Below are 115,343 nucleotides of genomic sequence, written 5' to 3'. Positions count from 1 at the left end.
CGGTACATGAATCGGCGGCACCAGATAATTCTTCGCTTCCGGCAGCGGGGGCTGAGCACCGCTTTGTTGGGCCGTATCCAGATCAGCCTTTTCACAGCCACTCAATACCAGCGCGGCGGCCATGCCGCTAACGAGTAGCAGGGTAGATTTATACATGACGATCTTCTCCCTTCGGTCCGCACGCATTTCCGGCCAGACGGCCAAGTACCAGCAACACCACCGTCAGAATGGAGAGCCATAGACCTGTCGGCATGGCAGCAAACGCATCGCGACCATGAACAAAGGCATTGAAGATCGCCGCAATGATGGCCAGTGCCGTGAACATGAAATCAAGGCGGGTCGCCGCAGAAGCGCGGTAGCGGGGCATCCAGGTCAAAAACAGGTTGATAAGACGCGGAATAATCGCGGCCAACAGGCCGAAGACCAATAGCCAGGCGGCGCCTTTGACGTACATGATGGTGGCGGTGTTGTAGTAGATCGCATCGAAGATCAGTGCGGCGACAAAGGCGCCATAGGGGATCGGATCAAGTAGTGCAAACAGCAGCCACGCCCACCGTGGAGCGGGTCTGGATGGAGTAGGCGTCATAGAGTGTTCTCCCTGAATGGTCATTATTGCGCTTCCGAGCTTGTTCACGTTTTGCATTACCTACGCATCTACCAACGTTAGTAAACATTCAGCAAATGTGCACAAAAATTCAACGTATTTATAATGTTGCGCGATACCTGACGGGCATAAAAACGGCGAAATTTCGCTGTTCCAGCAGAGATTTCGCCACGAGCTGGATTTTGTGGCTTCTTTTTCATTTTAAAATTTATACCGTTATCTATATGCGTTTCAAACTTCAAAAAACAATCCAAACCCGTTATCAGCAAGCACGAGATAAGCCCTGAAAAAATGACGGAAATTACTAACCGGCTCAGTTATGAGACGTTGATATCCTCAATGAACGAGAGCTGAGAAGCTCGCCTAAAACCCACGCCCACGCGCAAATATTCCACGGAGTTAGAGGAGGGGAAGGGGCGTTTGACAGGGGATATTGCAGAACATATAAAAACACGGTGTTTCATGACTTGGACGAGAAAAGAGAATTGAGAAGATATATCGCCGCTATTCTTGCCTCATGTCTACTGCTGCCTGGCTGCGCCTCATCTCAGGGGGATAGCTCCGAAAGCCAAGGATATGCGAGCACGCCTGAGAGCAGTAGTTCTTGCAGTGATGGAGCCACGTTGGCCCGTAGGGTGTACTTGTCGCTTATGGTCTTTACCGCCGTCACCGATAGCCACAACGGAATGTTTTATAATTCCAACCAGCAGTCCAGTGGATGCAAATGGTGAGAGATCACTTCATCGGTTATACGGCAGGCAAAATGGGTAACCCACTATATCTATTATCAAGTAGACCTCGCCTCAAGACATAAGGCTCCACTTTAGTAGACCACTACAATTCTCATACCTTGAGTCTGCTAATATCTCAGGCGGATTCACTGAAAATTCAAGGGAAATCATGAAACGCCAAATCCTTTATCCGTTCGCCCTGTTTTTGACTGCGGCAATGCTGGTCGCTTGCTCTGGAGGGAAACCTGAAGAAACGGTTGATGCGTTTTACCATACTACTGCTGATGGCAATGTAGATGATGCCGTCAAGTTGATCTCATTCTCAGGAGTGGGAGCCAATGAAATGGTGCAGGCCAAGGGTAAGGTTCAGATGGTTGTGGGCGAACTTCATAATCGCATAGAAGCCAATGACGGCCTGGATACGGTGGAAACCGTAAAATCCGAGACCAGCGAGGACGGGCAGAAAGCGATGGTGAGCAGCAAAATCATCTTCGGTAATGGCAAATCCATGAATGAGAACGCCAGGCTCATCAAAGACGATGGCAATTGGAAAATCGTGCTCCAATAAGCATGCTTCCCCGACTGCTGCCGGTAGCCTGGTTATTGGGCCAGTGGCTATTTTTCTCCAGTCCTTCGTGGGCGGCTCCGTTGTCCACGGCAATGTCTGGTGATCTTATCTTCCGCGAAGGCACGGAACCTGTCAGCGAAGCCGTGCTATCTGTTGATAAGGGGCGTTTCAGTCACGTTGGGATGTTGTTCAAGGATGGCGATGCCTGGAAAGTCATTCATTCCACACCTGCCGAAGTACAAGGCAGGGCCGATGGCGTGGTCATTGATTCGCTTACCTTCTTCATCAGTCCCGATCGAGCCCGCCAGTGGGAGGTCTTCCACGTACAAAATGTCACACAGGAAGAGCGCAGAACTGCCGTGGAATGGGCCGCTGATCACAAGGGAACGCCTTTCACTATTCTTGGAAATCGTGGGCTGTACTGTATAACACTGGTATATGAGGCGTGGCAAGCTGCTGGCGTAGACCTGGGCGTGAAACTCACACACCTGCAAGTACCGCTAGCGAGCGGTGACTTCCTGCTTCCAAGTGGACTGCTTCAATCATCTCGCCTAAAGCATGTGGAGATGAAGTTTCCTGAGGGTAATTGAGTAACAAGGCCATCTACAATAACTTTGTCACGCGAAGAACCCTCAAAGCTCAAAGGCTCCAAGAGGCAAAGCTCCACTTCGCATAATATATATTATGTTAAATTGCAGCATCGAAAACACTAAAGGTGCCCCATCAAGAAAATCCCGTAACCTTTGATGCGCGTTCCCTCCAAAAGCTTTCTCCCATCGCTAACAGCTATAAGCTCTTCCTCGAGCACATCTGTAGTCGGCGCACGATTAAACAAGAAAATCGTCACCTGCGCGGTGACGTTGGGATGATTCAAAAACATGTCACTGAAAAACGCCTGCCCGTCCTCGTCGGCCAGTACCGCGGTCGGCGTTGTAGCAATGGTGCAGGTATCCATGCAGTAAGTCTGATTAAAGCCATACACCTTGCATATTTACCTAAAAAGGAATGTCTCCATTTTTTAGATTGTTAATATAAACATTATTTTCTTCAAACTGAGAAAAAAGCTCATCTAAATTATGATAAAATCCACCATCATCTACTTTGAGAATATGGTTAAAAATAACTCGAGAAATGACAGATTGAGGCTGATCATAATCTCGTTTGAAACGGGTTACGTCCCATTGGTTCGCCACAGCCCTCTCAGTGTATTTTGAGATGCCGCTAATGACCTGATTGCTAGCATGAGGCAGTCCATAGGATTGCCCTTGCCGATATCTGTCTGAAACATGCCTCAGCTGATTTGAAATAATCCAGCAGACCTGTGAAAGGGAGAAGTGTGACAACGCCTCTTTTAATGCGGCAATGGTTTTCTCACCCTCACGTTCTGGGAACCCTCGACGGCCTAATTCAAGATTGAGATAGGCTAACGCTTCCTCTAAGACAACCCTTCTGCCTAGGTGTAGGATGCCACCCCACGAAGATTCACGAAACTCTCTCATGGAGACATAATTGTTCAGCCATGAGTACGCTGCTGCCAGGTCGACACTGTCCGTTAAAGACATAGAGACCCCCACTTCCCAGGCGACCCCCAAGGGATAATAGCGTTTCTCCCCTTCAGGTGTGACTATCAAAGACTCGGATGGGCTGCGAGGGGATATTGTTATTATATCAACTTCTTGAAGTTCATTTAATAATTCCACTGTGAATTGGTCAGATGGAGTTAGTGCGTCAATTGAATTTTTATTTATTGGGTCGATATATTCGAGCGCTTCGCTTCCAGAATGCTTTATCAAGGCCAGTAAGACAATAGAATAATAGCCGGGCAAAACATCAACAGAGGTGGTGTGCTCACGGAGATCATTAACCCTAACTTCCAGCTCTGCTCGGTAGCACTCAATACGTTCATTGGCCAGAGCTTGTTCAACGGCCTTTTTCTTTTCTTGTTCGGCTCGGTCAGCTTCTAAGCATTTGGTGCAAGTAAAGTCCCTTGGTTTATTGCTAGTGACTCCTAGGCTTGATATAGGCATGTCAGAACGAACCCTTGCCATGTATGGGGAGGAACAACGTTGGCAGAGTCGAGTGCTATCAAGCACGTAAGAAGATTCTTTAACTAATTGGGATAACTTATAAACTGGCAAGCCATAAAAATGAGCAATTTCGGAAACCGTACTTTTCCAACTACCCCGTGAAGATAGCATCCAGTATTTTGAGCAAATTTCGATAATATCGTCATCATTACTAGTAAAGTGTACAGTTAACTGCTCCATTGTGATCCTACCATCAAGAAATATGGTGCTAGCTTACTCCGGTTAACAGAGTAGGTAAAACCGCTGTGGGCTGGAATTTTATCTCAGCTGGTACCTGATTAGCTGCAATTTGAGCGTCACCCATTTGAGCCTGCCTTCCTGCACTCTCACTGGCGGCAACCTGCCCTCGTTGCCGCTGCTGGTTCCGAAATCACAAATGATGCTGCTACCCAAACGTTTCTAAAAGATCGTTAATATCGTCTTCGGACAATTCGTTGACCGGGTGATCTTTCAGCACAAATGCCAGGCGGGCGCTCTCTTCCAGCTCTTCTGCGGCGTTGACCGCGCTTTCAAGGGTTGCGCCGGCAATCACCGGGCCGTGGTTGGCTAACAGCAAGGCGCGGTGAGTTGACGCCACGGAGCGAATACTTTCTTCCATACCAGGATCGCCGGGGCGGAAATATGGCACGACCGGTAGCGCGCGGCCCACTCGCATAATGAAATACGGGGTTAGCGCCGGCATGGGCGCTTGTCGCTGGTCCTGAGTGGTCAGACAGCTCATTGCGGTGGCGTAGGTAGAGTGAAGGTGGACAACGGCGCCCTCTTGTGGCCGGGTCTCCAGCATCGCGCGGTGCAGAAATACTTCCTTGGTGGGCTTATCTCCGCCGATATGGTTCCAGTTGCGATCGAGCTTGCTGATACTGTCGGCGTCAAGCCTGCCCAGTGATGAGTTGGTGGGCGTCATCAGGAAGCCATCGTCGAGCCGCACGCTGATATTGCCTGCGGTACCGACCGAATAGCCGCGTTCAAACAGACTTTTGCCGAGCATGACCAGCATCTCGCGCAGTTCGTTTTCGCTCATGTTCAAGACTTTGCTCCAAATTCATTAAGGTGCAGGCAGAATTTCTGCTGAGAACTCCCGTTTGAGTGGCGGGATAAGTCGAAATTTACTAGTGCTGGTCATTCCGATATTCATCGGGCCACTTCAAGTGCGTTGGTTTCAATACTGTTAGTGAGATGTAGCTGAACGCCCTGCTGGATGATGAGGTCGCGGGCGCTTTGCGGCAGTTCGCTATCGCTGACTACATCGGTCAAGCGGCTGAGCGGGAGCGCGCAGAAGGCTGAGAACATGCCGTATTTGCTGCTGTCGGTGACCAGTACGCGCCGATGCGAGCTGTCGGCGATGGCTTGCTTGACCGCTACCTTGGATTCGCTGGGGGTGGATACGCCGCGCTGATCGAAGGATGAGGTGGAGATAAAGGCGAGATCGAAATTAAAGCGGCGAATCATCTCGGCGGCGGCGCTGCCAATACACGACTGGTTTTCGCGTTCGACCATGCCGCCTGTATGCCACAGCTCGCAGTGAGTCTCTTTGGCAATAAAGGCAGCGGTAACGAAATCATTGGTCACGATGGTCAGGTCGCTGCGATTGACCAAGTGATGGGCAATCTCCAGGACCGTGGTGCCCGCATCCAGATATACCGTCATATTGGGGCTGAGCAGGCGGGCGGCCAGCTCGCCGATAGCGCCTTTCTCTGGCGTATGAAGCTCGCTTTTATCAAGATGCGAAGGCTCCTTGAAAAGCCGTCCGGCCAACTGAGCGCCGCCGCTGACGGCCACCACTCTGCCCTGCTCTTCCAGCACCCGAATGTCGCGCCGGATGGTCATCGACGATACATCGAGCAACGATGCCAGCTCCACTGTGGTCACAATGCCGCGATGCAACAGCAGATTGATGATTTCAGTCTGGCGTTTGGCTGGAATCATGGCGCAGCGCTCCGATGCTTCGATAGCCATTCAAGCCCCTCTTCGGTACGCCCGCGCGGGTGATATTCACAGCCAATCCTGCCGCGATACCCCTGCTGATCCAGTTGCTGAAACAGCCATTCAGCATTCAGCTCACCTTCATCGGGTTCGTGACGATCGGGTACCGACGCTATCTGCACATGGCTGAACCGGCCCTGCATTCGCTCCATCAACCGTGTCAGATCTCCTTCCATGATCTGCGCATGATAAAGATCGAGCTGAACCGCGACATTGGCACGATCTACCTGCTCCAGAAGGCGCACCGCTTCCTGCTGATGAGAGATAAAGTAACCGGGCATATCGCGCTGATTAATCGGCTCGACCAGAAGCGTGATGCCATGTGGAGCAAGTCGGTCAGCGGCATAGCGGAAATTATCAATGAAGGTGCGCTGGCACTGTGCACTATCCAGGCCGCGTGTTATTCCCGCCATGGCGTGAAGCTGCTGGCAGCCCAGCGTCTGCGCATAATGGAGCGCTTTTTCAACGCTCTCTCTGAACTCCTGCTCTCTTCCAGGAATGGCCGCCAGTCCGCGCTCACCGGCTTCCCAATTGCCCGGCGGAAGATTGAACAGCACCTGCGTCAACTGATGCTGAGTTAATTCATGGGCGATCTCTTCGGCATCGTGCGCATAGGGAAACAGGTATTCAACAGCGCTAAACCCAGCTGCCGCGGCCCGCCCGAAACGCTCCATAAAAGGCACTTCGGTAAACATCATGGTGAGATTGGCAGCAAAACGTGGCATATCCATCAATCCGTATTCTGGTCGGCGATGCGTTGTGCATCGAAAAAGAAGATATCGGCGCCGAAGTTTCCCGATTTCAACGCAAGAGATTTGCTGTGATCGAGGGCTTTTACCCACGGCACCCCTGGCGCTATCTGAGGGCCGATAATGAAGCCGTTGATGCCCAGCGCCTGTGTGACCGCACCCGAAGTTTCGCCGCCGGCAATAATAAAGCGGCTAACGCCGGTATCGGCGAGCGCGGCTGCCAACGCGCCGAAGAGCGTTTCGATTCGTTCGCTGGCGTGATGAGCACCGTAACGCTCCTGCACCTGTTTTAACTCCGCGGGCGGCATGGTGGCGTAGATCAGCGGTGCGTGAGGAGTATTGGGCTGGCGTGCAAACCAATCGACCAGTTCATTGACGTAAGCCGTTAAATCTTCTGCCATGGCGCGATCGGGTGCTATCGCCAGCGATGCCACACTATCCCGATAGGCGGTTACCTGGCGGTTGGTCATCTCTGAGCAGGAGCCTGCGAGAATCACGGTGCTTCCCGCATTCGGAGCACCGGCCTGTTCAGCGTTTGGCCGGCCTTCCCAGTGGCGCGTCATACCATCTGCAAGACCGGAGCCACCCGTGACCAGCGTAAGCCCATCAACGGCTTCACCTATTGTCTGCAAATGCCGGTCATTCAAGGCATCCAGCACCGCGTAACGCTTGCCCTGCTGCTTCAGCGTGCTCAACTGCGCACGTACTGCCTCAACGCCCTTTTCAACCTGATCGACGGTGACATTACCCGCCTGACCGCCCGCTTGCCCTTCCATCACCCGCATCAGATTGGCATCTGTCATGGGTGTCACTGGATGGTGACGCATTCCCGACTCGTTCAGCGGCACGCCATTAACGAAGAGATAGCCCTGATAGGTGGTGCGTCCATTGACGGGAAGTGCCGGGCAGATCACCGTGAAGGACTCACCCAGCGCCTCCAGCAGTGCATCGGTAACAGGCCCGATATTGCCTTCTGCCGTACTGTCGAAGGTGGAGCAATACTTGAAGAAAAAGCGCTGACAGCCATGAGTTTGTAGCCACTTCAGCGCCGCGAGACTTTGCTCAATGGCGCGCTGTGCAGAACATGAACGGCTCTTCAGGCTAATAACGACAGCATCGGCTTCAATATCGACGGGCGCTTCAGGGACACCATTGAGCTGCAAGGTGCGCAATCCGTTATTGACCAGAAAGCCGGCTACATCAGTGGCACCGGTAAAATCATCGGCAATGATTCCTAGCGTCATGATGATTTGCCTCCCTTTTCAGGCAGCGTAATACCGGCAAAAGTCTTGATAACGGCAGCGTCGTCTTCCTTTCCAAAACCGGCATTGGAGGCGTTGGCGAACATCGTGTAAGCAGTGCTGGCAAGTGGCAGCGGAAAGCGCAGGTTCAAGCCGGTTTCATTCACCAGCCCCAGATCCTTGACGAAAATATCCACCGCTGAATGCGGCGTATAATCGCCATCAAGCACATGCCGCATACGGTTTTCAAACATCCAGCTATTGCCCGCTGAGCTGGTTACCACCTGATACAGCGCTTCCATAGAAATATCCGCGCGACTGGCGAGCGCCATCGCTTCAGCCGCGGCGGCAATATGTACGCCTGCCAGCAGTTGATGAATGATTTTCACGGTTGCGCCCTGCCCGATGGTGGTTCCGACGCGATGTACGTGCGCCGCGATCGCCGTCAGGACTGGCGAAAGCTGCTCGAATACCTGAGGCTGGCCCGCGGCCATGACCGAAAGATCACCACTCGCCGCCTTGGCTGCCCCACCAGATACCGGCGCATCCAGCACATGCAGTCCCTTCTGTTCCAGCTCGGCGGCAATGCTGATGGCATCGTCAGCGGCCATGGTCGATGAGAGCATCACCGCGCTACCGGCGGAGAGCCGCTCTGCCAGTCCGCCTTCTCCAAACAGCACCGCACGGCACTGATGTGCGTTAACCAACAGCATCACTACTGCATCGAGCTGCGCGGCCACGTCATCATTGATGGCGGCTCCTGCGTAGGTGGCGCCTGTAGCCATCAGCTCCTCGCAGCGCTGCTGGTCAAGATCAAGCCCGTAGGTATCAAGGCTGGCCGCCACGCAGGATTTGGCTACCCCTGCTCCCATGGAGCCTAAGCCCACGACCAATACCCGGTATTCTGACTGAGACATTGCACGCTACTCCCACACCGACATCAGTGCGATTTCATGAATAATCAAAAAGTAACAAATATTATGATAAATAATGTTACTTCATGATCGTTATCGGCAACTGAACTTTGGTTTCTAACACTAAAGGAGTGTTATGAAGGTGGCGCGATGGCTTGACGCTGTTATAAACCACGTTGGATGTTCATCTGAGTGCGATCCCGTTATATGCTGCGGCTATAAAACGACAACGTGACATCTCTGGGAGCAGTAAGTGCAATCTTCGCAACAATTGACTCAGGCAACATCGTTCACTCGCATATTTCCGGTATTGATCTTCAATCTGGCGCTTTATCTCAATATTGGCCTGCCCATGGCGGCCATTCCCCTGTTTGTCAGCCACGAACTGGGATTTAGTGCCGTGATTGCAGGGCTTGCCGTGTCGCTGCAATACATCAGTACCTTCGCCTCGCGCCCTTCCGCCGGTCGCCGTATTGACCGTCGCGGCCCGCGCACATCGGTATTAAGAGGCTTGCTTGTCGCAGGAATTTCGGGAGCACTGCTGTTTGTATCGGATATCACCAGTGCTACCCCTTGGCTGGCGTTTGCCATATTGGCAGTATCCCGACTGGCACTGGGGTGGGCAGAAAGCTGGGGAACGACGGGGGTTATCGCCTGGAATATTCACCGGCTAGGGCCAATCAATACGCCCTTTGCGATCTCGTGGAATGGCGTGTGTTCTTATGGCGGCATCGCTATTGGCGCTGCGGTTGGTCTGATGCTTTATAACCTGCCAGGCGGATTTGGCGGCTTGACCACCATTGGCCTGCTTTCGCTGGTGATGCCGATGGCCTGCTGGTGTTTGTGCAGAACCTATGAACCTGTGCGCCCCGAGCATCATGAAAATGCTCCGCCGTCGGGGTTTCGCGAGGTCTTCAAGAAGGTACTGCCCTTCGGTAATGTTCTGATTACCGGCTCGGTGGGATTTTCTGCGGTGTGGTCGTTCATGGCGCTGGCGTTTGCCGCCAATGGCTGGTCGGGCACCCCTATTGCGCTGCTGCTATTCGGGCTCTTTTTTATTGGTGTCAGAATCTTCTTCTCCGACCAGATCAGCCGCCGCGGTGGTTTTGTCGTGACGCTGGCCTCTCTGGTGGTAGAGGCGTTAGGCACTGCGCTGATCGTACTGTTCTACTCTCCTATCGCCGCCATGATAGGAGCGGCACTGTGTGGAGCAGGCTTCTCGCTGATCTTCCCTGCACTGGGCACTCTGGCCGTCGAGCGCGCCGGACCAGCCAACCGAGCGCTGGCAATCGGCAGCTTCTCGCTGTTTCAGGATTTGGGGATTGCGCTCTCCAGCCCGCTGCTTGGGTTGGTTATCGAAGGCGCTGGCTATCGCTCGATCTATCTTGTGGCCGCTATCGTCGCACTTCTGGGTGCCCTGCTTTGTCATCGCCTCTCCCGTCAGCAGCGCAGTGAGGTGTCACACTGACGCAGGCAATGGATATCCCAGCAGTGCCGCGATCTCTCCGATATGCTGATGAACCCAGCTGGGGTTAATTGCGCCCCAGCTCTCTATTGCGTAGCTCCCCTGATTCTGGCGTTCACCTTCGGTCTGGTGAAAACGGCATCGGATATCGAGCTCGTGCAGGGCGTGGATGGTGTCCTGAGCCGTGCGACGCGGCATACCGCTGAGTGACGTAATGGCTGGCACGCTGGCGATGTTTTGCTCGATCAGCCAGGCGACGTACAGCCTGCGATAAAAGCTGGTGCGGGTCTTGCTGGGCGTCGAAGAGGTCGAAGAGAGAGCTGTCATTGCGACACATCATCCTGTGCTGAAGTTTGTTCGTGCCTGTTGATGCTTATGGTTTCGTAGAAAAACACGACAGGCATGCCATAAATAATTGGACGTTATTGCGCAGATTAGGCCGCTCGCCTATCGAAGAACAGCCCCATATGGTAGTTTCACCACTTTATGATTGAAGAGAATTGCTAAGCTCATGGAATCGCTTCCTCACCACGAACACTTTGACCGCGTTCGTCAGGATCATCAGCGCGAGCTGGTCGAAGACTATGTAGAGGAAATTGCTCATCTGCATCATCAGCTTGGGGAAGCGCGCGCCAGCGATCTTGCCGAGCGCTTTGGCGTTAGCCCAGCCGCTGTCTCGAAGGTGGTTGGCAAGCTCAAGCGCGATGGGCTGGTCAACGCACGCCCCTATCGCGGTATCTTTCTGACCGAAGAGGGTGAAACCCTGGCCGAGAAGGTTGCCGCCCGCCATGAAGTTGTGCTGGAAGTGCTGCGCCAATTCGGGGTGCCCGAGGATATCGCGCGCGCTGACTCCGAAGGAATCGAGCATCATTGCAGCGACGAAACCGTTACCGCCATGAAGCGTTTTCTCAAAGGGTAAGGGTTTCGCTTACTGCGACGTACTGGACGTGAGGCGGTGGAGGCATGCCCTCGCCTTTCTGTATGTCCTGTCTGTATTTTCTGTAAAGTTCTTCACTGTTCGGCGACCTATTGCAGCGTCGCCTAATGGCTTTGAAGGTACAGGCTATTCACTTCCCAAAAACTGATCTACCGCAGCCTTGAATGACTTGAAGTCCTGCGCGTGTACCCAGTGACCGGTATCAAGAGTGACAACCTCAAGCCTTGGGAACAGCTCGCGCAGTGCATCGACGCCCTGATGCGTGGCGTAGTCGGAATCGCGGCCACGAATCAGCAGTGTCGGCACCTCGGCATTGCCTCCCGCCAGAGGCGCAGCAGCAATCTCGGCATAGCCCTCGATAAGCTCATTCAGCCCAACCCGCCAGCTTAGCTTTCCACTGGTGCTGTCGCGCTTGAGGTTGGTCGCCAGAAACTGGCGTGTCGGCAGGTCATCAATATAGCGCTGCATGATCTCATCGGCCTGCTGGCGACTTTCAATGTCAGTGCTCGCCACGGCCTGCATGGCATCAAACTCGCGGCGATGACCGTGCTGGTAGGCAACCGGCGCAATATCCACCACGATCAAGCGCGCCACACAGTGCGGATAGCGCTGCGCCAGCATCATGGCGCTCTTGCCTCCCATGGAGTGACCAATCAGATCGAAGCGCTGAATATTCAAGGCATCCAGGGTAGCAACCACATCTTCTGCCAGCGCTGTATAGCGGGTATCGCGTGCATGGGGCGATGCGCCATGATTACGCAGATCAAGCGCGATCACATGGCGATCGCGGCCAAACGCCTTCAGAGCGCTGCGCCAATTGTCAGCGCTGCCGAGCAGTCCATGCAGAATAACCAGCGGCAGCCGATCGCTGCGCGGCGTGCCCTGCTCAATGTAGTGAAGATTCAACGCCATCTCTGTTCTCTCTTCTTGCTGTGCTCATCGGCGGTGTGTAATAGCGGAAAGCGGGAGTGAATATCCCGCCCCCTTCCTTTACGTCACAGATCAGATCGCAATAGGGAAGACATTACCCAACGCCCCTTCCCTCTATCCATGACCATCCAAACGTCCCAGCATACGCAGCAGCAGGTTGAGCAGTGCGCCGTATAACGGCACGAACAGCAACAGCCCTATTATCAGCTTGATTACATAATCGACGATGCCGATTTCAAGCCAGTGCTGCGCCATAAAGGGATCAGGGCCGCGATAAAACGCTACCGCGAAAAACGCCAGCGTATCTATCAACATGCCAAAAATGGTCGAGGCGGTGGGTGCAATCCACCACTGCGGCAGCCGCCGCAAGCGGTCGAATACCTGAATATCCAGCAACTGCCCGAACACATAGGCGGAGAAGCTTGCCAGCGCGATGCGAGCGACGAAAGTGTTCCATTCCAGCAGCGCACCAAAACCCCGAAATGCGCCCTGCTGCCAGAGCACTGAAATTACATAGGAGAGAATCAGGGCCGGTAGCATGACCTGTGCAATCAGCTTGCGCGCTGAACGCTTGCCCATCAGACGCACGGTCAGATCGGTGGTCACGAAAATAAGCGGAAAGCTGAAAGCGCCCCAGGTGGTATGGAAGCCGGCAATTTCGATCGGCAGCTGAACCAGATAGTTGCTCGCGCAAATAATCAGCGTGTGCAGAATAACCAGCACCGCCAGGGCTCGACGGCGCTGCTGGGAAGGTTCCATCTCAAGGTTCATAAGATTGTACGGCTCGCCGCATTAACCACTGTTATTACCAAACGCGCAACCGCGTGCATTAATGCTTCTCCCAGCTCAAACGTGCCAGACGCTCGAAGGCGCGATCAACGCCGCGCTCAATGGCAGCGCTTGACTGCTTGCCGAGACGCTGTGAAAGGCTGCGCGGTTTTTTAAACGCAATCTCCAGCACTTTGGCCTGCTGTGAAGCACGCTGGAGATACTCCTCACTGGTGCCTACCTCGTCGATCAGGCCGTTACCCACCGCTTCGCTGCCATACCAGGTATCACCGGTGGCAATATCGTCGATGGCGAGCTGCGGACGCCGTTCGCCGACAAACCGTTTAAACAGCGCATGGGTATCCGCCAGATCCTCAAGAAACTTCTCGCGACCTTCCTCGGTATTTTCCCCCAGCATGGTCAGCGTGCGCTTATGTTTGCCAGCCGTCAGCACATCGACATCAACGTCGTTTTTCTTCAGCAGACGATGAATATTTGGAATCTGCGCCACTACACCAATGGAGCCGACCACGGCAAAGGGAGCCGCCACCAGATGATCGGCGCAGCACGCCATCATGTAACCGCCGCTCGCCGCTACCTTATCGACGCATACGGTTAGCGTAAGGTCAGCGTGGCGCAACCGATCAAGCTGGGATGACGCTAGCCCGTAGGCATGAACCATCCCTCCGCCGGATTCGAGACGCACCACCACCTCATCACCCTTCTGGGCGGCCAGCAAAATGGCGCTGATCTGCTCGCTTAGCTCGGGCGTTGCGCTGGCGCGAATATCACCATTGAAATCAACGACCCACACCGCCTTTTTGCCCTCGGCGGGCTGCTTCTTCTGCTGTTTGGCCTTTTGCTTCTCTTCCTTGTCCCACGCCTTCTGTGCCTTCTCTGCTTGAGCGGAAGAGAGGCGAGCCAGTGCCAAACGCTGCTGGCGCTTGCGAAAGTGCTCGCCGCGATCGCGTATCACCAGTGCCGCTTCACGCTCGCCGCGCTGCGATTTCTGGCGTGCAATCAGGCCGATAACAATGCCGATCGCCACTACAATAATGGCCACTTCGGCCACAAAAAGCCCAAAATGATAGAGCCATTCGAGCATGTCGTTCTCCTTGAAAACTCGAACCTTGGTAAACCGTGTCTAACGTTAGTCCTGTATCGCAACGCCGTTGACGAAGGTGTCAATCAACTGCCGGGAAATAGCCCCCGCTTCCGGCAGGCCGGGAAGCTGCTCCGGCTCAAACCAGTCAGCCGCCTCGATCTCGACACCATCTATATGAATATCGCGACTGACCGCCTCGGCGAAGTAGGCAAGCATGAACGAGTGCGGAAATGGCCATGACTGGCTTTTGAAGTAGCGCACCCGGCCAATCTCGACTCCGACCTCCTCCATCACTTCACGGTGGACTGCCTGTTCAGCAGATTCGCCCGGCTCGATAAAGCCTGCCAGCGTGCTGAATCGCCCCTGCTTGAAGCGCGGACTACGCGCCAGCAGCAGTTGCCTGCCGTAGCTGACCAGCGTAATGATGCAGGGCGATTGGCGAGGATAGGCGCGTAACCGGCAGTTGCTGCACACCATGGCCAGTTCGTTGCGATGTTGCTGGGTCGGCTTGCCGCAGCGGCCGCAGAAGCGATGATTACGCCGCCAGTGGTTCACTTGAAGCGCGGTTGAAATCAGCTCGAAGGCGTCTCCCGGAAGCTGATTGAGCCACTCGCGACCACTGGGCCACTCGGGGTGTGTCGCTTCCACCATGGAGAGCAACACTGGCTCTCCTCGCCACTGCCCTAGCGCAATGGCATTGGGCAACGGATAGCGGAGTTCGCCCAGAATGCCTTCACGCTCTCCTGGCGCGATGCCTCCTTCGATATCCACCTGAATATGGCGCGCTCTCTCCAGGTGACGCGCATGGGGCAGAATGCGTTCGAGCTTTACTTGATCAACCATTCAGCTTGTCCCACAGACATTCGCCCCCCGCCTTGCCGCGAAGCTGCTCCAGCTTGGCCTGATGGGCCTCCAGCTCGTCAGCACTGGGGGCAACCACCCGCAGCAGGCCGGGGTCAACCGCCACCTCACGACGCCCCGCCGGGCCGCCTCTCTGCTGGCCGCTGGCGGTGCTTTCTCCCCCTAGCGACAGCGCCGTTTGGCCGCCGGTCATCGCCAGATAAACCTCGGCAAGAATCTCGGCATCCAACAGTGCGCCGTGCAGGGTACGATGGCCGTTATCAATGCCGTATCGCTTGCACAGCGCATCAAGGTTGTTGCGCTGCCCCGGGTGCATCTCACGCGCCAGAGCCAGTGTATCCAGTACACTACAGCCTGCGGCTACCGGGCCAAGTGCCGGCTCGCTGCGCACCTTGTTAAGCAGATTGAATTCATGATCAATAAAGCCGACGTCGAATGACGCGTTGTGAATGACCAGCTCGGCGCCTTTGATAAATTCCCAGAATTCATCGGCGACCTGCGCAAATACCGGCTCCTGCGCGACCCGTTCATCGGTGATCCCGTGGATTTCCATCGCTTCGGGATCAATGGCGCGTTCAGGATTGATGTATTGGTGATAATGACGACCTGTCAGGCGGCGATTGACCACCTCAACGCCACCGATCTCGATCAGACGGTGGCCTTCACTGGTTTCCAGACCCGTGGTCTCGGTATCCAGTACAATCTGACGTTCGTTGTGTGCAGTGTTCATAATGGGTGCATATACTCCTGACCGCCCGTTATGGAAACGTTATAGAAACTTCGTCGAGCGCGCTGTAAAGCGTTATCGCTCATCTGCTGGGCTAGTATCAGCGGTGTCGTTCGCTGTCAGCGCTGTTTGCCCATGAGATCGTCCATGGCGAGATTGGCAAGAGCGTCAGCGCGCTCATTGCCCGGATGTCCCGCATGGCCCTTGACCCAGTGCCACGCCACCTGGTGGCGCTCGGTCTCCGCCAATAGCTCCTGCCACAGCTCTGCATTCTTGACCGGAGCCTTTGACGCCGTTTTCCAACCGCGCCGCCGCCAGTTGTGAATCCACTTCGTAATGCCATTTCTGACATATTCGGAATCGGTATAAAGGGCAACATCACAGCGCCGTGTCAGCGCGCGCAGCCCCATAATGGCAGCGGTTAGCTCCATGCGATTATTGGTGGTTTGCTGCTCGCCGCCTTTCAGCTCCTTTTCGTGGGGGCCGCTTTGCAGCAGCGCTCCCCAGCCACCGGGGCCAGGATTGCCTCGGCAGCCGCCATCGGTATAAAGCGTTACAGTCGGGAGTGTTGTGGAAGCTTCAGAAGACATGGCGACTCAATCAGGATGATCCATCAAAACGGGTCATTATATAGAAGTGTATGGCTACGCAGATAGCGTCTTGCCCACTATCGGGAGTGATCGGAAACGATTTTCGATGAGGAGCGGCGAGAGCCGGGTGCCAGCCGGTTTCTGCACGCGCCAAGCCCTGCGGAACGGGCTGGCAAGGCCAGCGGTTGCCAGCGACGACGCCCAATCGGAATAACACGCTCCAGCCGCCGTTTGGCGGTTATCACGTAGGTGTGCGCAAACGGCAGGTTGTATCGGCGCCAGCAGGATTCCCAGCGCGGCCGATAGCGCGATATCGAATAGGCGCAGTAGTCTACCCGCTCGATCTCGAAATCAACAAACGCCAGCCAGTCGCGCAATTGCGAGGTGGAGCGCCATGCAAGCTGATGAGGAAAACGCTTGTGGCGGCTTGGTCCAATGCGGCTCAAGCGCCCCGGCCCCATGGGGTGCCAGCCAATAATGATCAGCTTGCCGTTGTCATCGGTCACTCGCGCAGCTTCACTCAACAGATAATGCGGCTCGTGCAGGATATCCAGCAGATGATGAATGATCACCAGCGACATTGATTCGTCAGGCAGCGCTAGCTGGGCAGGATCACATAGCAGCGAGGAGCTGGAATGCGCGTAACTGGCACTGGGCACCCACTGCACCTGATGGCGAAGATTGCTGAGTGGCAGCAGCGGCATGGCCGCCGTGAACTCAAGCCCATGCTGACCTGGCAACGCCTCGACAAGCGGCCCCACGCAGGCGCGCTGACACTGCCACATCGCCTTGCCGCGTTCGCTCTGCCAAAAGTCCCGCGCCTGCTGGAGCAATCGGGCCGATGAAGCCACTCCATTGGCGGCCGCTGCACACATGGGTAACCTCCCCATACGGTGTTTGTGTTAGACTGCGCAGTTCAATTGAGCCAACGCTCTATGCAACGCCTTAACAAGCGACTGCCAGCGTTGAGCGGTATCGACACCTTCCTGCCGATCAATACCATTGGCATAACAGTGCTGGCCGGTGTGCATTTACTTTTGCGGATGTCGCTCACGTTTACGCGCTGTCAGGCGTCTATACCGTTCGGCCAAGCCGCGCGTAATGCATCAACTATACAGTAAATCACTGTTGGGCGGGCGGCTTGCCCGGGTATTGCTACCCCCGTTTTGTCAGGAGTTCCCGTATGTCTTATTCACACCAGGCAACCACCGCGTTGCAGGTTACGGCGCTTAATGCATTCTCGGACAACTATATCTGGCTGGTGCGGCGCGCAGGGCAGCATGAAGTGGTGGCCGTAGACCCGGGTGAAGCGGCTCCGGTCATCGAGTGGCTTGAAAGCGAGGAAGGCAGCGACTACCGGTTGACCGATATTCTCATCACCCATCATCATCATGACCACACTGGCGGCGTCGCCGAACTGGTCGAGCGCTACGCTGCTCGCGTCAGCGGCCCTGCCCAATGCAAAAGTGTCAGCATCGACCGTCCGTTAAGCGAAGGCGACACCATTGAGCTGTTGGGTGCCACAGCCCGCATCTGGGAGACCCCAGGGCACACACTCGATCATATTGTCTATCTGGTGGATACCGCCACGCCGCTGCTGTTCTGCGGTGATACCCTGTTCCACGCGGGCTGTGGCCGTCTGTTCGAAGGCAGCGCAGCGCAAATGCAAGCGAACTTCGCGCGCCTGAAGGAACTCCCCGGCAAGACCCTGGTCTATGGAGCCCATGAGTATACGCTGGCGAATCTCGAATTCGCCCGTCAGGTCGAACCTGACAATCAGGACATTGCCGCTGATATCGACCGCGTCAAACAGATGCGTCAGCAGCAGCGTCCTTCGTTGCCCAGCAGCATTGAGCTGGAGCAGCGTGTTAATCCGTTCATGCGGTATCAGAATTCCGCAGTCGTCCAGGCATTGGAAGCCCATTCTGGACAAACTCCTGCCGATGAAACCGAGGCATTCGCGCTCTTGCGCAGTTGGAAAGACAACGCTTGAAGGTCGTCATGAGCATTGCTCGACAGAGAACTGGCCGTCACTCGCGTTTACTTCTCGGTCGCCGAGGTCCAGGAAGGATCATCCGGCGATACGGCAATTTCGCAAGGTAGTGTGCTGTGTCTTTAACAGACTTGATTGAAAATCGCATCAAGCGCCGCACGGGGATGCTGGCGGGTGGATTGATGACGTTAACACTGGGTATTGGTAGCTGGCTGGCGCTCTCCGAACGTGGTGATATCAGCTTTTACCAGGTAAGCATTGAAGACGTTGTCTCCTACGACTCTGCATGGCAGCGTGTTTCCGCCAACTTCGCTCTGGATCATCACAGCGACAATCCTCGCGTCCAGCGGTGGATCTCGTGGTATCAGGATCATCCAGAAATGTTCGCTGATTATGCGAAACAGGCTGCTCCCTGGATGCACTACGTGAGTCGTGAAGTCGAAAAGCGCGGCTTGCCGGGAGAGCTGGCGCTGCTGCCCTTCGTTGAAAGTGGCTACAACCCTCTCGCACGCAGTCCCAAGGGGCCGACGGGCATATGGCAGTTGGCCTCGGCAACGGCTGACGATCTGGGCCTGCGCAACACTCTGGGCTATGCGGCGCGGCAGGATGTAAAAGCCTCCACGACGGCTGCCCTCGATTATCTGGAGCTGCTGCAGCGTCAGTGGTATCACGGCGACTGGGAATCGACACTGGCGGCCTACAACGCCGGCCCGGGCCGAGTGAATCTGGCTCGCGTTGAAAGCGGTACCAACAGCTTCTGGGAAACCCGACTGCCCCAGGAGACGCGCAACTATGTGCCCAAGCTCTTGGCGCTGGCAACCATTGTGTCGGACCCTGAACGCTATGGCATTGAGCTGCCCCATGTCGATGATGCTCCCTCCGTGGTAGAGATCAATCTGGATCACTCGCTCGATGTCGCCTCTGCCGCGAAGCTGGCCGGTGTTGCCCCAGCGGAGATCAGGCGTCTTAACCCTGCGTATGTGGGCAATTGGGTCGATAACTCGCTCTTGATTCCAAGTGAGGCGGAGCAACGCTTCAAGGAGCAGCTAGCGATATTGCGCAGCGGCGATCGACAGCTTGAATATGTGGTAGCGCAAGGCGATACGCTTAGCGTTATCAGCCACCATTCGGGCATTCCTGTCGAGCAGATTCAGCACGACAACAAGCTCAAGGGCAAGCCGTTAAAAACGGGCCAAACCCTGCTGTTGGCCGGCGCTTGATTTCTTCTTCGAGGATCGGGATGCTGTGCGTTTTCCACCACTCGATCGCATCCTTTATGCCGCAGCGTTTTTTCCCCTCTCTATTTGCCGCGCTTATGGCGTCGCTGATGCTGCTATCGCCAGGTGTTGCTCCCCAGGCGGTTGCGGCTCCTCGCTATAGCAGTGGCGATGTCTGCGTATTGCAAACGCTGTTGGTCATGGAGCGCCTGGATCGCTACACATCCCGCAAAAAGGCCGGCTTCAACGGTTTCTACCGCGATGTCATGAATCAGCTGCTGAGCACCGACCTGCTGGCTGGTCAGCCCAATCAGCGCAAGATATTTCTGCTTAACTCGCTGCACTACTCCGCAGACACGGCTTATCGCCAGCGCAATAAGCTCAGTGACAAAGAAGTAAAACTGAATCTTCAAAAAGAGCTGGCAGCTACCTGTAGTCGCCAGATAGGTTCGCATTAGGCTGATAAGTGAGTCGCGTGTCTCACTATTATTCGGCTTTCAAAAGAGCTTCAAAAGAAGAGAGCCAGTGCTGCTGAACACAGCGCTGGCTCTCTTTTATCTTTTACGCAGACATCAGCTCAAAGATGCAGAAAGATCGACACGACCGATAACACAGCACTGACCGCCGTGATCACCAGTGATATTTTGCTGGCTTTGGCAAATCCCCGTTTGCGGGTATTGCTAAAGATGAAGAAGTTGACGATGCTCGAGATCAACGCCAGTGCTGCTATTCCCCAGAAGATAAAAAACACAATTCATTCTCGCTTATGGCAATGGCTCGCCGCTGAAGAGATGCTGGCGAGACACTACGTTAACACTTAAAGCGTTATTGGCCACGACCACCACCCTGCTTTTGGTGCCCCAAGCGGACACCAGTGGGCATATTGTACGCGACGCATGTCAAGGCGTCGCTTATCGGGCGCACCGGTTGGCGCGCCCGGATCGGAGCCGGGCGCACTCGGAGGTAGTAACGTTACTCTAGGGATGCAGGGTAAAGTCGTCGGCATCCTTCCATGCAGGAAATTTTTCGCGGAAGCGTTGCAGGCTTTCAAGCCCAATGACGCCTGTGCGCACGAAAGGAATATCCGCTGGCTCGTCAATCAGCGTTTCACCCCGATAGTCGATCAATGCAGAGTCACCGCTATGATGAAGCCCATTGCCATCCTTGCCGCAGCGATTGACGCCCACCACATAGCACTGATTTTCCAGCGCGCGCGCCTGTAGCAGCGTGCGCCAGACCTGACGACGGCTGGAAGGCCAGTTGGCAACGCACACCAAAAGATCATACTCATTGCCGCGATTGCGATGCCACACCGGAAAACGCAGGTCATAGCAGACGCTTAGCAGTATGCGCACGCCCTTCAGCTCAACGATAACGCGCTGATCGCCGGCGCTGTAATGGTTGGCTTCCTCGCCCATGCGGAAAAGATGGCGCTTATCGTAATGGCTGACCTCGCCTGTTGGGGTCACCCAATACATTCGGTTGACGTAGCGCCCACCGCTATTGATCGAGAGACTGCCGGTGATAACCGCATCAAGCTCGCTGGCCTTGTGCTTCATCCACGCAAGGGTTTCGCTGCTTTCGGCGGGTTCAGCAGCTTCATTCACCTGCATGGTAAAACCGGTAGAAAACATCTCCGGCAATACAATCAAATCGCTGCCGGATACTCCTTCAAGCAGACGATCAAACATCTGCCGATTGGCCTGCGGATCTTCCCAGCGAAGGTCGGTCTGAACCAGCGTAATAACAAGCTCTGACATGGCTGCTACACCTTTTCTTTATCTATTGGTACGGCGCTGAAAGCGAACGCTAACGGATGAATACCTGTAAAAGTGGCAGGATCAGCGCGGTCGCAAGCCCTACACACCCCATTGCCAGCCCTGAAAAAGCGCCAGCCAGCACGCTGATGCTGGCAAAGCTTTGCGCCGTACCGAAGCCGTGACTTGAGGCCCCCATGGTGAACCCCTTTACGATATGATCATGCGCGCCTGTCAGCTTGAATACCAGAGGCCCGGTAAAGCAACCGATAATGCCGGTAATCAGACTCAAGGCTGCTGTCAGCGCAGGGATGCCGCCAATGGACTGGGAAACACCCATCGCAATCGGCGTAGTAACAGATTTCGGCGCGAAGGATGCCACCATCTCGGCAGGCAAGCGAAACAGCGTCGCCAAGCCGATGGTCAGAAACGCAGAGGCCAATACTGCGCCGCCAATCCCCAACAGCATCGGAGCCATCATCATTCGAATACGCGCCAGATTGTCGTAAATCGGCACCGCCAGCATGACCGTAGCTGGCCCCAGCAGAAAATGGATGAACTGCGCCCCTTCAAAGTAATCGTGGTACGAGGTGCCGGTCAGGGCAAGCACGGTAATCAGCGCGGCAATGGCGAGCACCGCTGGTTGCAAATTGAGTTTACTCAGCAACTTAAACTGCTTGATGAGATAATAACTGCCGAGATAAGCCACAGTGGTAAGGAACAGCGACAGCAGCGGTGATGCCGACAGATAGACCCACAGCGAGCCGATTGTGGTGACCTTCATCGCTGCTGCTCCTTGAATACGGGATCTTCATCGTGATTCTTGAGCGCACTGCCCAGTGTGCGGCGCATAAATAACACCATAAAGAGCTGTAGCCCCGCAGTGGAGAGCAGCAGGATAACGGCAATACTGACGAGATGGGCTTCAATGGCCGACCAGTTGGCCATGACCCCAACCCCTGCCGGAACGAACAAAAAGGCCAAATGTTTGGTCAGGCCGTTGGTCGTGATACGAAGTCCTTCAGGCACCCGTCCCAGTACCATTAGGCCGAGCAGCAGAATGATCATGCCGATTACCGGCCCCGGTATGGGGAGATGAAAAAAACGGGCGGTGCTTTCACCGATCAGTTGGCACCCGAGTAAAATAGCCATCCCGACGAGCAGCGGCATGTGAAGCATTCTCCTGGTTGGTAGCACATAAATGGCAGCAAGGTTGATATCTTAAAAATATCAGAAACCCTCTACCGATACAAAATCCTATCCAATGATCGTGCATGGAAAGCCCGGTAGCTCATTTTCCTTGAATAATCGCCCCTTCTCCCCTATTTATACTCTGTGCACAGGCACCCGCCAGGTATAGGAAGGGTGTGTCACCACGCTTAACGATAGCCATAGGTTGCAAAAGGAGTTTGTTCCATGGATCTGATTCGTGTCATCTTCGCGATTATTCTTCCGCCCGTTGGCGTATTTCTCCAGGTAGGTCTCGGCCTGCAATTCTGGATCAATATTCTGCTGACGCTGTGCGGCTACCTCCCCGGTGTCATCCATGCCATCTGGGTGATTGCCAAACGCTAGCAGAAAGCACTTTTCTTTTTCAGAACAAGCGTGTAGTATGCGCAGCGTTCTCAAGGCACTTGCCTGAACAGATCGGAGCGTGGCGCAGCTTGGTAGCGCGTTGCAATGGGGTTGCAAAGGTCGCAGGTTCGAATCCTGTCGCTCCGACCAAAAAGCTTTATAAAATAGCCAGTTAGGTTAACCACCTTACTGGCTATTTTGCGTTGAGTGAAAATCAGGTGAAAACTCTGCCCCGTTGCATCGGGTTTGGCATCGCCCTCTCATGCTGTTTGCACTCGATTTGGCACTAGCAAGTCTGCCGAAGACAAGGTTAAAGGCACGCGGCGAGCAGTCGATTTTCTTGACTGAAAGTATCGCAAACATCCATGTAAGGAATGCAACGGAGAAAGCAGCGTTTGCGACAGGTGTGCGCACGTTTTGGTCACGTCATTCCTACCTGCTTTCCTATCGTAGCTGGAAGATCAATGAGTACTTCACGAACGACAGAAAACTCTTCTGGACCATTATTACCTTCCCAATATTCATTTGCGAGATGATTAACCATCAAGTTGCTACTTGTCGCAAATAGTAAACTCATGTTTGCTATGAAAGTTTTTCCTGATGGAAAAACTTCATATATAGGTTTATCTTTCCAACCGAGGCTCTGTGCTTGTTGCTTTGCGTACTCGACTGTCTCCCATCCGAAGATACATTGAAATCGAGAGGGATGCTCTGAAAATCTTGCTCGCCGCACTTGTTCCCACAGTAAATCAATTGGATAGCCAAGTGAGGGCTCCAAGCCGTCTACCAATCTATGGGCTATTTCCTTTGGAGAAATGAATTGGGCTTTAGAACATAGATAATAAATCTCACCATGCTTGGATAGCCCGTTTGGAAATTCGGTATCAACGAGATTTTGAAGGGCGGCTGGAGTAATATCTTTGAACTGCTTCAATTTTATTTCAGATCCTCCTACAAGAGATTCATTCCTATCAACTGTGTAGTAGCATTTTTTCATAGACCCTTCCTATATATGGGCCAAATTTAACATAAATACTCTTCTCCGTAGTCGAACACTCACAGCTCAATTACAAATGTCAAATTCTAGGCGGTTTTCAGCCATCAGCGGCTTATCAAAAAGCGTCCAGGATGATTTTTATAGAAATCCTGGATGTTTTTTAATTTCAACCAGGAGTAAAAAAAATTCTTGCACACGACATCCCAGGCGTGTTAATTTAAAAACAAATGAAAGATAAGCATTCATTCCAGGTATATTGTATCAAACTAACATGGAGGTTTTATTACTTATGTACCCAGCTAATGATGGCGGCATGCCACAGCCACTCATGTCCAATGATTCCAGCGGCATCGATGATCTCGATAGTTTGCTATCGACTGGTGATACAACAGAAAAACCTTACACGGTTTTTATCGGACACAACCTTGGTCATCGGGTGTTTGTCATGAACATCCCTTTTCACGAGTTCTACTCTATTTCAGAAGTTGCAAACGATGTTGAGGCTGGCGCCGTTGCACAACGACCACTCGATAAAACTCATGCTAATAACCTTGCGAAATATATGCTCAAAGGGCTGGTTTCAGCTGCAAGAATAGCCCTTCAATCTCAAGGAAAGCCTATCCCAGATGCCTTCGAAAGAATTATGCGAAAACTTGGGGATCAATCCTATTTCTCGTTACAACCCATTGTCTGCAACATCAGAGAAATCCCCCTCGGTGGCGGAAGTCCTAGCAATGGTGGTATTCGAGGAAGTCGATTAACTTCTGCCGAGGATGGGAGCACTGCATCATTTAAAGTTTATCTTTCCGAGCGAAATCTATTGTGGGTCATTGATGGACAGCATCGGCGGTATGGTGCAGATATAGTGATGAACTTTCTTGAGTCTGTTCGGCAGGGAGGCACATACCCAGCACGTTCGCCAATTCTGTACCCAGATAAAGGTGAATCCATATCAGCAGATGAGGTATATGTATGGAATGAAGCGTTTAAAGCAGCAAGAACATTCTCTACAGTGACGGTCGAAGTGCATCTTGGATTAAAACTGGATCAAGAAAAACAGCTATTTCACGACCTTAATAAACTTGGCAAGAAAGTTAACCCAAGCCTGGCTCTCGATTTCGATGGGTCTAACCCAGTTACTCAATTCATCAAGAAAAATGTTCTCGAAAATGGAATAGTTCGAGCATCGGAAAAAGAGACGCGTGATTGGTCTCAGGATGGAGGTGAAGTGGCAATGAAGGACCTGGTCTCCATCACTTCAATTGCCTTCTTAAACAAATCAAATGCTTCTGGAGCAACTCCTGCAATAGTTGATCCAAAAGCATATATTGTTGAAAGCCTTTGGCATCATATAGCGAGCATTCAAGGATTTGGGGAAGAACGCGCCAAAGAAAAAACGATTGCCGCTCAACCCGTCGTATTGAAAGCACTAGCTAAGCTCACCTACAATCTGAACTTCAGCAACCGTCGACCTGGCCACGCTGATGAGCAATTTGAACTACTAATGAGCAAAATTGAAGAGATCGATTTTTCTCACAGTAACCCTGTTTGGCGATATTACGATCTCACAAAGGAAGAAGTAGACAAATATAATCTTTCATACTTGTACAAGTGGCTTCCAGATGACACTACAACCGCAAACAGGGATGTGGGGTCATATCAGGCAGGGTTCATGCGATTTGGATCCAAGCATAATGATATTTTCCCAATCATTGGCGACATGATTCGCTACCAGGTCGGTCTTCCTAGTCGCCATAACCATGCCTAAATAAAGATTATCCAAACGTCTCGCAAATTATTTTTGAGACGTTTGGCTAGTTGAAATAATTTTTCGTTGTTTCTCTTTGGAACAGTATAATTTTAACCATATGCCCTGTTACGCGAAGCCGATGGTCAGAGTGAACATTGGCCGCCACAGCTATTTACAACTAGTTGCAACAAAAATGCCCGTCTGGGCATCCAGACGAGCATTTTGTTAAAAATCGTGCCGATCAACGCAGTGCTGCCCGATTGGCAGGCATTGATGGATCGCCGTCAGGAAGCGAGTTCAAACAACTCGCCGTGTACGCCACTCGAAGCTTTTTCAGCAAGCCCCGTTATTTCGTTGGTGCTCAGCGGCAAATTGCTGTTGCCGCTGACGTCAGTAATCAGTTTCAGCGCAGCGGTATAACCGTCAGCGCCCTCTTCTACAGCCTCAATGGCACACTCTCTGGCTGCGTGGTAAAGAACATCGGAGGTAAACAGTGCGTCAAGCATGGCATTACTCCTCGGGTGAATCACTGTAAGTACGTTGCCCGCCTCAGCAGGATTTACGGTTTTCAGTGTGCAGCCTCGATATGAAGCTTTTCCTACCGCTGATAAGAAAGTTTTCCAGTCTTGCCATTTTATTTCCCCACACCCAAGATCCTACACCTTGATTGCTCGGCGAGAAACAGCTATCAAGTGGATGCACCCACCCACAACAGCGACATCACTGCCGGTGTATACGCTTCAGGTTGCGCCTGTTTCCTTGTGCTAGCATGCGTGCCTGCTGCTTTACATGGGGCTTGCGGCGCTGATCGCCCCCTACCAATGGATAATACGATGAGAAAGGTCACCGTTGCCGCCTCTCAGATGGCCTGTAGTAAAGAGATCGACATCAATATTCGCACCGCCGAGCGGCTGGTGCGCAGCGCTCATGCGCAGGGTGCCCAAATCATCCTTGTTCAGGAGCTGTTTGCAGGCCCTTATTTTTGCATTGATCAGCACCCTGCTCACTTTGCACTGGCTGAAAGCGCTGACGACAACCGTTTGATCACCCATTTCGTCCAACTGGCTCGCGAACTTGAGGTAGTGCTGCCGATCAGTTTCTTCGAGAAGGCACACAACGCTTTTTTCAACTCACTGGTCGTGATTGATGCCGATGGCAGTATTCTCGGCAAATACCGCAAATCCCATATTCCCAATGGTCCGGCCTACCAGGAGAAACAGTTTTTTAGTCCAGGGGATACCGGATTCAAGGTGTGGGAGACCCGCTATGCCCGTATTGGCGTAGGTATCTGTTGGGATCAGTGGTTCCCGGAAGCAGCGCGCTGCATGGCATTACAGGGGGCCGAGTTACTGTTCTATCCTTCGGCGATCGGCAGCGAACCAGCCTTCCCCGAGATCAATAGCCAGCCACACTGGACGCGCACCCAACAGGGACACGCGGCAGCCAATCTAACCCCTGTGATTACTTCCAATCGCATCGGCACCGAAACCAGCGAGCATATCGACGGTCTGGAAATGACCTTCTATGGCAGCTGCTTTATTGCCGACCACACGGGAGAACTTGTACAGCAGGCCAATCGCACGGATGAATGCGTGATTGTGCACACCTTTGATCTTGATCATATCGCGCAGGAACGCAGTGCCTGGGGGCTGTTTCGTGACCGTCGTCCCGATCTGTATGGCGCCATTGCGAGCTTTGATGGCAGTGCTGGAACCCGCCACCAATGACCCATGAACATCAATCCGTGCGCTTTTTCATGCCCGCTGAATGGGCGTCTCAGCAGGCTGTATGGATGGTGTGGCCCTATCGCGGGGATAACTGGCGTGAGCAGGCAACTCCTGCCCGGCAGATCTTTGCCAGGGTAGCTGAGGCCATCGCGATGACCACGCCGGTATTTATGGCCGTGGGCAAGCAACATTGGGAAGCCGCCAAGGCGCTGCTAGACGATCGCATTACGCTGGTGGAAATTGAAAGCGACGATGCCTGGGCGCGGGACACCGGCCCTACCATTGTGTTCGATCAGCAGGGCCAGCGCTGTGCGCTTGACTGGCGCTTCAACGCCTGGGGTGGTGAGCTTGGTGGTCTCTACCCCCACTGGCAGCGTGATCAGGCTGTTGCCTCCCAGATTGCCGCTTACCATGAGCTACCCTGCCACGCCATTGATCTGGTCATGGAGGGCGGCGCTATTCACACTGATGGTGAAGGTACGCTTTTGGTAACGCGGGAATGCCTGCTTTCGCCCAACCGCAATCCCACGCTTACCCAGGCGGAGATCGAAGCACAACTACACGCACTGCTGGGCGTCGAAAAGATCATATGGCTACCTCTTGGCGTGTATAAAGACGAAACCGACGGCCACATTGATAATATGTGCTGTTTTGTTCGCCCAGGTGAAGTCGTGCTGAGCTGGACCTACGATCAGGATGACCCGCAATATGCCAGGTCTCAGGCGGCGTTCGATACGCTGAAGCGCTGTACCGATGCACGCGGGCGTACACTGAAAATATGGAAGCTGCCGATGCCGGGGCCGCTCTATGCCACCGAGCAGGAGTGCGCAGGCATTAGTAGCGGTGAAGCGGTGGAACGCTCGGCTGGTGAGCGCCTGGCGGCCTCCTATGTTAACTACCTGATTACCAACCACCAGATCGTGTTTCCTCTATTGGATGAGCGTACCGATAGCCAGGCTCTCGCTATCTTCCGGGAAATGTATCCGGACCATGTCATTACCCCAATCGAAGGTCGCGAAATCCTGCTTGGTGGCGGTAATATCCACTGCATCACTCAGCAGATCCCCGCCTCTGATGCACTGAATGCCTCCTGCTGATCATTCAGCGATTCCCTTTACCGTACCGATCCTGTTTACCAAGGATGGCCATGAATAACGACAACACCTCCTACTCCATCAATAATGCGCGGCGCGTCTACAACATCGACCATTGGGGTGGCGGCTATTACGATTTGGATGCCAGCGGCGATGTGGTGGTAACCCCGACACTGGGGGATCGGGCCACCACGCCGCAAATCAAGCTGACCGAATTGCTGCGGCAAGCCAAACAGAGCGGGCTGCGACTGCCGCTATTGATGCGCTTCAGCAATATTCTGCATTCGCGGGTGGCCTTGCTGTGCAATGCCTTCGATAACGCGATCAAGGAGTGTGACTATCAGGGCCGCTATACGGCGGTATACCCGATCAAGGTCAATCAGCAGCGCCGTGTGGTAGAAGAGTTACTGGCGACGCCACAGCGCAGCGCTGGGCGAGTGGGTCTTGAGGCGGGAAGCAAACCGGAACTGCTGGCAGTGCTGGCGCTCTCTTCTGAAGGCCCCTCAACCATTGTATGCAACGGCTACAAGGATCGCGAATACGTCAGGCTGGCGCTGATGGGCGAGAAGCTCGGCCATCGTGTCTATCTGGTGGTCGAGAAGGAGTCAGAGCTATCGCTGATTATCAGCGAGTCACGGGCGCTGGGAGTGAAGCCCCGTATTGGGCTGCGCGCACGCCTGATGTCAGTGGGCAAGGGAAAATGGGAAAGTTCCGGCGGGGCCAAGTCCAAGTTCGGTCTCACCGCACACCAGATTCTGCAGGTGATCGAGCGGCTGCGCAGCGAGCAGATGCTTGATTGCCTCGACCTTATCCACTTCCATCTCGGCTCCCAGATCGCCAATATTCATGATATCAAGCGCGGTTTGACCGAGTGCGCACGCTTTTTCCAAAGCCTGCACGCTCAGGGAGCAGCGATCAAGGTGGTCGATGTGGGCGGCGGCCTCGGCATTGATTATGAAGGCACACGCTCGCGCAGCCATTGTTCGATCAACTATTCGTTAGGCGAATATGCCAACAATGTAGTGGGCACCTTCCATCAGCTATGTCAGCAGGAAGGATTGCCCCATCCTGACATCATCTCCGAATCAGGCCGCGCCTTGACCGCCCATCATGCGGTGTTGATCACCAATGTGATTGATGAGGAGAAACAGCTCCCTGCCACCATGCCCGAGCGAAGCCACGGCGAGCCATTACTGGAAACGCTGTGGGAGATTCATACTGCCCTTAACCAGCGTCAGCCCCCCTTGATGCTGGCCGAGTATTACCACGATCTGACGCAATCCTTCAGTGAGTTGCAGCACCGCTTTGTGCTGGGCGACATTACCCTGAAGCAGCGCGCTGAAGGCGAGGCGGTCTATATCGGAGCTTGCCATTTATTGCGTCATCATCTTGATTCACGCCATCGTGCACATCGCGAAATTCTCGATGAACTGGCTGAAAAACTGGCTGACAAGCTGTTCGCCAACTTTTCGCTGTTCCAGTCACTTCCCGATGCCTGGGGCATCGACCAGGTATTTCCGGTTATGCCGCTGAGTGGCTTGCAACGTCCAGCCACTCGGCGCGGCATTATTCAGGATATTACCTGCGACTCTGATGGCCGTTTTGATCGTTATATTGATGGCGACAGCGTTGATACCTCCCTGCCGCTTCCCGAGTGGGCAGAGGATGAAGAGCATCTGCTGGGAATGTTTCTGGTGGGTGCTTACCAGGAGATTCTCGGTGATATGCATAACCTGTTCGGCGATACCGATTCGGTTGATGTCAGCGTTGATGCCATGGGCAAATGGCAGCTCAGCTCGCCGATTCGCGGTTCCAGCGTCGCTGGCGTGCTGGAATACGTGAATTTTGATATCGCCGAATTTCACCGCCGTTACCAGCAGCAGTTGGATCAGCACAGCGATCTTACTGATGAAGAACGGCAGTGTTTTATGGAGACCCTTACCGCCGGTTTGCAAGGCTACACCTATCTGGGCAGCTAACGTGCTCTCCCGATCAGGATCGTTGCTGCTTCTGGCTTCGTGCCGACGTGCTTGCGGGTCGGTACGGAGTTTATAACGAAGAAGTCGCCTTCCTTGTAAAAGCCGCTCGACAGGTCACGGCAAGGAGCGCTAAGGTCTCTTCCCACACGCGCTGCTGCCAGGCGGCGCACTGATATTCCAATCCAATCTCTACGAGGAACCCGTCATGATTTTGCTAGTGTGCGCCCTGCTGGCCTTTGCTTTGTTTATAGGTGCCGCTGTCGAAAGTGTGGGTATCGTGCGTGAAGTCAACAAAAACGCCCTCCAGCGCAGCGATGTGGAGTTGGTTCATCGAGGCTGGAAGGCGGCAGGATTGGTGCTATGCGGGGTGATCGTCATTGTAGGCGGTATGCTGGTGGGCTAATGGAACGCCCCTCTTGACGTTCTGGGCCACTACCTCTCGCCTGACCACGCCCGCTTTGTGCCTGGGTTAGAGCTGGCGAGGGTCTTTTTCAAGATCACGCTGATCGTCGAAATCGAGGGAAGTTACCTCACTTTCAAGGGTTTCTTCGTCGATGTCGGTAGTAGCACTTCCAGCTTCTGCGTCCAGCTCTTCCCGAGCCAGCTCATCGGTAAGTTCATCTTCTACTCCCGTTTCGGCGAGATCAGCGTACAGCTCGTTCTCGTCTGCGATATCGGAAGCCGCCTCACTTGAGTAGTTACCTGGCTGGATATCGCCATCAAACTCATTTAAACCGCCATCAACGTTGGCAGTTACCCGAGTTTCCTCATCGAGTGGAAGGCGATGGTCAGAATTGCGGTTGCTCATGTTCCATGCTCCTTTAGTACGTTGATTTTAGTACGTTGATTGCGGGATACCCTACGGCTATACCGTGCGCTTGGGCGACATCTCCAGCATAGCCTGCTTAAAAATAGTGGAAGATACTCTTCTTTCAAAGAGCAAATGCCCATTCACGCTCATACGCCTTGGACAACAGACCAGGCAGCAAATTCAGCCTGCCAATGGCGTTACTCCTTTCCCGTGTTTCCTAAGGCGCAATCAGGCAAATTTCGGCAACACCACCGCTTGAGCAAAATAGACATTTTTGTTGCTGGACAAGTTGATGACCGGCGAACCCGCTAGTCGATAGCCCTCCATTAGCGCCTTGCTTACCTTGCGGCTAAGCTCATCCTTGTTGATAGAGGTGAGAAGCTGATAGGCAAGGCGCACATCATCGCTGTTATCGTCAGTGGGCATAAGGACATCCTTCTGTGAAGAATAAAGACAAGGGCTGGAGAGTAGCATACTACAGCCCTGGCAATGCGCGAGCAGTTCGGCCATCAAGGCGTGAATGACAGCGTCTCAGCGCGATACAACGGCGCGACGCATGGCAATATGCGGAATATTATCTTCGAGATAGATCTCGCCCAGCGCTTCAAAGCCAAGCGATGAATAAAACGCGCTAAGGTGCGCCTGCGCCGAAATCCGGATGGGGTATTCGGGCCAGTGCTCTTCGCACAGAGCAATGGCTTGCGTCATCAGTTGGCGGCCTGCTCCACAGCCGCGCACCTGGGAGCTGCATACCACGCGGCCAATGGATACCGCCATTTCACCACAGTTGTGTGCAGTGGTATCTGGCCCCATGGCACGGGCATAGCAGGCCAGCGTAACGGTCGGCAGACTGCCCAGTAGATGCAGAACATCCTTCCGGCTGTCCACGCCGTCGGGGTCAGCATAGGCGCACTGCTGTTCAACGACGAAAACATCACTGCGCAGTTGCAGCAAGGCATACAGCTCATTGACGCCCAGCTCGTCGAAGTTCCGGACTTTCCACTCTATGGAAGATGACATCACGTTTACCATATAAGAATACGATCAAAAAAACGCCCTGCTTCAGCAGGGCACTTTGTCTACCTTTAGCGAAGAGAGCTTACCAGCTAACGGCATTTTTCAGCTGATCCGTAGAGAGCGCACGGGCAGAGAACTGCTGGCCATCTTCAGAGCGGAGATCGTAAGGGTTGGCGCCGCGGCTGTAGGCTACCAGCACCTTGCCATCCTTGGTCGCGAGCACGTCAGGCTGGTGATGGCCACTGCCGTTGTTTTTTTCAAGCTGGCTTATCTGATCCTGGTCGTAAACTGCCAGGGCAACCAGCGGTTCGGGTTTGGCGCCAGGCTTTGCGGGGGTGTAGTTGAATACCACTACGTTTTCAGCCGGCAGATCATTGCCACCCCAGTCGAGGGTATCTTCGGGAGAGACCAGGCTGTGCCATACGTCAGGATAGTTAAGCGTATAGCCTTCAGTGGTATTTTTGTACGCAGTAATGGTTTGAGTTTGAGCGATTCCCTGACCATTGGGATCACTGACCACCTCTGGACCACCACAACCAGCGAGAAGTGCGACAGAACCGGCCAGGGTGGCCGCGATCATGACATTACTGATTTTCATTTTTAACCTCCTGCATGATTCGTGCTCAAGCACGTGAATCGGTCGTTTCTACGCTGACCAGACAAGCCAACGTTTCAAGACACCGCTCTTACTATAGCGAATCTTTGTCGGAATAACCCGCCGTAGGGGTAATCCATTGATCTGTCATTAAAACATCGGCTCTTTCACGATGTGAATCCCACCCTGCCGTTTCCAGCAAGGGGCGTTCATCGAACCGCTCTACATGGCCGAGACACAATATCGCAATAGGCTCGGCCCCGTTGGGTGCCTTTAGCAGCGCGCGCAGTTCGTCGGGATCGAACAGCGATACCCATCCAAGGCCAATACCCTCGGCACGCGCAGCCAGCCACATGTTTTGAATGGCGCAGCTCGCCGATGCCAGATCCATATGTGGCATGGAGCGACGGCCAAAGATATAGCGCTCTCGGTGATCGCACAGCAAAACGACAATGACCTCGGCACATTCACGAATTCCATCCGTCTTTAGACGCAGGAATTCCTCTTTGCGCTCGCCCAGCGCGGCCGCCGTCTGCTGACGCTCATGTTCGGCAAGCTGGAAAATCTCTTCCCGCAGCGAGGCTTGCTGAATGCGTACGAAGCGCCATGGCTGCATATAACCGACGCTGGGTGCCGCCAATCCTGCGTCGATGATCCTGTTCAGCACCTCTTCAGCAATAGCCCCCGCCTTGAAATGCCGCACATCACGCCTTTCGTAAATAGCGCGGTAGACGCCCTCTTTCTGGTCGGCAGGAAATGCCCATTCCATCGGCATGAATCACCTACAAGGATTAAGAATAGAAGGATTAAAGACATGAAGTGAACGGTGAAGCCATCCGTCAGTTCAATGCGCTGATGATCGTCACCACACCAAGAATTGCTGCCACCCAAAGGAGACCGGCCCGATTCACCAGCGTGATGGCTCGGCTAATATCAGCGCTTGCAGCGGGTGGGCCTTCTCCCAACTGACCGCGCCATTGGCGTACTCCATGGTAGCTGCTCCAGCCGCCTAACTGCCGGCCCAGAGCCCCCGCCCCTGCCGCCATGACCGGGCCTGCATTGGGGCTTTTCCAGCGTGAGCCGTACACACGAGCGCAACGCAGGCTGCTACGCGCCGAGTTACGGCTACCGCTGACACAGGCGTAGGCGAGCACCGTCAAGCGCGCTGGCAGCCAGTTGAGAAGATCATCCATACGGGCAGCTACTCTGCCGAACCTCACATAACGACCGTTGCGGTAGCCCCACATCGCATCCAGGGTATTGCTCAAGCGATATAACACCACGCCCGGTAGCCCTAATAGCGCAAACCAAAACAGCGCGGCAAATACCGCATCCGCCCCATTTTCAAGCATCGACTCACAGGCCGCGTTGGCAATACCCGCTTCATCCAGCCCCTCGACATCGCGGCTGACAATCATGCTCAACGCATGGCGGCTCGCCTCGATATCGCCCGCCAGTAAGGGCACGGCCACGCGCTGCCCATGCTGGGCCAGACTTTTCCAGCCAATCGAGAGATAAAGCCCCAGCGCCGATAGTAGCCACCACCCTATGCTTTCGCCGAGCCATCGCTCTATCCCTATCGCTGCCGCAACAAAAGGCAGTACCGCCAACGCCCAGGCCAGACCACCGCGCAAGATAGCGTAATGTTCACCGTGCAGCATGCGTTCCAGCCACTGCGCCCAGCGCGCCCATCCTACTAATGGATGAAAACGGCGCGGCTCCCCCCACCAGGCATCCAACGCACATCCCAACAGCAGCGGCACCGCTACCGAGATCATGGCGCTCCTCCCGATGGGCCGAGATATACCAGTCGGCTCCAGCTCTGACCGCTGTCGTCGCGAGTGACTTCGAACCTGACCAGATGCGCGTAATCGACACCCAGCGCTGCTAAAAAGGAGGTGGAAAGCGTCTCCAGACCCAGGGCAGCAGCTATCCAGCATTTGATAACGCCTGCGTGAGTCACTACCAGGGTGTGCTGGCTTGAGTGGCCGAGTAACGCCTGCCACGCCTCACGGCAGCGTGCGGTGAAGGTCGCTACCGGCTCTGCGCCAGGAGGAGGAAAACGGTATGGGTCCTGCCAAAAACGCGCTAGCTGTTCGGGATGCTGCTGATGAAGGGTCTCCAGTGCCACGCCATCCCAATCCCCAAAATCCATTTCAGCGAGACGTTCATCTACCTCAAGCGCTAGCTGCCAATGAGAAGCGAACTGCACGGCACTGTCCCGACAGCGCCGCAAGGGTGACGTGACCAGACGCTGAGGCCGCTCAAGATGGCGCAGCGCGTGCGCTATTTGTGCCTCGCCCGCGCTACTGAGCGGCATGTCGGAGCGTCCGCGCAGAGAGGATGGCCCTGCGCACGCCCCATGGCGCAAGCAATCGACAATCAGGGAATCAAGGGGCATCAGGGGAGCCTTTCAAGCACTGCGGCAGGCCCGCTACCACCCACCACACGCGATCCGCACGAGCAGCCAGTTGCTGGTGTAACCAACCGCTGTAATCAACAAAGCGCCGCGATAACGCTTCTGTAGGTACGACCCCTTGGCCGGTTTCATTGGAGACCGCGACTACCCGCCCTGGCGCTTCGGCCATCGCATGAACAAGAGCATCATTGCTGGCGGATAGCTGATCGGGCGCAGCCAATAGCTGATTGGTAAGCCAGAGCGTCAAACAGTCAATCAGCAGCAACCGATCCTGGTGCGCATGTGTCTGGATGGCGTCTGCCAGAGCCAGCGGCACTTCATGAGTAATCCATTCCTGCGGGCGCTGGTGACGATGCGCTGCAATACGCGCCGCCATCTCGTCATCCCAGGCTTCAGCGGTGGCAATATAATGCACGGCCAGGCCGCTACTGCTGGCAAGCTGTTCAGCGTAGCGGCTTTTTCCTGAACGCGCTCCGCCCAGCACCAATTCCAACACGTTGAATTCCTTTTTCTAGCTAACGTGAGCGATAACGATGAGATAGATCAAAAGTTCGGCAACTACCTGCACCATTCCCAGACAATCACCGCTATAGCCCCCCAGACGCCGCCGAAACCAGCTACGTAATAGCCACAGCATGAGCGCAATTGTCAGTGCGCTGACAAGAGTTAGCCAACTTCCCAGCGCAATAACGGCAATGATCAGTGCCACAACGATATTGAGCAGTAGTTCGGTCAGTTGGGGAGTATCACTGAGCGCCACCACCTTGCTGTTGTGAAGTCGGGCATAAGGCAGCAGCGCCATCATGATCACCGCCGCTGCTCGACTGATGGCGGCCGCTGTAATCAATGTGCCCGCCAGCACGCCAGGATGATCGCTTAATGTCAGCAGGGCTGCTGTCTTGATGAGGAGTGCCATTATCAACGCAAGTGCGCCAAAGCTGCCGATTCGGGAGTCTTTCATGATCGCCAGGCGCTGTTCGGGCGTATGCCCTCCACCGATGCCGTCAACGGTATCGGCAAGGCCATCTTCATGAAAACCACCGGTAATAATTAAAGTTATTGCGATGGTAAGAGGTGCGGCGATAAGGGGTGACAACCACCACAAGATAACGGTATAAAAAAGTAGGGAAATTACCCCTATCCCAGCGCCAATCAAGCTGAAATAGCGTCGTGAATGCTGTAAATCGAGAGCTGAGGGAGCTCCAACCGATACGGGAATGCGGGTCAGGAATGCCAGCGCCAGACGCATCAGATATAGCTGGCGCGCAAGCACGTTGCTCATAACGACAGACCCGCGTCGGTGACGCTCGCCATCTCGTTATAGCAAGCCAGCGCCGTGCGGAGGGTAGGCACCAGCAGCACGCCGCCTACCCCTTCACCAATACGCAGTTGCAGCTCCATCAACGCCTTCACGTCGAGATATTCAAGGAGTGCCGAATGCCCCTGCTCGCTGCCGCAATGGGCAAATATCAGGTAATCCTTGGCCGATGGCACCAGTGCACAGGCCAGACAGGCGGCGACTCCCGCCACGAAGCCATCAATTACGCTGATAACGCCCTGCTCGGCGGCGCCCAGTAAGGCCCCCGCCATGGTGATGATTTCAAAACCGCCCAGACGCGCCGCCAGCGCTAACGGATCACCTTCGGCCAGCGGAAGATGCAGCGCCAGTGCCTGGTCGATCAGAGCACGTTTATGCGCCAGGGTATCGGTATTGATGCCAGTTCCCACTCCCGTACAAGCGGCCGATGAGTAACCGGTCAACCCCGCCATCAGCGCGGCGGCAGCCGTGGTATTGCCAATGCCCATTTCCCCTACGCAAAGCAGGTCCATGCCAGCTTCACAGCGCTTGCGGGCAAGCTCAATCCCATTGGCAATACCCGCTGCGGCGGTTTCAAGCGTCATGGCCGGCGCCTGATGAATGGCCACCGTGCCCGCCCCCAACCGACAAGCTGTAACACGAGGATCAGCAGGAAGTGGCTGCACGACACCGCAATCAACCACTTCCAGCGCCACATTTGCCTGGCGAGCAGCGACACCTACCGCTGCATCTCCTGCCAGAAAATGCGTCACCATCACCGGAGTGAACTCACTTCCTACCAGTGACACGCCCTCCGCAGCGACACCGTGATCGGCAGCGAAGATCATCAGCCGTGGCGATGTCACTCGCAAAGGCCCGGATTCGCCGCGCAGGCAAGCACAACAAGCCCACTGGCGCATAATGTTTTCAAGCGCCCCCAGCGCTCCCGGTGGCTTCAAGCGAGAATCAATGCGCTGCTGGATAGCGTTGCGCTGCTCTCCGGGCACTGCGTGTTCCAGCCAGGGAATGTCAATTGACAGGGTATTCGGCAAAGTTGCTGTGGGCATGATGCAAGGGTCCAGCGAGAAGAGAGCGGCGCTAAAAGATAGCAACCACCGTGATGGCGCTCAAGCGCGGCTGCATATTCAGCAGGAAACCGATTGAACCCGCTGGCGCGCTATTGATTGACGCCAGTCACAGGCGACACATAGGATAGCAGCACTGCTGCAAGGTGCCCTGCTTCACTTTTGATGTAGGGATAATCGGGAAAGCGATGCAAATTCGCTGCTGTCCCCGCAACGGTAATCGAGTGCGGCTACACGGCCACTGTCCAATGGGCGGGAAGGCGTAGCGGCGGGCCTTATGGCTACCTCGACAGCCCGGAGACCGGCCTTGCCAACCTACTTGATTAGCCTGCGTACGGGGAGATACGCAGCGCTCAGCTTCGCTACAGTACCTGGCCGCCGGGTATCGCAGCGGTGAGCGCGTTCCCCTGTACGCCGGCGCTTCGACTGCACAAGCGATGCGCGAATGAGTGATACCACGCCCTCCTCTCTCCAGCCACAGCCTCCGTTTCCCTTCGTTGCGGTGATTGGACAATCCGAATTGAAGCGCGCCCTGCAGCTGGCTCTGGTGGAGCCAAGGCTAGGTGGCGTGCTGGTAGAGGGGCCGCGTGGCGTTGCGAAGTCAACGCTTGCCCGTGGGCTAAGCGACTTCCTTCCTGCCAACGGGCACTTTGTCGAACTCCCCCTTGGCGCTACCAGCGATCGCCTCACCGGTTCCCTCGATATTGAACGTGCGCTCAAGCAGCACGATGTCGGCTTTCAGGCGGGCCTCTTTGCCAGGGCGGATCAAGGCGTTCTCTATATTGATGAAGTCAATTTGCTGGATGACGCCCTCGTCGATCTACTTCTTGATGTGGCCGCCTCAGGGGTCAATCGCGTCGAGCGCGACGGGCTGAGTCATGCGCATTCCGCCCGTTTTTTGCTGATCGGCACCATGAATCCCGAGGAAGGTGATTTACGTCCACAGCTCGCCGACCGTTTCGGCCTCAGCGTTCGGCTCTCCGAACAGCTTGAACCTCGCGAACGGGTGGCCGCAGTACGCGCCCGCAGCGCTTTCGATAGCGACCCTGCCCGCTTTATAGCGCGCTATCAGCATCAAACCGCCGCACTCCAGCAGCAGCTAAATGCTGCACGCCACCGGCTACCCAGCGTGACGATCGCGGAAGCGCTTGAAATCGACATCGCCGAGCGCTGTCTGACCGCCGGTGTTGAAGGTATTCGCGCCGATCTCGCCTGGCACCGTGCAGCGTTGGCGCACGCGGCACTGGAGGGGCGTGAGCATGTGATTCAGCAGGATATCGAGGCGGTTGCACCGTTAGTGTTGGGGCATCGCGTGTCCGCAGCCGTGCCTCCAACGACCCCGCCATCAGCGCAGGGAGGCAACCAGAATAGCGGCAATGCCGGTTCTTCCTCCGGTAGCAGCCAACCTCATTCCCCTTCGTCATCGCGCAGTTCACTGCTCAGTGATGCCGAAGCCGCCGCGCCTCGGCCTCCGCTACAACCACAATCACAGTCGGAAGGCTGCCATCATACGGCGGAGGTTGGACAGCATCTGCGCCCTTATGCGCCATGGCCTGAACAACGCAACCCTCAGCGTCAGCCCTATTGCCGCCAGCGTAACGGTCACACCCTTCATGCCCACTCAAGCGATCGTCACGGCGCGATTGATTGGGCCAGTACTCTGTGCCATCGCGACAATCGTGGGCAACCTGCTTTGCGTCATCTGGTGCGCCGCCCCCATCAACAGCGTACCGACCACCAGCGGTTGATCATCCTCGATCTCTCCGCCTCTACCCTGCGCGGCCAGAGTGCCGATGCCGCTGCCGGTGAAGTTGTTAGACTCGCGACCCAGGCCCGCCACCAGCGCCATCGCTTTGCACTACTGGGCTTTGGTCAGCACGGTATTGGCTGGATTCATAACGGCCGCCGCGCGCCGGTGCGGCTTGAGACACGGCTGGCGATGCAGCAGGTGGGGGGCGCCACCCCCTTGCTGGATGCGTTGCACAAAGGTCGCCAGCTACTGAGCAAACGGCGGCATCAAGCGCCTGAAACCCGACTGACCAGCTGGCTGTTCACCGATGGTCGTGTGACCGAGTTACCGGAAGCACAACCCTGGCCCGGCGAGCTACGTGTCATCGACAGCGAAGCAGGTCGTGTTCGCCTGGGCCGCGCCAGCACCATTGCCGAGCGGCTTGGCGGCCACTACTCCCTTCTTGCCTACCACACGGAATCTCCCTCTCATGAGCAGTTCTGATCGCCATACTCAACAGCGCCATCAACAGCGAATGGCAGCCAAGAAGCGCGTGGTCGATGAGCGCATTGCCAACGCGCAAACCGAGCGCGGCGTGCTGATTCTCTTGAAAGGCAACGGAAAGGGTAAAAGCAGCTCGGCCTTTGGCACCATGGCTCGTGCCCTTGGGCATGGTCAACGCGCCGGGGTAGTGCAATTCATCAAGGGGCGTCGTGAAACCGGCGAATACCTGTTTTTTGCCGATCATCCGCGGGTTGACTTCCACGTTATGGGGCACGGCTTCAGTTGGGAATCCCAGGACCTTGAACGTGATCGCGCAGCCGCCCAGACGGCCTGGCAGCAGGCTTCCCAGCTACTGGAAGATGAGCGTTACCATATCGTGATTCTCGATGAACTCTCCTACATGCTGAAATATGGTCATCTCGACCCCCAGCAGGTGGCCCGTACCCTGGCGGCACGTCCTCGCCATCAGAACGTGATGATTACCGGTCGCACGATGGATACTGCCCTCACCGCCATTGCCGACACCATTAGCCGTGTTGACGATGAACAGCACGCCTTCCGGCTCGGTGTCAAAGCGCAAGCGGGAATCGAATACTGATGTCTGAATCCCCCGCCTGCCCAGCGCTCTTTATCTCCGCCCCCGCTTCCGGACAAGGTAAAACCACGATTACTGCGGCGTTGGCGCGCCTGCACCAGCGCCACGGCAGAAAGGTGCGCATCTTCAAGACCGGCCCCGATTATCTCGACCCCTTGGTGCTGCAACACGCCTCGGGCGCTACCGCCGAGCCGCTGGATTTGTGGATGACCGGTGAAACGGGCTGTCGGGAAGCGTTAGCGCTGGCGGCACAGCAAGCGGACGTGATTCTGATTGAGGGAGCCATGGGCCTTTACGATGGCACCCCCAGCAGCGCTGATCTGGCTATCAGGTTTGGCATCGACGTGGTGGCCGTCTTCAACGCACGCGGTATGGCACAGAGTATTGCCGCCCTCGCCTATGGGTTGGCCAGCTACAATCCCCACCTGCACCTGAGCGGAATTGTCGCCAATCAGATCGGCAGCGCACGTCATCACAGTCTGATTGAAGCCGCGCTGCCCGACCATCTGCCCTTGCTGGCTTCCATTGTACGAGACCCGGCCAAGGCACTCCCTAGCCGGCATTTGGGGCTGATTCCCCCCGATCAGCATCATGATCTGGATATCATCATCGAACGTGTCGCCGATGAGCTGGAAGAGACTCCCCTGGCGCAGCTTCCGCGTCGGGTCAGCTTTCCGATGCCGGAAAGCCACACCGCTCTGCCGCAGCATCTGGCGGGCGTTACCCTCGGCATTGCGCGTGACGAAGCCTTCAGCTTTATCTATCCCGCCAATCTGCGCGTACTCGAAGGCATGGGCGCTCAATTGCGCTTCTTCTCACCGCTGCACGACGAGCAGCTTCCATCGATTGATGCCCTGTGGCTGCCTGGGGGCTATCCCGAGCTTTACGCGGCAAAACTCGCCAGGAACGCAGCGATGCTGGCGGCACTAAACCACTGCCATCAGGCGGGGATGCCGATTCTGGCTGAATGTGGCGGGCTTTTGTATGTGCTTGAGGAGTTGACGGATATCGAGGGGCAGCGTCACATCATGGCAGGCTTGATGCGTGGAACGGCAGCCATGCGCGAGCGCTCGGGCTGTCAGGGCATGCAGAGTGCGCCTCTTCCTGAAGGTCTGTTACGCGGCCATGCCCACCATCGCTCGGTAGCCAGCAACACGCCTGAGCCCATCGCCCACGGCATTCGGCCCAGTCATCCTGCGCCGGGCGAGGCGATCTTTCGCCAGGGGCGACTAACCGCCAGCTATATTCACCTTTTCTTTCCGTCCAACCCTGAAGCCACGGCGGCACTATTTGCACCACGCGAGGTGCCAGCGCCATGAGCCAACCGCAGCTAGCGCTCGGCATCGGCTTCCGGCAGCGGTGTGAAGCGAGCGAATTGATGGCATTGATCGAGAATACTCTGGCGCGTACTCAGCTTTCTCATGCCCCTATCGTTAGAGTCGCGAGCCATCACACCAAACAGGGCCACCCCCTGTTGGCAGCAGCGGCTGCCCATTTAAACTGTGAATGCGTCACCTTCGCGAGCGAACATTTGGCAGCTCAGCGCGGCATTAACAGCCCTTCCCGTACTGTCATCCGGCAGCTTGCCACCCCCAGTGTTGCGGAGGCCGCAGCGCTCGCCGCGCTCCGGGCATTAGGCTTCGCCAATCCCTATCTGGTCGTAAGCAAGCAGCGCTCCGCCAATGCCACGATTGCGCTGGCACAGGTCTAGAACGATGCCGCTACGCTCCCCTGCGCTCACGCTACCGACGTTGCCGCTCCCCTTGGCAACGGTTCTCGCCTTCCATGGGAGCCGCCGAGTCACGCTAGCTCGTATAGGTATGCAGCGGCGTCAATCGGTGCAGGCGGAACCATGCAATTGCCAATGCAGCGACCAACAGCAGCACGATAAAGCCCACCACGCCCGGCCAGCCGGCCATGTGCCAGAACATTCCACCGCTGGTACCGGCCACCGACGAGCCAAGATAGTAGAAGAACAGATAGAGCGATGCCGCCTGCCCGCGCGCCACGCTGGCACGTCGTCCTACCCAGCTGGAAGCCGTGGAGTGAGCGGCAAAGAAACCAAAGGTCAGCAAGGCAATGCCAGCGACTATCAGCACAATGGCATTGAACAGCGTCAGCAGCGCACCGGCGACCAGCAGCAGCACGAAGCCCCAGAAAACGTTGCGATGACCATGTTTATCCGCCATCGCTCCGCCCCACGCCGAACTGTATATGCCGCACAGGTAAACCACCGAAATCAGCCCTACCAGCGCCTGGCTATAGAAGTACGGCGCATCGAGCAGACGATAGCCAATGTAGTTGAACATGGTGACAAAGGCGCCCATCAGCAGGAAGCCTTCCAAAAACAGCCACGGCAGGCCGGGGTCCTTGAAATGCAGCCTGGTGCCGCTCAGCAGCCCTCTCAGGCTGAAGGGGCGCGCTTCAAAATTGCGCGACGCCGGCAGCCAGCGCAGGAAGGCAAGAGCCGCCAGCAGCGCCATCCCACCCAAAATCAGCATGACCACGCGCCACGGCAGAAAATCGACCAGCACACCGCTGATGACGCGGCCACTCATGCCGCCGATCGCATTGCCAGAAATATAGATACCCATCGACACCCCCAATGCACGGGGCGACAGCTCTTCACTGAGATAGGTCATGGCAACAGCGGCCAGCCCCGACAGCGACAGACCGACCAGCGCCCGCGACAGCAAGATCAACGGCCAGCTGGGCATCAGGGCGGTCAGCAAAGTGAAGATGGCGGCACTGACCAACGCCAGCGACATGATGTTCTTGCGCCCCAGCGCATCGGAGAGCGAGCCGGTTATCAGCAGACCCAGCGCCAGAGTAGCCGTCGCAACCGACAGCACCAGACTCGACTGCGCGGCATTGATGGCAAAGGCCGACGACAGGATCGGCATCAGCGGCTGCACGCAATAGAGCAGCGCGAAGGTAGCGAACCCCGCCGAGAACAGCGCCAGCATGGTAAAGCGGTACTCGCGAGAGCCTTTCTCGATGTAGCGCGGGCCTCGTCCTGTCAGCGCCGCAACTTCATCTTCGATCACGCGCTCAGTGCGTGCTTCAGCGCTCGCATCACTGTTTTGCTGCGGTATCGACCTGTCCTGAGAGGAAGATCTGGAGTCTGGCGGACGTTGGTTCACTGCATATCTCACAATGGGTGGAGAGAAGGATTACCAGCACGGCTGGACGGTATAGGGAGAGTTCAGGTTACGCCTGCACATTCATGCAAGGCAATTGCCGACCATCTCCCTACTGTTGATTCAGCTTATTCATCTCACAGCGGAGGTGTCTATCACACCTCCTGCCAATACGTTTGGAGTTAACATGACCGCATCAACCTCACTTTCCCGCATCCCCGCCACGGTTGTTACCGGCTTTCTGGGCAGCGGCAAGACCACCCTGCTCTCGAACCTTCTTCGTCAACCCCCCGATAAACGCATCGCCGTGATCGTCAATGAATTCGGTGAGCTGGATGTGGATGCCGAGCTACTACGCTGCTGCCAAAACGATCAGTGCGATGCCACCGACACCGAGCACGGCAGTATCTACGAGCTGGCGAACGGCTGCATCTGCTGTACCGTTGAAGAGGAGTTCCTGCCCGTTATGCTGGAATTGGTGCAGCGGCGTGACAGCATCGACCACATTCTGATCGAAACCTCTGGACTGGCGCTGCCGAAGCCACTGGTGCAGGCATTCAACTGGCCGGAAATCAAACGCTTTTGTACCGTCGATTCGGTGATTACGGTGGTGGACGGTGCCGCTTTTGCGGCGGGCAAGGTGGCTGACAGCGAAGATAGGATTGCCGCACAGCGCGCCGCTGACACTTCACTCGATCACGATCCCTCGCTTGAGGAGCTGCTCGACGATCAATTGGGGGCCGCCGATCTGGTGGTGATTACCAAAAGCGACCTGCTCGATGAGCACCAGCGCCAACAGGTCGAAGCCCAGCTCAAAGAGCGGCTGGCAGAGAGCGTCAAGGTCATGTTCATCTCGCAGGGCGAGTGCGACCCTGCCGCACTGACAGGGCTAGGGCTGGAGAGCGAAGCGCGTATTGAAGCCATCCACTCTCATCACGACGACCACCATGCGGAAGGACGCGATCACCACCATGCCCACGATGACTTCGACAATCTGGTCGTTCATCTGGCGAAGGTCGATGCCGAGGCACTCACTCAACAATTAGCGCAGCTTATTCGCGATCAACAGATTTACCGCATCAAGGGCTTTGTTGATAGCGGCAAACCGATGCGCCAGGTGATTCACGCCGTCGGCGCACGCATTGATCACTACTTTGACCGGCGCTGGCAAGAGCAGGAAACACCCGCCACTCGGCTGGTCATCATCGGTCGTGCCCTCGACCGCGAACTGATCGAAGGCGCATTGAAACGCGCTGAACGTTAACGGCAAGGATTAGCGCGCTATGCACCTTTTCGCGGCTCAACCCGGCGGCTTCAGCGACAATGAAGGCATTATTGATCTGGATCAGCGCCCTGCCCGCATCGTCGTGCTCTCCGCCGCCGATAGCGTGCTGAGTCTATTGGCCCACTGTGCCGATGGCCTGCCCGATAATTACCCTGCGTTGCGGCTGGTCAATTGGCTCAACCTGACCAAGCCAGCCGCCTTCGATCTCTATGCCCACAAGGTACTCGACAGCACCAGTGACGAAGCCCCGAATGGCGCCGAAATAGTGGTGCTCTCACTGCTGGGCGGGGCAAGCTACTGGCGCTATGGCCTTGAGCAACTCAGGCAGTGGGCACGCGGTAGCGGCCATCAATTGGTGGTGGTTCCCGGTGAAGATTATGCCGATCCTGAGCTGCTCACCGCAGGCACCGTCAGCGAACAGCAGGCGACGTTACTCTGGCGGTTATTGCGGGAAGGCGGCGAGCACAACGCCAACGCGCTGTTTGACTGGTTGCAGCGCGCGGCCGATGGCGAGCCAGCGGCGCTCCCGTGCCAGCCTTATGTGTTGCCACGCAGCCTGCTCTATCATCCCCGCTACGGAGAGCTGACGCTGAAGGCTTACCAACGCGAGTGGCAACAGCACGGCCGCGCCCACTTCCCTTGTGTCATCCTGACGCTCTACCGTAGCCATTTGCAGGCGGCAGATACCGCGATGTTCGAGCAACTGATCGAGCGCATCGAAGAACAGTCGCTCAACGTATTACCCCTCGCGGTCGCCTCGCTCAAGGAAGCGGGCTGCCTCAAGCGTCTCAATCAGGTGCTGGAAGAGAGCGACGCGGCTCTCGTGCTTAACACTACGGGGTTCGCGATCAGCTCGGGAGTGAATGACAACGATGCCGGACTGCCCGAGCAGCCACACCCACCTTTGTCGCGCCCAGTACCGGTGCTACAGCTGATACTTGCCAGTACCACCCGCGAACAGTGGCTGGCGCAACCGCGTGGATTGATGGCACGCGATATCGCCATGCAGGTCAGCCTGCCTGAAATTGATGGCCGCATTATTACCCGTGCGGTGGCTTTCAAGCAGCAGGCGCAGCACCACACGCGCAGCCAGATGGATAGCGTGCGTTTCAGTCTTGATCGCGAACGCGCCGATTTCGTAGCGCGACTGGCCAACGCCTGGGTGCGGCTGGCGCATACCCGCAATGCCGATAAACGCATCGCGCTGGTACTCGCCAACTACCCCGCCAGCGATTCACGCATTGGCAATGGGGTTGGGCTGGATACCCCCCGTTCTACGCTGAATATTCTTGAGTGGCTGAAAGAAGATGGCTACTTCCTCAGTGATGCAGCGCAGTGTCGAGTGCCTGCTTCCAGCGACCAGCTCATGGCGGCACTGCGCGGCACGCTCAATCCCGCGTATGCCCATCTCAATGAATGGTTAGACATTGCTGAGTATCAAGCGGTCTTCGCCACCCTGCCAGCCGCCAATCAGCAGGCAGTTATCGAGCGCTGGGGACATCCGCAGCAAGATCCTCACTTTGACCGCCAGCGCAACAGCTTTCGCATCAGTGCGCTGCGCTTTGGCAATATTGTGGTGGGGGTTCAGCCCGCACGCGGCTTTGAGATCGACCAGCAAGCGCTCTATCACGACCCTGATCTGGTGCCCCCCCACGGCTATCTGGCGTTTTATCTATGGCTGCGTCACCACATCGGCATAGATGCGGTGGTTGATATCGGTAAACATGGCAATCTTGAATGGCTGCCCGGCAAGGGCAGCGCGCTGTCGTGCGAATGCTGGCCCGATGCGCTGCTTGGTCCGCTTCCGCATCTCTACCCATTTATCGTCAACGACCCCGGTGAAGGTGCACAGGCCAAGCGCCGCTCACAGGCGGTCATCATTGACCACCTGATGCCGCCCATGGCGCGTGCCGAGTTATATGGCGACCTGGCCGCGCTGGAGGAGCTGGCCGATGAGTACTATCAGGCGCTGGGGGTCGATCCTCGCCGCGAAACGCGCTTGCGTAGCCTGATCGCCGCCAGACTGCGCGAAACCGATCTTATTCATGAACTGGACGCCGCTGACAACGCTGATGAGCAGACCCTGCTGGATTGTCTCGATGCGTGGCTATGCGACATCAAGGAGGCCTCGATCAGGGACGGCCTGCACGTCCTGGGGGAATGCCCTTCCTGCTCAGAGCTGAATGAAACGCTGGTCTCGCTGTTGCGCCTGCCGCGTGGCCCCAAGGCGCAGCAGGCCGGTATTCTGCACGCTCTGGCCCGTGATCTTGGGCTACCTGATGACTATGACCCTCTCGCCCTTAACAAAGGCGAGTGGCAGGGACCGAAACCCTCTGCCCTCGCTGCCATGAGCGATGCCCCCTGGGCCACCCATGGCGATACCCGAGAGCGCCTTGAGCTGCTGGCACTGCGCCTGATGGAAGGATTGGCGGAAGGGGTACTGGCCACCCAACCAGAGATCACTCCTGAATACCCCGCTACCGCCGCTGTATTGGAAAGCGCCCGCCAGTGGCTGCTGCCTGCCCTTCGCCAGAGTGCCCGACAAGAGCGCAGCGCGCTGTTGGCAGCGCTATGCGGTCGCTACGTGGCCGCCGGCTCCAGTGGTGCACCGACACGCGGCCGCTGGGATGTCCTGCCCACCGGACGCAATTTCTACGCCGTGGATAGCCGTGCGATTCCATCGAAAACCGCTTGGGCACTGGGGCAGCAGGCCGCTGAAGAGCTGCTCGAACGCTACCTGCAAGAGCACGGTGATTACCCTCGCACCCTCGGGCTGTCGGTGTGGGGAACCGCCACTATGCGTACCGGCGGCGATGATATTGCCCAGGCCATGGCTCTGATGGGCATTACGCCGGTATGGGCGGAAGGCAGTTCGCGCCTGGTGGATTACCGTATTATCCCCGCCTTCCAACTGGGCCGTCCGCGGGTGGATGTTACCCTGCGCGTCTCGGGGCTGTTTCGCGACGCCTTCCCCAATGTTATCGCCCTGCTCGACGCCGCTGTACGCCAGCTTGCCGACTATCAGGAGCCGGGCGACGGCAACCCGATTCGGGAGACAGTTCAGGCCGAAGCCGCCGAGTGGCAACAGCACGGTCTTACCGAGCAGCAAGCGCTGCGCCGCGCCAGCTACCGAATCTTTGGCGCTCGTCCAGGCGCCTATGGCTCCGGCGTTCAGGGCGTGCTGGACAACGGTGCCTGGCAATCCAAGCGCGACCTGGGGGCCGCTTACGTGCAATGGGGCGGCTACGCGTACGGACAGGATCTCGACGGCAGCCAGCAGGGGCAGGCAGAATTCGCCGCCTTCGAAGCACGTCTGGGGTCGCTGGCGGTAGTGCTGCACAATCAGGATACCCGCGAGCACGATATTCTCGACTCCGCTGATTACAGCCACTTCCAGGGCGGCATGGCGAGCGCCAGCGAAGCGCTCTCAGGGCACGCCCCAACCCTCTATTTCGGCGATCACTCAAACCCTGCCACTCCACGCATCAATACCCTCAAGGAAGAGTTCAACCGCGTGCTGCGCTCACGGCTGCTCAATCCCAAATGGCAGCAGGCCATGCGGCAACATGGCTACAAGGGCGCATTCGAAATGGCCGCCAGCATCGACAACCTGTTTGCCTTCGATGCCACGACCGGCATTGTCGATGACCATCAGTACCGTGATGTAAAGCGTTCGCTGCTTGATGATCCTGCCAATGCCGACTTCTTCGCCGCGCATAACCCGGGCGCTCAGCGCGATATTGCCGAGCGTTTGCTGGAAGCCAGTCAGCGCGGGCTATGGCAGGCCGACGACGCGCAGCGCCAGGAGCTGGCCGAACTGCTGTTGAGGCTGGATGCCAGCGCAGAGGGCGCTCACTAAAAAGCGCCGCTGTAGCCTCCCAACTCGCGCTGTGTCAGCGGCGCACTTGCTTTACACTACGGCCACACGTCACCGAAGGAAAAATGAGATGCCTTCTCGCCATATTCTGCTCGCCGTCGATCTTAATGCCCACTTCGCGGTTACGCTCGTTCGCTACGCACAAGCATTTGCTGCCGCCATGGGCGACTCTCTCGCGGTGCTCTATGTCAGTGATACCTCCAGCGACACCGCGGCGCCACATGACGCGGCCCGCCAGTGGTATTTGCAGCTTAATAATCAGCTGGAACAGCCGCTCGCTGAAGGCGATCTGAGCGTGCGCAGTGGCAGCATCGACACCACCATCGTGGATGAAATCGCCACCCGCAACATTGATCTACTGATGATCGGCGCTGAATCACGCACGTCACTGACCCGTCTTTTCAGGGGGACAGGGACCAGCAAGATTACCCGCTCAGCCCCCTGCGATGTACTGGTTGTAAGCAGGCAGCGACTGGGCATGGCATGATGCGTATGCTCCTTCATTTCAGCATCACCATGCGTGCAGCATGAATACACCCTCGTTCACCGCCAATACCACGCTAATGGTGCAAGGCACAACCTCCGATGCTGGCAAAAGCGCTCTGGTAACGGCACTGTGCCGTTTGCTGGCGCGCCGCAATTATCGTGTTGCCCCTTTTAAACCCCAAAACATGGCGCTGAACAGCGCTGTTGCCGAGGATGGCGGCGAAATTGGCCGTGCCCAGGCGGTGCAGGCGCAGGCAGCACGGGTGCCGGTGCTCACCGCCTTCAATCCTATACTGTTAAAACCCAACTCGGATCTCGGCGCTCAGGTGATCGTGCGGGGGCGCGCCATCGGGCACTTTGCTGCCAGCGACTATCACGCACTCAAACCCTCGCTGCTGAAGGAGGTGGTTGCGCAGCACCGTGTCCTTGCGCAGCAATTTGACTACGTAGTGGTCGAAGGGGCCGGTAGTCCTGCCGAGATCAACCTGCGGGCCAATGATATTGCCAACATGGGCTTTGCCGAAGCGGTCGATTGCCCGGTGATACTGATCGCCGATATTGATCGCGGTGGCGTATTTGCGCATCTGGTGGGTACGTTGGCACTGCTCTCCGCCAGCGAGCAGCAGCGCTTGCAGGGCTTTGTCATCAACCGTTTTCGCGGCGATCCTGCTCTATTGGAGCCAGGCATCGAATGGCTTGAGCAGCACACCGGCAAACCAGTGCTGGCCGTTGTGCCCTATCTGGATGATTTTCATCTCGAAGCCGAAGATGGCCTCTCGCGCGGCAAGGATACTGACGCCGGCCCCTTCAAGATCGTCGTCGCCTGTCCACCGCGTATCAGCAATCATACCGATGTTGATCCGCTTCGCCTTCACCCCGAGGTATCACTGCACTTTGCCCGTGAAGGCAGCGAGGCTGCCAATGCCGATCTGATCATCTTGCCCGGCAGTAAAAATACCCGTGCCGACCTTGAATGGCTAAAAGCGCGAGGCTGGGAGCAGGCACTGCACCGCCATCTGCGCTACGGCGGCAAGGTCATGGGGATTTGCGGTGGATTCCAAATGCTCGGCAACCTGGTTGACGATAGCGACGGCATCGAAAGCGACGCAGGGAGTAGCAACGGTTTCGCGCTTCTTCCCATAACGACTCAACTGGCCCCCGAAAAACAGCTTCGCAGAGTAAGCGGGAAATGTGTTCTGGGAGACAGCGAGGCTGCGCTGGAAGGCTATGAAATTCATCTCGGCTGTGGATCAGCCCCCTGCGCCAACGGCAACGCCCCCTTCGTGCTAAGCGATGGGCGCAGAGAGGGGCTTGTCAGCGACGATAATCAAGTACTGGGCACCTATTTGCACGGCGTATTCGACCATCCTCAAGCGCTGGCGGCACTCTTGAGCTGGGCTGGCCTTGAAGCACCCGCGCCCTTTGACTATCAGGCAGTGCGTGAACAGCAGATCGAACGCTTGGCGGATGCGGTGGGAGCTTCGCTACGCGAGAGCTGCATGGATGTGCCCGTGCTGGCAGATATCAAAGGCTCAGCATCTGCCGAGCAGTTTTTGCAGCAATAGTTTTGAAGCTTTACAGAGTGGGAAGCATCACAGCATCAGTCACGATTCAGCCCTTTCATCAGGCTATTTTTGACCCGGCTTCTGTAGCACTTCTGTAGCGGTAGAGTGACCATCATCCAACGCCTACCACACAGGCTTCCTGCCAAAAAAATAGGGAGCCGAAAGGCTCCCCACTGTTGCTATCCCGCCAGTGCTTACTCTACCTGCTGGGCAGAAGCGTTCTGTTGCGATGCGGCAGAACTCATGTCACGGCTATTCTGCACGTTCTGGTTCTGTGACTGACCCGAGAGACAGTTCTGGAGGTTGTCGGTCAGCTTGTTGAGCGCGGTATAGACCGCCTTCGGCACTGCGCTATCCCATGCACCAATGGGCGAGTAGTCGTGAACATCGTGGCTACGGGACGACGCAACACCCAACTGATCATAATAGTAGTAGTTGCTGGAACCGATGGTTTGCAGCTCAAGGCGATAGGCAAGGGTTTTTCCACTCTCGCCGGTATCGGCCAGATCGACCCAGCCACTGACATGCTCAGTCATGGGTTCGGTAGAGCGAGGCGATGCGTCGTTGTCAGCAGCAGCCTGCTTTTCGGGGCCGGAAGCGGCACTCTGGGTAGTGGAGCTGCGCTCGATATTGGACGAAAGGCAGCTCTGCACCTGACCCGGCTCGTTAGAGGTAAGTGCACGGCGGGCAGCAATAGAACCGATAAAGACACCGTTGTCGGTACTTACAACGTTAACGCCGGGAGCAGTTTCTACTTCACGGGAAATAACATTGTGAGATGCGCATCCGGAAAGTGATGCCAGACACACTAGTCCACCTGCAAGAACTCTTGTTTTCATCAGATACATCCAATTCAGATTGTCTCATCTATTAAACCATGCCATTACCATAAGACAAAACAGCACAAAGGGTTAGCATTGCTCGTACTAGTGCGCATCAAAAATATGGTGAGCTGAGCGCGCTTGGGCTTTCCCCTGCTTTCAAGCCACTCTTTATCGCCTGTCAGGCCCCAAAACGGCAACGATCTCACCAGTGAACGCTGTATGGTACTTTGCACATTGCGACGGTAGTGCGACAATCCGGCTTTCCTTTAACGCTTTGAATGCCCGAGGTACTGCATGACCGACGCGACACTGCTTGCCAATTTTCGCCATTGGCAACGATTCTCCCAGCAGGAAAGGCTCAACAGAGAGCACCGCGCCGCCATCGGCAGACTCGAACAGTCAGGAGCAATGGCAAACCGTCTCGCTGAAGCCTATCGCAACATGGCCGCTAAAGGTGCTGAAGAAGGCGCCTGTTACCGTACTCTATTCTCTCGCACCCAGGATGACGGAACGACACTCACCTGCGAAGGCTGGCTTTTTGTGCGTCGCGTAATTGCTGAAAAAGGCAGCACTCGTGTGCGCGGCTCAATGCTGGAGGTCTTTGACTTGCAGAGTGGCCGTATCGAACCACAGGAAGCTACTGCCAGCGCCGTTACCCTGGAGCTATTCGACCAGATCTCCACTGGGCGCGGTGTGCTTATGAGCTGTCGGGTGGACCGCCATGACAAGCGTGGCGACACTCACTTCATTACCTTCCTTGATGCGGTCGAAAACTACAAAGGGATGATGAAGGAATAACCATTGTCTCGCTCCGCCTTGCTGCCAGAGCAAGGCGGTTGTTAGGTGGTAACGGGGGTTTTATTTCGTGAAGTTTACAGGAATGGGTATGGCAGTAAGTTGAGTTAGGGCGCCTGATAAGATAACGGTATAAAAACGTGCATAGTATTGATATTCATAAGAATCAGCCTCCTCAAACGACGCGCGCCACTTTTCAATGCTAAGCTGTATGCCTCTTGTTCAGCGCTTCTCAGGCGCTGCAATACCAATACCCTTGTTTGCGTGATCCAATCAGGAGCATTCCATGGCAGATCCCTTCGTTGAGCGAGGCGAGCAGATCAAACAGGCGCTTCTCTCTATGGAGCGCTCTGCTCAAGAGCAGGATCTATTCTCACTGGGCTATATGATCCCTCAAATTGAGCTGGTGCTGGAAATGGCGGACTACGATATCGAACATGTAACCGCCGAAGATTTTGACGACACCTACTGGGAGTGGTTGCAGCACGTATTCCTTCAGGATGGCATGTCCGAGCAGGATTGCGAATTAACTACTCGCTTATGGCAAGAGGCGCGTCAGGCTGCCTGATAGGTTCGTCGTGACGCTGAAATAACGAATGCTGCGATGATTTACCGTACCGCTATGTACAAGGAAAGGAAGAGTGAATGACTAGCACGTTTGCCACTACCCGCCCCGCCCCCACCGCAACGCTTTCTGCCGTGGTTTCACCGGAAGGCTCCCTTGAAGTACTGGCGCAGAATGAAGTGCAGTTCCTGCGCGACACCTCAAGTCACGGTATCCATAAGGTATTACGTCAGTGTGCACTGGCAATTCTGAACGCAGGTGTCGCCACCGACGATGCGCGCAGCATGCTGGAGCGCTACCCCGATTTTGATATCGAAATTCTCCAGGAGGATCGTGGTGTTCGCCTCAAGCTAACTGCCGCGCCGGCGCATGCCTTTGTGGATGGTGGAATGATCCGCGGTATTCGCGAGCAGCTTTCCTCTGTGCTGCGAGACCTGGTATTTGCCAAGGCGCAAAACATTGATAGCGTTTCTCATCTGACCGGTCAAAAGCTGAGTGAAAGTGAAGCGGCCACCAATATCGTATTTGGACTGCTGCGCAATGCGCGCCTTTTCACCCCATCGAAAATACCTAACCTGGTGGTGTGCTGGGGCGGCCATTCGATTTCGCGGGAAGAGTACGACTACAGCAAGGCGGTGGGCTACCAGCTTGGGCTCAGAAGGATGGACATCTGCACCGGCTGCGGCCCAGGTGCAATGAAAGGCCCGATGAAAGGTGCCAATATAGCCCATGCCAAACAGCGTTACGCACCAGCCCGTTATCTCGGCATTTCCGAGCCAGGTATCATCGCTGCCGAGTCTCCCAACCCGATCGTCAATCAGCTCACGATCATGCCCGACATCGAGAAACGTCTTGAGGCGTTTGTGCGCGTGGGTCACGGCATTATCGTGTTCCCCGGAGGGGTCGGCACCGCAGAGGAAATACTCTACCTGCTGGGTATTCTGCTGCACGCCAACAACCGCGACATCCCCTATCCGGTCATTTTCACCGGCCCCGCCTCAAGCGCTGACTATTTTCATCAGATTGATGAATTTATTGGTGCCACTCTCGGCAGCGAGGCACAGGCGCGTTATCGCATTATCATTGATGATCCTCAGGAAGTCGCCACATCGATGATTGCGGGTATCAAGGAAGTCACCGAATTCCGGCGAGTGCATCAGGATGCGTTCTACTTTAACTGGCGCCTGGCAATTCCCCACGACTTCCAGCAGCCCTTCACGCCAACGCACGCTGCGATGGCGGATCTTGATCTGCACAGCGACGCTGACAAGGCCGAGCTAGCCGCCAATTTACGGCGTGCCTTCTCGGGGATTGTTGCCGGCAACGTGAAGGATCAGGGGATTGCTGAAATCGAACGCCATGGGCCTTTCAAGCTCAATGCGGAGCCGGAGCTGATGCGCCGACTCGATACACTGCTTAAGTCGTTTGTCGAGCAGCAGCGCATGAAGCTGCCCGGCAGTGATTACGTGCCCTGCTACACCCTCGGCTAATCACAGCCTAGACGGTATCGCCCGCGCACGCTGGTACTAAACGTTGCGCGGGCGTTTACGTTAATGGCAGCGGGATTCATTGCTTGGCGTTACAGCAGCTTGATCCACTCGTCTGCCCAATCGAGCGCTTCCTGATAAGGTTGCAGCACTTCGGTCGCATCTATTTCCAGACGTTCGCCAATGCGCTGGGCACCGTATTCCGTCAACAGCTCATCGAGGCGACGCCCCGCACCACAATAGGTGGGGTAGCTTGAATCTCCGAGCGCAATCAGCCCATATTTCAACCCAGCGATGGGGGCGCCGGTAGCATCCAGCGCATGGGCAAAATCGGCAAAGTTGGGCGGGAAGTCACCGCTGCCGGTGGTGCTGATACAGAACACGGCAATATCAGGCAACTTCTCATCAGTAAGATCCGATAGTTTAGGCTCATCGAATATATTCACATCATACCCTTCCTCTTCAAGGCAGGGCATCAACTCTTCGGCAACTTCCAGCGAGCCACCAAATACCGTGGCGACAAAAATCCTGGCGGATGGCATCTTTAATCTCTATTGGGAACGCGAATTTGGCGAAATCCTAACACAGAAAACGCTGCCCGCTCAGGCAACTAAGACGTATTTCCATGCCGATTAATAGAGGCACCATTGCTCCTGCCGCAACGATGCAGGTCGCTGATCGACCATTAATCGCGCACCGATATCATACTTAACGAGGGATTAACGGCCAGAAAATGGTAGAATAGCCGCAATAGGCAAGTATCTTGAATCAACTATAGAGTGGAGAGCCAATATGCTTTCAGGTCTTTCAGCCGGTCATATCCTGATAACGCTGGCCGTTATTTTACTGGTATTCGGCACCGGAAAACTCCGCAATGCCGGTAGCGATATTGGCGCGGCCCTCAAGCAATTCAAACGCTCGGTAAACGAGGATGAGAGCACCAGCACTACCGCTCAACGTACCGATCAGGAAAACGATCAACCGCGCTGAGTCGTGATGGTATGAGAGAAAAGTCCAAACAAAAGGAACGCGCAGTGCAGCCATGCACCGCGCGTTCCTGGTATTGAGCGAGGTTACTATCAGTAAAGGCTGAAAAAACGCGCTTACTGATTAAACTCCTCGACCTGGCTTTTGAGCTTTTGCCCTGGCCTGAACGTTACTACACGCCGGGCAGAGATCGGGATATCTTCGCCTGTTTTAGGGTTACGGCCGGGGCGCTCGTTCTTGTCGCGCAGGTCAAAATTACCGAAGCCAGAAAGCTTCACCTGCTCATTTTCCCGCAAGCAGCCACGAATTTCATCGAAAAAGGTCTCTACCAACTGCTTGGCATCCCGCTTCGATAAATCCAAGGCAGTGTTCAAATGCTCAGCCAATTCCGCTTTGGTTAGCGCGCTCATTGCCCCTATCCTCGTCGACTGCTTGTCAGTATAAAAATACCCTTGGCAACAGAGGGCGGTGTGAATCTACACGCGCCCTCTCTTCCGTGCCCTGTGCTATCCTCGCAGTGTAGCGCCGAAACGCTGTGCTGCGCCATCAACGGCATCAGCCACCCACTGCTCAATCTCGCTATCGTTGAGGGTGCGCGAAGGGTGCTGCCAGGTCAAGCCCAGCGCCACGCTTTTGTGCCCTTCCGCTACGCCTTTGCCCTGATAGACATCGAAAAGATGCACATCGGTGAGCCATTCGCCTGCGCTATTGCGCACCTGCTCAAGCAGCTCCGCGACCGGCTGCTGCTCGTCGACCACCAGTGCCAGATCACGACGCACCTCTGGGTAGCGCGACAGGTGCTTGAAATGCGGAAGCTGGCCCTGGCACAGCGGTGCTACATCAAGCTCGAAGACAAACGTATCAACCTTGATCCCAAGCTGACTGCGCAGCGCAGGATGCAAGGCGCCCAGCCAACCAGCCAACTGCTCTTCACCGCCACTCACGCGCACGATACGGGCACTTTGACCGGGATGCAGCGCAGGGTGCTCAGCGGGTTCGAAACGCCATTCGGCGTCGGCATGCCCTAACGCCAGCAGCGCTTCAACATCACCCTTCAGATCAAAGAAATCAACACCGTCACGGTTGGCGTTCCAGCCTTCCGGAAGCCGGCTGCCGCACACAAGCCCACCGATACGCTCAATCTGTTCAACGTGCTCAGCGCGATCCCCTTCAAAGGTCAGGCCCAACTCAAAGAGGCGCACGCGCGTCTGCTGACGATTGAGGTTATGCAGCTGGGCCTTGATTAAGCCTGGCCACAAACCGGCACGCATCACCGACATCTCGACCGACAGCGGGTTGGAGAGCTGCGGCGCTTGCTTATGAGGCAGTACCTGCTGCTGTAATTCAGGCGCGACAAAACTATAGGTGATCGCCTCCTGATAACCGCGGCTCACCAACTCCTGCTGCAAGGCAGCAGCACCCAGCTGTGCCTCCTGAGTGGCGCAAGGTGCAACGCTAATACGTGGCTCACGCGATGGCAGTTCGGTATAACCATAGACCCGCGCGATCTCTTCAACCAGATCGGCAGGCTGGCTAACGTCAAAACGCCAGCTTGGTATCTGCACCTTCCAGCGCTCTGCGCCCTCTTCACTCAGCGAAAAGCCTAGCCGGGTCAATACATCGGGGATGTAATTTGTCGGGAGCTGTACCCCCAGCAAACGCTCGACTTCCGACGCCTTGAAATCAATCGAGGCAGCAGCAGGAAGCGTGTCATCGTTGACAACCTCCGACAGCGGCCCAGCGCTGCCGCCACCCAGCTCAATCAATAGCTGCGTGGCACGTTCGATGGCAGCGTGCTGAAGCTGATAATCGACACCGCGCTCAAAACGTTGCGAAGCGTCGGTATGCAAACCGTAACGGCGCGCAGTACCGGCAAGGGCCAGCGGCGTAAAGAAGGCGGCCTCAAGCAGCACATGGCGCGTATCGGCAGACACACCCGAATGCTCCCCGCCCATCACACCGGCAATGCCGAGCGGCCCCTTGGCATCCGCAATCAGCAGCGTGCCTTCTTTGAGCTGTTGCTCATTGCCATCGAGAGTGTGCAGTGTCTCGCCCTGCTGCGCTGCTCGCACTTCCAGAAAATCTTCCAGACGCTCAAGGTCATAACCGTGCAGCGGCTGGCCAAGTTCGAGCATGACATAGTTGGTAATATCCACCACTAAATCAATCGAGCGAACACCACTACAGCGTAACTGCTCTTGCATCCACCAGGGCGTTGGCCGGCTGACATCAACATTATCGACCACTCGCGTTAACAGCCGAGGGCACTGCTCGGGCAGCGCTACCTTGGTAGGGAAAACCCGCGTGGAAGTGACATCACAAGGCGTACACTGGGGAGCCGTTACCTCACGCTGAAGCACAGCCGCCAGATCCCGCGCGATACCGCGCATACTGAAGCAGTCGCCGCGATTCGGGGTGATGTCAATATCAATGATACTGCCATCCAGCTTCAGCCATTCACGCAGATCCACACCCAGGGGCGCGTCGGCAGGAAGTTCCATGATTCCTGGAGACGGCTCATCCTCTAGCCCCAGCTCGGAGGCTCCACACAGCATGCCTTTCGACTCAACACCGCGCAGCTTGGCTTTCTTGATCTTGAAATCGCCAGGCAGAACCGCACCAATGCGTGCTACCGCCACTTTCAAACCGGCGGCCGCGTTGGGCGCACCGCATACGATCTGCCATATATCAGTGCCATCGTTGACCTGACACACTCTGAGCTTGTCAGCGTCGGGATGCTGTTCGGCGGACTCAATGACGCCCACCACCACATTGTTGAATGCAGGAGCGATCGGCTCGACAGCATCGACCTCAAGGCCCGCCATGGTGAGTCGGTGGGCAATACCGGCGGCATCAAGCTCGGGGGCAACCCACTGACGCAGCCACTGTTCGGAAAACTTCATGTTGCCTCGCTTAAATGCGGCAAATTCATCTATCGGTGTATCGCGGCACCGGTGCCAGCCGGCAATCTTCATCCACCGCGATATTGACGTTTACGAGAGAACAAGGCCGGAAATACTCCAGCCGCACCATTTTAGAATTGGCGCAAGAATCTCAAATCGTTGTCGTAAAACATGCGCAAATCGTTGACGCCATAACGCAGCATGGCCAGGCGCTCAATGCCCATGCCAAACGCAAAGCCTGAATACTGCTCGCTATCCACATCAACAAAGCCAAACACTTTTGGATTGACCATGCCGCAGCCCAGCACCTCAAGCCAGTTACCGTACTGCTCTTCGCCCTGACGCTTGATGCGAATATCGACTTCCGCCGAAGGTTCGGTAAACGGGAAGTAGGAAGGACGGAAACGTACTTCGATATCATCGCCTTCGAAAAACGCTTGAAGGAAGGCGTACAGCGTCCCTTTCAGATCAGCGAAGGTAACATCGCGATCAACGAACAGACCTTCCATCTGGTGGAACATCGGGCTGTGCGTCATATCGGAGTCATTACGATAAACGCGCCCGGGGCAGACGATACGCAGCGGAGGCTGTTGGCTCTCCATGGTACGAATCTGCACTCCTGAGGTTTGCGTGCGCAGAACGTAGTTGGCATCGAAATAGAAGGTATCCTGCATCGCCCGCGCTGGGTGATGGGCGGGAATATTGAGCGCCTCGAAGTTATGATAATCGTCTTCGATTTCAGGCCCTTGCTCGACCACAAACCCAATATCGGTAAACAGTTTTTCGATGCGCTGACGGGTACGCGTTACCGGATGCAAGCCGCCCTGCGGCTGCCCACGGCCCGGCAAGGTAACATCAATACGCTCACTGGCGAGGCGTGCGTTCAGGGCACTCTCTTCTAGACCGCGCCGGCGCTCTTCAAGCAGCGCATTGACCTGATTCTTGGCCTGATTGATTGCTTCACCGGCAGCAGGACGCTGCTCTGGATCAAGCTTTCCCAGACCTTTCAGTTCCTGGGTCAACGCCCCTTTCTTGCCCAGAAAACGCACCCGCACTTCGTCGAGTGTCTGCGTTGATTCGGCAGCCGAGACCGCAGTGCGAGCCTCTTCGACCAGCGCGGATAAATGATCCATCGGTATCTCCGAAGTTGTTGCTACTAAATAACCAGTATAAATCGTTGGCCCGTTCGACCGACAGCCCGTGAAGAAAACGGTACAACCATAACGGCTGGGGTCGAGAGAAGCCGATATTAAACATAAAAACAGGGGGAAGAGCAGCCGCTCTTCCCCCTGAGTCGTGTTCACCAGCACGTCGCCAGCGTAAAAATCTCAGACTGGCGACCTAGGGATCACTGCGCGGCCTTGGCCTGCTCAACGATAGCGCCAAAGGCTTCTTTCTCGTGAACCGCCAGATCAGCCAGTACCTTACGGTCGATTTCGATACCCGCTTTTTTCAAGCCAGCAACGAAACGGCTGTAAGAGAGACCGTGCAGACGTGCCGCAGCATTGATACGCGCGATCCACAGAGCGCGGAACTGGCGTTTACGCTGGCGACGGTCGCGATACGCATACTGACCAGCCTTGATGACAGCCTGCTTGGCTACGCGGAAGACGCGCGAACGTGCTCCATAATAGCCTTTAGCCTGCTTAAGAACCTTCTTGTGACGACGGTGTGCAGTGACACCACGTTTTACACGTGCCATGGAATTCTCCTGACGTTACAGATAAATCGAAAAAACGAAACGAGTTCGTTGGGTAAACGTATGCTTAGAGGTTAGGCAGCATGCGACCGATCAACTTCTGATCGGCAGCGTGAAGCTGCTTCATGCCACGCAGATGACGCTTACGCTTGGTCGATTTGTGGGTCAGGATGTGGCTACGAAAAGACTGCTTGTGCTTGAAGCCATTAGCGGTCTTTTTAAAACGCTTGGCCGCACCACGGTTCGTTTTAATCTTGGGCATTGGATACTCCAATTGCAGCACCTGGCTGCTCGTTATTGAGAAAACCCGAGGCCGACTCCCGCACCGTGCTCTAAAGTGCGCACAATACGAGAGCCCGTTAAACTGCCGGTCGGATCACTTCTTCTTCGGGGCCAGCATCATGGTCATCTGACGGCCTTCCATACGCGGGCGAGATTCAACGGTGACCAGATCGCCGAGATCGCTTTCGATGCGCTGCATCAATTCGCGACCCAACTCCTGGTGCGCCATCTCACGCCCACGGAAGCGCAGAGTAACCTTGCCTTTATCCCCGCTTTCCAAAAAGCGGATCAGGTTACGGAGCTTGACCTGATAGTCGCCTTCATCAGTTCCGGGACGGAACTTGACTTCCTTGATTTGGACCTGTTTCTGTTTCTTCTTCTGAGCAGCCTTTTGCTTCTTCTGCTCGAAGACGAATTTCCCATAGTCCATGATCTTGCAAACGATCGGATCGCCACTGGAAATCTGAACCAGATCCAGCTCAGCCTCTTCTGCTGCAGAGAGTGCCTTGTTAAGGGCAACGACGCCTAGCTGCTCGCCATCCGGACTAATAAGACGCACTTCGTCGGCGAGAATTCGATCATTAATGGGTGGCAGTTTTTCCTGAGCGCGACCACGCTGATTATTACGCTTGATCTTTACATCTCCGTCATAGAATTTAAGAGGGTCAGGCTTATCAAACAGGCCTACGAACGCACGTTAGCCAACAAGACGTTTGGTAAGCTCTTCAAGAGAAAGCGTGCCAAGATCTTCGCCACTGCGCGTTCTTACCGCGACGCTGCGATTTTCCACCTCTTTATCGCCTACAACAAGCAGATAAGGGACTTTTTGCAGCGTGTGCTCGCGAATCTTAAAGCCGATTTTCTCATTTCTCAAGTCTGTATGGGCCCGAACCCCTGAATTTTCAAGGTGCTTAAGCACTTCTCGCGCATATTCGGCCTGCGCATCGGTGATATTCATCACCACCGCCTGGACCGGAGAGAGCCATTCAGGCAGCGCGCCAGCGTAGTGCTCAATCAAAATACCAATGAAACGTTCGAAGGTACCAATGATAGCACGATGCAGCATGATAGGTGTTTTACGACTGCCATCTTCTGCTACGTATTGCGCTCCCAGCCTTACCGGCATGACCGGATCGACCTGCATGGTGCCCATCTGCCACTCGCGGCCCAGCGCATCACGCATGTGATATTCGATCTTGGGACCATAGAAAGCCCCTTCTCCCGGCAGCTCCTCCCAGGCGATACCACAAGCCTTGAGTGCGCCTCGCAAGGCGTTCTCGGCATGATCCCAGGCTTCTTCGCTACCGATGCGTTTCTCGGGGCGCAGCGCAATCTTGACCGAAATATCGGAGAAGCCGAAATCGGCGTAAACCTTGAGCACCTGGGAGTGGAAATGCGTGACTTCCCCTTCAAGCTGCTCTTCCGTGCAGAAGATATGGCCATCATCCTGAGTGAAACCGCGTACACGCATAATGCCGTGCAGAGAACCGGATGGCTCATTGCGGTGGCAAGCGCCGAACTCACCGTAACGGATGGGCAGTTCGCGATAGCTTCGCAGCCCCGAATTGAACACCTGCACGTGGCATGGGCAGTTCATCGGCTTGACGGCATACTCGCGACTTTCAGATTCGGTGAAGAACATGTTGTCGGCATAATTGTCCCAATGCCCCGACCGCTTCCAAAGCGACGAATCAACAATCTGTGGCGTGCGAATTTCCTGGTAACCGCCTTCCTGGTAAACCTTGCGCATATAGCGCTCTACGGCCTGCCAGAGCTGCCAGCCTTTCGGGTGCCAGAACACCATGCCGGGCGCTTCTTCCTGCAAGTGGAAAAGGTCCAGTTTGCGCGCCAGCTTGCGGTGGTCGCGTTTCTCGGCCTCTTCAAGACGCTGAAGATAGGCTTTAAGCGCTTTCTTGTCGGGCCATGCCGTCCCATAGATACGGGTTAGCATCGGATTGTTGGAATCGCCACGCCAATAGGCGCCCGCCAGTTTCATCAACTTGAAGGCTTTGATCAGACGTGTATTGGGCACATGCGGCCCGCGACACATGTCAGTGTATTCCTGATGATGATAAAGACGGATAGTCTCGCCCTGCGGGATGCCTTCAACCAGCTCAACCTTGTAGGGCTCTTCGCGCTGCTGGAAGGTAGTTAGCGCCTGCTCACGGTCAACATAGACGCGCTCGACATCATAATCCTGATTGATAAGCTGCTGCATGCGATCTTCAATCGCCTGAAGCTCTTCCGAGGAGAGCGTATGGCCGAAATCAATATCGTAATAGAAGCCATCGGCAATAACCGGGCCAATCGCCATTTTTGCATCAGGGTAGAGCTGCTTGACCGCATGCCCCAGCAAGTGCGCGCAGGAGTGGCGAACGATATCAATGCCCTCCTGGTCCTTGGTGGTCACAATGCTAACGTCGGCATCGTGGTCAACAATATCGGCAGTATCCACCAGCTCACCGTCGATGCGCCCTGCTACCGCAGCCTTGGCCAGACCGGCGCCGATGGATTCAGCGATCTGCATAATGGTAACGGGAGTATCGAAGTGACGCTGACTACCGTCAGGGAGAGTAATGCTGGGCATGGAAAGAATCCTTGGCTTCAGTGGTGCGCTATACCAGGGCGCACTTGAGTGTGTCGTAATGCGTGATTGCCGGGTAACCTTGTCGTGACAGCGCACCAGAATTGCCGGGCACTAATGTCGCGACAACAATAATGTCACCCGCTGACTGAGGCGATGACTTTACCAGTGCAGTGCTATAACGTCCATCCGCTCGTCGTGGCCACAACAACCGGGAGTATCCGATTGATAGCGTGGCGGTAATTTATACCGCAGGAAAATTACTGGCCTGTACATGCACCTGTATATAAGCACAAAAAAAGGGTGCCCGAAGGCACCCTTTTATTCGCGTAATTCAGTAATGAATTACTGCTGATCACCACCGTCAACCGGAGCGATTTCTACGCGACGGTTCTGAGCACGACCTTCACGAGTCGAGTTGTCAGCAACCGGACGGCTTTCGCCGAAGCCTTCAGTAGTCAGGCGGCTAGCGTCAACACCCTGAGAAGTCAGGTACTGAGCTACGGAATCCGCACGACGCTGAGACAGGCGTTTGTTGTATGCTTCTGTACCGGTAGAGTCAGTGTGACCTTCGATACGAACTGCAACATCAGAGTTCTCAACCAGACGCTGTGCAACAACGTTCAGAGTCTGCTGGGAATCACCGCTCAGTTTAGAAGAGTCGAACGCGAAGTGGATGTCGTTCAGTACCAGAGTAGGACGCTCAGGAGCCTGTTCTACAGGGCAGCCTTGTGCGTCAACTTCGGTACCAGCCGGAGTTCCAGGGCATTCGTCGAGGTAGTCAGGAACACCGTCGCCATCAGAATCAAGCGGGCAACCTTTAGCGTCAACTGCTACGCCTGCCGGAGTACCGGGGCATTCGTCGATGCTGTCAGGAACACCGTCGCCATCAGAATCAGCGTCAGCGTGATCAGGTGATTTACACAGCAGTGCAGCGATGGTACCACCAGCAACACCGCCGATAGCAGCGCCAGTACCTTCGTCATGAGAGCCGCTTACGGAGTAGCCAAGGCCACCACCGATCAGGGCGCCAGCAGCACCGCAAACGAGAGGGTTCTGATACCAGGAAGAACCGCCGTCGGTCGGGGCATTTTCATTGCTGGCACAGCCAGACAGACCCAGAACCAGTGCAGATCCCAGCACTAAACCAGTCGCAGATTTGTTCATGCAAGACTCCTTCTTGATACAACGCTTTCGTTAACTGCCCTCAAGGAGCAGCACTACAGCGATTCCAAATTATTAGGCGACCCGACCAGCCTGAATTCGCCACAATGCAAAATACAAGGCTTATCCACGCCGTCCCGGCCTACAGAACGCCCATTACAGCAGCGTTTCCAATTCCTTCTGGCGGACTAAAAATAGGCCCAAGCGAGTGCATAATGCAATACTCGAACAGCGTTTTCAATCATTCTTGTCACGATTACACTAAAAATCAGTGTTGTTTCACAGCACAGCCACCCTACCTATCCATGTCACTGTATTGCATCAACATAATCGCGCCGCATATCGAGCACCTACCCTTAAAAGAATAGCCCCACTCGCGGCAATGCGCACGTACTATCGCACCCTGGAGCCGCTTCACCATGATAGTGAAGCAGTACCCTCGTTCAATATAAGCTGCGTTTTTCAGCGTATTCAGCAGCCCCACAAGGGTGACACAACGCCACCAGGCGGCTTCGATACTGCTTGGCCTCTCCCTGCCTGCTCACTTCGATAATCGCACTGGAGCAGAGCCAGAAGCACCGCCGCACGAGCAAGATGCCGTATCACTCGTCAGCTCCCTGACACGCTTCTGGAGGCCGCCACAGCTATCGCGGGCATAACAACGTTCTTATAAAAAACAGGCCCACACAACGAGAGAGACCCGCCAGTTGGCGGGTCTCTCTCGTTACTTGCAGGGTAATACCCAGCCAGCTTACTGCTAATGCTGGCTATTATCACCTTGCTGCCGAGTTTCAGGCTGTTCTTTCTTGCCTTTCCCCAGCTTGTTGCTCACCCACTGCTGAGCACCGGCGATCACAACGTAATAGGCAGGTACGAAGATACTGGCAAGAATCGCTACCGCCACCATGCCGCCCGCTACGGTTGTACCAATATCATGGCTGTTGGTGTCACTGGCACCGCTAGCGAATGCCAACGGCAGTACGCCTAGGATAAAGGCCAGCGAGGTCATGATAATCGGACGGAAACGCAGATGCGCCGCCTCGACCGCTGCTTCGTAGATGCTCATTCCCTGATCCTTGCGCAACATGGTGGCAAATTCGACGATCAGAATCGCGTTCTTCGCCGCCAGCCCCACTACCACCAGGAAGCCAACATTGACGTAAACATCGACGTCCAGGCCACGTAGCCAGATGGCCAGGATCGCCCCGAAGAAGCCAAACGGCACCGCGGTTACCACCGCCAAGGGCGTTGTCCAGCTTTCGTACTGCGCCGCCAGTATCAGGAATACCATCAGCAAGCCAAAGACAATGGCGATACCTGCCGCACCACCGGCTGCCTGCTCCTGGTAGCTGGTACCACTCCACGACATATCCCAGTCATTGCCCAGGGTATCGTGGGTTACTTCCTGTAGCGCCTGCATCGCTTCACCCGAGCTGTAGCCTGGCGCAGGTGCCGCCTGGAACTTGGCTGCGGGGTAAACGTTGAAGCGCGTTACCAATGGCGCCTGGTTGGTACGCTTGAGCGTGACAAACGACGACAGTGGGATACGGCTGCCTGAAGATGAGCTACGCACATAGGTACGATTCAGATCCTCAGGTGTAGCGCGATACTCACTCTCGTTCTGGATGTACACACCAAAGTTTCGCTGATGGTAAGTGAAGTAGTTAACAAATCCACTACCGAACGTGGTCGACAACGTATTGTTAAGATCACTGATGGTTACGCCGTAGGCAGTCGCCTTGTCGTAATCAATCTCTGCATGGTACGCAGGTACAGCGTTGGTGTAGGTCGAGAACGTCTGGGCAAGTTCAGGACGAGACTGAGCGGCCTTCATCAGCTTAGCGGCAGCTTCAGCCATCTGGTCACTGTCTGCACCGTTACGCGATACCAGATAGCCTTCCAGACCACCAGTGGTCGAGAGACCAATGATTGGCGGCATGTTGAACGCCATAGCGGTACCGCCCGGTATGCTGTTGGCCAGCTTCGTACTCTCTGCAATCGACTGATCGACCGAGACGGAACGATCGGACCACGGCACCATGGTGACGAAGAAAAGTCCGCGTGCGGTATTGGCCGCAGAGTTCAGGAAGTCATAGCCAGACACCGAGGTGACAAACTTGACGCCATCCTGCTGCTGGATCTTCTTCTGCAGCTTATCCATGTACTCCGTGGTACGAGCAACCGATGCACCATCGGGCGCGTTCACGGCCATTATATAAAGGCCCTGGTCGGTAGTCGGAATCAGACCACTGCCCGAATTCTGGTAGATCAGTACCGCAGCACCAGAAATCAGCACCAGCACCACCAGAGAGAGTGCCCACATGCGCGCAAAGAAGCGTACAAAAGCGAGATAGACGGCTGTGATCTTGTCAAAGATCGCATCGAATATCTTGAAAGGCACGCTCAATAGCTTGGCAATCGGGTTGTTCTCTACCTTCTTCCTGCGCTTAAGCAGAATAGTGGTCAATGCCGGAGTAAACGTCAGAGCAATAAAGGCAGAAATAGCCACCGAAATTGCAATGGTAATCGCAAACTGGCGATAGATCTCACCGGTAAGACCGCCGAGGAAGCCAACCGGCACAAACACCGAGGCCATGATGAAAGCGGTCGCAATAACAGGGCCGCCGACCTCACGCATCGCCTCAAGGGTGGCATCAAAGACGGAGATATCCTCATCATCTTCGACCAGACGCTCGACGTTCTCGACCACCAGGATCGCATCATCCACCACGATACCGATCGCTAGTATCATGCCGAACAGCGACAGTAGGTTGATCGAAAAATCGAGCAGGTACATACCGGCGAACGTACCGACCACCGAGATAGGCACCACCGACATGGCAATCGCTGTCGTGCGCCAGTTTTGCAGGAACACGAAGACGATGATGGCTACCAGAATCAGCGCTTCGATAAAGGTATGCACCACCGATTCCACCGAAGCGTCAATGAACAGCGTAGTGTCATATGGCACTTCGATATCAACACCGGCCGGCAGCGTTGCCCTCATTCGATCAAGCGCAGCCTTGGCCTTGGTCGCAGTATCAAGCGCATTCGCACCTGGCTGCTGCTGGACCATAATCGGCGCCATGGCACGACCATTCAGCGAGGCATTGATCGTATAGGACGACATGCCAAGCTCTACCCTGGCAACATCCTTGAGCCGCAAGGTAGAACCATCCGGGTTGGTCCTCAAGATAATATTCTTGAATTCCTCAGCGCTGCTCAGGCGGCCCTGGGTCGAGATGGTGTAGGTAAAGGCACGCGATTTTTCCATCGGCTCACCGCTCAGGTTCCCTGCCGGAACCGCAGCGTTTTGCGCCTGGATCGCCTGATTGACTTCAAGCGGCGTAATATCGTACTGCGACAGCTTATCCGGCTTGATCCAGATACGCATCGCCATATCACTGCCACCCAGCACCTCGGCATCACCGACACCATCGACCTGCTTAAGCTCATCGGTCAGGTGAAGGCTGGCATAGTTACGCAGGTAGTTTTGGTCGTATTGATCAGACACCAGTACCGGCAGCATCAGAATCGAGCTGGAACGCAACTCTACCGTAACACCCTGATCCTGCACTTCCTGAGGAAGCTTGGAGAGCGCCTGCTGTACGCGGTTGTTGACGTTCACCTGATCAATATTGGGATCAGAACCGATGTTGAACGCCACATGCATCGACATCAGACCATCATCGGAGCTGTTGGCGTACATGTAGATCATGTCTTCAGTACCGTTGATGCTCTCGGCGAGCTGACTGGCAACGGTGTTGGAGACGGTTTCGGCATTCGCACCGGGGTAGGTAGCGCTGACCGTAATTTCAGGCGGCACTACATCGGGGTACTGCGCAATCGGCAGTGCCCGCATTGATATCAGCCCCACCAACGCGATGATAATCGACAGAACCGTCGCAAATATCGGCCTGTTGACAAAAAAGTTGGAAATATTCATCCGTTACCCATTATTCGCCGTCAGAAGATTGGCTGCTGTCATCGCTGGATGAACGCTGGCTATTGCTGTTATCGCCAGGCTGATACGGTTGAGGATCAATGGTATCTCCCACATTAATACCACCGGGATCGCTCACCACAACACGGTCATCACGTTTGAGGCCATCGGCAATAATCTGCTCGTCTCCGGCGATGTCGCCCAGCTCTACATTGCGTACAGCCACCTTGTTATCGCCATCCAGAACGAACAGCTGCGGGCCATTCAGCCCCTGGGTAATGGCAACTTCAGGCACCGCATACACATTAAAGCGCATCAGCTTCTGCAACCGGACCTGTGCGTACTGTCCGGGCAGGTAGACACCTTCAGGGTTATCAAAGGAAGCGCGCGCCTGCACGGTGTTGGTGTCAGAGTTGACGCTGGCGCCAATATAGTCGAGGTGACCATTCAGCTCGCCATTGCTGCCTACACCCAGCTTGGTCAGGATTTCAGGCGCGCCGCTCATGCTCTGCTGACGACGAATCTGCATCGCGTCATCTTCAGGAATCTGGAAGCGCACTTCCAGCGGATTGATCGGCGTTACCGTTGTCAGTTTGGTGCCCGAGCTGACCAACTGCCCGACATTCACTTCATTCAGGCCAACCTGACCGGAAGCGGTGGCACGCACCGTGGAGTAGTTCAGGTTGATTTGAGCATCGTGCAGCGCAGCGCGAGCCTGCTCAACGGCTGCCTGTGAGGTGTTGGCAGAGTTGGAATAGGTATCACGCTGAGCGGCGCTGATCGCACCACGGCGGAACAGCTCCTGATAGCGGCGATTATCACGCGCCGCGTTCTGGGCTTCGGACTGGGCGCTGACAAGGGCAGCCCTGGCCTGTGCCACTTTGGCAGCATAGGTATCAGGCTCAATCCGGAAGAGAGGATCACCCTTTTTGACCATGGTGCCGGGTTTATAGGTTTGACCCTCCAGCACCCCTTCTACACGGGCAGTAACGTCTGCTGCGTTATCACTGCGTACCGAGGCAGGGAAACTTTTGTCCAACTGGATATTGCGCGCAGCAACCCTATAGACCTGTGCCTGCTTGGCAGGCGCCTCCTGCTGACTTTGCTGCTGATCGTTGCTTTGACCACAGCCGGACAGAGCAAGCGCAACCGCGCCTGCCAGGCCCCAGAACGCACTTCTGGACTTGGTAATGTAAGGCATGAACCCTTCGCTCTTTATGTGATGCACGGAATGGGAAAGACAGCTCCATAAAGGAGCATTATTCCACCAAGGTAGCATTAATTAGATGCCCATGGTGGAGCATTCTGGGGTAAATTTTAGATGCAGACATGTATGTATGTAAACAGCAAATGTCAGCTATACTATGCCTCGCCATCTATCCCCTCATCCGACTCGACCAACAGCGCAGACCCAACATGGCCAGAAAAACCAAAGCCGAAGCCGAAGCCACCCGACAACATTTGCTGGATGCAGCAGAGCAAGTGTTCTTCGAGAACGGCGTTTCAGGTACCTCTCTCGATCAGATTGCACGCCGTGCCGGCGTTACTCGAGGTGCCGTCTATTGGCATTTTGCCAACAAGGTATCGTTGCTCGAAGCACTTATTCAGCGCGTGCGTCTGCCGTTACAGCAAATGCTGGACGAACTGTCGGGAAGCTGCCAAGAGTCGCGCCCCCTCGACAGTCTGAAAAGAACGTTGAAGGAGGCGCTGTTGCGCTGTGAAACCCCGCATATGCAGCGGGTTTACACCATTATTATTTTCCGCTGCGAATTTTTCGATCAGCTTTCCGATGAGTGTCGCGAGCATGAATACACCGAAGAAGCCAATCGCATTTTCACCACGCAGTTTTCCCGCGCCCAGAAGCTAGGGCAGCTACGGGAAGGGGTTTGCCCTCAGCAGGCTGCCAATACCTTTTACCATTTCCTGAATGGGCTTTTGAGAGACTGGCTGCTTTCCCATGAACCGTACTCTATCTCAGAGACCGGAGGCAGCATGATCGACCTTCTTCTCGATAGCTTTAGCGCTTGATGGCAAAGTAGCCAGTTCGGGGTAGTGCGCCAGAAACCAGCGTTTCAAATGTTTCATGGCGCGCCGATGCAGCTGGCATACTCGTGATTCACTCACGCCAAGGCGCTCACCAATGAGCTTAAGGCTCAAGCCTTTCAAATGGTAAAGAATTAGCGCTTCCCGTTCGCGCTCGTCTGCCAGCGCCTCGATTCCCCGATATAAAAGTGTGCGCCGCTCCTGTGACAGCAACTGCTCTTCAACCCGGTCGTCGCCCCTGTCGAGGTCGGCATCCATGGGGTCACCTTCGTCATACTCCTTAAGGTAGCCACTGTTGATGTCATTAATATGCTGATGGTAGCGAGTGAGCGGAACTTCCATCACTTCCGCAATATCACGATCACGCACGCTGCGACCATAACGCTGTTCGAGTTCTCCATTGATATGGGCAATAACACGGGCCTGCCGTCGAATACTGCGCGGCAGCCAGTCACGGCCACGCAATTCATCAAGCATGGCCCCTTGAACACGACGACCGGCAAAGGTCTCGAATGAGGCTCCCAGCCCTTCGTCAAAACGTGTTTCTGCTTCCAGCAGGCCCACCATGCCCGCCTGAACCAAATCATTAAGCTCCACACTGGACGGTAGCCGTGCCTGCACCTGAAGTCGTCGGGCTGCTGCCTTGATATTTTGCTGCAAGCGTGCGCGCAGTGCCGCAACCTGCCGATCATTCACCTTTCCTGTATTCCCCTTTCCCACGCTCATCTTTTCTGCCTTGCCTGCCATACCAGCGGTTCCTCCGTCTGAATGAATTGAGAAACTATTGTTGGCATGACAAAAGCAGGCCCAAGCGATTTGTAACGGCCTTTATATGGCGCTTCACGCCCTTAAAGATTCGTCGCATTGTGGCGCGCCCATGAATCGTGCGGGGTCAGGCCATAGTCGAGGTGAATGACGAAGGGCACCCTCCTTGTATTCAGGGGAGAAATGGCAGAAAAATCAGCGTTTTCCCTCATGATTTTTAAATCAGTTTTAATTGCAGATAGATACCCCCAATCACCATTCATGCTCATTTCACCCTTGCGGGGTTCTGCTTAAGTGAATGCCGCTCGTGCGATTGATGCGTCGATCTCTTTGCCGAACATTCCTGCTTCGCCGTACAATAGCCGACCACGACTAACCCACGCTCGCTGTAGCTTATGTTGCAGCGGGCCAGCGAAGGATGCTTCAGCTCGATGCGCGCCAGCCAGATTCTCATCTCAACCCTAAAGGAAGTACCCGCTGACGCAGAAGTTGTCAGCCACCAGCTGATGCTTCGCGCCGGCATGATCCGCCGCCTGGCGTCAGGGCTTTATACCTGGCTACCGCTGGGGCTACGCACACTGCGCAAGGTCGAACAGGTAGTGCGCGAAGAGATGGATCGCATTGGTACACAGGAGCTGCTGATGCCGGTAGTCCAGCCCGGAGAGCTATGGCAGGAATCCGGGCGCTGGCAGGAGTACGGCACCCTGCTGCTGCGCTTCAAGGATCGTCATGACCGTGACTTCTGCATGGGCCCGACCCACGAAGAGGTCATCACCGACCTGATGCGTCGGGAGCTTAATTCGTACAAGCAGTTACCCGCTTCCTTCTATCAGGTTCAAACTAAGTTTCGTGACGAGTTTCGCCCCCGGTTTGGCGTCATGCGCTCGCGCGAGTTCATCATGAAGGATGCCTACTCGTTCCACCTGGGCGAACAATCGCTGAAAGATACCTATCAGCAGATGTATCAGGCTTATACCCGTATCTTCACGCGTCTGGGCCTCGACTTCCGTGCCGTTCAGGCGGATAACGGTTCCATTGGTGGCGAGGGTTCCCACGAATTCCAGGTACTCGCCAGCTCGGGCGAAGATGCCGTGGTCTACTCCAGCGAATCGGATTACGCCGCCAATCTTGAGAAAGCCGAGGCGTGGTTCGAAGAGAGCGAACGCCCTGCCGCCACTGAAGAGCTGCGTCTGGTCGATACGCCTGACGCTAAAACCATCGAGGCACTGACCGCCAATCATCATCTTGAGATCAAAAAGACCATCAAGACCCTGCTGGTGAAAGGCAGTGAAGGTGGTCTGGTCGCCCTGCTGGTGCGCGGCGATCATCAGCTCAATGAAATCAAGGCGGAGCATCAGCCAGAAGTGGCCAGCCCCCTTGTCTTTGCGTCGGAAGAGGAAGTGAAAGCAGCCGTAGGTGCAGGTTTCGGCTCCCTCGGCCCGGTAGGTCTTGAGATGCCTGTAATCGCCGACCGCGAGGTGTCGCTCATGAGCGATTTTGCAGCGGGCGCCAATCAGGAAGGCAAGCATTACTTCGGTATCAACTGGGAGCGTGATCTGCCGCTGCCGCGCGTTGCTGACCTGCGCAATATCGTGGAAGGCGACCGCTCTCCCGATGGCAAGGGCGAGCTGAAGATCGCTCGCGGCATTGAAGTGGGGCATATTTTCCAGCTTGGCGATAAATACTCGCGCGCCATGAACGCCACTGTACTGGGCGAAAATGGCAAGGCTGAACCACTGCTGATGGGCTGCTACGGTATTGGCGTTACTCGCGTGGTGGCGGCGGCCATCGAGCAGTGTCACGACGAGCGCGGCATCACCTGGGGCGCTGAGCTGGCTCCCTATCAGGTAGCGGTAGTGCCCATGAATGCTCATAAATCGGAGCGTGTTCGCCAGGCTTCTGAAGCGCTCTACACCACGCTGATCGAGGCCGGCATTGATGTACTGCTGGATGACCGCGACCTGCGCCCCGGCAACAAGTTTGCTGATCTGGAGCTGATGGGTATTCCGCACCGCATTGTGGTTGGTGATCGCGGCCTTGATAACAGTGAGCTGGAGTACAAGGGCCGCCGCGACAGCGATGTAACAATGATCAAGGAAGCCGACGTCGTCACCTTCCTTAAGGCACATCTTGACGCTTGATGATAGCGTGAATGATGAAGGCGCGTAGCTGATACGCGCCTTCATACGTTAAGCGACCTACTTCCCCGTTTGATCTTCGCTGATTCCTCTCTCACCACTCAAGCTTCCCGGAGCCGATAATGCCCACTGGCCTCGCCCATGAGCGCTCCTGGCGCGCTACCCTAATGCTTTATTGCCGCCCCGAAATGCTGACCATGCTGTTTCTGGGCTTCTCTTCGGGGCTTCCCTTCCTCCTGCTCTTTTCCACGCTGTTTGCGCGACTGCGCATGTCAGGGGTCGAGGTCGCTACCATCGGCTACTTCTCGTGGATTGGGGTGATCTATTCGATCAAGTTTCTCTGGGCGCCCGTGGTAGATCGCTTACAGCTCCCGCTGCTATCGCGCCTGCTGGGGCATCGGCGTAGCTGGCTGATAGTGGCCCAGCTTGGCATTCTGGCAGGGCTGGCCGCTCTCGCTCTGCTCAACCCCAACGATCATCTAGGCGCGTTGGTGGCTATCACGCTGGCCGTTGCCTTTGCAGCAGCCACGCAAGATATCACTATCGACGCCTACCGCATCGAATCTGCCAGCGACGATTTACAGGCTGCCATGGCCTCGATCTACGTGATTGGCTATCGCGGCGGCCTGCTGGTGGCGGGTGCAGGGGCGCTTGCCCTTGCCGGGCGCTATTCATGGCAAATGGCCTATCTATGCATGGCGGCCCTGATGCTGGTAGGGCTAATGACCGTGCTGGTGCGCCCTGAACCCGCCCGTAGCCCTACCCGCGCAGCCATTTTGCAAGAGCCGAGGGTACGCGCTTTCATCCGCAGCAGCCAAGGCATGAAGAAGCCGATGCGTCGCCTGATCGTCTGGATCATTGGCGCAGTGGTGTGCCCCTTCACCGATTTTTTCAGTCGTTATGGCCTGCGCGCATTTGCACTGCTGGCATTTATTGGCGTGTTCCGTATCAGCGATCTGTCGATGGCGGCAATGGCGAATCCGCTCTACATCGACCTGGGATTCACCACCGAACAGATCGGCGTGGTCAGTGGGATTTTCGGCGTCTTCATGACGCTGCTGGGCGGGCTGATCGGCGGCGCACTGGCCGGACGCTACGGCATCCGCCCGCTGCTGTGGCTGGCCGCCATCGCCATTGCGCTTGCCAATCTGCTGTTTAGCGCGCTGGCGCTGTCCGGGCATAGTCTGATCATGATGATCGTCACCATCACCGCCGATAATCTGGCGGGGGGCGTTGCCAGTGCCCTGTTTATTGCATTTCTATCAGGGCTGACCTCCCGGGCCTACACCGCCACCCAGTACGCCCTGTTTTCTTCCATCATGACGTTGCCCGGCAAGCTGATTGGCGGATTTTCAGGCGCCATCGTCGACTCCATCGGCTACCCGCGCTTCTTTGTGATCGTTGCCCTGCTCAGTATTCCTGCGGTATTGCTGGCGCTCTGGATCTGGCGTGACCCGGGTTTTCACCACAATATTGAAGATCAGAAAGGTTAACGCCCGCGCTGACCGCGAGCGAAGCTCAAACCAATGAATGAAGAAGAAGATAAATGAGGCATTTGCCGGCAAACGCAACTACTTGCTCGCGGCAAGGATCAAAACGCTAGGCAAATTGCTCCAGCCACTCCAGCGCTCCCGGAGTCGCGCCCCAGCAGCCGCGCAGCAACAATCGGACCTGCCACGCCTCTGCCCGTGACCCCGCCTGGCCGTTGCTCTCACCGGTAACGGCACTGGCTAGCCTCAACGGGGTCATCATCGCTACCACATAACGATTGATGCGCTTGACCCCTTTGATTACCTCTTCCGCCTGTTCGCGCTGCCCCAACCGGAAAAGCGCCAGAGCCTGAGCCAGCGCTTCTGCAATGGGTGTCTCGTGCCCGCGGCGCTCATTCACGAGCTTCACGACCTTCTCATTGCGCTCTTCCAGCAGATAGTGCTCAAGCACCAGTTCATAAAGCCCCATCGGATCGTCACTATCCAACCGATAGAGGCGTGCTGCAAAACGCCGCGACTGGTGCCTGTCACTCCGCTCAAGCGCCGAAATCAGCGCGAGGCCAAACAGGTAGATGACCGAATTTTCCCCCTGCTGCCACGGCAGCGGTGCTTTCCGCCGCTCGATCGCGTTGAGCCAGCTATCAAAGCGCCGCGCCAAGGGCGTAATAAAGGCGTCGGACATCCAGGGCAAGCTGCCAAAACGACTTGCCAGCGCCGTTGCCAGCTCGCGCATCACCAGCGGCGATACCAGCCATTGAGGATGCGTATTCAGCGCAGGCAGCCAACGTTGCGCATTCATCCAGAGGTGCGCGGCCTCAAGCTCCGAGGCGAGGCCCTGCTGCTGACTGGTCACCTGCGACCAGGCGCGGTAGTACTCAAGATCCTTGGCGGACGGCACATAGCACGTCACGCCACCCTCAGCGCTCGTCAAGCCACTCAGCATCGCATCAGGCAACTGTGCCAGGGTATTGCGCAGTGCCAGCAGAGAGTCTGCCAGCTCATCATCCGTCGCGATCATTTCATCTGCCAGCGCTCTGGCCGGATGGCGAGCCAACTGCTGTACAAATTCCAGTTCGTCGGGGTCCGCGTCGCTGCGGCGGGACAAGCGCCGGTGCCAGAAGGCGGCGCGCTGCTGCGCCTTCTCCGAATGCCCTTCCTGCAACAGCAGCATGGTTTCCAGATAAGCCAGCATGGGCGCATCGGGAATCAGCCGCTGCGCCAGCGCAAAATTTTCGCGTGCTGCCGCCAGATCATCGTTTTCAAGCTCGGCCAGCGTGAGCTGTTCAAGCGCACTGCCTTTGAGACGATCGTTGTCGCTTTCCAGCGCGGTAGTAATCAGCGTATCCAGCTTGCGCGAAAAGCCGCGCTGACGATAAAGCTGTTCAAGGGATTCAAAGGCTTGTTCCAGCAACAGATTGTCATTGCGTTCATGACTGCGTTGAAAGAGCAGCTCGAACAGTTGCTGGGCACGCCCTAGCTGCCCCGCTTCGGCATCGACAATGCCCGCTTCCAGCAGCGCCTGAAGCGGCACATGACGACTGTGGGCAGCACGTTTGAGAAGATCACCACGCCACTGACATAGCGATAGCATCCACATCAGGTTATCGGGCAACGGCGCGGGAAAGGTGATTGGCTGACAGCAGTCACGAAAGCGGCGGCCGCTATCACACCAGCACATCTCGCTGGCAGCCGGTTTTGCCAAGGGCTCCGTATCGAAGCCGAGCCTGACCAGCGGGGTTTGATTCCAGAGAGGTGCCGCCAGCGCTTGCGCCAGCCTGACATCCTCACCGACCAGATGAGCGCCATCACTGCGCGCCCAGCGCAACAGCGACGGATAGGCTTCGTCACTGCGAATAACGCCCAATGCTGCCGCTGAAAAGCTCAACAACTGGTCTATCCATGCCACCAGCATGATGTCGTCGTGATCTGCCACGCGTTGAATTCACCTTGTTTGGTTCGATGCTACGGCCATTTTAAAAAAGCCCTATCGCAGCGGGCGTGTAGCGCCGTGCTGCCGGCAGTGGTACGGTTCTGCGCTCGACCATACAGCCCTTGCGAATCTTCCATGTTAACTGTACTCAAGCGCACCTTGAACAAGCCGCTGACGCATTCCCCTTCAGGCTTCAAGCTGGAACGTGAAGGCCGGGAGCGCATTCGCCGCATCAGCCATGCTGTCAGCGGTGTCGCCTGGAAATCAACGCTGCTCAATATGCTGTGGATCGGTGGGCCGGTCACGCTGATCGGAGCCATGGGCGGTTACTACATCGGCTACGGTCACTTGCCGACCCTCGGCAATATGGTGTTCTTTGTCTTTTTTGCCGTGTTTACCAGTGTTGCCGGTGTGATCGGCAATATCGTCAACAACTACAAGACCGCCGGTAAAACGCGCAACATCGAGCGCCATATGCTGCGTGTGATTGATGACCTTCCCGACCTTATCATGATGGTGCGCGATCTGGGGGTCGATCAGCTCGAAGGGGATGCCCGCCGCCGCGAAGGTGCCACTATCCTGCTGCGCAAGCAAGACCTGTCGCCCAATGGCATTGATCTTGCCGTGCGCGATCTGCTCGAAGATGCAGAGGCCGCACGCATTTTTGCCGACATCGAAACCCATCGCCGCATCGGCCTTCATTCACGCATCGACGACCTGGTGATTGATCACGGCGATTTTATCTACCCTCTGATCACCTCACTGCGGCAGGCTGCTCCCGAAGCGGCTACATTGCTGGAAGAGCGTTTTCATGGGCGCATGCGCGATCTCAATCAGGGGGTAGCGCGCGATGAGAACTTCATCGAACGAGTGCTCTCCGCCAGTGAGCAGCACGATGACCTGCTCATGACCCTCGATGATGCGGGGCATATGTTTACCCTCGCCTTCGAGCTTATCAATGGCCGCGAGATCCCCATGCTGGTGTTTGGCTATATTGGTCGCTGGCGCTACGCCGAAGCCTTCGATCGTGTTGAAGAAGCGCGCGCCCGCTACCGTATCAGCCAGGCCGTGGGACTATCACGCCTGAAGGCACTCACCGTCTATCTTGCCGAAGCCTCGGAAACCCTGGTGGAAGACGCCGCCGCCGGATTGCAGGCCGAGATCCTGTTAGCGCGCTCACGGGAGGCGATGGATGACCTTGCCCACCGTATCATGCAGATGGCGCGTGTCGAAAACAGCGATGACGCGCTGCTCCACGAATACGCCGATACTCTCGCCAACGCAGTGCGCCTTTATCGACGTATGCGCGACAGCTTCGATCAGGTGGGTCGCCACCACGATGCGCTGCTTAGAGCGATCAAGCGCTGGGAGAGAATCGCTACCAGCGGCCCTGACAATATGACCGAGCTCGCCATCGGCGATCATGGGGAAGGATTACGCATTCACGAAAAGCGCATTGCCCTCGATCATCATGCCAAGGCACAGCTCTGCTCCACCCTGGCGCCCTATCTTCGCCAGCTACACCGCAAACAGCGCAGCAGCGAATCCCACCCGCACTCCCTTACTCTGGATGTCGATAATGCCAAGCGGCTGGCCATCGAAATTGCGGTAGCACTCGAACCACACGTACACCTTTCACGCCCCGAAGTGCAGCGCGCGATCCACTCCACCAATGCCGCCGACTTCAGCGCGCTGGAGCCTGGTTACTCAGCGGCAACCAAAGCGGCGCTGGCGGCAGCAATGGTGAAGGAGCTGGAAGATGATTTGTCACGCAGCGCGGAGTCCCTCGCGCTGGCGCTGGTCAGCCACTACAAGGTAGAGCTTCCGGAAGACGCCATGATCTTCCTTGGTCGTCAATATGGTGCTCGCCGCAACGTGCTCAACCAGCTGTCAGCCCAGCAACTGCCCCGCCATCAGCGCCCAGAAGTGAACAATGAACGCATGCCTCCGCTGGGGCGCACGCCTCGTCACTGGTATCGCGCGCTGGTGCTGGCGCGTCGGGTTCTGGAAGCATAGCGATGGAAGCTCGACGGCCTTCTTCCAATACTGTATAAAAACACATAAACATCACTACTCAGACCTTGCCATGCGTTTGATTATTGCCGAAAAGCCGAGCCTCGCACGCGCTATCGCCAGCGCCCACGAGCAGAACTTCACTCAGCGCGACGGTTATCTTGAAGCCTCCGACACGTTGATCAGCTGGTGTTTCGGCCACCTGCTTGAGCAGGCTCCGCCCGATCATTACGATCCAGCCTACAAAAAGTGGGCGCTTGAACATCTGCCTATCATTCCAGGGCAGTGGCATCTGGTGCCGCGCCCCAAAAGCCGCGCTCAGCTCACCGTGCTCAAGCGCTTGCTCAAGCGTGCCCAAGAGGTGGTGCACGCTGGCGACCCTGATCGCGAAGGGCAGCTTCTGGTACAGGAGACGCTTGAGTATCTAGGCTGGCAAGGTACTACCCGCCGACTGCTGATTAACGACATGAACCGCACGGCGGTACGCAAGGCGCTTGCATCAATGCGCGATAACCGGGAATTTCTATCGCTTTATAGCGCTGCCGAGAGTCGCGCCCGTGCAGACTGGCTGTACGGTATCAACCTGACTCGTGCATGGACGCTGACCGGTCAGCGCGCCGGCTACCAGGGCGTATTTTCGGTCGGTCGGGTGCAGACACCGGTACTGGGGCTGATAGCGCGGCGTGATGCCGACATTGAGGACTTTGTACCGGCACCGTTTTTTGCTCTATGGGCTGACTTCACTACCGAGCAAGGCACCACCAGGGCCTGGTGGCAACCGCGCAACAGCGAATCCCTCAAGGCTACCGGCAAGATGGACGATGCCGGACGGCTGCTGGAGCGTGCTCTGGCAGATAACCTCTTTGCCGTACTGCCCAATGCGGCGGCGTGCGTGCTTGAAGTCAAGCGCCAACACAAGCGCCAACGGCCACCGCTGCCCTACTCTCTGTCAACGCTGCAAATAGACGCTGCTCGGCGCTACAAGCTTTCGGCCAAGGCGGTGCTCGACGCGGCACAGGCGCTTTACGAACGGCACAAGATCACCACCTATCCGCGCTCCGATTGTCGCTACCTGCCCAGCAACTATCTCTCTCAGATCGGTGCTACCCTCGATAATGCCTGCGCGGATGACCAAATGCTGGCGGGCTGGCGTCAGGGCTGTGACGATAGTCGTCGCAGCGCGGCCTTCAACGATAGCGAAATCGGCGCCCACCACGCCATTGCACCTACCGGTCGTCGCCCCGACTGGTCACGCCTGAGCCAGCATGAAGCGCAGGTATACCGCTTGATCGTGCGCAATGTACTGGCCCAGTTCTACCCCCATCATGAATTTCACGATGTGGCGGCTACCTTTGAAGCGCCAGTGGATCGTAGCTCCTCCTCAGCGGAAGCATTTATCGCACGCGGCAAGGAGATTATCGTTGAAGGCTGGAAGCCACTGTTTTCAAGCCGTGAGCAGAACCCACCGCTACCGCCGCTACAGCAGGGTGAAGCTGCCCGAGTGGCCGATTGCGCCGTTGAGGAGCGTCTCACTCAGGCACCTGCCCACTTCAACGATGCCAGCTTGTTGAATGCGATGACTCATGTAGCACGCTATGTGAAGGACCCGGCAATTCGAGAGACGCTGCGCGAGACCGATGGGCTGGGCACTGAAGCGACGCGCGCCAACATTATCGAAACCCTGATCAAGCGCGGTTTGATGGCGCGCGTCGGCGGCAGCCTGCGCGCCACCCAGGCAGGCCGCGCCCTGATTGCGGCACTTCCCGAGGATGCAACCCGGCCGGAGCGCACCGCACACTGGGAGCAAGCACTCAGTCTGATTGGCGAAGGCAAGACCGCTCCGGATGGATTCGAGCAGCAGCTCAAGGAGGAAATAACGCGCTTATTAGCCGCTACCGATATCGCTCGAATGCGCCATGCGCTGTCCCTAAAAGAAGGGGTTGAAGCCAGCGCCAATAAAACCGTTTCACGGCGACGCAGCAGCAGCAAATCCCCCAGACGGCGATCAGCCTCCTCGACCAGAAAGCGCTCACGGGACAGCTAACAGGCTTTCTTCTCCTTCCTTCTACCCGCACAGCGCTACAAAAAACGGCCCCCTTCGATGCTGAGGACATCAAAGGGGGCCGTTACTTCATGAGCAAGCCAGCTATAGCCAGTTCATCAACCGGTATTGCGCAACCCGGCGGCAATGCCCGCCATGGTCACCATCAAGGCTCTTTCCAGCGAGTCAGGGATATCGCCCTCGGCTTCGCGGGTACGGCGCAGCAGTTCCGCCTGGAGCGCATGCAGTGGGTCGATATAGGGGTTACGTACCGCAATCGCCTGACGAATCAGCGGCGAATGCTCCAGCAGTACCTCTTGCCCACTAATCACCAGCAGTTGATCCACCAGCGTCGAAAGGCGTTCGCGCAAACCGGCGCCCAGCTGTTCAAGCTCGGGTTCATTGACCAATCGCTGCTCGTAATAGTGGCTGATAGTGGCATCTGACTTGGCGAGCAGCATTTCCAGCAGATCAATATAAGTGGCAAAGAAGGGCCACTGCTCGCGCATTTCGCTAATGATGCGCTGCCCGTCGCTATCGTTCCAGCGCTCGGCAAAGGCTGCATCCGTGCCCAGCCAGGCGGGGAGCATCAAGCGGGTTTGGGTCCAGGCAAAAATCCACGGAATGGCGCGCAGCGACTCGACTCCGCCAGCGCTGTTACGCTTGGCCGGACGAGACCCCAATGCCAAACGCCCCAGTGCCGTTTCGGGAGTGGCCTGACGGAAGTAGCTGACAAACTCGGGCGTATTGCGCACCGTATCGACATAGGCCGAGTGAGCAATCGTTGCCAGGCGATCCATCTCTTCACGCCACTCGGGTTTAGGCACTGGCGGCGGCGTCAGCGTCGCTTCCAGTACGGCGCCCACGTAGATTTCCATGGTACGCGCCGCAATCGACGGCTGCCCAAACTTGAAGCGAATCATTTCGCCCTGCTCGGTTACACGCAGGCTGCCTTTCACCGACCCCGGTGGCTGCGACAGAATGGCCGCATGCACGGGGCCACCACCGCGGCCAACCGTGCCGCCACGCCCGTGGAACAGCGTCAGATCAACGCCGTGCCGCTGGCACACCTCGGTCAACTGCTCCTGCGCGCGATACTGTGCCCAGGAAGCTGCCAACTGGCCGGCATCCTTGGCTGAGTCCGAATAACCAATCATGACCTCCTGCCGGTCGCCAATCAGCTCACGGTAGATGGGCAGCGACAATAGGTGGTCAATGACCTCACCGGCACCATCCAGATCATCGAGCGTCTCAAAGAGCGGCGCTACCGGCAGGCGCACGGAGCCTGATTCCTTCATCAGAAGGGCTACGGTCAAAATATCGGAGGCGCTGCTCGCCATTGAGATCACATAGCTGCCCAATGCTTCCGGCGTGGAGGAGGCAATCGCTTCAAAGGTATCCAGTACCTCGCGCACCGAGTCGGAGCATTGCCAATTGCGTGGCAGCAGCGGGCGCCGTGAAGCCAGCTCACGAATCAGGAACTGCTCGCGCTGCTGCTCGCTCCACTCCTCATAGTCTTCGCCAAACAGGTCGCGCACCAGTTCCGTCATCACTTCCCGGTGGCGGCCTGATTCCTGACGAATATCGAGCTTGACCAGCGTTACGCCGAAGCTGGCGACGCGCCGCAGGCTATCGAGCAAAGCACCATTGGCGATGCTGTGCATGCCGCACTCGATCAGCGAGCGATAGCAGAGTGCCAATGGCTCAAACAGCTGCTCGCGCCTTTCAATCACAGGCTCCTTGTCACTCCACTGTTCGCCTTTAAGACGCGCCATCATCACCGAACAGGTCGCTTTCAACTGGTCGATGATCGGCACCAGCAGCGCACGATACGGCTCGGCGACCTCGCCCACCTGCTCACTCAGCTCACTGCTGGCCTGCCACATCGACAGCTCGACACGCAGCGCTTCCAGGTCGCGCAGGTGCAGACGCGCGGCCACGTAACGTGCATGCAGCAGAGCGCGACGAGTCACTTTTGCCGTCACGTTTGGATTACCGTCGCGGTCGCCGCCCATCCAGGAGGCAAAGCGCAACGGCGCCGCCTCAAGCGACAGACGCGACTGCCCTACCGCCAGCAGTTGTGCGTCGAGGTTGCGATAGAAATCGGGCAGCGCCTGCCACAGTGAATGTTCTATGACCGCGAAGCCCCAGCGCGCTTCATCCACTGGAGTAGGACGAGTGTGGCGAATTTCATTGGTGCGCCATACCTGACTGATAAGATCCGCCAGCCGTTCATACAGACGGCTACGCTTCTCAGGGTAGTGGCGCGCATCGGCAATCTGCTCAAGGCAGTCGTCCACTTCATCATATTTGTGAATCAGCGTGCGACGCACCACTTCAGTGGGGTGAGCCGTCAGCACCAGCTCGACACGCATCGTCTCAAGCGTCTCGCGCAGACGAGCGGCATCGGCATCGCCCTGGCTCGTCAGGCGCTCAAAAAGCTGCGGCAAACGCTCGGGCTGGCGGTTGGGGCGGTAGTCATCAACATAATGAAGCGACGCCTTGTAGTGCTGCTCCGCAATATTGGAGAGGTTGAGAAACTGGTTGAATGCCCGTGTCACAGGCAACAAATCCTCATCCGAGAGCTGGTGAAGATAGTCGATGAGGGCCTGCATGCCCTGCCGACTATCGTCCCGATGCGTCTCTTTGGCGAGATGGCGAATTTGTTCGATAGTGGCGAGAAACGACTCACCACGCTCGGCACTGATGGAGGTGCCAAGCAAATCCCCTAGCAGACGAACATTCTCGCGCAGGGATTCGTTTAGATCGTTGCCTTCATTAACGATGGGCAAAGCATGACGCATAACCTACTCCCACTCTCACAAAGTGGCCGATTGATTCGGCCATGACAAGAAGGTGCTCAGTGCTCGGTAATGCTACTCGGCCGCTTTTACCTCCTGCCAATAGGCTTCAAGGGCCGAGAGCTGATCACCGGGCTGGTAACGCTGCTCAACGCCGCGAAAGCGGCGCTCGAATTTGTAATTTGCCTTTCTCAATGCCTGCTCTGGGTCAATCCCCAGTTTGCGAGCGTAATTGGCTACCGCAAACAGCAGATCCCCCACCTCTTCTTCAAGATGATCAGGGTCGTCCTGCTGTGCCGCCTCACGTACCTCGGCCAGCTCTTCATCGACTTTCAAGCTGGTGTGATAGTGCTCGGGCCAGTCGAAGCCAAGCCGCGTAGCGCGTTGTGACAGCTTGCCCGCACGCAACAGCGCCGGCAAGGCGTGCGGTACGTTATCCATCAGGGAAGCAGCGACAGGCTCATCACTTGAGATATCACGCTCATGCTGCTTGCGCTGCTCCCACTGTGCCTTGATATCGGCGTCATTCAGAGTACGGGCAGACTGCCCGTGGCGGCGAGAATCAAGCGTCCCTTCGGGGAAAACGTGGGGGTGCCGTACGATCATTTTCGTCACGATGCCATCAATGACATCGGCAAGATCAAAACGCTGCTCTTCCCGCGCCAGCTGCGCGTAATAGGCAACCTGAAACAGCAGATCACCCAGTTCGAGCCGCACCTCGTCAAAATCTTCCCGCTCGATGGCATCGACCACCTCATACACCTCTTCGATGGTATGAGGCACGATGGAGCGCCACGACTGCGCTACATCCCAGGGACAGCCATACTGCTCGTCACGCAGCACGGCCATCAGGGTTTGCAGATCCTCAAGGGTATAGCGGTCACGATGATTCATTAACGTGAAGCTCCCCCGCCCTGACGCAAGCGCCGTACATCCACCACGTTAGGAAGCTGCTGAATATGCGCGAAGATGCGCTCCAGCGCCTCAAGCCCGGCCACTTCCAGCGTGATATTCAGCTTCGCAGTGTTATCGTCGCGATCCGAGAGTGTATTGACTGCGGTCACATTGGCTTTCTCGCTCGACAGCACGCTCACCACATCACGTAAAATGCCAGTGCGATCCCACGCCAGTACTTCGATATTGACCGAATAGACCTTGGCCTGGGAAGCCCCCCATTCCACCTCGATAATGCGGCTCGGTTCATCGACGCGCAGTTGCAAAATATTGGGGCAGTCCTGACGGTGCACAGTGACGCCGCGACCATGGGTAATAAAGCCCACGATGCCATCCCCCGGCACCGGATGACAGCAGTTCGCCATCTGGGTTTTCAGATTGCCGACGCCCAGCACGGTAATCGCATCCTGTGATGGCGACTCATTGCGCCGACCGCGTGTCAGCAGCCGATCGACATCCTGCTGTTCATCCTCAACACCAAACAACCCTTGCGCCTGTGACAGCACCTGACCGACCCGCAGATCGCCTGCACCGATGGCGGCGTACATATCATCCACACTCGCGTAATTGACCGCTGTCGCCAGTGTGCTGCGATCAAGGCTCTCCAGGTCAAGACGACGGAACTCACGTTCGAGCAGCGCCTTGCCTTCTTCAAGATTTTGTTCGCGCGCCTGCTGCTTGAACCACGCCTGGATTTTTGCTCGCGCGCGGCTGGTACGTGCATAGCCCAGCTGCGGATTGAGCCAGTCGCGGCTAGGGCCGCCCTGACGCGCGGTAAGAATCTCGACCTGCTGGCCGGTATGCAGCAGATAGGTGAGCGGCACAATGCGACCATCCACCTTGGCCCCACGGCAACGATGGCCGATTTCGGTATGCACTCGGTAGGCGAAGTCGATTGGGGTCGATACCTGCGGCAGATCAATGACATGCCCTTCCGGGGTAAACACATAGATACGGTCGGAGGCGATATCGGAGCGCAGGCCGTCAGTGGAGAGCTGCTGATCGCCCATCTCTTCATGCCAATCGAGCACATGCCGCAGCCAGGCAATCTTGTCTTCGTAGCCAGAGCTGCGCGACTGGGTATCGTGTCCCTTGTAGCGCCAGTGGGCACACACGCCATATTCAGCATCTTCATGCATGTCAAAGGTACGAATCTGGATTTCCAGCGCCTTGTGGTGCGGCCCCATCACCGCCGTATGCAGCGACTGATAGCCGTTGGGCTTGGGATTGGCGATGTAGTCATCAAATTCGTTGGGCACCGGATGCCAGCGCGAATGAATCAGGCCCAGCACCGTGTAGCAGTCACCTACTTCCGGCACCAGTACCCGCACGGCTCGCACGTCATAGACTTCCGAGAATTCGATTTTCTTGCGCTGCATTTTGCGCCAGATCGAATAGATGTGCTTGGCGCGCCCATTGACCTCATAACGGTCGATGCGATGCGCCTTCAGCTCTTCGATGATGGAATTTTTAACGTCGTCGATATAGTGATCGCGATCCAGCCGCTTTTCAGCCAGCTGGCGGGCGATCGACTTGTAATCATCTTCATGCAGATAGCGGAAGGAGAGATCTTCAAGCTCCCATTTGATCTGCCCGATGCCCAGACGGTGCGCCAGAGGCGCATAGATGTCGAATACTTCGCGGGCAACGCGCTGGCACTTGTCCCGCGAGTCACCACGTACCTGACGCAGCATGGCGGTGCGCTCGGCGATCTTGATCAGCGCCACACGCACATCGTCGATCATGGTCACCAGCATCTTGCGCAGATTTTCCTGCTGATTGTGCTGGGAGAGGCTGCCGAACGGCGTTTGCAGCTGGCTGATGGCGGCCATCTTGAGAACGCCATCAATCAGGGAGGCCACTTCATCGCCAAAGCGCTGGCGCACGTTGTCGAGCGTCGTCAGCTCCTTGCGCACACAGCGGTACAGCACGGCCGCTATCAGCGTGGGCTGATCCAGACGCAGCTCGGAGAGAATATCGGCAATCTCAAGACCTGCACGGAAGTTGGACCCCAGACGGTGCCACGAAGGGTAGCGCTGCATCGCATCAAGAATTACTTCGCGCGCATACTCGCAGGCACGCTGGACTTCACCGGCATCCGCCAGCGCCACCTCACGCCCCAGATGGGCCACCCATGCGGGAATATCAACGCGCCCAGTGGCATCCAGAGGCTGATCTTCACGTACCTTGACCATGCATTTACCTCATAAAACGCAGCGCTCGGCAGCAATGTCACCGAACTTCCTGCAACCAGCATCGCTCTTCATGAGAGGCATCTGCCCGCGGCAAGCATTGTTGTTATTGTTGCCCTATACAGCGCGTGAGAGCACGTTAACGACGCGTAAAAAGCGACAGTGACTCAAGATGCGCCGTATGTGGAAACATGTCCACCAACGACAGTTGGTGCAGGCGGTAGCCGCCTTCCTGCAAAATACGGGCGTCGCGCGCCAGGGTGGCGGGATTACATGATACATAGACGATCCAGCTCGGCCCGTCGCTCGCCAGCGCGGTCGCCACGGCCTGGGCGCCATCGCGGGGAGGATCAAGCACCACCGCATCAATGCCTGCCACGCTCGGCGCGTTATTCAGATCCCGCGTTTCAGCGGCAATCTCAAGGCCGCTGGCATCAGCGTTATGCAGAAGCCGCTGCACCATAATGTCACTGCCTTCGATGGCGTGCACCTGAAAACCGTTGGCGGCCAGTGGCAGCGAGAAATTGCCCACTCCCGCAAACAGATCAAGCACTTTCCGGCTCTCCGTACTGCTCAATAGCGCCAGCACCCGCGCAACCAGCGCCTGATTCACCTGATCATTGACCTGAATGAAATCACCGGGCTTGAAACCGATTTCCAAGCGATGCGCACCTGCCTGGAGAGGATAGTGCTGCAACCTGACGGGGGCTTCGGTGCCACCGCCCTGCCGCTCGGAGAACTCAATCGCTACCTGCTGCCGGGCGGCGAACTGCTGCCAGCGCGCCTGATCGTCAGCGTGAGCCTTCAACTGATGCACCCGCACGGTACTGGTTCCACTATGCAGCAGCTCTACATGGCCCACCAACCGCGGCGCGGCCAGCTCATCAAGCTGCTGCTTGAGCGGCACAAGCAATGCCTCAAGTTCAGGTTCAAGCACCGGACACTCAGCGATATCGAAAAGACGCTCGCTGTTGGCGCGCCGGAACCCAAATCTGACCGCCCCCTTGCCATCGACTTTGACGCCTAGACGCGCACGGCGACGATAGCCGTAGGGTGAAGCGCTAATGATGTCACTCGCGGGAGCGGTAACGCCTTCCCGCGCAAGATGCTCACCAAGCACCTGCTGCTTGAAGCGGCGCTGCGCGTCGATGTCGAGATGTTGCAGACTACAGCCACCGCACACCTCGGCATGCTGACAGGCAGGCTCGACCCGCTCATGGCTGGCACGCACTATCTCGACGACATGTGCTTCGTCAAAACGGCTGCGCTGACGGTGACAGCGAATACGCACCTGCTCACCGGGCAGCGCTCCATCGACAAACAGCGTTTTACCGCTGGCATCGCGGGCCACACCACGGCCATCGTGGGACAGCCGCTCAATAACCACCGTATCGCCGGATGCCCCGTTGTCAGGCGCAGTCTTGGGTGCCTGACGCTTGCGCTGCGTAGCCTGACGCGCAGGGCGGCGCGTTCCTAGTTTCATTGCGCGTCATCCTGCTCAGCACTGAACAGGCCAGTGGAAAGGTAACGATCGCCACGATCACAAACGACAAACACAATCACCGCATTACTGACCGTTTCGGCAACGCGCAGCGCCCCCGCCAGAGCACCACCTGAAGAGACGCCCGCCAGAATGCCCTCTTCCCGCGCCAAACGACGCATCGCCTGCTCGGCTTCAAGCTGCTCGATGTCGATCACCTGATCGACCCGCGCAGCGTCATAGATGGCCGGCTTGTACGCTTCAGGCCAGCGGCGAATACCGGCAATCTGCGCGCCATCGGCTGGCTGCAACCCGACGATACGAATAGCATCGTTCTGCTCTTTCAGGTAGCGCGATACCCCCATGATGGTACCGGTCGTGCCCATTGAGCTGACGAAGTGAGTGATCTCACCCGAGGTTTGCTGCCAGATCTCCGGCCCAGTGCCGCGGTAGTGCGCCAGCGGATTGTCCTGATTGGCAAACTGATCCAGCGACTTGGCCTTGCCTTCCTGGACCATTTGCGCGGCAAGATCACGCGCCTGTTCCATGCCATCGGCCAGCACAAGCGTTGCTCCGTAGGCAGCCATCACCTGCTTGCGCTCCTCACTGGAGCTGGCAGGCAGAATCACGGTGAGGTGATAGCCCTTGATGGTGGCTGCCATCGCCAGCGCGATGCCGGTGTTGCCGGAAGTGGCTTCGACCAGTCGGTCGCCCGGCGCAATATCACCTCGCGCTTCGGCGCCTTCGATCAGCGATAGCGCAGCACGATCCTTTACCGAGCCAGCGGGGTTATCGCCTTCAAGCTTGGCGAGTAGCACATTGTTGTGCCCAGCGGTAATGCGATCAAGCCGGACCAATGGCGTATTGCCAACGGTTTGCTGGAGAGTAGGTACCTGCATGGTGGCATCCTTGCAAAGGGTAAAATATAGGGCGTCGCGCTAGGAGTGGTGGCAGTGACAGTGCCCATGACCGCCGTGAACGTGGTCAGCCGCATCATCGTCATCCGCGTGATGGTGATCGTGCTGTTCAAGGGCAATTTCCAGCCCCGCCTGCTGGGCACTGGTCAGCAGTTCACGCGCTTCGTGCAGCGTATGGGAGAGTCCGCTGGCAAGGGCTGTCGAAAAAATGGCAGTGCCAAGCTCAATGGCAGAGACACCGCCAATAGTGGCAGCAGCTTCGGCACAATAGAGGGAAGGCAAGCCACGAAAATAGACCATATGCTCGTGCTGGTCGGCGCTGTCGATCAGCTGTTCGAGCATTTCGGTGGCAGCATCTCGGGCAGCACCGCGCTGCTGTGACCAGCCAGCAAGGTCAATCACCACCCCATGGCACGCGCTCGCCAATGCGGATGGAACCGCTTCACGGCTATCGCTCTGCGCAACATAGAAGAGTTCAATCTGATCGTGTTCGGCCTGCTCCACCAGCGCCTCAAGGGTTGCGCTGTCAGGCACATCCAGCAGGCATAGCTGCGCAGGGCGCAACGTTTTAGCCAGCGCCAGCGCCTGACTAGCAGAAGTTCTGATGGCAAGCCGCTCACGCGCCAGGGTCGCCAATACCTCAAGGGCCGACTCCGATGCGGCAGTGGCCTCGATCACCACATAATCAGCGCCGCTTTCAAGGGCCGTCAATGCTGTGTTGACGACTGCGCGGGCAAGCTCGGTGGGCGCACTGGCGTGGGCCAGTACCAGCGGCTGAAGGTCCAGGCCAAGCTGTAGTCTAAAAGGATTCATGGTCATTATTCCGAACGGCTTAAGATGAAACGGGAGCGCGCTGACGGCGCTTTTCCAACAGTGACTGCATCAGGGCACGCGAACGCAGCGGGCGATCTCCCATCAAGGGAAGTAACGCCTGCCGCAACAGCCACTTGGATTGACGGGCCAGCCCTGCTGCTTCCCAATCGCCCTGGGCCAGCAGTTTCAGCGTACGCCCATCGACACCTTGCTGAGAATGGGAGGCTTCGAAGAAATGTCGCGAGCCAATATCGTAGAGATAGCGCTCCTGGGGATGCAGTGCGGCCATGGTCGGCGAGCCGGTATCGGACGCCTTCAAGACGCTGAATACAGGGTCGGCATCCAGCGCCTCAAGCAGCGTTACTTCCAGGCGTCGCAGTTTTGCCGCACGCTGCGCGGGCACTGCCAGCTCAGGCAATAGCGCACCGTAATGAGCGAACAGCGCTTCAACGGCAAAGTCGCGCGGCAGGCAGCGGCTTAGCAGCTCGTTCGCGTAAAGCCCGCACAGCAGCCCTTCTCCGGCCAGCAATACGCCTGGGCCTGCCGCTTCGATCAGGGTCAGTGTCTTTAACTCGCCCTTGCCACGCCACATCACATGCAAAGGCGTAAACGGCTGCAAGGTGCTGCGTGTACGACTTCCGGGACGCGCTACGCCGCGGGCCACGGCCCTGACCACACCGTGCTCAAGCGTCAGCAGATCAACCAGCGCACTGGTTTCGCGATACGGCCGACGGTGCAGTAGATAAGCAGGCTGCAAGGCCATCAAGCGCTCCCCTGCAGTAACCGGTAGCCTGGCAGGCAAGACGCTCGCCAGGCCATGACTGGACTATTCGTCGAAGGTGTAGCCAAGGCTTTTCAGCGCTCGGGCGTCGTCCGACCAACCACGTTTGACCTTCACCCACAGCTTCAGCATCACCTTGGTATTGAACAAACGCTCCATCTCAAGGCGCGCTTCCCGGCCAATCTGCTTGATGCGCTCGCCATTCTCACCGATCAGGATTTTCTTCTGCCCGTCGCGTTCGACCAGCATCAGGGCATTGATATGGATGATTTTACCTTCATCCCTGAACTGCTCCACCTCTACCGTCATCTGGTAAGGCAGCTCATCACCGAGCTGGCGCATCACTTTTTCCCGCACCAGTTCGGCAGCAAGAAAACGCTCGCTGCGGTCAGTAATCTGATCGGAAGGGAAATAATGGGGGCTGTCAGGCAGATGGCGCGCCACTTCCTGCTCCAGCGCATCAACGCCAGTGCCATGCTTGGCCGAAATGGGCAGAATTGCCGTAAAGCTGCGCTTGCCGGCCACCTCTTCCAGCCAGGGCAGCAGGCTGCTCTTGTCCTTCAGCCAATCCACCTTGTTGACCGCAAGGATGACCGGCACCTCAAGGCTGGCGAGCCGCTTGAGCACGATCTCATCCTCATCGGTCCAGCGGGTGCGGTCAATGATAAAAACAACACAGTCAACGCCGCGCAGGGCCTGATTGGCTGCCTGATTCATGAACTGGTTGATCGCGCGATTGCGATCCTTGCCCATGATGTGTATGCCAGGCGTATCAACGTAGACAGCCTGAGCGCTGTCAACGGTTTTCACGCCCATGACCTGATGGCGGGTGGTTTGCGGACGCCGCGAAGTAATCGAGATCTTCTGCCCGAGAATACGGTTCATCAGCGTTGACTTGCCCACATTGGGGCGCCCCACAATAGCCACGAAGCCACAACGGCTTGATGAATCGGCAGAGCCACTTACAGGTGTCGTTGCATCATCACTCATCATGATCTCCGCGATTGGGGTTGCAGCAGCGCCAGCACCTGGTCGGCGGCCTGCTGTTCGGCATTGCGGCGACTGCTGCCAGTCCCCACGCCGGGCTGATCCAGAAGCTCAACATGCGCTTCGACGGTAAATACCTGATCGTGGGCATCACCCTGCACATCGACCACTTCATAGCGCGGCAACGGTTTCTGCCGCGACTGGAGAAATTCCTGAAGACGTGTCTTGGGGTCCTTGAGCGTATCTTCCAGCGTAGTGTCATTGAGTCGGTCGGCAAACCACTCCAATACGCAGCGCCTTACCTCATCCATGCCACCATCAAGATAGATCGCCCCGATCACCGCTTCCATGGCGTCGGCAAGAATGGAGCGACGGCGGTTGCCACCGCTTTTCATCTCACCGGAGCCAAGTTTCAGGAATTGCCCCAGATCAAACTCAAGCGCTACATCAGCAAGGGTTTCTCCCTTTACCAGACGGGCGCGAAGACGTGAAAGCTGACCTTCACGGGCATCGGGAAAACGCCTGAAGAGCGCTTCACCAATAATAAAATTGACGATTGAATCGCCCAGAAACTCGATACGCTCGTTGTTGCGACCACCGACACTGCGGTGCGTCAACGCGAGTTCGAGATGTGAATTGTCGTTGAAACGATACCCTAGCCGTTTGGCCAGCGTAGAGGTTGATGAGCTACTCACTGCTCGTGTTTACACCTGTTGGCTGAACGACCGCCGAACGGTCGTATAAATGAACGTTTGCGCCTGCCCCCTACCGGCAACAGGCGTGTACGCCAGCGCATCGACGATGTGCGCTGGCACTTCCTGAAAAATCGTTCCGTCTAGCGAATCACGCGATCGCTGGAGAAGCTGGGTAGACCGCTACGCCAGTGCATCCACACGAACGAGGCGCGCCCCACCAGATTACCCTCGGGCACGAAGCCCCAGAAACGGCTATCTGCGGAGTTGTCGCGATTATCGCCCATCACGAAATAGTGACCTTCGGGCACCTCACCTTCGAAGTTACGTCGCGGATCAAAGGGCACATCAGTCGTATTGTATACCTGATGGCGCACCTCCCCGCCGTTGGAAGGCAGTGTTTCCTGATACTGCACCTGTCCCGGCGATGCTTCAACATCATCGGAGACCAGCGTTTTATCTACCTTCTCGCCGTTGATATAAAGCTGTTCATCCTGATAGCGGATGTGATCACCAGGCAGCCCGATCACGCGCTTGATGAAATCCTGCTCAGGATTGACCGGATAGCGGAAAACCACCACATCGCCGCGCTTCGGCTCTCCGGTAGGTATGATCTTGGTATCCAGCACGGGCAAACGCAGGCCGTAGCTGAATTTATTGACGGTAATAAAATCGCCTACGTCGAGGGTAGGCTCCATGGAACCGGAAGGAATCTGGAAAGGCTCAACGATAAAGGAGCGCACCACCAGCACAAACAGCAGTACCGGAAAAAAGGAGCGCGAGTAGTCAACGTACCACGGCTGTTTCCTTGCTGGATCAGCCTCCGCACGCCGCTTGCGCCACACTCGCTTGTCCAGCAGCCATATCACGCCGGTAACGACGACGGCGATCACTAATATCAGGGAAAAATTCATCAGGCTTCTACATCCAGTTATTCGAATCGTCCGGCAAGCGCTTCTTTTCGGCCATTAATCGTTGGTACGCAGCACCGCAAGGAACGCATCCTGCGGAATTTCAACACTGCCCACCTGCTTCATGCGCTTTTTACCTTCCTTCTGCTTCTGCAACAGTTTCTTTTTACGCGAAACGTCGCCGCCATAGCACTTGGCAGTCACGTTCTTGCGCAGCGCCTTGACCGTCGAACGTGCGATCACATGGCCACCAATGGCCGCCTGTACAGCAACGTCAAACATCTGGCGAGGAATCAGTTCCTTCATTTTCTCGACCAGCACCCGACCGCGCGGCTCGGCCTGATCGCGATGAATGATCACCGCCAGAGCATCGACGCGATCACCGTTAATCAGTACATCCAGACGCACCAGCTTGGCAGCTTCAAAACGTTCGAAACTGTAATCGAGGGAAGCATAGCCTTTGGTAATCGACTTGAGGCGATCGAAGAAGTCCATCACCACTTCGCTCATCGGCAGCTCATAGGTGAGCTGCATCTGATTACCCAGCACCTGCATATCCTTCTGAATGCCGCGCCGGTTAACGCACTCGGTAATCACGTTACCGACGTACTCCTGCGGCACCAGAATGGTCGCACGAGTGATCGGCTCGCGCATTTCGGCCACGCTGGAAAGATCGGGCAGCTTCGATGGATTGGAGATGTAGATCACCTCACCGGAATCCATCAGCAGCTCATAAATTACCGTCGGTGCCGTAGTCAGAAGGTCGAGATCGTATTCACGCTCCAGACGCTCCTGAATGATCTCCATGTGCAACGTGCCGAGGAAGCCGACACGGAAACCAAAGCCCAGTGCGTCCGAATTTTCCGGCACGTAATCCAGCGAGGCATCATTGAGCGCCAACTTTTCCAGCGCATCGCGGAAGGCTTCATAGTCATCGGCGCTGATCGGGAACATGCCCGCGTAAACCTGCGGCTTGACCTTCTGGAAGCCGGGAAGACGCTCCACCTGAGGAGTTTTGGCGTGAGTGATGGTATCGCCCACGGGAGCGCCGTGAATATCCTTGATACCCGCGACCAGAAAGCCCACTTCACCCGCTCGCAGCACGTTGGTTTCGGTACGTTTGGGGGTAAAGATACCTACGACGTTGGCGTCCCAGTGACGACCGGTGGACTTCATCTCCACCTTGTCGCCCTTGCGCAGCTCACCATCAAAGACACGGATCAGCGACACCACGCCCAGATAATTATCAAACCACGAGTCGATAATCAGCGCCTGCAACGGAGCTTCACGATTGCCCTTGGGCGGAGGAATGTCCCGCACCAGACGCTCAAGCAGCTGCTCCATGCCCAGACCGCTTTTCGCCGACACACGACAGGCATCGGTAGCGTCCAGGCCGATAATCTCTTCGATCTGCTGGGAAACCTCTTCAGGATCGGCCTGCGGCAGATCCATTTTGTTCAGCACCGGCAGCACTTCAAGGCCCTGCTCGATGGCGGTATAGCAATTGCCCACCGACTGCGCTTCAACGCCCTGTGCGGCATCGACAACCAGCAGCGCCCCTTCGCAGGCATAGAGCGAGCGCGACACTTCATAGGAAAAATCCACGTGCCCAGGGGTATCAATGAAGTTGAACTGATACACCTCACCGTCTTCCGCCTGATAATCAAGCGTGACCGACTGCGCCTTGATGGTAATGCCTCGCTCGCGCTCAATATCCATCGAGTCGAGCACCTGCTCCTTCAACTCGCGCTCGGTCAAGCCGCCACATAGCTGAATGATGCGGTCAGCGAGCGTCGACTTGCCGTGGTCGATGTGAGCAATGATGCTGAAATTACGAATATTGCTTAGAGGTGAAGGCGCTGCGTCTTTTGCCATAAAAGCGTTACCAAAATCCTGTTCGGGGTACCTGCCGCTATCGCTATCGGGTCAGGCCATGGGCCTGTCACCCTTATCGCTGACGGGGAAAGGGGTAATTGTACCGGTAGCGTGCCAAAGGTAACAGCGCAGAGGAACAACTAACCGCTTTCAAGAGGGCAATCAATACCAGCAGACGCCATCCGCAGCATCTTGTGCCCAGTATTTGAGGCAGTGACACAGCAAAACGGGCCTCAATAGGCCCGTTACACTATTCACCCACGTATCACCCGCGTAATCATTTCACTGAAAGCTAGCTGCACTACTCGTCGCTTTGTTTGTTATCCAGTCGCAGCGCAACGAACAGCAGTTGTCCTCCGCGGGCAACGCGCAGGGCTACGGGGCGATCATGGGGGATGTCCGCCACGATGGTGCGTAATTTTTCTCCCGAGGTAATGGCCTGACGATTGAGATCAACCAGCACATCGCCCGCTTGAATGCCGGCATTGGCAGCGGCACCGTCTGGGTCCACCTGCTGCACCACGACGCCATGCGGCACGCCAAGCCGACGCAGCTCATCACGCTCAAGATCGCCTACTACCAGCCCGATACGCCGCTGCTCGTCCTGGCGGTCGCTTGACCCATTATTGCCATCCGGGCCTTGCGGCCAGTCACCCACCTTGATCGCCAGGCTCTGCTCTTTACCGTCACGCACGATGCCCAGCGTAGCGGTCTCCCCGGGCTTGATCGCACTGACGCGCCGCGGCAGTTCATCCGGCGTATCAATCTCCTGACCATTGACGCTGCGCACCACATCCCCCGGTTTCAAGCCGCCCTTCTCACCCGGAGCCCCTTGCTTGAGCTGCGCGATCAGCGCGCCCCTGGTATCGCTCAGGCCGAGTGATGTCGCGAGATCCTTCGATACTTCCTGAATCGCCGCCCCCAGATAGCCGCGATGCACATGACCATCCTTTTTCAGACCGTCAGCTACCTCCATCGCGATATTGATGGGAATCGCGAACGACAAGCCCATAAAGCCACCGCTGCGTGTGTATATCTGCGAATTGATACCCACTACCTGCCCTTGCAGGTTCAGCAAGGGGCCACCTGAATTGCCGGGATTGATGGCTACATCCGTTTGAATGAAGGGAACGAAGTTATCCGACGAGAGCGTGCGATTAATGGCGCTGACAATGCCCGAGGTGACCGAGTGATCGAAGCCGAACGGCGAACCGATCGCTGCGACCCATTCACCGGTTTCAAGCTGATTGGAGTTACCGCGTTCCAGCACCGGCAGATTATTGGCATCAACCTTGATCAGCGCGACATCGGTTTTTTTGTCGCTTCCAATCACCTTGGCCTTCAACTGGCGGCGATCATTGAGCTTCACTTCAATGGAATCGGCGCCCTCCACCACATGGGCATTGGTCAGAATATAGCCGTCCTGACTGATAATGAAGCCCGAGCCGAGGGATGCCACGGTATCGTGACCGCGCCCCTGATAACCGGGGCCACTACCAGGACCAAAGCTGAAACCGGGAGGCAGTTGATCGCCAAAAAAATGGCGGAAAATATCCGGCAGCTGGCCTGGCCCCATCATCATTGAGTTAGACGACACCTCTCTTTTGGTCGAAATATTGACGACCGCCGGCGCTGCCTTTTTTACCAGCGCAGTGAAATTCGGCAAACGCTGGGTAGAAACAGCCTCCGCGCTCTGCTCGGTGGACTGAGCAAAGCTTAATGGCGAGAGCGCCATCGCGGAAACTACCGCCAGCGCCACGATAGAAGTTCGTTGTTTACCAAACTGCATGGGATTTTTACTCCTGCCTTCTTTTTCTAGCCTTGATAATCACAACTACCGCATACGCTCAACGCCGCCAACCAGGCCGAGCGTTGAGCTACCTTCACCTGAATTTTGCCCTGCTCACGGGCGCGAAATGTAGCAATTTGCGCGCAATATCATCAGCAATATGCAAGGAAGTATCATTACCGCCCGCTGAAGCGCCCATTTTCGTAATCAATGACTACCTGAATGCTGAATAACCGTCTGAACGAAAAAAACGCCACATCTTCTCTCGAAAGAAGAGTGGCGCTTTATAGCCGGAGGCGATGTGACGGCTCATTTATCCAGACATGCCGTGCTTCGTGACTAAAAGCGTGCACCGCTGCTGGAGGCAGCATCAGCATCCTGGGCGTGCTGATCGAGAAAGCCTCGCAGCAAGCGGGTCTGGCGGCGAGCTTCCGCGGAGGACTGATCATCAGCGTATACCGGGAATAGTGAGTTACCGCTGCCGGAACTTGTGGAGTAGCGATCCTCATTGACCGGCTCGGAGACCAGCCCTACCGTGCTGAAGCTGCCTCCTGAGGCACTGGCATTGCCATCAAGCGAGCTGCCAACCCCAGGTGCAGAGGCCATGGAGCTTCCCGGCGCACTGGCAGAACTGCCGCCTGTACCACCGCTGTCCATGCCGCGATATACCTGCACACCGGTGATGACCATCAGGCTGACGGCTGCGGCCACGGCGGCATTGCCCATAAAGGAGAAGGGACCGACATGACGCTTGGCGCTACCGGCCTGGGCGCTGACTTCGCCATCAAGCTGGTCGGGTTGCAGTGCATCAATACGCTCACGCACCGCCGCCGACAGATCAATAGTGACATCAATATCACGCTCACGGCGCAAGGCACTGCCGATTACGTGGTAACGACGCCAGGTATCTGCCTCCTCCGGTGATTTTGACAGCGACTTGAGCACTCTGCGCAGCTCAAGCTCATCGCCTTCTCCGTCCATAACGGCAGAGAGAGATTCCCTGACTTTGTCATTCATCGCCACATCCTCATAGCAGACGCTGCATAAAATTCATAACCGGTTACTAGGACAGCGTGTTCACGAAAAAGTTTTATAACGCGCCGAGTGCCAATAACAGCGCTGATTCCCGCCACACCACTTTTACTCTAGGTACTGACTCTAGATACTTTTACTTCAGATACTCTTAGGCCGACGATACACCATTGTGACTGAGGGTTGGATTCATCAATTCATCAATGCGCTGATCAATCGCCTCACGCGCCCGGAAGATGCGCGAACGCACGGTACCAACCGGACACTGCATCACATTGGCAATATCTTCATAAGCCAATCCATCCATCTCGCGCAGGGTAATGGCCGTGCGCAAGTCTTCCGGCAGGTTTTCAATCGCTTCAAACACCGCCGCTTCCAACTGATCCCGCGCAATCGCCGCTTCAGGCGTTTCGATATCCGCCAGACGCCCACTGAAATCGAGCACCTCGGCATCGCTGATATCCATGTCACTGCCCGGAGGACGGCGACCGCGAGCTACCAAATGGTTCTTGGCCGTGTTGATGGCAATACGATAAATCCACGTATAGAAGGCGCTTTCATTACGAAACTTGCCCAGCGCCCGATACGCCTTGATGAAGGCTTCCTGAGCCACATCATAAACTTCAGCCTGATCGAAGACGTAGCGCCCGATCAGACCAATGATCTTGTGCTGGTACTTTTTGACCAGCAGATCGAAGGCACGCGAATCACCAGCCTGGGCGCGCTCTACGAGCTGTTTGTCAGTCAACGCTGTTGACATGAGATCCCCCAAAAAGGTGGCCTACTCAAGGCATTCGCACTAATGGCGATGCAGCAAGTGGGTCGATGATTACCCTGAATCACTCTTGCTGCGGCCCGGCCACTGAGTACCCTTGAATTAAACTTCTCCCCCTGCGTATATCTGCGCTAATCCGCTGAAATTCAAGCTTTCAGCGCCAGAGGGAGCACTTCTTGTCCGATAGGCGAGCCACCCACCAAAAGTAGCAGGCATCTCATCAGACAGAGCACATGCCGAGAAGTTCCTTCTTAAGGTACACTAGTTCACATTCAAGCGATGCTAGGCTCTACTTCCATAGGCTCAGCGTTACCCATTTTCGATTCCCGGAAGGCCCGCAATGTCCGAGCAGCAAACCAACGATGTCAATGTGGTCGATCAAAAGCTATTGATCACTCCCGCTGAGTTGAAGAACAACATCCCGTTGAGTCACTCCGCCTCGCAACTGGTCGTGGAAAGCCGTCAGGTCATCCAGGACATTCTTGACGGCAAGGACCCTCGCCTTCTGGTCGTGGTAGGCCCCTGCTCGATTCATGACGTCAAGGCCGCCCGCGAATACGCTTCTCGCCTGCGCAAGCTGGCCGATAGCGTTAGCGATTCACTTTTTATCGTAATGCGCTGCTACTTCGAAAAACCGCGCACCACCGTGGGCTGGAAGGGATTGATTAACGACCCACGCATGGACGACAGCTTCCATATCGAAGAGGGTCTGACCCTTGCGCGCAGCCTGCTGGTAGAGCTTACCGAGATGGGGCTGCCGCTCGCCACCGAAGCGCTTGACCCCATTTCACCGCAATATTTGCAGGACTGCATCAGCTGGTCTGCGATTGGTGCACGCACCACTGAATCACAAACACACCGCGAAATGGCATCGGGGCTTTCAGGCCCGGTCGGCTTCAAGAACGGCACCGATGGCAGCCTGGAAGTGGCGGTCAACGCCCTGAAATCAGTCGCCCACGGCCACAGCTTCCTCGGTATCAATCAGCAGGGTGAAGTCGCGGTGATTACCACTCGCGGCAATGCCTACGCCCACGCGGTACTGCGCGGCGGCAACGGCAAGCCCAATTACGATAGCGTCAGCATTTCACTGGCCGAGCGTGAGCTGAGCGCCGCGGGCGTGGCCCCAAATCTGATGGTGGACTGCTCCCACGCCAACTCAAACAAACAGCCCGAGCTTCAGCCGCTGGTGCTTGAAAACATCGCCCAGCAGATTATCGAAGGCAACCGCTCGATCATGGGGGTTATGCTGGAGTCTCACCTGTTTGAAGGAGCGCAGAAGATTCCCGCCAACCTCGATGACCTGCAATATGGTGTCTCGGTCACCGATGGCTGCATTGGCTGGGATAAAACCGCCGAGATTCTGACCGATCTGGCCCAGCGGGTTCGTGAACCATTGAAAAAACGGCTTGAAGACTAGCCGCTGCCTCTCTTTCACTTGCTGAATTGAATGCGCTGAGCTGAAAAAGATGACAACGCCGCGGAAGCTGATCTTCCGCGGCGTTGTTATATCCTACCGTGCATGTTCAATCGCCATCCAATGGCTTGCTGTAATCGCTACCTAGGCAATCTCTCTTCGAAATGGCGGCAGCGAATCAAGCAGCGCCTTGCCGTAGCGTTTGGTGACAATGCGACGATCAAGAATCGTAATCATGCCTTCATCCTGCTCCTTGCGGATCAGGCGTCCACACGCCTGCACCAGACGAATCGACGCATCAGGCACGGTAATACGCATAAAGGCGTTGCCGCCGCGGCTTTCAATCCACTCCGAGAGCGTTGCTCCCACTGGATCGTCCGGCACCGAAAACGGCAGGCGGGTAATCACCACATGACGCAGGTAGCGACCAGGAAGATCCACCCCTTCCGCAAAACTCGCCAGACCGAAAATAATGCTGCCTTCGCCATCATCAATACGCTTGCGGTGACGCTCCAGTAGCTCGCGGCGCGGCAGATGATCCTGAATTAGAATAGCCTTGGCGCGCTCGCGGGTCGCTGTGTCATCAAACAGCGCCTGCTCAACCGCACGCAACTGGCGCCGCGATGAGAAGAGCACCAGCACCGCTTCATCGCTGCCGAGATCACGCACGAAGTCGATGATCGAGCGCTCATGCTGATCCCGTTGCGCCGGGTCCACCGCACTTTGCGGCACCGACAATACCGCACGCGAATAATCGAATGAGCTGGGCAGGCGCTGATAGCGATAGCGATTGGCAAGCCCCGCTCGCTCCTGAAAACGCTCGAAGCCGCCCAGAGCCGTCAGGGTTGCTGATGTCAGCACCGCACCAAAGCAGCGCCCCCACAGATGCTGCGCCAGGGTATGAGCAGCGCTGACCGGCGAGGCCGCAATCACCACTTCATCACCGCCGTTATCGCGCCCGCTTTGAAACTCGATCCAGCGCGCCTGAGGCGGCTGTTCAGGCTCCACATCCGGCTCGGAAAAGGCTTGCCACAATGCAAAGGCATCATTGGCACGACCATGCAGCATCGCCACCAGCGGCAGCCACTCCTCGGCGACCTCACGGGCAAGCCCCGTGCTTTTATCCGGATCAAGACTCTCCCGCAATATCTCCAGCATGCCATCCAGCGACTTGCACAACGCCGCAAAGGCAGAGACCAGCGTGGCGGTCAGTTCGCGAAATTCTACAGGCACTCGCCCCATCTCGAAGCGATGGCGGCGGGTGGTATTTTCCCCCTGTAGCGCAGGCAGGGCCTGCTCAAAACCACCGGCAACCCCCAGCACTTCGGTCAAGCGTGGTTCTATGGTGGCGAGCGCATCGGGAATGGTCGCCAGCAGCCGCCCGATCACCGCCTGCTTTCCTAGCGCCGCATTCATCTCAGTAAGCGAGCGCTTGAGCAGACTGATCCAGCGGCCAGCCCCATGCAGCGGCAAACGGTGATGAAAGTGATCAAGCGCCTTGTCAGGCAGATGGTGCGCTTCGTCGAAAACGTAGAAGCTCTCTTTTGGGGCAGGCAGCACCATGCCGCCACCGAGCGCCAGATCAGCAAGCACCAGATCATGGTTGACGACAATCACATCAGCTTCTTCGACCTTGCGACGAGCGCGGAAAAAGGCGCAGGCGCTGAAATGACCACAGCGCCGATTGGTGCACTGACGATGATCAATGGTCAATTGGCGCCAGTCACGATCGTTGATCGGTTCCGGCCAACTGTCACGATCCCCTTCCCAGCGCCCGTTGGCATATTCGCCAGCAAGCTCCTGGGCCAATTCACCCAACTGCTCATTGGGCGCCGCCAGTTCACGCTCAAACAGTGACATGGTGGGGTTGACCTGAGTGCCGTCCAGCACCTGCTCAAGCCGCGACAGGCACAGATAGCGACCGCGCCCCTTGGCGAGAGCATACGAAAACGGAATACCAGCGTGCTGCTTGAGCGCTGGCAAATCCTGGTGCAGCACCTGCTCCTGCAACGCCACCGTCGCGGTCGAGACAATCAGGCGCTTATTGGCAGCACGGGCAACCGGCAGTGCCGCCAGCAGATAAGCCAGCGTTTTACCGGTTCCGGTGCCCGCCTCCAGCACACAAATATGCTCGTTACCGACCCGCAGCCCTTCGCTATCTGCCTCGATACTGCCCAGCGTTCGCGCAATTTCTGCGATCATCAGCTTCTGCCCATAGCGCGGCTTCAGCTTGAGACCGTCGAGCAACTGACGATAGGCGCCCTGAATCTCTTCCTTTGTTTCAGGCTTAACCATATAGCGTCTGACCGCCTTTCACGAGAGAGAAGAGAGGCAGTTCGACCGCGTTCAAAGCAGCCCTTCCGGCGGATGCTCGCACGGTAGCTTGGCGTTGATAAAGGCTTCGATTTCAGGCAGTGAAAAGGCATCCTCCTCACCGACAAAGCTGATCGACGTACCCTTGGCCCCCGCACGTCCGGTACGCCCAATGCGGTGAACGTAATCCTCGGGATCTTCCGGGAGGGTATAGTTGATAACGTGAGAGACATCGGAAATATGGATGCCGCGACCTGCTACATCAGTGGCTACCAGCACCGCCACCTCGCCTTCGCGGAATTGCTCCAGCGTACTGATACGCTGCTGCTGGGGCACATCGCCCGAGATCATCGCGGCGTTAATGCCTGCTTCCTGCAGCGTTTTCAGCAGTGAGCGCACCACATGACGCTGATTGGCAAACACCATCACTCGCTCAAGCGCTTCACCGCGCAGAAGATTGGTCAGCAGCCGTGGCTTGTCGGCATCGCTGACCATATAGACGCGCTGCTCCACATTGCTCGCAGTACTGACATCCGTAGCGACATCAACCTGCGCCGCATCCTTGGTCCACTGCTCGGCGAGATTGAGAATATCGCGGGTAAACGTTGCCGAAAACAGGAAGGTCTGACGCTCTTCCTTGTTTGGCGTTGCACGGATAATGCGTTTGACATCAGGAATGAAGCCCATCGACAGCATACGGTCAGCTTCATCGAGCACCAGCACTTCTACCTGCGACAGATCGACATCACGTTTTTGGTGGAAGTCGAGCAGCCGCCCGGGGGTCGCGATCAGGATATCGACCTTATTGCGCAGCGCGTTCTGCTGCTTCTTGTAGTCCAGCCCGCCCACTGCGCTCACGATGGTGATATCGCTGGCGTGCTGGGCCAAACCGTGGGCGTCCTTCTCGATTTGCAGCGCAAGCTCGCGCGTAGGCGCCAGAATCAGGGCGCGCGGCGCACCGGGCTGCTGCCCATCGGGGCGCGGCTCTTCAAGGAAATAGGCCAGAATGGAAATCAGGAAGGCAGCCGTTTTGCCGGTACCTGTCTGCGCCTTGCCCACCACATCGCCGCCCAGCAGCGTATGCTTGAGCGCTTCACTCTGGATTGGTGTGCAGTACTGAAAGCCCAGATCACTGATGCCCCGAGCCAGCGGCGCAGAGAGATCGAAGTCAGTAAACCGCCAGACACCCGCCTTCAACGGCGCGATATCAACCTGCGGCACGGAGGCCGCTGGCGTATTGGAGGAGCGGCGACGGTCGCCCCCCGGCTTACGCCGTGGCCTGCGACGCTTGCGGCGCGGCTGGTGATTGGCAGTGGGGGTCGGGGAGGAACTGTTATCCGACTCGCTCATGATGTCTCGACTATTTGGTGGCAGTAAGGATGTTCAGCGCGGGCGGCGCACCAGAGGGCAGCCGCAGTATCAACCACAATATGAACATCGACGTTAGTGCACAATTATAGCAGACAACATTGCGAGCGCACGATGCGCCACGCAGTGAGACACAGCCCTGCGCTATTGATAGAATCCCGCCATTGCTTTTGCACTACCGCCACGCGCCAGGAAAGCGCTTCGATCGCGGTACCGACCCATTGATTGTCAAGAGAGTTACCATGACCCGCAGAAAGAAAACCCGCTCCATTGCCAGCCGCGTAACGATTCGCACTGGACGCCGCAAGGACTACAAGAAGTGGCGTCACGAAAATCCTGACCAGGTGCACTCTACCCAGCGTTACGTCAATAAGAAGCGCAAGCAGCGTAAAGAGCAGGCGGCCCGCAAGATGGAGCGCCAGCACGCAGGCACGACCCTGGAACTGCATCCCGAAGAAGGGTCAGAAAATAGATCGGGAGAGCACCACTAACATGAAACTGATGTCGTTCAATATCAACGGCGTAAGGGCGCGCCCTCACCAGTTGCAGGCGCTGGTCGAAAAGCACTCCCCCGATGTTATTGGCTTGCAGGAAACCAAGGTGCGCGACAGTGAATTCCCGCTGGAGGCACTGCAACAGCTCGGCTACCACGTACACTTCTACGGTCAGAAGGGCCATTACGGCGTCGCCATGATGACCAAACAGGCGCCTCTTGACGTTTACTACGGGCTTGATGGCGATGAAGAAGACGCACAGCGGCGCATGATTGCAGTGAAGCTGGCTGCGCCGATGGGCGAAATAACCGTTTATAACGGTTACTTTCCCCAGGGAGAGAACGTCGCCCACCCCACCAAGTTTCCCAACAAGCGCGAGTTTTATGCGCGCCTCTCCAATACCCTTGAGCAGCGCCATAGCGCCAGTGACAACGTAGCGATCATGGGCGATTTCAATATTTCGCCGGAAGATCAGGATATCGGCATTGGTGAAGATAATCGCAAGCGCTGGCTGCGCGATGGTAAAACCAGTTTCCAGCCGGAAGAGCGGGAGTGGCTTGCCAGGCTTCACCAGTGGGGCCTTGTTGACAGCTACCGCGAACGTTATCCGCACAGTCGTGACTTCTATAGCTGGTTCGACTATCGCTCGAAAGGCTTTGACCGCGATCCCAAACGCGGCCTGCGCATTGATTTGATTCTGGTCTCCAACCCGCTAAAAGAGCATGTTGCCGATGCAGGCATCGACTACGAACTGCGCGCCATGGAAAAACCGTCGGACCACTGCCCGATCTGGACCACACTCGGTTAACTTAAGCCCGCCGTGCTGGTAGATAGCGGCATAAAAAAGCCCTTTGCTACCTACGGGTGGATCACCTGTCAGGTTAGCAAAGGGCATTGCTGGTCGGGCGTTATCATCGCCCGGCCTTTCTTTCCTGCTTGAGTACCAACCTTAGTTAAGTTCGAACCTCACTGGCTGTTCGACAATACCAGGGCGAGAGCGCGGCTTGAATTGCCATTTACGTACCGCATCAGTGGCCGCTTTCTCGAACATCGAGTTGGTCGAATTCACGACCGAAATTGAGCTGCCATCCACCGAACCATCCTTGCGAATGGTAAAGCGCACCGTCACGCTGCCCTGCATGTTTCTGGCCTGCGCAAGACGAGGATAGACCGGTGCCACTCGATTGGTAGGCGTTGGCGTCTGCGACAGCGTTTCAGGCGTATTGCTCTCGGCTGCACGTCGCGCGGCGGCAGCTCGGGCAGCAGCATCAGCCCTCTCCTGAGCCGCCGCTCTGGCATCTGCCTGCGCTTTGGCTTCCGCTTCGGCAGCCGCACGTTGCCGTGCTGCTTCAGCACTGCGCTGCTGCGCACGCTGTTGAGCCGCCTGCTCACGCGCATGCTCGGCATTGGCCTGACGCTGCTGCTGTTCGGCACGCGCTTGGCGCTGAGCTTCTTCCGCACGCTGCTGCTCGCGAGCCTGTTCAGCCTCCTGCTGGCGAGCCTGCTCCTGGGCCTGACGACGTGCCTCTTCTTCAGCCTGTTGACGCTGCTGCTCACGCGCTTGCGCAATGGCAGGATCTTCCACCACGGTCGCGTGCACCATCTGCGAGGACGGCGGCTCAACCTGAATCGTCGTATCACTGGAGTAATGCCATAACAGCGCTCCGGCGATCAGCGCATGGAAAAGCAGCGCCGCACCCAGTGCCGGCAGCCCTCCACGGCCAGCAGCCGCACGGTGCTCTGCCTGCTCGCCATCTTCAGCCCCTTCTACCGCAAGAGGCTCCACCGGCTGCGCACTCTCCTGCCCAGGGCTGATGCCCTCGACAATCGCCGCCGGTGCCGCAAGTGAGGCTGAAAAGCCGGGGGTCGCCAAACGACCTTCCGCAGTGGTAGCAGACAGATGAACGAACGATGCAGCATCGGTCGGCACATCCCAACTCCCCGACGGGCGATGAGAAGCGAAAGCGGATTGTGGATCACGAAACATCGAATCTGCCCTGCGGAATACTCACTGATTACTTAGTTGCCATTACCAGGCTGGGATACCAGGCCCACATTGGGAACGCCCGCGGTTTGCAGACTGCCCATCAGCGATATCACCTGACCGTAAGAGACATTTTTATCACCCCGCACCATTACCGGTGTATTGGGATGCTCTGCCAGTACCTGCCTGACTTCATCGCCCAGGCTATCCAGCGCTACCTGAGTGTCCTGGCCGTCACGACTGAGGAAGTACTGACCGTCGCGATCCACCGAAACAATCAGCGGCGTGGTGTCATTATCAATAGGCTTGGAGCTGGCCTGGGGCAAATCGACATCGACCCCCTGATTCATCATCGGTGCCGTAATCATGAAAATGACCAGCAGCACCAGCATCACATCAATAAAGGGAACGACGTTGATTTCACTGGCGATCTTGCGTTTGCCCCGGCGTGAGAATGATCTACGCATGACAACCTCCTCAGGCGTTTTCTCGGCGCACGCGACCGGTATGCAAGTTGCGATACAGAATCGAATAGAACTCTTCGGCGAAGTTTTCGTAACGTCCGATCAAACCATCCGCGTTGGAAGAGAGACGGTTGTAGGCAATAACCGCAGGAATGGCCGCAAACAGACCCATCGCAGTCGCAACCAGCGCTTCAGCGATCCAGGGCGCTACCGTGGCGAGTGTCGCCTGCTGGCTGAGTGACAGCGACTGGAACGAGCCCATGATACCCCACACCGTGCCGAACAGGCCAATGTACGGGCTGGAAGATGAAATCGAAGCAAGAATCGGCAGCTTCTGGGTGAGGCGAGATTCCTCACGCGACAGCGCGACACTCATCGAACGCTCAACGCCGCCCAGCACTGCGCCGTCATCACTGGACTTCGGCAGCAGCCGGTTGAATTCCCGGAAACCTGCACGGAACAGATGCGCGGCACCTTCGGGCTGCTCGGGGACTTCACGATACAGCTCATTGAGGTCTACCCCCGACCAGAAGCGTTTTTCGAACGATTCAAACTGGGAGCGCGCCTGCCGCAGTGCAAAGCCTCTGCGGAAGATCAGCACCCAGGAGACGATCGAGAACAGCAATAGAATTGCCATTACGATCTGCACAACGCCACTCGCGTGGGAGACTAGCGAAATGATCGACATGTGGTCCGATGAAACCGATTCATTCATGGTCAATCTCTATAAATCATGGTCAGAAAATTAAATGCACGATAATGCAAATGAAAAACATTATCAAATTGGCATTTCCAAAGAGAGCGTTAAGTTACAGTCATGCATTGCGGAGTATCACCCAACGCCCCCGCTACCATCAGTCTTACAGCGCCTCTGGCCCTCCGATGGTCGAAGTCAAGTGTAGCATGCCTTATCAGCACGCCACGACCAAACTCTCCCTTTGATAGCGCGATTTGTCGAGGGTTCCCGGCTCAGTTAAAGGAACTGCCAAAGGCCGCTTTACACCATGCCGAAGAAAGCCTGTGATAAAGGCTAAAGCGGAGCCACCGGTGCTCTGGCGGCCAGCAGTCGGCGCTTGCCGGCACGTGCAAAACGCACCTCTATCAGGCAGCGCTCACCCTCACCTTCGACCCGCTCCACTTCCCCCTGCCCAAAGCTGTCGTGAACAAGACGATCGCCCTTTTGCCAGCGATGCTTGGGATCACTTGCTGGCACCACCTCCAGCACAACATCCATATGCGCAAGGTAGCGCTTTACGATCTCGGGATGTCTTGCCTTCAGCGGCGCTTCAGGGGCGTGCTGCTCCACGCCATACAGCATGGCAGAGAGCGTGTTGCAGTTTTGCCAATCGGTCTCGTCGATAAAGCGACTGGGCGGGCGCTCTCCCCCATCGGAGAGCATCACCAGCCGGTCACGGGCGCGGGTGGTAGCGACATAGAAAAGCCGCCGCTCTTCTTCCAGCGCAGCCGGTGCCAGCGGCACATCACGGCTATATAGAGGGAAGTCCTCTTCATTCAGCCCCCACACCAGCACCAACGGCCACTCAAGCCCTTTGGCGCCATGTACGGTCGAGATCGACACTCCCTCTGCATCCGCCTGCATCGGCTTCAGCAGCAGATCGACAAAGGCGCGCGTATCGCCTTCTGCCTCTTGCGCCTGCTCAAGCAACACATCGAGCAACCGCATATCTTCATCCCCCTTCTCCCGACGCGCTGCCGCCTTGCGCAACACCTTGTGCGCATCGAGACCATCAATCACCTGCGACAACAGCTCGGCTGCGGGGTAATGCCCCTTCGATGCAATCTCATTCAGCAGCTCCCAGCGCTTGCGCAGCGTGCGCACCTGAAACGGGCGCAACCCCGCCAGCGGCGCAGCATCGGCATCCGGCCATTGCTGATGGCGTGCCAACAGCTCGCAAAGCGTTGCCAGACGATCCCGACTGACGAACGTCGCTGGCTGGGCAAAAAGCAGCGTCAGATGCTCCACGCTACCGAGCAGGTCAGGCGTTAGCGCCACTTCAAGATAGCCCGCCAAGGCCCTCACCAGAGGAAGCCGAAACACGAAACGCTCTTCGCGCCCAAGCTGGAACGGAATATTGGCACGCATAAGCGCTAGCTGCACCGGTACCGTCAGCGCCCAGCTACGCACCAGCACTGCCGCCTGCTGTAGCGGCTGCCCTTGTTCCCGCCATTGCTGAAGCGTCTCAACCAGAGCACGACTGCCCTGGGCATGATGAAGCCGCGTATGGGGGTTATCAGGTGCAGCGAGCGTTAGCTGCTGGTGACGACGCTGGTTGGCAGCAATCGCGTGATTTGCCATCAGTGCCAGCGCATGACCATGACGGAAGGTATGCGACAGCGGATAGTCGCTGGGCGCACCGAAATAGCGCTCGAAACGCTCAAGCATGGCGTCCGCCTTGGCGCCCCGCCATTCATAAATGCACTGGTTGGCATCGCCGACCGCCATCACTTCGCCATAGGGCGCGGCCAGCACGCTCAAAAGCCTGAGCTGCGCTTCGTTGATATCCTGATATTCATCAATGATTAGATGGTCAAGAAACCCACCCAACTGCTGTCGCAGCCTGCTGTCACGCGCCAGCGCCCTGAGCGGAAGGTGCAGCAGGTCAGCGTAGCTCATCACTCCCTGGTCAGCGTAAAGCTGCTCCTGACGACGATAGGCGGAAGGAAAGTGGGAGGATTCATTGCCAAAATCGTCCTGCTCAATCATCACTTCGGGGGCCACCAGCTCGCCCTTGACCCGGTCACAGAAGTGGCTGAAGGTATCGAGCTGTTCGGTTTCCAGCGCTTGCTCACTGAGATGGGGAAATTCATCCCTTACCGACGAAACCGCCTGACGCGCCAAGCGCTCGCGCTGCCATTCAGCATCAAGCAGGCGACGGGCCGGAATAGCGCCCTTGCGCGCAAGCGTGGTGCATAGCCGCATCCCTACAGAATGGAAGGTGCGTACTTGCGGCAGGCGCTGACCGCGCGGCGCGGTAGCGGCGAGACGCTGGGCAAAGGCTTCACGAGCGGCGCGGTTAAACATCAGCACCAGCATACGATCAGGGTTGGCACCACGGGCCAGCAGCTCGAGCACGCGCGCGACCATGGTGGATGTTTTACCGGCTCCCGCTACCGCAGAGACACGCGCATGGCCGCTGGCATGATCCACCACCGCCAGTTGCTCACGGGTAAGCCGCGCTCGCCAGGGAGCGTCCTCGATAGCTGCCATACTGCCTCAGCGAATACGCGAGAAAAGACGGTAGAAGTTGGCGCTGGTTTGCATGATTACCTCTTCCACGCTGATACCACGCACCTCTGCGATGGTATCGGCCACTCTGCCAACATGTTTCGGCTCATTGGGCTTGCCGCGATACGGCACCGGTGCCAGCCACGGGCTATCGGTTTCGATCAACAGGCGATCAAGGGGAATGGCCTTCGCCAGCTCCCGCACGTTAGCCGCACTTTTAAAGGTGACAATGCCCGACATTGAGATATAGAAGCCCAGTCCAACGGCCTCCCGTGCAAACGACAGCTCATCGGTAAAGCAGTGCAGCACGCCCCCCACCTCGGGACGGCTATAGCGTGCAATCAGTTCGAGGGTCTCCTTGCGTGCGCTGCGGGTATGCACACTGACCGGCAGCTCGGTCTCACTCGATAGTTTCAGCATGGTAGTGAAGCGCTCAAGCTGCACCGCTTTGGGAACAACCGGCGCATCATCCATGAAATCAAGCCCGATCTCGCCAATCGCAGCAGGCTCGTAACGCTCTACCAGTTCAAGCATCTCCTCGAACTGTGGCGCCTGCTCAATCACATGCAATGGATGCGCTCCCAGCGCCACTTCAACAATCGAATGACGGCGAGACAGCGCGGTCAATTCGGCTACATCGCTGGGCTGGGTGGACATGGCTAGAATGCGCCCCACCCCTGCTTCACGGGCCGCGTTAATGGCCGCATCAATGTCGCCGTCGTAAGGCGTCAGATCAAGCTGGTCAAGGTGGCAGTGGGAATCGACAAGGTGTAGTTGCTTGAGCGGTGCATCAGCAACGGAATCAGAAAGTAACATGACGCGGTAATCCAGAAATAACCATGATCGAGTGAAGGGTGCGCAAGAAGCTGGAGGAAGCCATTGCCAGCGCAATCAGCCCTTGTCAGGAGCGCAGCAGGGCTGACCAGCGAATCAGCCACGACTCAAGTACCAGCTGCGGATTAGGGTTGTTGCCCTGGGCAATCAAGCGGCGCTGCTCGCGCGCATAATCAAGCAGCCGGAACCAATCGCGCACGCGGGCATTTTTAACGGCCTGACGATAGAGCGGCAGCATGTCGGTATTACGCAATTCATCGGCTTCACCGGAAAGCCCCAGCCGCACCACATCTTCCAGCCAGCGAATGCCATATTCGAGAATCGCGCTGAGCTGCTGACGGTCAAGCCGTGCCGCTTCTGCCACTGGGTCGCCCCCGCGCACCAACGCATCAAACAGTTCGGTCAAGCGCTGGCGTAGCTGACGTGCCTCAGGGGTTGCCTGTGCGACCGCCGCGAGCGGCATCCCGCCAGCCACCTGCCACCAGAATCGAGCGTCCTGCTCATCGGCCACATGCTGCAATAGCCAGTCGTGGCACTCGGCGTAGCTCGGCGGCGTGAAGGCAAACTTCTGACAACGGCTCATGATGGTCGGCATGATGCGTGACGGCACATCGGAGAGCAGCAAAAAGAGAGTGCGGGTACCTGGCTCTTCCAGATTTTTCAGCAACGCATTGGCGGCGCCAATTGTCATTGCTTCCACACCTTCGATACGCACCACGCGATAGCCGCCCTGCTGCGCGGTTTCCGACAAAAAGGCATTGATGCCGCGAATGGCATCAATACGAATCAGGCGCCCCAGATCAGGGGCAGGAATATTCAGAAGATCAGGATGATAACCGGCGCGCCGCATACGGCAGCCGTGGCATTGACCACAGGCAACGTGCCCTTCAGCGGCCTGCTCCGGCGCTTCGCACAACAGTTTGGCGGCAATCATGTCAGCGAAATGGCCTTTACCCAGCCCATTGCCTCCCGCCAACAGCAACGCGTGAGGCAACCGGTCACGCGCGAAGAGCTGCATCAGACGCTGCCAATCGCTGCGCTGCCAGGGCAGCGGAATCGCCTGGCGGTCGTCGCTCATTCAAGCCCCCACTGCTGCATGCGCTGCTCAAGCACTTCGGCAATATGCTGCTGTACGTCTTCAAGGGGCAGCGCTGCATCGAGTACCGCAAAACGCTGCGGCTCGCTATGTGCGCGCGTCAGATAACCTTCACGCACGGCCCGGAAAAAATCGCCCTCCTGGTCTTCGAAGCGATCAAGGACAGCACCGCGTGACAGTACACGCTGGCGCGCCACCTGCTCCGACATATCCAGCAGCAGCGTCAAATCTGGCCGCAAATCACCCAGCACCCACTGTTCGAGCGCCGCGATACGTGAGGTCTCGATACCGCGCCCCACGCCCTGATAGGCGTAAGTGGCATCAATAAAACGGTCGCACACTACCAGAGCGCCGCGCTGCAAGGCGGGCATAATCTTTTGCGCCACATGCTGGGCACGGGCGGCAAACACCAGCAGCAGCTCGGCATCGGCATCAAGCGGCTCACTGCCCTGCGGATCAAGCAGCAGCTCGCGCATCTGTTCGGCGCGAGGCGTCCCGCCAGGCTCGCGGGTACTGACGACCTCATGACCACGCTGTTGCAACCATTCGACCACAAAGGCGATGTTGGTACTCTTGCCCACGCCCTCACCGCCTTCCAGCGTAATCAACCGGCCTGGGCGCGTTTTGTCAGCGCTAGTCATGAGCGTGGCTCCTTGAGTCAGAATGATGCGACTGCCCGCCCTTTTGGGCTTCGGAGGTAGCATTGCTGTCAGCGGCATCATCCGCAGCTTCGGCAGAACCTTCTGAGGCATTCTCGCTGGCAGCGTGGGAATGATCGGCAAACTGCATGCTCACCGATGTCACAACGTCTTGATCAAGCTGCTCGCTGGCGCTATCTGCCAGTTCCAATACCGTCGCCAGCGCCGTCCGGGTAATCGCCCCGTCGGCTTCCGTATCAATGGCAAGCGCTGCGGCCATCGCTTGCCGTTCGGATTTTTCATTGGGTGAATGATAATGCGCCGCGATAAACGTCAGCAGCTGGGGATCAAGCCTCTGCTCACCCGATGCAGGCCAATGCTCAAACAGCACCGCCTGACCTTCGGCTGGCTGAGACGACGGCACATCGCCCTGCTCGCTAGTCGTTTGAGCAGCTTGTTGGGAGGCGTCGGAATGTTCTGCTTTAGCGCGCTGCACGACATAGCGATTTACCGCGCGGTTATGCTCTGCCAGTGTCGCTGAAAACACATGCCGACCATTGCCCATGGCAACGAAATAGAGCGCATCGCTATCAGCGGGATTCAGTGCTGCATCAATGGCCGCTTCACCGGGCAAGGCGATAGGAGTAGGCGGCAACCCGGCATGGCGGTAGGTATTGAACGGATTATCCGTGCGCAGATTGTCGCGCGTCAGCACGCGGCCATTGGGCAGATGCAGCCCATAAACCACGGTAGGGTCCGTTTGCAGGCGCATGTTCTTCTCCAGCCGTCGTACAAAAACGCCTGCAATTTGCGAACGCTCTTCAGGCACGGCAGCTTCCTGCTCCACCAGCGACGCCATGATCAGCGCATCATAGGACGTTTTATAAGGGAGATCGTCACTACGCTGCTGCCACGCCCTTTCAAGCATCTCGTGCATGGTGTTGTAGGCACGCTTGAACAGCACCAGATCGGATTCACCTTCCGAAAAACGATAGGTCGAGGGGAAGAAGCGCCCTTCGGGCTGCTCACCTTCGTGACCAATGGCGGCCATGAGCTCGGCGTCGCTCATCGCCAGTGAATCGTGACGAACATTCGGAAGGTTATTGATCAGCGAGCGCATGATCGCGAACGTGCGCCCTTCCGGAATGGTGACAGTGTATGAGACGACATCATTGCTCGATAGCTTGTCGAGCAGCTGATAGGCATTCATGCCAGGCTCAAGGCGGAACTGGCCCACCTTCAAGGCGGCAAAGCGCTGTTTGTCCCACAACGCCAGCAGTTCAAACGGCCAGCGCCACTTGATCGCGCCCTGCTGCTGCAAGCGTTCAAGGGTTACGCGCGCGCCATCACCGCGTTCTACTTCATAAAGCTGCGGCTCCTTGAGCGCAATGGGGCTATCGAGCTGATACTTCCATACGCCACCAGCCACTGCTATCAGCACCAGCAGAGTGAACAGCGAAATACCCAGAAATTTGATCAATCGCATCATTTATCCAGCAGCGTGTTAATTCGAGATTCCGCCATCGGCGCCTGCATGCTGAGCAGCCCCGTAACCCAACAGGGCCAGGGCCGGCTCGCGCAGCAGCGCAATGGATGGCGCTTGCGGCGACCAGCGCCACACCTGCTTCCCTTGAGAAAGGGCCGCTACCGGCCATACTCCCTGTACCGAATTGAACAGGCAGAGCGCCTTGAGAGTGCCGAGGTCATCGCCATGCAAGCGGCGCTCTTGCAGCACCCCGCTCTCGATCAGGGCGGCACGCAGGGTACCGTTGACCCCACATTCATCCAATATCGGCGTCAGCCACTGATGGCCGTCGAACCAGGCAATATTCATCGAGGTAGCGTCAGTTACCCAGCCTTCGGTATCCAGCATGATGCCTTCAGCATAGCGTGCAGGATCGCACTCCTGACGTGCCAGCACATTCTCCAGCCGATTCAGGTGCTTGATACCGGCCAGCAGCGGTTGGCGCGCCAGACGGGTAGCGCACACCCTGACCTCAATACCTTCATGCCAGCGCGCACGTTGCGGAGCAAAAGGCGTGGTGCGCCACCTGATGCGCGGCACAGGATTGACGGGAGGCAGATAGCCGCGCCCGCCCGAGCCGCGCGTCACGATCAGCTTGCTGACGTGCAGCCCCTCAGTACATGAAAACGCCGCCTCAAGCTCGGTACGTGACGGCCGGGGAATGCCCAGGCGATCACAACCGTGCAGGAGGCGGCGCAAATGGTATGGCCACAACAAGGGGTAGCCATCGCGTACCAGCACTGTTTCAAATACCCCATCCCCATATGACAACCCGCGGTCATCAAAGGGAACAGGGGCATCGTGGGAGTAGTCTCCGTCGGCTGGCACGGCCACGATTACACTCGACTAAAGAGCAGCGACCCGTTGGTCCCACCAAATCCAAAGGAGTTGGAGAGCGCGTTGTCGATTTTCATCTCGCGCGCCTTGTGCGGCACGTAATCGAGGTTACAGCCTTCGTCGACATCATCAAGATTGATGGTGGGCGGCGCAATTTGATCACGCAGCGCCAGAATGCAGAAAATGGCCTCGACGGCGCCGGCAGCACCCAGCAAATGACCGATCATCGACTTGGTAGAGCTGACGGCCACATTCTTGGCACTTTCACCCATGACCCGCTCGACTGCCTGACTCTCAGCAACGTCACCCGCCTTGGTGGAAGTACCGTGCGCATTGATATAGTGCAGGTCAGCCGCATCAATGCCTGCATCACGCACGGCATTGCGCATCGCCATCTCTGCACCCACACCGTTGGGGGCAGTAATGTGATGGGCGTCATCGCTCATGCCAAAGCCGGTCAGCTCGGCGTAGATGTTAGCGCCACGCGCCACTGCATGTTCATACTCTTCAAGCACCACGATACCGGCACCATCGGAAAGCACGAAACCATCACGACCGCGATCCCAGGGGCGGCTTGCTCCCTGCGGGTCATCGTTGCGGGTAGAAAGCGCACGGGCAGCCGAGAAGCCACCGATACCCAGCGGCGACGAAGACATTTCAGCACCGCCGCAGACCATGATGTCGGCATCGCCATAGGCGATGGTACGAGCACCGTAGCCAATG

At 56.6% G+C, this 115,343-nt stretch carries 106 protein-coding genes, 1 tRNA gene and 1 riboswitch (2 of these 108 only partly in view); of the genes, 34 read left to right on the top strand and 73 right to left on the bottom strand.

Features of this window, described 5'->3' with window-relative positions:
* On the bottom strand, nt 1-156 hold the start of the coding sequence (locus tag L881_RS0107355) for a PQQ-dependent sugar dehydrogenase (protein ID WP_025733056.1). The gene continues 1,152 nt to the left of window position 1, outside the view; 156 of the gene's 1,308 nt are visible here — the first part of the coding sequence; it begins with the start codon at nt 154-156; its stop codon lies off the left edge, out of view.
* A complete protein-coding gene (locus L881_RS0107350) occupies nt 149-586 on the bottom strand; it encodes a DUF2231 domain-containing protein (RefSeq protein ID WP_025733055.1) in 438 nt (145 codons plus the stop codon). The genes L881_RS0107355 and L881_RS0107350 overlap by 8 nt, the downstream gene beginning before the upstream one ends.
* 918 nt (nt 587-1,504) lie before the next feature.
* Between L881_RS0107350 and L881_RS0107345 the strand changes: the two genes are divergently transcribed.
* Nucleotides 1,505-1,903 (top strand): DUF4878 domain-containing protein, encoded by a 399-nt coding sequence (locus L881_RS0107345; RefSeq protein ID WP_025733054.1) that lies wholly within the window; start codon nt 1,505-1,507, stop codon nt 1,901-1,903.
* Complete coding sequence (locus L881_RS0107340) at nt 1,882-2,493, top strand: YiiX/YebB-like N1pC/P60 family cysteine hydrolase (protein WP_156926519.1); 612 nt, start codon at nt 1,882-1,884, stop codon at nt 2,491-2,493. Before L881_RS0107345 ends, L881_RS0107340 begins: the two co-directional genes overlap by 22 nt.
* A gap of 119 nt (nt 2,494-2,612) precedes the next feature.
* Here L881_RS0107340 and L881_RS0107335 read toward each other — a convergent pair whose 3' ends face one another.
* The 7 genes from L881_RS0107335 to ltnD form a co-directional block, all read right to left on the bottom strand.
* A complete protein-coding gene (locus tag L881_RS0107335; RefSeq protein WP_025733052.1) occupies nt 2,613-2,858 on the bottom strand; it encodes a hypothetical protein in 246 nt (81 codons plus the stop codon).
* A gap of 40 nt (nt 2,859-2,898) precedes the next feature.
* The gene (locus L881_RS0107330; protein ID WP_156926518.1) at nt 2,899-4,170 is read right to left on the bottom strand and encodes a hypothetical protein; all 1,272 of its coding nucleotides are present in this window, start codon (nt 4,168-4,170) and stop codon (nt 2,899-2,901) included.
* 205 nt (nt 4,171-4,375) lie between these two features.
* Nucleotides 4,376-5,011 carry a 3-oxo-tetronate 4-phosphate decarboxylase gene (gene otnC / locus L881_RS0107325; protein ID WP_025733050.1) on the bottom strand — a complete coding sequence of 212 codons (636 nt, stop codon included), beginning with the start codon at nt 5,009-5,011 and terminating at the stop codon, nt 4,376-4,378.
* A 110-nt stretch (nt 5,012-5,121) separates the two neighbouring features.
* The gene (locus L881_RS0107320; RefSeq protein ID WP_245587944.1) at nt 5,122-5,946 is read right to left on the bottom strand and encodes a DeoR/GlpR family DNA-binding transcription regulator; all 825 of its coding nucleotides are present in this window, start codon (nt 5,944-5,946) and stop codon (nt 5,122-5,124) included.
* Nucleotides 5,913-6,698 (bottom strand): 2-oxo-tetronate isomerase, encoded by a 786-nt coding sequence (otnI, locus tag L881_RS0107315; protein ID WP_025733048.1) that lies wholly within the window; start codon nt 6,696-6,698, stop codon nt 5,913-5,915. The genes L881_RS0107320 and otnI overlap by 34 nt, the downstream gene beginning before the upstream one ends.
* Nucleotides 6,699-6,703: 5 nt before the next feature.
* Entirely contained in the window at nt 6,704-7,966 is a 1,263-nt protein-coding gene (gene otnK / locus L881_RS0107310) for a 3-oxo-tetronate kinase (RefSeq protein ID WP_025733047.1), read from the bottom strand.
* Entirely contained in the window at nt 7,963-8,880 is a 918-nt protein-coding gene (ltnD, locus tag L881_RS0107305) for an L-threonate dehydrogenase (RefSeq protein ID WP_025733046.1), read from the bottom strand. The genes otnK and ltnD overlap by 4 nt, the downstream gene beginning before the upstream one ends.
* Nucleotides 8,881-9,130: 250 nt before the next feature.
* On the opposite strand from ltnD, the gene L881_RS0107300 reads away from it, so the two are divergent.
* Nucleotides 9,131-10,345 (top strand): MFS transporter, encoded by a 1,215-nt coding sequence (locus L881_RS0107300; protein WP_025733045.1) that lies wholly within the window; start codon nt 9,131-9,133, stop codon nt 10,343-10,345.
* Here the strand turns inward: L881_RS0107300 and L881_RS0107295 are convergent.
* Complete coding sequence (locus L881_RS0107295; RefSeq protein WP_025733044.1) at nt 10,337-10,669, bottom strand: helix-turn-helix domain-containing protein; 333 nt, start codon at nt 10,667-10,669, stop codon at nt 10,337-10,339. The genes L881_RS0107300 and L881_RS0107295 overlap by 9 nt on opposite strands.
* Before the next feature lie 184 nt (nt 10,670-10,853).
* Between L881_RS0107295 and mntR the strand changes: the two genes are divergently transcribed.
* Nucleotides 10,854-11,261, top strand: a complete 408-nt coding sequence (gene mntR / locus L881_RS0107290) for a manganese-binding transcriptional regulator MntR (RefSeq protein WP_025733043.1) — start codon at nt 10,854-10,856, stop codon at nt 11,259-11,261.
* 144 nt (nt 11,262-11,405) lie between these two features.
* Here mntR and L881_RS0107285 read toward each other — a convergent pair whose 3' ends face one another.
* From L881_RS0107285 to L881_RS0107255, 7 genes are all read right to left on the bottom strand, one after another.
* On the bottom strand, nt 11,406-12,191 hold the full coding sequence (locus tag L881_RS0107285) for an alpha/beta fold hydrolase (RefSeq protein WP_025733042.1): 786 nt from the start codon (nt 12,189-12,191) through the stop codon (nt 11,406-11,408).
* 132 nt (nt 12,192-12,323) lie between these two features.
* A complete protein-coding gene (locus tag L881_RS0107280; RefSeq protein ID WP_025733041.1) occupies nt 12,324-12,968 on the bottom strand; it encodes a 7-cyano-7-deazaguanine/7-aminomethyl-7-deazaguanine transporter in 645 nt (214 codons plus the stop codon).
* A gap of 70 nt (nt 12,969-13,038) precedes the next feature.
* Nucleotides 13,039-14,082 carry a protease SohB gene (gene sohB, locus L881_RS0107275; protein WP_025733040.1) on the bottom strand — a complete coding sequence of 348 codons (1,044 nt, stop codon included), beginning with the start codon at nt 14,080-14,082 and terminating at the stop codon, nt 13,039-13,041.
* A gap of 45 nt (nt 14,083-14,127) precedes the next feature.
* Nucleotides 14,128-14,925 carry an NAD(+) diphosphatase gene (gene nudC, locus L881_RS0107270; protein WP_025733039.1) on the bottom strand — a complete coding sequence of 266 codons (798 nt, stop codon included), beginning with the start codon at nt 14,923-14,925 and terminating at the stop codon, nt 14,128-14,130.
* Complete coding sequence (dnaQ, locus tag L881_RS0107265) at nt 14,918-15,673, bottom strand: DNA polymerase III subunit epsilon (protein ID WP_025733038.1); 756 nt, start codon at nt 15,671-15,673, stop codon at nt 14,918-14,920. Before dnaQ ends, nudC begins: the two co-directional genes overlap by 8 nt.
* A 116-nt stretch (nt 15,674-15,789) precedes the next feature.
* Entirely contained in the window at nt 15,790-16,260 is a 471-nt protein-coding gene (rnhA, locus tag L881_RS0107260; RefSeq protein ID WP_025733037.1) for a ribonuclease HI, read from the bottom strand.
* Nucleotides 16,261-16,337: 77 nt separating this feature from the next.
* The gene (locus L881_RS0107255) at nt 16,338-17,135 is read right to left on the bottom strand and encodes a methyltransferase domain-containing protein (RefSeq protein WP_025733036.1); all 798 of its coding nucleotides are present in this window, start codon (nt 17,133-17,135) and stop codon (nt 16,338-16,340) included.
* 308 nt (nt 17,136-17,443) lie between these two features.
* Between L881_RS0107255 and gloB the strand changes: the two genes are divergently transcribed.
* The 3 genes from gloB to L881_RS0107240 all read left to right on the top strand — a co-directional run bounded on the left by gloB (nt 17,444) and on the right by L881_RS0107240 (nt 19,928).
* Entirely contained in the window at nt 17,444-18,253 is an 810-nt protein-coding gene (gene gloB, locus L881_RS0107250) for a hydroxyacylglutathione hydrolase (RefSeq protein ID WP_051464822.1), read from the top strand.
* A 116-nt stretch (nt 18,254-18,369) separates the two neighbouring features.
* A complete protein-coding gene (locus L881_RS13015) occupies nt 18,370-19,473 on the top strand; it encodes a transglycosylase SLT domain-containing protein (protein WP_025733034.1) in 1,104 nt (367 codons plus the stop codon).
* 20 nt (nt 19,474-19,493) lie between these two features.
* Complete coding sequence (locus tag L881_RS0107240; protein WP_025733033.1) at nt 19,494-19,928, top strand: hypothetical protein; 435 nt, start codon at nt 19,494-19,496, stop codon at nt 19,926-19,928.
* A gap of 519 nt (nt 19,929-20,447) precedes the next feature.
* Here the strand turns inward: L881_RS0107240 and L881_RS0107230 are convergent.
* Genes L881_RS0107230 through L881_RS0107220 form a run of 3 tightly spaced genes read right to left on the bottom strand, consistent with a single transcriptional unit; the run spans nt 20,448 to nt 22,397 of the window.
* A complete protein-coding gene (locus L881_RS0107230) occupies nt 20,448-21,230 on the bottom strand; it encodes an amidohydrolase (protein ID WP_025733032.1) in 783 nt (260 codons plus the stop codon).
* Between the two features lie 49 nt (nt 21,231-21,279).
* Nucleotides 21,280-22,011 (bottom strand): LrgB family protein, encoded by a 732-nt coding sequence (locus L881_RS0107225; RefSeq protein ID WP_025733031.1) that lies wholly within the window; start codon nt 22,009-22,011, stop codon nt 21,280-21,282.
* Nucleotides 22,008-22,397, bottom strand: a complete 390-nt coding sequence (locus tag L881_RS0107220) for a CidA/LrgA family protein (RefSeq protein WP_025733030.1) — start codon at nt 22,395-22,397, stop codon at nt 22,008-22,010. The genes L881_RS0107225 and L881_RS0107220 overlap by 4 nt, the downstream gene beginning before the upstream one ends.
* Before the next feature lie 246 nt (nt 22,398-22,643).
* On the opposite strand from L881_RS0107220, the gene L881_RS13575 reads away from it, so the two are divergent.
* Together L881_RS13575 and L881_RS0107210 are read left to right on the top strand one after the other, a co-directional pair.
* Nucleotides 22,644-22,802, top strand: a complete 159-nt coding sequence (locus tag L881_RS13575) for a YqaE/Pmp3 family membrane protein (RefSeq protein ID WP_034578786.1) — start codon at nt 22,644-22,646, stop codon at nt 22,800-22,802.
* Between the two features lie 73 nt (nt 22,803-22,875).
* Nucleotides 22,876-22,952: transfer RNA gene (locus tag L881_RS0107210), tRNA-Pro, on the top strand.
* Between the two features lie 271 nt (nt 22,953-23,223).
* Here the strand turns inward: L881_RS0107210 and L881_RS0107205 are convergent.
* A complete protein-coding gene (locus tag L881_RS0107205; RefSeq protein WP_025733029.1) occupies nt 23,224-23,799 on the bottom strand; it encodes a DUF2441 domain-containing protein in 576 nt (191 codons plus the stop codon).
* Between the two features lie 289 nt (nt 23,800-24,088).
* Here L881_RS0107205 and L881_RS0107200 point away from each other — a divergent pair, with 289 nt between their 5' ends.
* Nucleotides 24,089-25,567, top strand: a complete 1,479-nt coding sequence (locus L881_RS0107200; RefSeq protein WP_025733028.1) for a DNA sulfur modification protein DndB — start codon at nt 24,089-24,091, stop codon at nt 25,565-25,567.
* A gap of 266 nt (nt 25,568-25,833) precedes the next feature.
* Here L881_RS0107200 and L881_RS0107195 read toward each other — a convergent pair whose 3' ends face one another.
* Entirely contained in the window at nt 25,834-26,055 is a 222-nt protein-coding gene (locus L881_RS0107195; RefSeq protein WP_025733027.1) for a hypothetical protein, read from the bottom strand.
* A 327-nt stretch (nt 26,056-26,382) separates the two neighbouring features.
* Between L881_RS0107195 and aguB the strand changes: the two genes are divergently transcribed.
* From aguB to L881_RS0107175, 4 genes are all read left to right on the top strand, one after another.
* Complete coding sequence (gene aguB, locus L881_RS0107190; RefSeq protein ID WP_025733026.1) at nt 26,383-27,276, top strand: N-carbamoylputrescine amidase; 894 nt, start codon at nt 26,383-26,385, stop codon at nt 27,274-27,276.
* Nucleotides 27,273-28,373, top strand: a complete 1,101-nt coding sequence (gene aguA, locus L881_RS0107185; protein WP_025733025.1) for an agmatine deiminase — start codon at nt 27,273-27,275, stop codon at nt 28,371-28,373. The genes aguB and aguA overlap by 4 nt, the downstream gene beginning before the upstream one ends.
* Nucleotides 28,374-28,423: 50 nt before the next feature.
* A complete protein-coding gene (gene speA, locus L881_RS0107180; protein ID WP_025733024.1) occupies nt 28,424-30,349 on the top strand; it encodes a biosynthetic arginine decarboxylase in 1,926 nt (641 codons plus the stop codon).
* Nucleotides 30,350-30,554: 205 nt separating this feature from the next.
* Nucleotides 30,555-30,752 carry a hypothetical protein gene (locus L881_RS0107175; RefSeq protein WP_025733023.1) on the top strand — a complete coding sequence of 66 codons (198 nt, stop codon included), beginning with the start codon at nt 30,555-30,557 and terminating at the stop codon, nt 30,750-30,752.
* A gap of 66 nt (nt 30,753-30,818) precedes the next feature.
* On the opposite strand, the gene L881_RS0107170 is transcribed toward L881_RS0107175, so the two are convergent.
* The 10 genes from L881_RS0107170 to cobT all read right to left on the bottom strand — a co-directional run bounded on the left by L881_RS0107170 (nt 30,819) and on the right by cobT (nt 37,555).
* Entirely contained in the window at nt 30,819-31,157 is a 339-nt protein-coding gene (locus L881_RS0107170; RefSeq protein WP_025733021.1) for a hypothetical protein, read from the bottom strand.
* A 231-nt stretch (nt 31,158-31,388) separates the two neighbouring features.
* Entirely contained in the window at nt 31,389-31,586 is a 198-nt protein-coding gene (locus tag L881_RS0107165; protein ID WP_025733020.1) for a DUF1737 domain-containing protein, read from the bottom strand.
* Nucleotides 31,587-31,691: 105 nt separating this feature from the next.
* Nucleotides 31,692-32,180 carry a GNAT family N-acetyltransferase gene (locus L881_RS0107160; RefSeq protein ID WP_034578785.1) on the bottom strand — a complete coding sequence of 163 codons (489 nt, stop codon included), beginning with the start codon at nt 32,178-32,180 and terminating at the stop codon, nt 31,692-31,694.
* A 79-nt stretch (nt 32,181-32,259) separates the two neighbouring features.
* Nucleotides 32,260-32,775 (bottom strand): hypothetical protein, encoded by a 516-nt coding sequence (locus L881_RS0107155; RefSeq protein WP_025733018.1) that lies wholly within the window; start codon nt 32,773-32,775, stop codon nt 32,260-32,262.
* 91 nt (nt 32,776-32,866) lie between these two features.
* Complete coding sequence (gene bluB, locus L881_RS0107150; RefSeq protein WP_051464820.1) at nt 32,867-33,547, bottom strand: 5,6-dimethylbenzimidazole synthase; 681 nt, start codon at nt 33,545-33,547, stop codon at nt 32,867-32,869.
* A gap of 64 nt (nt 33,548-33,611) precedes the next feature.
* Nucleotides 33,612-34,550 (bottom strand): adenosylcobinamide-phosphate synthase CbiB, encoded by a 939-nt coding sequence (gene cbiB, locus L881_RS0107145; RefSeq protein WP_025733016.1) that lies wholly within the window; start codon nt 34,548-34,550, stop codon nt 33,612-33,614.
* Nucleotides 34,547-35,173 (bottom strand): histidine phosphatase family protein, encoded by a 627-nt coding sequence (locus tag L881_RS13005; RefSeq protein ID WP_025733015.1) that lies wholly within the window; start codon nt 35,171-35,173, stop codon nt 34,547-34,549. The genes cbiB and L881_RS13005 overlap by 4 nt, the downstream gene beginning before the upstream one ends.
* Nucleotides 35,163-35,687 carry a bifunctional adenosylcobinamide kinase/adenosylcobinamide-phosphate guanylyltransferase gene (cobU, locus tag L881_RS0107135; protein ID WP_025733014.1) on the bottom strand — a complete coding sequence of 175 codons (525 nt, stop codon included), beginning with the start codon at nt 35,685-35,687 and terminating at the stop codon, nt 35,163-35,165. Before cobU ends, L881_RS13005 begins: the two co-directional genes overlap by 11 nt.
* 15 nt (nt 35,688-35,702) lie before the next feature.
* Nucleotides 35,703-36,473: an adenosylcobinamide-GDP ribazoletransferase gene (locus L881_RS0107130; protein ID WP_025733013.1), complete on the bottom strand. Its 771-nt coding sequence runs from the start codon at nt 36,471-36,473 to the stop codon at nt 35,703-35,705.
* Complete coding sequence (gene cobT / locus L881_RS0107125; RefSeq protein WP_084055432.1) at nt 36,470-37,555, bottom strand: nicotinate-nucleotide--dimethylbenzimidazole phosphoribosyltransferase; 1,086 nt, start codon at nt 37,553-37,555, stop codon at nt 36,470-36,472. The genes L881_RS0107130 and cobT overlap by 4 nt, the downstream gene beginning before the upstream one ends.
* 145 nt (nt 37,556-37,700) lie before the next feature.
* Nucleotides 37,701-37,897, top strand: a riboswitch (cobalamin riboswitch).
* A gap of 121 nt (nt 37,898-38,018) precedes the next feature.
* Here cobT and L881_RS0107115 point away from each other — a divergent pair.
* From L881_RS0107115 to L881_RS13000, 4 genes are read left to right on the top strand one after another with little or no spacing between them, the layout of a single operon-like run.
* Complete coding sequence (locus L881_RS0107115) at nt 38,019-39,806, top strand: AAA family ATPase (protein ID WP_025733011.1); 1,788 nt, start codon at nt 38,019-38,021, stop codon at nt 39,804-39,806.
* A complete protein-coding gene (gene cobO, locus L881_RS0107110) occupies nt 39,793-40,404 on the top strand; it encodes a cob(I)yrinic acid a,c-diamide adenosyltransferase (protein ID WP_025733010.1) in 612 nt (203 codons plus the stop codon). Before L881_RS0107115 ends, cobO begins: the two co-directional genes overlap by 14 nt.
* Complete coding sequence (locus L881_RS0107105) at nt 40,404-41,720, top strand: cobyrinic acid a,c-diamide synthase CobB (protein WP_034578784.1); 1,317 nt, start codon at nt 40,404-40,406, stop codon at nt 41,718-41,720. Before cobO ends, L881_RS0107105 begins: the two co-directional genes overlap by 1 nt.
* The gene (locus L881_RS13000; RefSeq protein ID WP_025733008.1) at nt 41,717-42,112 is read left to right on the top strand and encodes a cobalamin biosynthesis protein; all 396 of its coding nucleotides are present in this window, start codon (nt 41,717-41,719) and stop codon (nt 42,110-42,112) included. The genes L881_RS0107105 and L881_RS13000 overlap by 4 nt, the downstream gene beginning before the upstream one ends.
* Before the next feature lie 94 nt (nt 42,113-42,206).
* On the opposite strand, the gene L881_RS0107095 is transcribed toward L881_RS13000, so the two are convergent.
* A complete protein-coding gene (locus tag L881_RS0107095) occupies nt 42,207-43,544 on the bottom strand; it encodes an MFS transporter (protein ID WP_245587943.1) in 1,338 nt (445 codons plus the stop codon).
* A 184-nt stretch (nt 43,545-43,728) separates the two neighbouring features.
* On the opposite strand from L881_RS0107095, the gene cobW reads away from it, so the two are divergent.
* From cobW to L881_RS0107075, 4 genes are all read left to right on the top strand, one after another.
* Nucleotides 43,729-44,805, top strand: a complete 1,077-nt coding sequence (gene cobW / locus L881_RS0107090; protein ID WP_025733006.1) for a cobalamin biosynthesis protein CobW — start codon at nt 43,729-43,731, stop codon at nt 44,803-44,805.
* Between the two features lie 19 nt (nt 44,806-44,824).
* Entirely contained in the window at nt 44,825-48,685 is a 3,861-nt protein-coding gene (gene cobN / locus L881_RS0107085; RefSeq protein ID WP_025733005.1) for a cobaltochelatase subunit CobN, read from the top strand.
* Nucleotides 48,686-48,773: 88 nt separating this feature from the next.
* Nucleotides 48,774-49,190 carry a universal stress protein gene (locus L881_RS13420; RefSeq protein WP_025733004.1) on the top strand — a complete coding sequence of 139 codons (417 nt, stop codon included), beginning with the start codon at nt 48,774-48,776 and terminating at the stop codon, nt 49,188-49,190.
* Between the two features lie 40 nt (nt 49,191-49,230).
* Nucleotides 49,231-50,754, top strand: coding sequence for a cobyric acid synthase (locus L881_RS0107075; protein WP_025733003.1), 1,524 nt, complete (start codon nt 49,231-49,233; stop codon nt 50,752-50,754).
* Nucleotides 50,755-50,948: 194 nt separating this feature from the next.
* On the opposite strand, the gene L881_RS0107070 is transcribed toward L881_RS0107075, so the two are convergent.
* Complete coding sequence (locus L881_RS0107070; RefSeq protein WP_156926515.1) at nt 50,949-51,593, bottom strand: hypothetical protein; 645 nt, start codon at nt 51,591-51,593, stop codon at nt 50,949-50,951.
* A gap of 279 nt (nt 51,594-51,872) precedes the next feature.
* On the opposite strand from L881_RS0107070, the gene L881_RS0107065 reads away from it, so the two are divergent.
* From L881_RS0107065 to ppnN, 3 genes are all read left to right on the top strand, one after another.
* A complete protein-coding gene (locus tag L881_RS0107065; protein ID WP_025733001.1) occupies nt 51,873-52,376 on the top strand; it encodes a hypothetical protein in 504 nt (167 codons plus the stop codon).
* Nucleotides 52,377-52,659: 283 nt separating this feature from the next.
* Nucleotides 52,660-52,941 carry a hypothetical protein gene (locus tag L881_RS0107060; protein ID WP_025732999.1) on the top strand — a complete coding sequence of 94 codons (282 nt, stop codon included), beginning with the start codon at nt 52,660-52,662 and terminating at the stop codon, nt 52,939-52,941.
* Between the two features lie 77 nt (nt 52,942-53,018).
* Complete coding sequence (gene ppnN, locus L881_RS0107055; protein ID WP_025732998.1) at nt 53,019-54,428, top strand: nucleotide 5'-monophosphate nucleosidase PpnN; 1,410 nt, start codon at nt 53,019-53,021, stop codon at nt 54,426-54,428.
* Nucleotides 54,429-54,517: 89 nt separating this feature from the next.
* Here ppnN and L881_RS0107050 read toward each other — a convergent pair whose 3' ends face one another.
* Entirely contained in the window at nt 54,518-54,967 is a 450-nt protein-coding gene (locus L881_RS0107050) for a flavodoxin domain-containing protein (protein ID WP_025732997.1), read from the bottom strand.
* A gap of 250 nt (nt 54,968-55,217) precedes the next feature.
* Here L881_RS0107050 and tatA point away from each other — a divergent pair, with 250 nt between their 5' ends.
* Nucleotides 55,218-55,415: a twin-arginine translocase TatA/TatE family subunit gene (tatA, locus tag L881_RS0107045; protein WP_025732996.1), complete on the top strand. Its 198-nt coding sequence runs from the start codon at nt 55,218-55,220 to the stop codon at nt 55,413-55,415.
* A gap of 113 nt (nt 55,416-55,528) precedes the next feature.
* On the opposite strand, the gene ihfA is transcribed toward tatA, so the two are convergent.
* The 10 genes from ihfA to L881_RS0106995 all read right to left on the bottom strand — a co-directional run bounded on the left by ihfA (nt 55,529) and on the right by L881_RS0106995 (nt 69,188).
* The gene (gene ihfA, locus L881_RS0107040) at nt 55,529-55,822 is read right to left on the bottom strand and encodes an integration host factor subunit alpha (protein ID WP_025732995.1); all 294 of its coding nucleotides are present in this window, start codon (nt 55,820-55,822) and stop codon (nt 55,529-55,531) included.
* A 96-nt stretch (nt 55,823-55,918) separates the two neighbouring features.
* Entirely contained in the window at nt 55,919-58,315 is a 2,397-nt protein-coding gene (gene pheT, locus L881_RS0107035) for a phenylalanine--tRNA ligase subunit beta (RefSeq protein ID WP_025732994.1), read from the bottom strand.
* 131 nt (nt 58,316-58,446) lie between these two features.
* Complete coding sequence (gene pheS / locus L881_RS0107030) at nt 58,447-59,448, bottom strand: phenylalanine--tRNA ligase subunit alpha (protein ID WP_025732993.1); 1,002 nt, start codon at nt 59,446-59,448, stop codon at nt 58,447-58,449.
* Between the two features lie 215 nt (nt 59,449-59,663).
* The gene (rplT, locus tag L881_RS0107025) at nt 59,664-60,017 is read right to left on the bottom strand and encodes a 50S ribosomal protein L20 (protein ID WP_025732992.1); all 354 of its coding nucleotides are present in this window, start codon (nt 60,015-60,017) and stop codon (nt 59,664-59,666) included.
* A gap of 64 nt (nt 60,018-60,081) precedes the next feature.
* A complete protein-coding gene (gene rpmI / locus L881_RS0107020) occupies nt 60,082-60,276 on the bottom strand; it encodes a 50S ribosomal protein L35 (RefSeq protein ID WP_025732991.1) in 195 nt (64 codons plus the stop codon).
* Nucleotides 60,277-60,390: 114 nt separating this feature from the next.
* Nucleotides 60,391-60,891, bottom strand: a complete 501-nt coding sequence (infC, locus tag L881_RS0107015; protein ID WP_211238903.1) for a translation initiation factor IF-3 — start codon at nt 60,889-60,891, stop codon at nt 60,391-60,393.
* A 102-nt stretch (nt 60,892-60,993) separates the two neighbouring features.
* A complete protein-coding gene (gene thrS / locus L881_RS12990; RefSeq protein WP_034578783.1) occupies nt 60,994-62,883 on the bottom strand; it encodes a threonine--tRNA ligase in 1,890 nt (629 codons plus the stop codon).
* A gap of 342 nt (nt 62,884-63,225) precedes the next feature.
* A complete protein-coding gene (locus L881_RS0107005; RefSeq protein WP_025732990.1) occupies nt 63,226-64,047 on the bottom strand; it encodes an OmpA family protein in 822 nt (273 codons plus the stop codon).
* Nucleotides 64,048-64,801: 754 nt separating this feature from the next.
* The gene (locus L881_RS0107000; RefSeq protein WP_025732989.1) at nt 64,802-67,990 is read right to left on the bottom strand and encodes an efflux RND transporter permease subunit; all 3,189 of its coding nucleotides are present in this window, start codon (nt 67,988-67,990) and stop codon (nt 64,802-64,804) included.
* A gap of 10 nt (nt 67,991-68,000) precedes the next feature.
* On the bottom strand, nt 68,001-69,188 hold the full coding sequence (locus L881_RS0106995; protein ID WP_025732988.1) for an efflux RND transporter periplasmic adaptor subunit: 1,188 nt from the start codon (nt 69,186-69,188) through the stop codon (nt 68,001-68,003).
* Nucleotides 69,189-69,403: 215 nt separating this feature from the next.
* Here L881_RS0106995 and L881_RS14060 point away from each other — a divergent pair, with 215 nt between their 5' ends.
* Nucleotides 69,404-70,015, top strand: a complete 612-nt coding sequence (locus L881_RS14060) for a TetR family transcriptional regulator (RefSeq protein WP_025732987.1) — start codon at nt 69,404-69,406, stop codon at nt 70,013-70,015.
* Here L881_RS14060 and fliA read toward each other — a convergent pair.
* Nucleotides 69,962-70,777: an RNA polymerase sigma factor FliA gene (gene fliA, locus L881_RS12985; RefSeq protein WP_025732986.1), complete on the bottom strand. Its 816-nt coding sequence runs from the start codon at nt 70,775-70,777 to the stop codon at nt 69,962-69,964. The genes L881_RS14060 and fliA overlap by 54 nt on opposite strands.
* 449 nt (nt 70,778-71,226) lie before the next feature.
* Here fliA and L881_RS0106980 point away from each other — a divergent pair, with 449 nt between their 5' ends.
* Nucleotides 71,227-72,936: a proline--tRNA ligase gene (locus L881_RS0106980; RefSeq protein ID WP_025732985.1), complete on the top strand. Its 1,710-nt coding sequence runs from the start codon at nt 71,227-71,229 to the stop codon at nt 72,934-72,936.
* A gap of 119 nt (nt 72,937-73,055) precedes the next feature.
* Nucleotides 73,056-74,426: an AmpG family muropeptide MFS transporter gene (locus tag L881_RS0106975; protein ID WP_025732984.1), complete on the top strand. Its 1,371-nt coding sequence runs from the start codon at nt 73,056-73,058 to the stop codon at nt 74,424-74,426.
* Nucleotides 74,427-74,532: 106 nt separating this feature from the next.
* Here L881_RS0106975 and L881_RS0106970 read toward each other — a convergent pair whose 3' ends face one another.
* On the bottom strand, nt 74,533-76,356 hold the full coding sequence (locus tag L881_RS0106970) for an SEC-C domain-containing protein (protein WP_051464819.1): 1,824 nt from the start codon (nt 76,354-76,356) through the stop codon (nt 74,533-74,535).
* Nucleotides 76,357-76,488: 132 nt separating this feature from the next.
* On the opposite strand from L881_RS0106970, the gene L881_RS0106965 reads away from it, so the two are divergent.
* Both L881_RS0106965 and L881_RS0106960 read left to right on the top strand, forming a co-directional pair.
* Nucleotides 76,489-78,369 (top strand): hypothetical protein, encoded by a 1,881-nt coding sequence (locus L881_RS0106965; RefSeq protein WP_025732982.1) that lies wholly within the window; start codon nt 76,489-76,491, stop codon nt 78,367-78,369.
* A gap of 70 nt (nt 78,370-78,439) precedes the next feature.
* Nucleotides 78,440-80,410 (top strand): DNA topoisomerase III, encoded by a 1,971-nt coding sequence (locus L881_RS0106960; protein ID WP_025732981.1) that lies wholly within the window; start codon nt 78,440-78,442, stop codon nt 80,408-80,410.
* A 116-nt stretch (nt 80,411-80,526) separates the two neighbouring features.
* On the opposite strand, the gene ppc is transcribed toward L881_RS0106960, so the two are convergent.
* The 14 genes from ppc to rpoE all read right to left on the bottom strand — a co-directional run bounded on the left by ppc (nt 80,527) and on the right by rpoE (nt 98,391).
* The gene (ppc, locus tag L881_RS0106955) at nt 80,527-83,211 is read right to left on the bottom strand and encodes a phosphoenolpyruvate carboxylase (protein WP_034578782.1); all 2,685 of its coding nucleotides are present in this window, start codon (nt 83,209-83,211) and stop codon (nt 80,527-80,529) included.
* Nucleotides 83,212-83,283: 72 nt separating this feature from the next.
* On the bottom strand, nt 83,284-84,102 hold the full coding sequence (gene mazG / locus L881_RS0106950) for a nucleoside triphosphate pyrophosphohydrolase (RefSeq protein WP_025732979.1): 819 nt from the start codon (nt 84,100-84,102) through the stop codon (nt 83,284-83,286).
* Nucleotides 84,102-86,357 (bottom strand): GTP diphosphokinase, encoded by a 2,256-nt coding sequence (gene relA / locus L881_RS0106945; RefSeq protein ID WP_025732978.1) that lies wholly within the window; start codon nt 86,355-86,357, stop codon nt 84,102-84,104. Before relA ends, mazG begins: the two co-directional genes overlap by 1 nt.
* 136 nt (nt 86,358-86,493) lie before the next feature.
* Nucleotides 86,494-87,837 carry a 23S rRNA (uracil(1939)-C(5))-methyltransferase gene (locus L881_RS0106940; protein WP_025732977.1) on the bottom strand — a complete coding sequence of 448 codons (1,344 nt, stop codon included), beginning with the start codon at nt 87,835-87,837 and terminating at the stop codon, nt 86,494-86,496.
* Entirely contained in the window at nt 87,834-88,733 is a 900-nt protein-coding gene (cysM, locus tag L881_RS0106935; RefSeq protein ID WP_025732976.1) for a cysteine synthase CysM, read from the bottom strand. The genes L881_RS0106940 and cysM overlap by 4 nt, the downstream gene beginning before the upstream one ends.
* 39 nt (nt 88,734-88,772) lie before the next feature.
* Nucleotides 88,773-89,564, bottom strand: coding sequence for a hypothetical protein (locus L881_RS0106930; RefSeq protein WP_025732975.1), 792 nt, complete (start codon nt 89,562-89,564; stop codon nt 88,773-88,775).
* Nucleotides 89,565-89,583: 19 nt separating this feature from the next.
* Complete coding sequence (recO, locus tag L881_RS0106925; protein ID WP_025732974.1) at nt 89,584-90,327, bottom strand: DNA repair protein RecO; 744 nt, start codon at nt 90,325-90,327, stop codon at nt 89,584-89,586.
* Nucleotides 90,328-90,390: 63 nt separating this feature from the next.
* Complete coding sequence (gene era / locus L881_RS0106920; RefSeq protein WP_025732973.1) at nt 90,391-91,335, bottom strand: GTPase Era; 945 nt, start codon at nt 91,333-91,335, stop codon at nt 90,391-90,393.
* A complete protein-coding gene (gene rnc / locus L881_RS0106915; protein ID WP_025732972.1) occupies nt 91,335-92,027 on the bottom strand; it encodes a ribonuclease III in 693 nt (230 codons plus the stop codon). Before rnc ends, era begins: the two co-directional genes overlap by 1 nt.
* Nucleotides 92,028-92,167: 140 nt before the next feature.
* A complete protein-coding gene (gene lepB / locus L881_RS0106910; RefSeq protein WP_025732971.1) occupies nt 92,168-92,938 on the bottom strand; it encodes a signal peptidase I in 771 nt (256 codons plus the stop codon).
* A 54-nt stretch (nt 92,939-92,992) separates the two neighbouring features.
* On the bottom strand, nt 92,993-94,810 hold the full coding sequence (gene lepA, locus L881_RS0106905; RefSeq protein WP_025732970.1) for a translation elongation factor 4: 1,818 nt from the start codon (nt 94,808-94,810) through the stop codon (nt 92,993-92,995).
* A gap of 301 nt (nt 94,811-95,111) precedes the next feature.
* Complete coding sequence (locus tag L881_RS0106900) at nt 95,112-96,599, bottom strand: DegQ family serine endoprotease (RefSeq protein ID WP_034578781.1); 1,488 nt, start codon at nt 96,597-96,599, stop codon at nt 95,112-95,114.
* Between the two features lie 339 nt (nt 96,600-96,938).
* Nucleotides 96,939-97,616 carry a sigma-E factor negative regulatory protein gene (locus L881_RS13415; RefSeq protein ID WP_025732967.1) on the bottom strand — a complete coding sequence of 226 codons (678 nt, stop codon included), beginning with the start codon at nt 97,614-97,616 and terminating at the stop codon, nt 96,939-96,941.
* A gap of 166 nt (nt 97,617-97,782) precedes the next feature.
* On the bottom strand, nt 97,783-98,391 hold the full coding sequence (rpoE, locus tag L881_RS0106890) for an RNA polymerase sigma factor RpoE (protein WP_025732966.1): 609 nt from the start codon (nt 98,389-98,391) through the stop codon (nt 97,783-97,785).
* Between the two features lie 355 nt (nt 98,392-98,746).
* Here rpoE and L881_RS0106885 point away from each other — a divergent pair, with 355 nt between their 5' ends.
* On the top strand, nt 98,747-99,823 hold the full coding sequence (locus L881_RS0106885; RefSeq protein WP_025732965.1) for a 3-deoxy-7-phosphoheptulonate synthase: 1,077 nt from the start codon (nt 98,747-98,749) through the stop codon (nt 99,821-99,823).
* A gap of 141 nt (nt 99,824-99,964) precedes the next feature.
* Here L881_RS0106885 and dinG read toward each other — a convergent pair whose 3' ends face one another.
* A complete protein-coding gene (gene dinG, locus L881_RS0106880) occupies nt 99,965-102,115 on the bottom strand; it encodes an ATP-dependent DNA helicase DinG (protein WP_025732964.1) in 2,151 nt (716 codons plus the stop codon).
* A 51-nt stretch (nt 102,116-102,166) separates the two neighbouring features.
* Nucleotides 102,167-103,483: a DEAD/DEAH box helicase gene (locus L881_RS0106875; RefSeq protein WP_025732963.1), complete on the bottom strand. Its 1,317-nt coding sequence runs from the start codon at nt 103,481-103,483 to the stop codon at nt 102,167-102,169.
* Nucleotides 103,484-103,743: 260 nt separating this feature from the next.
* Between L881_RS0106875 and L881_RS0106870 the strand changes: the two genes are divergently transcribed.
* Complete coding sequence (locus L881_RS0106870; RefSeq protein WP_025732962.1) at nt 103,744-103,992, top strand: hypothetical protein; 249 nt, start codon at nt 103,744-103,746, stop codon at nt 103,990-103,992.
* Between the two features lies 1 nt (nt 103,993).
* Entirely contained in the window at nt 103,994-104,803 is an 810-nt protein-coding gene (xthA, locus tag L881_RS0106865; RefSeq protein ID WP_025732961.1) for an exodeoxyribonuclease III, read from the top strand.
* A 141-nt stretch (nt 104,804-104,944) separates the two neighbouring features.
* Here xthA and tolA read toward each other — a convergent pair whose 3' ends face one another.
* From tolA to fabF, 10 genes are all read right to left on the bottom strand, one after another.
* On the bottom strand, nt 104,945-105,925 hold the full coding sequence (tolA, locus tag L881_RS13410; RefSeq protein ID WP_025732960.1) for a cell envelope integrity protein TolA: 981 nt from the start codon (nt 105,923-105,925) through the stop codon (nt 104,945-104,947).
* Between the two features lie 89 nt (nt 105,926-106,014).
* Nucleotides 106,015-106,446, bottom strand: a complete 432-nt coding sequence (gene tolR, locus L881_RS0106855) for a protein TolR (protein ID WP_025732959.1) — start codon at nt 106,444-106,446, stop codon at nt 106,015-106,017.
* A 10-nt stretch (nt 106,447-106,456) separates the two neighbouring features.
* A complete protein-coding gene (tolQ, locus tag L881_RS0106850; protein WP_034578780.1) occupies nt 106,457-107,158 on the bottom strand; it encodes a protein TolQ in 702 nt (233 codons plus the stop codon).
* Between the two features lie 315 nt (nt 107,159-107,473).
* Nucleotides 107,474-109,672, bottom strand: coding sequence for an ATP-dependent helicase (locus tag L881_RS12970; RefSeq protein ID WP_034578779.1), 2,199 nt, complete (start codon nt 109,670-109,672; stop codon nt 107,474-107,476).
* A 6-nt stretch (nt 109,673-109,678) separates the two neighbouring features.
* Nucleotides 109,679-110,506, bottom strand: a complete 828-nt coding sequence (locus L881_RS12965; protein ID WP_051464818.1) for a TatD family hydrolase — start codon at nt 110,504-110,506, stop codon at nt 109,679-109,681.
* An 85-nt stretch (nt 110,507-110,591) separates the two neighbouring features.
* Complete coding sequence (locus tag L881_RS0106835; RefSeq protein ID WP_025732957.1) at nt 110,592-111,602, bottom strand: DNA polymerase III subunit delta'; 1,011 nt, start codon at nt 111,600-111,602, stop codon at nt 110,592-110,594.
* On the bottom strand, nt 111,599-112,261 hold the full coding sequence (gene tmk / locus L881_RS0106830) for a dTMP kinase (protein ID WP_025732956.1): 663 nt from the start codon (nt 112,259-112,261) through the stop codon (nt 111,599-111,601). The genes L881_RS0106835 and tmk overlap by 4 nt, the downstream gene beginning before the upstream one ends.
* Nucleotides 112,254-113,744, bottom strand: coding sequence for an endolytic transglycosylase MltG (gene mltG, locus L881_RS12960; RefSeq protein ID WP_084055426.1), 1,491 nt, complete (start codon nt 113,742-113,744; stop codon nt 112,254-112,256). The genes tmk and mltG overlap by 8 nt, the downstream gene beginning before the upstream one ends.
* An 18-nt stretch (nt 113,745-113,762) precedes the next feature.
* Nucleotides 113,763-114,617, bottom strand: a complete 855-nt coding sequence (gene pabC / locus L881_RS0106820; protein WP_025732954.1) for an aminodeoxychorismate lyase — start codon at nt 114,615-114,617, stop codon at nt 113,763-113,765.
* Nucleotides 114,618-114,619: 2 nt separating this feature from the next.
* Nucleotides 114,620-115,343, bottom strand: the 3' portion of a protein-coding gene (fabF, locus tag L881_RS0106815; protein ID WP_025732953.1) for a beta-ketoacyl-ACP synthase II. Its footprint extends 509 nt past the window's final position; the window shows 724 of its 1,233 coding nt (coding positions 510-1,233); its start codon lies off the right edge, out of view; its stop codon occupies nt 114,620-114,622.

The sequence above is a fragment of the Carnimonas nigrificans ATCC BAA-78 genome (assembly GCF_000526695.1).
GTDB classification, from domain to species: domain Bacteria; phylum Pseudomonadota; class Gammaproteobacteria; order Pseudomonadales; family Halomonadaceae; genus Carnimonas; species Carnimonas nigrificans.
The sequence above is the reverse complement of the archived record's forward strand: the minus strand, read 5'-3'. Positions and strand labels throughout refer to the sequence as shown.

What these genes read in the sequence shown, in the direction of transcription:
- fliA (WP_025732986.1), bottom strand. Translation starts at nt 70,777, where the DNA reads ATGGCAGGCAAGGCAGAAAAGATGAGCGTGGGAAAGGGGAATACAGGA.
- L881_RS0107230 (WP_025733032.1), bottom strand. Translation starts at nt 21,230, where the DNA reads ATGTCAGAGCTTGTTATTACGCTGGTTCAGACCGACCTTCGCTGGGAA.
- otnI (WP_025733048.1), bottom strand. Translation starts at nt 6,698, where the DNA reads ATGCCACGTTTTGCTGCCAATCTCACCATGATGTTTACCGAAGTGCCT.
- cobW (WP_025733006.1), top strand. Translation starts at nt 43,729, where the DNA reads ATGACCGCATCAACCTCACTTTCCCGCATCCCCGCCACGGTTGTTACC.
- relA (WP_025732978.1), bottom strand. Translation starts at nt 86,357, where the DNA reads ATGGTCAAGGTACGTGAAGATCAGCCTCTGGATGCCACTGGGCGCGTT.
- sohB (WP_025733040.1), bottom strand. Translation starts at nt 14,082, where the DNA reads ATGCTCGAATGGCTCTATCATTTTGGGCTTTTTGTGGCCGAAGTGGCC.
- rpoE (WP_025732966.1), bottom strand. Translation starts at nt 98,391, where the DNA reads ATGTCAACAGCGTTGACTGACAAACAGCTCGTAGAGCGCGCCCAGGCT.
- L881_RS0107220 (WP_025733030.1), bottom strand. Translation starts at nt 22,397, where the DNA reads ATGCCGCTGCTCGTCGGGATGGCTATTTTACTCGGGTGCCAACTGATC.
- L881_RS0107115 (WP_025733011.1), top strand. Translation starts at nt 38,019, where the DNA reads ATGAGTGATACCACGCCCTCCTCTCTCCAGCCACAGCCTCCGTTTCCC.
- lepB (WP_025732971.1), bottom strand. Translation starts at nt 92,938, where the DNA reads ATGAATTTTTCCCTGATATTAGTGATCGCCGTCGTCGTTACCGGCGTG.
- L881_RS0107050 (WP_025732997.1), bottom strand. Translation starts at nt 54,967, where the DNA reads ATGCCATCCGCCAGGATTTTTGTCGCCACGGTATTTGGTGGCTCGCTG.
- L881_RS0107130 (WP_025733013.1), bottom strand. Translation starts at nt 36,473, where the DNA reads ATGAGCAACGTGCTTGCGCGCCAGCTATATCTGATGCGTCTGGCGCTG.
- tolR (WP_025732959.1), bottom strand. Translation starts at nt 106,446, where the DNA reads ATGCGTAGATCATTCTCACGCCGGGGCAAACGCAAGATCGCCAGTGAA.
- L881_RS0107170 (WP_025733021.1), bottom strand. Translation starts at nt 31,157, where the DNA reads ATGAGCAACCGCAATTCTGACCATCGCCTTCCACTCGATGAGGAAACT.
- L881_RS0107240 (WP_025733033.1), top strand. Translation starts at nt 19,494, where the DNA reads ATGCTGTGCGTTTTCCACCACTCGATCGCATCCTTTATGCCGCAGCGT.
- L881_RS0106900 (WP_034578781.1), bottom strand. Translation starts at nt 96,599, where the DNA reads ATGCAGTTTGGTAAACAACGAACTTCTATCGTGGCGCTGGCGGTAGTT.
- L881_RS0107005 (WP_025732990.1), bottom strand. Translation starts at nt 64,047, where the DNA reads ATGAACAAATCTGCGACTGGTTTAGTGCTGGGATCTGCACTGGTTCTG.
- L881_RS12965 (WP_051464818.1), bottom strand. Translation starts at nt 110,506, where the DNA reads ATGTTACTTTCTGATTCCGTTGCTGATGCACCGCTCAAGCAACTACAC.
- L881_RS0107345 (WP_025733054.1), top strand. Translation starts at nt 1,505, where the DNA reads ATGAAACGCCAAATCCTTTATCCGTTCGCCCTGTTTTTGACTGCGGCA.
- ihfA (WP_025732995.1), bottom strand. Translation starts at nt 55,822, where the DNA reads ATGAGCGCGCTAACCAAAGCGGAATTGGCTGAGCATTTGAACACTGCC.
- tmk (WP_025732956.1), bottom strand. Translation starts at nt 112,261, where the DNA reads ATGACTAGCGCTGACAAAACGCGCCCAGGCCGGTTGATTACGCTGGAA.
- otnC (WP_025733050.1), bottom strand. Translation starts at nt 5,011, where the DNA reads ATGAGCGAAAACGAACTGCGCGAGATGCTGGTCATGCTCGGCAAAAGT.
- rnhA (WP_025733037.1), bottom strand. Translation starts at nt 16,260, where the DNA reads ATGTCTTCTGAAGCTTCCACAACACTCCCGACTGTAACGCTTTATACC.
- L881_RS0106995 (WP_025732988.1), bottom strand. Translation starts at nt 69,188, where the DNA reads ATGCCTTACATTACCAAGTCCAGAAGTGCGTTCTGGGGCCTGGCAGGC.
- ppnN (WP_025732998.1), top strand. Translation starts at nt 53,019, where the DNA reads ATGACTAGCACGTTTGCCACTACCCGCCCCGCCCCCACCGCAACGCTT.
- L881_RS0107330 (WP_156926518.1), bottom strand. Translation starts at nt 4,170, where the DNA reads ATGGAGCAGTTAACTGTACACTTTACTAGTAATGATGACGATATTATC.
- ltnD (WP_025733046.1), bottom strand. Translation starts at nt 8,880, where the DNA reads ATGTCTCAGTCAGAATACCGGGTATTGGTCGTGGGCTTAGGCTCCATG.
- L881_RS0107320 (WP_245587944.1), bottom strand. Translation starts at nt 5,946, where the DNA reads ATGGCTATCGAAGCATCGGAGCGCTGCGCCATGATTCCAGCCAAACGC.
- recO (WP_025732974.1), bottom strand. Translation starts at nt 90,327, where the DNA reads ATGGCCTTGCAGCCTGCTTATCTACTGCACCGTCGGCCGTATCGCGAA.
- mazG (WP_025732979.1), bottom strand. Translation starts at nt 84,102, where the DNA reads ATGAATCATCGTGACCGCTATACCCTTGAGGATCTGCAAACCCTGATG.
- L881_RS0107075 (WP_025733003.1), top strand. Translation starts at nt 49,231, where the DNA reads ATGAATACACCCTCGTTCACCGCCAATACCACGCTAATGGTGCAAGGC.
- L881_RS0107105 (WP_034578784.1), top strand. Translation starts at nt 40,404, where the DNA reads ATGTCTGAATCCCCCGCCTGCCCAGCGCTCTTTATCTCCGCCCCCGCT.
- cobO (WP_025733010.1), top strand. Translation starts at nt 39,793, where the DNA reads ATGAGCAGTTCTGATCGCCATACTCAACAGCGCCATCAACAGCGAATG.
- cbiB (WP_025733016.1), bottom strand. Translation starts at nt 34,550, where the DNA reads ATGATCTCGGTAGCGGTGCCGCTGCTGTTGGGATGTGCGTTGGATGCC.
- L881_RS0107000 (WP_025732989.1), bottom strand. Translation starts at nt 67,990, where the DNA reads ATGAATATTTCCAACTTTTTTGTCAACAGGCCGATATTTGCGACGGTT.
- thrS (WP_034578783.1), bottom strand. Translation starts at nt 62,883, where the DNA reads ATGCCCAGCATTACTCTCCCTGACGGTAGTCAGCGTCACTTCGATACT.
- pheS (WP_025732993.1), bottom strand. Translation starts at nt 59,448, where the DNA reads ATGGATCATTTATCCGCGCTGGTCGAAGAGGCTCGCACTGCGGTCTCG.
- L881_RS0107175 (WP_025733023.1), top strand. Translation starts at nt 30,555, where the DNA reads ATGATTTTGCTAGTGTGCGCCCTGCTGGCCTTTGCTTTGTTTATAGGT.
- L881_RS0106835 (WP_025732957.1), bottom strand. Translation starts at nt 111,602, where the DNA reads ATGAGCGACGACCGCCAGGCGATTCCGCTGCCCTGGCAGCGCAGCGAT.
- lepA (WP_025732970.1), bottom strand. Translation starts at nt 94,810, where the DNA reads ATGGCAAAAGACGCAGCGCCTTCACCTCTAAGCAATATTCGTAATTTC.
- L881_RS0107285 (WP_025733042.1), bottom strand. Translation starts at nt 12,191, where the DNA reads ATGGCGTTGAATCTTCACTACATTGAGCAGGGCACGCCGCGCAGCGAT.
- speA (WP_025733024.1), top strand. Translation starts at nt 28,424, where the DNA reads ATGAATAACGACAACACCTCCTACTCCATCAATAATGCGCGGCGCGTC.
- L881_RS0106960 (WP_025732981.1), top strand. Translation starts at nt 78,440, where the DNA reads ATGCGTTTGATTATTGCCGAAAAGCCGAGCCTCGCACGCGCTATCGCC.
- L881_RS0107065 (WP_025733001.1), top strand. Translation starts at nt 51,873, where the DNA reads ATGACCGACGCGACACTGCTTGCCAATTTTCGCCATTGGCAACGATTC.
- cobN (WP_025733005.1), top strand. Translation starts at nt 44,825, where the DNA reads ATGCACCTTTTCGCGGCTCAACCCGGCGGCTTCAGCGACAATGAAGGC.
- rpmI (WP_025732991.1), bottom strand. Translation starts at nt 60,276, where the DNA reads ATGCCCAAGATTAAAACGAACCGTGGTGCGGCCAAGCGTTTTAAAAAG.
- L881_RS0106885 (WP_025732965.1), top strand. Translation starts at nt 98,747, where the DNA reads ATGTCCGAGCAGCAAACCAACGATGTCAATGTGGTCGATCAAAAGCTA.
- L881_RS14060 (WP_025732987.1), top strand. Translation starts at nt 69,404, where the DNA reads ATGGCCAGAAAAACCAAAGCCGAAGCCGAAGCCACCCGACAACATTTG.
- L881_RS13000 (WP_025733008.1), top strand. Translation starts at nt 41,717, where the DNA reads ATGAGCCAACCGCAGCTAGCGCTCGGCATCGGCTTCCGGCAGCGGTGT.
- mltG (WP_084055426.1), bottom strand. Translation starts at nt 113,744, where the DNA reads ATGCGATTGATCAAATTTCTGGGTATTTCGCTGTTCACTCTGCTGGTG.
- cysM (WP_025732976.1), bottom strand. Translation starts at nt 88,733, where the DNA reads ATGCAGGTACCTACTCTCCAGCAAACCGTTGGCAATACGCCATTGGTC.
- L881_RS0107225 (WP_025733031.1), bottom strand. Translation starts at nt 22,011, where the DNA reads ATGAAGGTCACCACAATCGGCTCGCTGTGGGTCTATCTGTCGGCATCA.
- L881_RS0106870 (WP_025732962.1), top strand. Translation starts at nt 103,744, where the DNA reads ATGACCCGCAGAAAGAAAACCCGCTCCATTGCCAGCCGCGTAACGATT.
- dinG (WP_025732964.1), bottom strand. Translation starts at nt 102,115, where the DNA reads ATGGTTAAGCCTGAAACAAAGGAAGAGATTCAGGGCGCCTATCGTCAG.
- tatA (WP_025732996.1), top strand. Translation starts at nt 55,218, where the DNA reads ATGCTTTCAGGTCTTTCAGCCGGTCATATCCTGATAACGCTGGCCGTT.
- mntR (WP_025733043.1), top strand. Translation starts at nt 10,854, where the DNA reads ATGGAATCGCTTCCTCACCACGAACACTTTGACCGCGTTCGTCAGGAT.
- L881_RS13420 (WP_025733004.1), top strand. Translation starts at nt 48,774, where the DNA reads ATGCCTTCTCGCCATATTCTGCTCGCCGTCGATCTTAATGCCCACTTC.
- era (WP_025732973.1), bottom strand. Translation starts at nt 91,335, where the DNA reads ATGAGTGATGATGCAACGACACCTGTAAGTGGCTCTGCCGATTCATCA.
- L881_RS0106965 (WP_025732982.1), top strand. Translation starts at nt 76,489, where the DNA reads ATGTTAACTGTACTCAAGCGCACCTTGAACAAGCCGCTGACGCATTCC.
- L881_RS12970 (WP_034578779.1), bottom strand. Translation starts at nt 109,672, where the DNA reads ATGGCAGCTATCGAGGACGCTCCCTGGCGAGCGCGGCTTACCCGTGAG.
- ppc (WP_034578782.1), bottom strand. Translation starts at nt 83,211, where the DNA reads ATGCGTCATGCTTTGCCCATCGTTAATGAAGGCAACGATCTAAACGAA.
- cobT (WP_084055432.1), bottom strand. Translation starts at nt 37,555, where the DNA reads ATGCCCACAGCAACTTTGCCGAATACCCTGTCAATTGACATTCCCTGG.
- L881_RS0106975 (WP_025732984.1), top strand. Translation starts at nt 73,056, where the DNA reads ATGCCCACTGGCCTCGCCCATGAGCGCTCCTGGCGCGCTACCCTAATG.
- L881_RS0107350 (WP_025733055.1), bottom strand. Translation starts at nt 586, where the DNA reads ATGACGCCTACTCCATCCAGACCCGCTCCACGGTGGGCGTGGCTGCTG.
- nudC (WP_025733039.1), bottom strand. Translation starts at nt 14,925, where the DNA reads ATGGTTGATCAAGTAAAGCTCGAACGCATTCTGCCCCATGCGCGTCAC.
- L881_RS0107195 (WP_025733027.1), bottom strand. Translation starts at nt 26,055, where the DNA reads ATGCTTGACGCACTGTTTACCTCCGATGTTCTTTACCACGCAGCCAGA.
- aguA (WP_025733025.1), top strand. Translation starts at nt 27,273, where the DNA reads ATGACCCATGAACATCAATCCGTGCGCTTTTTCATGCCCGCTGAATGG.
- tolQ (WP_034578780.1), bottom strand. Translation starts at nt 107,158, where the DNA reads ATGAATGAATCGGTTTCATCGGACCACATGTCGATCATTTCGCTAGTC.
- bluB (WP_051464820.1), bottom strand. Translation starts at nt 33,547, where the DNA reads ATGCCGATGGAATGGGCATTTCCTGCCGACCAGAAAGAGGGCGTCTAC.
- L881_RS0106930 (WP_025732975.1), bottom strand. Translation starts at nt 89,564, where the DNA reads ATGAATCCTTTTAGACTACAGCTTGGCCTGGACCTTCAGCCGCTGGTA.
- L881_RS13575 (WP_034578786.1), top strand. Translation starts at nt 22,644, where the DNA reads ATGGATCTGATTCGTGTCATCTTCGCGATTATTCTTCCGCCCGTTGGC.
- dnaQ (WP_025733038.1), bottom strand. Translation starts at nt 15,673, where the DNA reads ATGAACACTGCACACAACGAACGTCAGATTGTACTGGATACCGAGACC.
- rplT (WP_025732992.1), bottom strand. Translation starts at nt 60,017, where the DNA reads ATGGCACGTGTAAAACGTGGTGTCACTGCACACCGTCGTCACAAGAAG.
- L881_RS0107155 (WP_025733018.1), bottom strand. Translation starts at nt 32,775, where the DNA reads ATGAAAATCAGTAATGTCATGATCGCGGCCACCCTGGCCGGTTCTGTC.
- L881_RS0107060 (WP_025732999.1), top strand. Translation starts at nt 52,660, where the DNA reads ATGGCAGATCCCTTCGTTGAGCGAGGCGAGCAGATCAAACAGGCGCTT.
- L881_RS0107160 (WP_034578785.1), bottom strand. Translation starts at nt 32,180, where the DNA reads ATGTCATCTTCCATAGAGTGGAAAGTCCGGAACTTCGACGAGCTGGGC.
- L881_RS0106875 (WP_025732963.1), bottom strand. Translation starts at nt 103,483, where the DNA reads ATGAGCGAGTCGGATAACAGTTCCTCCCCGACCCCCACTGCCAATCAC.
- L881_RS13415 (WP_025732967.1), bottom strand. Translation starts at nt 97,616, where the DNA reads ATGAATGACAAAGTCAGGGAATCTCTCTCTGCCGTTATGGACGGAGAA.
- L881_RS0107165 (WP_025733020.1), bottom strand. Translation starts at nt 31,586, where the DNA reads ATGCCCACTGACGATAACAGCGATGATGTGCGCCTTGCCTATCAGCTT.
- L881_RS0106940 (WP_025732977.1), bottom strand. Translation starts at nt 87,837, where the DNA reads ATGAAACTAGGAACGCGCCGCCCTGCGCGTCAGGCTACGCAGCGCAAG.
- pheT (WP_025732994.1), bottom strand. Translation starts at nt 58,315, where the DNA reads ATGAAGTTTTCCGAACAGTGGCTGCGTCAGTGGGTTGCCCCCGAGCTT.
- L881_RS0107335 (WP_025733052.1), bottom strand. Translation starts at nt 2,858, where the DNA reads ATGGATACCTGCACCATTGCTACAACGCCGACCGCGGTACTGGCCGAC.
- aguB (WP_025733026.1), top strand. Translation starts at nt 26,383, where the DNA reads ATGAGAAAGGTCACCGTTGCCGCCTCTCAGATGGCCTGTAGTAAAGAG.
- L881_RS0107295 (WP_025733044.1), bottom strand. Translation starts at nt 10,669, where the DNA reads ATGACAGCTCTCTCTTCGACCTCTTCGACGCCCAGCAAGACCCGCACC.
- otnK (WP_025733047.1), bottom strand. Translation starts at nt 7,966, where the DNA reads ATGACGCTAGGAATCATTGCCGATGATTTTACCGGTGCCACTGATGTA.
- L881_RS0106980 (WP_025732985.1), top strand. Translation starts at nt 71,227, where the DNA reads ATGCGCGCCAGCCAGATTCTCATCTCAACCCTAAAGGAAGTACCCGCT.
- L881_RS0107205 (WP_025733029.1), bottom strand. Translation starts at nt 23,799, where the DNA reads ATGAAAAAATGCTACTACACAGTTGATAGGAATGAATCTCTTGTAGGA.
- gloB (WP_051464822.1), top strand. Translation starts at nt 17,444, where the DNA reads ATGTCTTATTCACACCAGGCAACCACCGCGTTGCAGGTTACGGCGCTT.
- L881_RS0107200 (WP_025733028.1), top strand. Translation starts at nt 24,089, where the DNA reads ATGTACCCAGCTAATGATGGCGGCATGCCACAGCCACTCATGTCCAAT.
- L881_RS0107280 (WP_025733041.1), bottom strand. Translation starts at nt 12,968, where the DNA reads ATGGAACCTTCCCAGCAGCGCCGTCGAGCCCTGGCGGTGCTGGTTATT.
- L881_RS0107070 (WP_156926515.1), bottom strand. Translation starts at nt 51,593, where the DNA reads ATGAAAACAAGAGTTCTTGCAGGTGGACTAGTGTGTCTGGCATCACTT.
- L881_RS13005 (WP_025733015.1), bottom strand. Translation starts at nt 35,173, where the DNA reads ATGCCCCTTGATTCCCTGATTGTCGATTGCTTGCGCCATGGGGCGTGC.
- L881_RS0107255 (WP_025733036.1), bottom strand. Translation starts at nt 17,135, where the DNA reads ATGTGTGCAGCGGCCGCCAATGGAGTGGCTTCATCGGCCCGATTGCTC.
- xthA (WP_025732961.1), top strand. Translation starts at nt 103,994, where the DNA reads ATGAAACTGATGTCGTTCAATATCAACGGCGTAAGGGCGCGCCCTCAC.